The organism is Tsukamurella conjunctivitidis (assembly GCF_007858475.1).
In the GTDB taxonomy this organism is placed as follows: Bacteria; Actinomycetota; Actinomycetes; order Mycobacteriales; family Mycobacteriaceae; genus Tsukamurella; species Tsukamurella conjunctivitidis.
The window spans coordinates 1-110357 of record NZ_VIGX01000004.1 but is presented as its reverse complement, the minus strand read 5'-3'; the positions used below and the strand labels follow the sequence as shown (position 1 = coordinate 110357).

At 70.5% G+C, this 110357-nt stretch carries 125 protein-coding genes, 1 tRNA gene and 1 riboswitch (1 of these 127 running past the window's edge); of the genes, 67 read left to right on the top strand and 59 right to left on the bottom strand.

Features of this window, described 5'->3' with window-relative positions:
- The 3 genes in view from FK530_RS09620 to FK530_RS09610 are tightly spaced (at most 32 nt apart) and all read left to right on the top strand, a layout consistent with a single transcriptional unit that may run on beyond the window.
- Positions 1 to 516, top strand: the 3' end of a protein-coding gene (locus FK530_RS09620; RefSeq protein ID WP_146486997.1) for an AI-2E family transporter. 678 nt of this gene lie to the left of the window's left edge; only the last 516 of its 1194 coding nucleotides appear in the window; the start codon falls outside the window, past its left edge; the stop codon is at positions 514 to 516.
- Between the two features lie 32 nt (positions 517 to 548).
- Entirely contained in the window at positions 549 to 1634 is a 1086-nt protein-coding gene (locus FK530_RS09615; protein WP_146486796.1) for a DNA recombination protein RmuC, read from the top strand.
- Positions 1635 to 1650: 16 nt separating this feature from the next.
- Complete coding sequence (locus FK530_RS09610; protein WP_146486795.1) at positions 1651 to 3264, top strand: DUF6542 domain-containing protein; 1614 nt, start codon at positions 1651 to 1653, stop codon at positions 3262 to 3264.
- A gap of 29 nt (positions 3265 to 3293) precedes the next feature.
- On the opposite strand, the gene FK530_RS27280 is transcribed toward FK530_RS09610, so the two are convergent.
- Complete coding sequence (locus FK530_RS27280; protein ID WP_146486794.1) at positions 3294 to 3554, bottom strand: DivIVA domain-containing protein; 261 nt, start codon at positions 3552 to 3554, stop codon at positions 3294 to 3296.
- A 41-nt stretch (positions 3555 to 3595) separates the two neighbouring features.
- Positions 3596 to 4546, bottom strand: coding sequence for a 4-hydroxy-3-methylbut-2-enyl diphosphate reductase (locus FK530_RS09600; protein WP_146486793.1), 951 nt, complete (start codon positions 4544 to 4546; stop codon positions 3596 to 3598).
- A gap of 59 nt (positions 4547 to 4605) precedes the next feature.
- Between FK530_RS09600 and FK530_RS09595 the strand changes: the two genes are divergently transcribed.
- Genes FK530_RS09595 through FK530_RS09585 form a run of 3 tightly spaced genes read left to right on the top strand, consistent with a single transcriptional unit; the run spans position 4606 to position 6748 of the window.
- Entirely contained in the window at positions 4606 to 5247 is a 642-nt protein-coding gene (locus FK530_RS09595; protein WP_158645066.1) for a lipid droplet-associated protein, read from the top strand.
- A complete protein-coding gene (gene xseA, locus FK530_RS09590) occupies positions 5244 to 6539 on the top strand; it encodes an exodeoxyribonuclease VII large subunit (RefSeq protein WP_146486791.1) in 1296 nt (431 codons plus the stop codon). The genes FK530_RS09595 and xseA overlap by 4 nt, the downstream gene beginning before the upstream one ends.
- On the top strand, positions 6536 to 6748 hold the full coding sequence (locus tag FK530_RS09585) for an exodeoxyribonuclease VII small subunit (RefSeq protein ID WP_146486790.1): 213 nt from the start codon (positions 6536 to 6538) through the stop codon (positions 6746 to 6748). The genes xseA and FK530_RS09585 overlap by 4 nt, the downstream gene beginning before the upstream one ends.
- Before the next feature lie 28 nt (positions 6749 to 6776).
- On the opposite strand, the gene FK530_RS09580 is transcribed toward FK530_RS09585, so the two are convergent.
- The gene (locus tag FK530_RS09580) at positions 6777 to 7385 is read right to left on the bottom strand and encodes a DUF4245 domain-containing protein (protein ID WP_158645065.1); all 609 of its coding nucleotides are present in this window, start codon (positions 7383 to 7385) and stop codon (positions 6777 to 6779) included.
- A 166-nt stretch (positions 7386 to 7551) separates the two neighbouring features.
- Between FK530_RS09580 and glpX the strand changes: the two genes are divergently transcribed.
- The gene (gene glpX, locus FK530_RS09575; protein ID WP_146486788.1) at positions 7552 to 8559 is read left to right on the top strand and encodes a class II fructose-bisphosphatase; all 1008 of its coding nucleotides are present in this window, start codon (positions 7552 to 7554) and stop codon (positions 8557 to 8559) included.
- Between the two features lie 58 nt (positions 8560 to 8617).
- On the top strand, positions 8618 to 10036 hold the full coding sequence (locus FK530_RS09570; RefSeq protein WP_146486787.1) for a class II fumarate hydratase: 1419 nt from the start codon (positions 8618 to 8620) through the stop codon (positions 10034 to 10036).
- A 51-nt stretch (positions 10037 to 10087) separates the two neighbouring features.
- Here the strand turns inward: FK530_RS09570 and FK530_RS09565 are convergent, their stop codons facing one another.
- Positions 10088 to 10663, bottom strand: a complete 576-nt coding sequence (locus FK530_RS09565) for an NPCBM/NEW2 domain-containing protein (protein ID WP_146486786.1) — start codon at positions 10661 to 10663, stop codon at positions 10088 to 10090.
- Positions 10664 to 10703: 40 nt separating this feature from the next.
- Complete coding sequence (locus FK530_RS09560) at positions 10704 to 11015, bottom strand: hypothetical protein (RefSeq protein WP_146486785.1); 312 nt, start codon at positions 11013 to 11015, stop codon at positions 10704 to 10706.
- A 75-nt stretch (positions 11016 to 11090) separates the two neighbouring features.
- Between FK530_RS09560 and FK530_RS09555 the strand changes: the two genes are divergently transcribed.
- Positions 11091 to 11672, top strand: a complete 582-nt coding sequence (locus FK530_RS09555; RefSeq protein ID WP_146486784.1) for a class I SAM-dependent DNA methyltransferase — start codon at positions 11091 to 11093, stop codon at positions 11670 to 11672.
- A 36-nt stretch (positions 11673 to 11708) separates the two neighbouring features.
- Here the strand turns inward: FK530_RS09555 and FK530_RS25830 are convergent, their stop codons facing one another.
- From FK530_RS25830 to FK530_RS09545, 3 genes are all read right to left on the bottom strand, one after another.
- Positions 11709 to 11885: a hypothetical protein gene (locus tag FK530_RS25830; protein ID WP_158645064.1), complete on the bottom strand. Its 177-nt coding sequence runs from the start codon at positions 11883 to 11885 to the stop codon at positions 11709 to 11711.
- Between the two features lie 66 nt (positions 11886 to 11951).
- Positions 11952 to 13646: a fumarate hydratase gene (locus FK530_RS09550; RefSeq protein ID WP_146486783.1), complete on the bottom strand. Its 1695-nt coding sequence runs from the start codon at positions 13644 to 13646 to the stop codon at positions 11952 to 11954.
- 77 nt (positions 13647 to 13723) lie between these two features.
- Positions 13724 to 14167 (bottom strand): anthrone oxygenase family protein, encoded by a 444-nt coding sequence (locus tag FK530_RS09545; protein WP_146486782.1) that lies wholly within the window; start codon positions 14165 to 14167, stop codon positions 13724 to 13726.
- Positions 14168 to 14247: 80 nt separating this feature from the next.
- Between FK530_RS09545 and FK530_RS09540 the strand changes: the two genes are divergently transcribed.
- Positions 14248 to 15180 carry an AraC family transcriptional regulator gene (locus FK530_RS09540; RefSeq protein ID WP_231706569.1) on the top strand — a complete coding sequence of 311 codons (933 nt, stop codon included), beginning with the start codon at positions 14248 to 14250 and terminating at the stop codon, positions 15178 to 15180.
- Here FK530_RS09540 and FK530_RS09535 read toward each other — a convergent pair.
- Positions 15173 to 16501, bottom strand: coding sequence for a permease prefix domain 1-containing protein (locus FK530_RS09535; RefSeq protein ID WP_146486781.1), 1329 nt, complete (start codon positions 16499 to 16501; stop codon positions 15173 to 15175). The genes FK530_RS09540 and FK530_RS09535 overlap by 8 nt on opposite strands.
- The gene (locus FK530_RS09530) at positions 16498 to 16848 is read right to left on the bottom strand and encodes a PadR family transcriptional regulator (protein ID WP_146486780.1); all 351 of its coding nucleotides are present in this window, start codon (positions 16846 to 16848) and stop codon (positions 16498 to 16500) included. Before FK530_RS09530 ends, FK530_RS09535 begins: the two co-directional genes overlap by 4 nt.
- Positions 16849 to 16971: 123 nt before the next feature.
- Between FK530_RS09530 and FK530_RS09525 the strand changes: the two genes are divergently transcribed.
- Positions 16972 to 18150 carry a GNAT family N-acetyltransferase gene (locus tag FK530_RS09525; protein WP_231706568.1) on the top strand — a complete coding sequence of 393 codons (1179 nt, stop codon included), beginning with the start codon at positions 16972 to 16974 and terminating at the stop codon, positions 18148 to 18150.
- Between the two features lie 36 nt (positions 18151 to 18186).
- Here the strand turns inward: FK530_RS09525 and FK530_RS09520 are convergent, their stop codons facing one another.
- The 5 genes from FK530_RS09520 to FK530_RS09500 all read right to left on the bottom strand — a co-directional run bounded on the left by FK530_RS09520 (position 18187) and on the right by FK530_RS09500 (position 23733).
- Entirely contained in the window at positions 18187 to 18681 is a 495-nt protein-coding gene (locus tag FK530_RS09520; RefSeq protein WP_146486779.1) for a GNAT family N-acetyltransferase, read from the bottom strand.
- A 63-nt stretch (positions 18682 to 18744) separates the two neighbouring features.
- Complete coding sequence (phoH2, locus tag FK530_RS09515) at positions 18745 to 20052, bottom strand: RNA 5'-3' helicase PhoH2 (protein ID WP_146486778.1); 1308 nt, start codon at positions 20050 to 20052, stop codon at positions 18745 to 18747.
- A gap of 265 nt (positions 20053 to 20317) precedes the next feature.
- On the bottom strand, positions 20318 to 21148 hold the full coding sequence (locus FK530_RS09510; RefSeq protein ID WP_146486777.1) for an acyl-ACP desaturase: 831 nt from the start codon (positions 21146 to 21148) through the stop codon (positions 20318 to 20320).
- 65 nt (positions 21149 to 21213) lie between these two features.
- The gene (glyA, locus tag FK530_RS09505; RefSeq protein WP_146486776.1) at positions 21214 to 22512 is read right to left on the bottom strand and encodes a serine hydroxymethyltransferase; all 1299 of its coding nucleotides are present in this window, start codon (positions 22510 to 22512) and stop codon (positions 21214 to 21216) included.
- Positions 22513 to 22521: 9 nt separating this feature from the next.
- Positions 22522 to 23733, bottom strand: coding sequence for a DUF885 domain-containing protein (locus FK530_RS09500; protein ID WP_146486775.1), 1212 nt, complete (start codon positions 23731 to 23733; stop codon positions 22522 to 22524).
- A gap of 33 nt (positions 23734 to 23766) precedes the next feature.
- On the opposite strand from FK530_RS09500, the gene coaA reads away from it, so the two are divergent.
- Both coaA and FK530_RS09490 read left to right on the top strand, forming a co-directional pair.
- The gene (gene coaA / locus FK530_RS09495) at positions 23767 to 24702 is read left to right on the top strand and encodes a type I pantothenate kinase (protein ID WP_146486774.1); all 936 of its coding nucleotides are present in this window, start codon (positions 23767 to 23769) and stop codon (positions 24700 to 24702) included.
- A 45-nt stretch (positions 24703 to 24747) separates the two neighbouring features.
- Positions 24748 to 25359: a TetR/AcrR family transcriptional regulator gene (locus tag FK530_RS09490; RefSeq protein WP_146486773.1), complete on the top strand. Its 612-nt coding sequence runs from the start codon at positions 24748 to 24750 to the stop codon at positions 25357 to 25359.
- On the opposite strand, the gene FK530_RS09485 is transcribed toward FK530_RS09490, so the two are convergent.
- The gene (locus FK530_RS09485) at positions 25323 to 25718 is read right to left on the bottom strand and encodes a MerR family transcriptional regulator (protein WP_146486772.1); all 396 of its coding nucleotides are present in this window, start codon (positions 25716 to 25718) and stop codon (positions 25323 to 25325) included. The two genes, FK530_RS09490 and FK530_RS09485, sit on opposite strands and share 37 nt — an antisense overlap.
- Before the next feature lie 79 nt (positions 25719 to 25797).
- Here FK530_RS09485 and FK530_RS09480 point away from each other — a divergent pair, with 79 nt between their 5' ends.
- Positions 25798 to 26583: an alpha/beta fold hydrolase gene (locus FK530_RS09480; protein ID WP_205124190.1), complete on the top strand. Its 786-nt coding sequence runs from the start codon at positions 25798 to 25800 to the stop codon at positions 26581 to 26583.
- Positions 26584 to 26589: 6 nt separating this feature from the next.
- Here the strand turns inward: FK530_RS09480 and FK530_RS09475 are convergent, their stop codons facing one another.
- From FK530_RS09475 to FK530_RS09450, 6 genes are all read right to left on the bottom strand, one after another.
- Complete coding sequence (locus FK530_RS09475; RefSeq protein WP_146486770.1) at positions 26590 to 27588, bottom strand: oxygenase MpaB family protein; 999 nt, start codon at positions 27586 to 27588, stop codon at positions 26590 to 26592.
- 125 nt (positions 27589 to 27713) lie between these two features.
- Positions 27714 to 28514, bottom strand: coding sequence for an isoprenyl transferase (locus FK530_RS09470; RefSeq protein ID WP_146486994.1), 801 nt, complete (start codon positions 28512 to 28514; stop codon positions 27714 to 27716).
- 72 nt (positions 28515 to 28586) lie between these two features.
- Positions 28587 to 29372 (bottom strand): ABC transporter ATP-binding protein, encoded by a 786-nt coding sequence (locus tag FK530_RS09465; protein WP_146486769.1) that lies wholly within the window; start codon positions 29370 to 29372, stop codon positions 28587 to 28589.
- Positions 29369 to 30427 carry a taurine ABC transporter substrate-binding protein gene (locus tag FK530_RS09460; protein ID WP_146486768.1) on the bottom strand — a complete coding sequence of 353 codons (1059 nt, stop codon included), beginning with the start codon at positions 30425 to 30427 and terminating at the stop codon, positions 29369 to 29371. Before FK530_RS09460 ends, FK530_RS09465 begins: the two co-directional genes overlap by 4 nt.
- Positions 30424 to 31284, bottom strand: coding sequence for an ABC transporter permease (locus tag FK530_RS09455; RefSeq protein WP_146486767.1), 861 nt, complete (start codon positions 31282 to 31284; stop codon positions 30424 to 30426). The genes FK530_RS09460 and FK530_RS09455 overlap by 4 nt, the downstream gene beginning before the upstream one ends.
- Before the next feature lie 143 nt (positions 31285 to 31427).
- Positions 31428 to 32183, bottom strand: coding sequence for an SDR family NAD(P)-dependent oxidoreductase (locus FK530_RS09450; RefSeq protein WP_146486766.1), 756 nt, complete (start codon positions 32181 to 32183; stop codon positions 31428 to 31430).
- A 131-nt stretch (positions 32184 to 32314) separates the two neighbouring features.
- Here FK530_RS09450 and FK530_RS09445 point away from each other — a divergent pair, with 131 nt between their 5' ends.
- On the top strand, positions 32315 to 33250 hold the full coding sequence (locus tag FK530_RS09445) for a DMT family transporter (RefSeq protein ID WP_146486993.1): 936 nt from the start codon (positions 32315 to 32317) through the stop codon (positions 33248 to 33250).
- On the opposite strand, the gene FK530_RS09440 is transcribed toward FK530_RS09445, so the two are convergent.
- The 3 genes from FK530_RS09440 to FK530_RS09430 form a co-directional block, all read right to left on the bottom strand.
- Positions 33165 to 33698: a DinB family protein gene (locus FK530_RS09440; RefSeq protein ID WP_146486765.1), complete on the bottom strand. Its 534-nt coding sequence runs from the start codon at positions 33696 to 33698 to the stop codon at positions 33165 to 33167. The two genes, FK530_RS09445 and FK530_RS09440, sit on opposite strands and share 86 nt — an antisense overlap.
- 99 nt (positions 33699 to 33797) lie before the next feature.
- On the bottom strand, positions 33798 to 34856 hold the full coding sequence (locus FK530_RS09435) for a 3-deoxy-7-phosphoheptulonate synthase (protein ID WP_146486764.1): 1059 nt from the start codon (positions 34854 to 34856) through the stop codon (positions 33798 to 33800).
- 197 nt (positions 34857 to 35053) lie between these two features.
- On the bottom strand, positions 35054 to 37024 hold the full coding sequence (locus FK530_RS09430) for a thioredoxin domain-containing protein (protein ID WP_146486763.1): 1971 nt from the start codon (positions 37022 to 37024) through the stop codon (positions 35054 to 35056).
- A gap of 77 nt (positions 37025 to 37101) precedes the next feature.
- Here FK530_RS09430 and FK530_RS09425 point away from each other — a divergent pair, with 77 nt between their 5' ends.
- Positions 37102 to 37593, top strand: coding sequence for an SRPBCC family protein (locus FK530_RS09425; protein ID WP_146486762.1), 492 nt, complete (start codon positions 37102 to 37104; stop codon positions 37591 to 37593).
- A gap of 24 nt (positions 37594 to 37617) precedes the next feature.
- On the opposite strand, the gene FK530_RS09420 is transcribed toward FK530_RS09425, so the two are convergent.
- The 3 genes from FK530_RS09420 to mca all read right to left on the bottom strand — a co-directional run bounded on the left by FK530_RS09420 (position 37618) and on the right by mca (position 40847).
- Positions 37618 to 39558 (bottom strand): ArnT family glycosyltransferase, encoded by a 1941-nt coding sequence (locus FK530_RS09420; protein ID WP_166443277.1) that lies wholly within the window; start codon positions 39556 to 39558, stop codon positions 37618 to 37620.
- Between the two features lie 90 nt (positions 39559 to 39648).
- Complete coding sequence (locus tag FK530_RS09415; protein WP_231706567.1) at positions 39649 to 39981, bottom strand: hypothetical protein; 333 nt, start codon at positions 39979 to 39981, stop codon at positions 39649 to 39651.
- A complete protein-coding gene (mca, locus tag FK530_RS09410; protein ID WP_146486760.1) occupies positions 39981 to 40847 on the bottom strand; it encodes a mycothiol conjugate amidase Mca in 867 nt (288 codons plus the stop codon). The genes FK530_RS09415 and mca overlap by 1 nt, the downstream gene beginning before the upstream one ends.
- A 61-nt stretch (positions 40848 to 40908) precedes the next feature.
- Between mca and FK530_RS09405 the strand changes: the two genes are divergently transcribed.
- From FK530_RS09405 to greA, 3 genes are all read left to right on the top strand, one after another.
- Complete coding sequence (locus tag FK530_RS09405; RefSeq protein WP_146486759.1) at positions 40909 to 41337, top strand: DUF4307 domain-containing protein; 429 nt, start codon at positions 40909 to 40911, stop codon at positions 41335 to 41337.
- Entirely contained in the window at positions 41334 to 42098 is a 765-nt protein-coding gene (locus tag FK530_RS09400; protein ID WP_231706566.1) for a queuosine precursor transporter, read from the top strand. The genes FK530_RS09405 and FK530_RS09400 overlap by 4 nt, the downstream gene beginning before the upstream one ends.
- 166 nt (positions 42099 to 42264) lie before the next feature.
- Entirely contained in the window at positions 42265 to 42759 is a 495-nt protein-coding gene (gene greA / locus FK530_RS09395) for a transcription elongation factor GreA (protein ID WP_146486758.1), read from the top strand.
- A gap of 66 nt (positions 42760 to 42825) precedes the next feature.
- Here the strand turns inward: greA and FK530_RS09390 are convergent, their stop codons facing one another.
- Entirely contained in the window at positions 42826 to 43881 is a 1056-nt protein-coding gene (locus FK530_RS09390; RefSeq protein ID WP_146486757.1) for a polysaccharide deacetylase family protein, read from the bottom strand.
- Positions 43882 to 44050: 169 nt separating this feature from the next.
- On the opposite strand from FK530_RS09390, the gene FK530_RS09385 reads away from it, so the two are divergent.
- Complete coding sequence (locus FK530_RS09385; RefSeq protein ID WP_146486756.1) at positions 44051 to 44518, top strand: hypothetical protein; 468 nt, start codon at positions 44051 to 44053, stop codon at positions 44516 to 44518.
- On the opposite strand, the gene FK530_RS09380 is transcribed toward FK530_RS09385, so the two are convergent.
- On the bottom strand, positions 44511 to 45683 hold the full coding sequence (locus FK530_RS09380) for a cystathionine gamma-synthase (RefSeq protein WP_146486755.1): 1173 nt from the start codon (positions 45681 to 45683) through the stop codon (positions 44511 to 44513). The two genes, FK530_RS09385 and FK530_RS09380, sit on opposite strands and share 8 nt — an antisense overlap.
- Positions 45684 to 45696: 13 nt before the next feature.
- Complete coding sequence (locus tag FK530_RS09375; protein WP_146486754.1) at positions 45697 to 47079, bottom strand: cystathionine beta-synthase; 1383 nt, start codon at positions 47077 to 47079, stop codon at positions 45697 to 45699.
- 70 nt (positions 47080 to 47149) lie between these two features.
- Between FK530_RS09375 and FK530_RS09370 the strand changes: the two genes are divergently transcribed.
- Together FK530_RS09370 and FK530_RS09365 are read left to right on the top strand one after the other, a co-directional pair.
- Positions 47150 to 48067, top strand: a complete 918-nt coding sequence (locus FK530_RS09370) for an SGNH/GDSL hydrolase family protein (RefSeq protein ID WP_146486753.1) — start codon at positions 47150 to 47152, stop codon at positions 48065 to 48067.
- 70 nt (positions 48068 to 48137) lie between these two features.
- A complete protein-coding gene (locus FK530_RS09365) occupies positions 48138 to 49427 on the top strand; it encodes a serine/threonine-protein kinase (protein WP_146486752.1) in 1290 nt (429 codons plus the stop codon).
- A 53-nt stretch (positions 49428 to 49480) separates the two neighbouring features.
- Here the strand turns inward: FK530_RS09365 and FK530_RS09360 are convergent, their stop codons facing one another.
- The 3 genes from FK530_RS09360 to FK530_RS09350 all read right to left on the bottom strand — a co-directional run bounded on the left by FK530_RS09360 (position 49481) and on the right by FK530_RS09350 (position 51293).
- Positions 49481 to 50401 (bottom strand): Bax inhibitor-1/YccA family protein, encoded by a 921-nt coding sequence (locus FK530_RS09360; RefSeq protein WP_146486751.1) that lies wholly within the window; start codon positions 50399 to 50401, stop codon positions 49481 to 49483.
- A gap of 128 nt (positions 50402 to 50529) precedes the next feature.
- On the bottom strand, positions 50530 to 51069 hold the full coding sequence (locus tag FK530_RS09355) for a Clp protease N-terminal domain-containing protein (RefSeq protein ID WP_146486750.1): 540 nt from the start codon (positions 51067 to 51069) through the stop codon (positions 50530 to 50532).
- A gap of 17 nt (positions 51070 to 51086) precedes the next feature.
- The gene (locus FK530_RS09350; protein WP_068532770.1) at positions 51087 to 51293 is read right to left on the bottom strand and encodes an RNA polymerase subunit sigma-70; all 207 of its coding nucleotides are present in this window, start codon (positions 51291 to 51293) and stop codon (positions 51087 to 51089) included.
- A gap of 85 nt (positions 51294 to 51378) precedes the next feature.
- Between FK530_RS09350 and FK530_RS09345 the strand changes: the two genes are divergently transcribed.
- Positions 51379 to 51452 (top strand) — tRNA-Leu (locus tag FK530_RS09345).
- Positions 51453 to 51496: 44 nt separating this feature from the next.
- Here FK530_RS09345 and FK530_RS09340 read toward each other — a convergent pair.
- Both FK530_RS09340 and FK530_RS09335 read right to left on the bottom strand, forming a co-directional pair.
- Positions 51497 to 52651 (bottom strand): tyrosine-type recombinase/integrase, encoded by a 1155-nt coding sequence (locus FK530_RS09340; protein ID WP_146486749.1) that lies wholly within the window; start codon positions 52649 to 52651, stop codon positions 51497 to 51499.
- Positions 52644 to 53204, bottom strand: coding sequence for a helix-turn-helix transcriptional regulator (locus FK530_RS09335; protein ID WP_146486748.1), 561 nt, complete (start codon positions 53202 to 53204; stop codon positions 52644 to 52646). Before FK530_RS09335 ends, FK530_RS09340 begins: the two co-directional genes overlap by 8 nt.
- A 194-nt stretch (positions 53205 to 53398) precedes the next feature.
- Here FK530_RS09335 and FK530_RS09330 point away from each other — a divergent pair, with 194 nt between their 5' ends.
- From FK530_RS09330 to FK530_RS09255, 18 genes are all read left to right on the top strand, one after another.
- Positions 53399 to 53602: a MerR family transcriptional regulator gene (locus FK530_RS09330; RefSeq protein WP_158645063.1), complete on the top strand. Its 204-nt coding sequence runs from the start codon at positions 53399 to 53401 to the stop codon at positions 53600 to 53602.
- A complete protein-coding gene (locus tag FK530_RS09325) occupies positions 53599 to 53817 on the top strand; it encodes a hypothetical protein (protein WP_146486747.1) in 219 nt (72 codons plus the stop codon). The genes FK530_RS09330 and FK530_RS09325 overlap by 4 nt, the downstream gene beginning before the upstream one ends.
- Positions 53814 to 54113 carry a hypothetical protein gene (locus tag FK530_RS09320; RefSeq protein ID WP_146486746.1) on the top strand — a complete coding sequence of 100 codons (300 nt, stop codon included), beginning with the start codon at positions 53814 to 53816 and terminating at the stop codon, positions 54111 to 54113. The genes FK530_RS09325 and FK530_RS09320 overlap by 4 nt, the downstream gene beginning before the upstream one ends.
- Positions 54110 to 54772, top strand: a complete 663-nt coding sequence (locus FK530_RS09315; protein WP_146486745.1) for a hypothetical protein — start codon at positions 54110 to 54112, stop codon at positions 54770 to 54772. The genes FK530_RS09320 and FK530_RS09315 overlap by 4 nt, the downstream gene beginning before the upstream one ends.
- The gene (locus FK530_RS09310; RefSeq protein WP_146486744.1) at positions 54765 to 55061 is read left to right on the top strand and encodes a hypothetical protein; all 297 of its coding nucleotides are present in this window, start codon (positions 54765 to 54767) and stop codon (positions 55059 to 55061) included. Before FK530_RS09315 ends, FK530_RS09310 begins: the two co-directional genes overlap by 8 nt.
- 101 nt (positions 55062 to 55162) lie before the next feature.
- Positions 55163 to 55447 (top strand): hypothetical protein, encoded by a 285-nt coding sequence (locus tag FK530_RS09305; protein WP_146486743.1) that lies wholly within the window; start codon positions 55163 to 55165, stop codon positions 55445 to 55447.
- Between the two features lie 719 nt (positions 55448 to 56166).
- Positions 56167 to 56544, top strand: coding sequence for a hypothetical protein (locus FK530_RS09300; RefSeq protein WP_146486742.1), 378 nt, complete (start codon positions 56167 to 56169; stop codon positions 56542 to 56544).
- Positions 56541 to 56849, top strand: coding sequence for a WhiB family transcriptional regulator (locus FK530_RS09295; RefSeq protein WP_146486741.1), 309 nt, complete (start codon positions 56541 to 56543; stop codon positions 56847 to 56849). The genes FK530_RS09300 and FK530_RS09295 overlap by 4 nt, the downstream gene beginning before the upstream one ends.
- On the top strand, positions 56846 to 57130 hold the full coding sequence (locus FK530_RS09290) for a hypothetical protein (protein ID WP_146486740.1): 285 nt from the start codon (positions 56846 to 56848) through the stop codon (positions 57128 to 57130). The genes FK530_RS09295 and FK530_RS09290 overlap by 4 nt, the downstream gene beginning before the upstream one ends.
- Positions 57127 to 57282 carry a hypothetical protein gene (locus FK530_RS25825; protein ID WP_158645062.1) on the top strand — a complete coding sequence of 52 codons (156 nt, stop codon included), beginning with the start codon at positions 57127 to 57129 and terminating at the stop codon, positions 57280 to 57282. The genes FK530_RS09290 and FK530_RS25825 overlap by 4 nt, the downstream gene beginning before the upstream one ends.
- A gap of 55 nt (positions 57283 to 57337) precedes the next feature.
- Positions 57338 to 57661: a helix-turn-helix domain-containing protein gene (locus FK530_RS27005; protein WP_369123340.1), complete on the top strand. Its 324-nt coding sequence runs from the start codon at positions 57338 to 57340 to the stop codon at positions 57659 to 57661.
- A 572-nt stretch (positions 57662 to 58233) separates the two neighbouring features.
- Positions 58234 to 58611 carry a DUF2190 family protein gene (locus FK530_RS09280; RefSeq protein WP_146486738.1) on the top strand — a complete coding sequence of 126 codons (378 nt, stop codon included), beginning with the start codon at positions 58234 to 58236 and terminating at the stop codon, positions 58609 to 58611.
- Positions 58612 to 58622: 11 nt separating this feature from the next.
- The gene (locus FK530_RS09275; RefSeq protein WP_146486737.1) at positions 58623 to 59510 is read left to right on the top strand and encodes a major capsid protein; all 888 of its coding nucleotides are present in this window, start codon (positions 58623 to 58625) and stop codon (positions 59508 to 59510) included.
- An 11-nt stretch (positions 59511 to 59521) separates the two neighbouring features.
- Positions 59522 to 60067 carry a phage protease gene (locus tag FK530_RS09270; protein WP_146486736.1) on the top strand — a complete coding sequence of 182 codons (546 nt, stop codon included), beginning with the start codon at positions 59522 to 59524 and terminating at the stop codon, positions 60065 to 60067.
- Between the two features lie 222 nt (positions 60068 to 60289).
- Positions 60290 to 61180, top strand: a complete 891-nt coding sequence (locus tag FK530_RS27000; RefSeq protein WP_146486735.1) for an HNH endonuclease — start codon at positions 60290 to 60292, stop codon at positions 61178 to 61180.
- 178 nt (positions 61181 to 61358) lie between these two features.
- Positions 61359 to 61589, top strand: coding sequence for a hypothetical protein (locus FK530_RS09260; RefSeq protein ID WP_146486734.1), 231 nt, complete (start codon positions 61359 to 61361; stop codon positions 61587 to 61589).
- A gap of 107 nt (positions 61590 to 61696) precedes the next feature.
- Positions 61697 to 61852, top strand: a complete 156-nt coding sequence (locus FK530_RS25820) for a hypothetical protein (RefSeq protein WP_158645061.1) — start codon at positions 61697 to 61699, stop codon at positions 61850 to 61852.
- A 329-nt stretch (positions 61853 to 62181) separates the two neighbouring features.
- The gene (locus FK530_RS09255) at positions 62182 to 63048 is read left to right on the top strand and encodes a DUF4062 domain-containing protein (RefSeq protein ID WP_126194769.1); all 867 of its coding nucleotides are present in this window, start codon (positions 62182 to 62184) and stop codon (positions 63046 to 63048) included.
- On the opposite strand, the gene FK530_RS09250 is transcribed toward FK530_RS09255, so the two are convergent.
- The 8 genes from FK530_RS09250 to FK530_RS09215 form a co-directional block, all read right to left on the bottom strand.
- Entirely contained in the window at positions 63045 to 64523 is a 1479-nt protein-coding gene (locus FK530_RS09250) for a tyrosine-type recombinase/integrase (protein WP_126194770.1), read from the bottom strand. The genes FK530_RS09255 and FK530_RS09250 overlap by 4 nt on opposite strands.
- Before the next feature lies 1 nt (position 64524).
- On the bottom strand, positions 64525 to 65154 hold the full coding sequence (locus FK530_RS09245) for a recombinase family protein (RefSeq protein ID WP_126194771.1): 630 nt from the start codon (positions 65152 to 65154) through the stop codon (positions 64525 to 64527).
- 237 nt (positions 65155 to 65391) lie between these two features.
- Positions 65392 to 66114, bottom strand: a complete 723-nt coding sequence (locus FK530_RS09240) for a hypothetical protein (protein ID WP_126194772.1) — start codon at positions 66112 to 66114, stop codon at positions 65392 to 65394.
- Positions 66115 to 66319: 205 nt separating this feature from the next.
- Positions 66320 to 68548, bottom strand: a complete 2229-nt coding sequence (locus FK530_RS09235; RefSeq protein ID WP_227967132.1) for an AAA family ATPase — start codon at positions 68546 to 68548, stop codon at positions 66320 to 66322.
- Between the two features lie 140 nt (positions 68549 to 68688).
- Positions 68689 to 68964: a hypothetical protein gene (locus FK530_RS09230; protein WP_146486733.1), complete on the bottom strand. Its 276-nt coding sequence runs from the start codon at positions 68962 to 68964 to the stop codon at positions 68689 to 68691.
- Entirely contained in the window at positions 68964 to 69776 is an 813-nt protein-coding gene (locus tag FK530_RS09225) for a hypothetical protein (protein WP_126194774.1), read from the bottom strand. Before FK530_RS09225 ends, FK530_RS09230 begins: the two co-directional genes overlap by 1 nt.
- The gene (locus tag FK530_RS09220) at positions 69773 to 70051 is read right to left on the bottom strand and encodes a hypothetical protein (protein ID WP_126194775.1); all 279 of its coding nucleotides are present in this window, start codon (positions 70049 to 70051) and stop codon (positions 69773 to 69775) included. The genes FK530_RS09225 and FK530_RS09220 overlap by 4 nt, the downstream gene beginning before the upstream one ends.
- A gap of 871 nt (positions 70052 to 70922) precedes the next feature.
- Positions 70923 to 71186 (bottom strand): helix-turn-helix domain-containing protein, encoded by a 264-nt coding sequence (locus FK530_RS09215; RefSeq protein WP_126194776.1) that lies wholly within the window; start codon positions 71184 to 71186, stop codon positions 70923 to 70925.
- Between the two features lie 136 nt (positions 71187 to 71322).
- On the opposite strand from FK530_RS09215, the gene FK530_RS09210 reads away from it, so the two are divergent.
- Positions 71323 to 71826, top strand: coding sequence for a hypothetical protein (locus tag FK530_RS09210; protein WP_126194777.1), 504 nt, complete (start codon positions 71323 to 71325; stop codon positions 71824 to 71826).
- A 369-nt stretch (positions 71827 to 72195) separates the two neighbouring features.
- Here the strand turns inward: FK530_RS09210 and FK530_RS09205 are convergent, their stop codons facing one another.
- From FK530_RS09205 to FK530_RS09185, 5 genes are all read right to left on the bottom strand, one after another.
- A complete protein-coding gene (locus FK530_RS09205; protein ID WP_126194778.1) occupies positions 72196 to 72582 on the bottom strand; it encodes a hypothetical protein in 387 nt (128 codons plus the stop codon).
- 256 nt (positions 72583 to 72838) lie between these two features.
- Positions 72839 to 74014 carry a hypothetical protein gene (locus FK530_RS09200; RefSeq protein ID WP_164711699.1) on the bottom strand — a complete coding sequence of 392 codons (1176 nt, stop codon included), beginning with the start codon at positions 74012 to 74014 and terminating at the stop codon, positions 72839 to 72841.
- A 579-nt stretch (positions 74015 to 74593) separates the two neighbouring features.
- Complete coding sequence (locus FK530_RS09195) at positions 74594 to 75160, bottom strand: dihydrofolate reductase family protein (RefSeq protein ID WP_146486732.1); 567 nt, start codon at positions 75158 to 75160, stop codon at positions 74594 to 74596.
- Between the two features lie 56 nt (positions 75161 to 75216).
- Positions 75217 to 76191, bottom strand: a complete 975-nt coding sequence (locus FK530_RS09190; RefSeq protein ID WP_146486731.1) for a mechanosensitive ion channel family protein — start codon at positions 76189 to 76191, stop codon at positions 75217 to 75219.
- A 60-nt stretch (positions 76192 to 76251) separates the two neighbouring features.
- Positions 76252 to 76833 (bottom strand): dihydrofolate reductase family protein, encoded by a 582-nt coding sequence (locus FK530_RS09185; RefSeq protein ID WP_146486730.1) that lies wholly within the window; start codon positions 76831 to 76833, stop codon positions 76252 to 76254.
- Positions 76834 to 76904: 71 nt separating this feature from the next.
- Positions 76905 to 76968: riboswitch (guanidine-III (ykkC-III) riboswitch) on the top strand.
- Positions 76969 to 76986: 18 nt separating this feature from the next.
- Between FK530_RS09185 and FK530_RS09180 the strand changes: the two genes are divergently transcribed.
- On the top strand, positions 76987 to 77301 hold the full coding sequence (locus FK530_RS09180; RefSeq protein WP_146486729.1) for a DMT family transporter: 315 nt from the start codon (positions 76987 to 76989) through the stop codon (positions 77299 to 77301).
- On the opposite strand, the gene FK530_RS09175 is transcribed toward FK530_RS09180, so the two are convergent.
- The 6 genes from FK530_RS09175 to eno form a co-directional block, all read right to left on the bottom strand.
- Positions 77285 to 78433: a DUF418 domain-containing protein gene (locus FK530_RS09175; RefSeq protein ID WP_146486728.1), complete on the bottom strand. Its 1149-nt coding sequence runs from the start codon at positions 78431 to 78433 to the stop codon at positions 77285 to 77287. The two genes, FK530_RS09180 and FK530_RS09175, sit on opposite strands and share 17 nt — an antisense overlap.
- Positions 78434 to 78519: 86 nt before the next feature.
- On the bottom strand, positions 78520 to 78798 hold the full coding sequence (locus FK530_RS09170) for an SDR family oxidoreductase (protein WP_146486727.1): 279 nt from the start codon (positions 78796 to 78798) through the stop codon (positions 78520 to 78522).
- Between the two features lie 90 nt (positions 78799 to 78888).
- Positions 78889 to 79917: a Ppx/GppA phosphatase family protein gene (locus tag FK530_RS09165; protein ID WP_191834337.1), complete on the bottom strand. Its 1029-nt coding sequence runs from the start codon at positions 79915 to 79917 to the stop codon at positions 78889 to 78891.
- On the bottom strand, positions 79914 to 80438 hold the full coding sequence (locus FK530_RS09160) for a DUF501 domain-containing protein (protein ID WP_146486726.1): 525 nt from the start codon (positions 80436 to 80438) through the stop codon (positions 79914 to 79916). Before FK530_RS09160 ends, FK530_RS09165 begins: the two co-directional genes overlap by 4 nt.
- The gene (locus FK530_RS09155) at positions 80438 to 80857 is read right to left on the bottom strand and encodes an FtsB family cell division protein (protein ID WP_146486725.1); all 420 of its coding nucleotides are present in this window, start codon (positions 80855 to 80857) and stop codon (positions 80438 to 80440) included. The genes FK530_RS09160 and FK530_RS09155 overlap by 1 nt, the downstream gene beginning before the upstream one ends.
- Before the next feature lie 37 nt (positions 80858 to 80894).
- Positions 80895 to 82178, bottom strand: a complete 1284-nt coding sequence (gene eno / locus FK530_RS09150; protein ID WP_146486724.1) for a phosphopyruvate hydratase — start codon at positions 82176 to 82178, stop codon at positions 80895 to 80897.
- A 151-nt stretch (positions 82179 to 82329) separates the two neighbouring features.
- Between eno and FK530_RS09145 the strand changes: the two genes are divergently transcribed.
- The 18 genes from FK530_RS09145 to FK530_RS09060 all read left to right on the top strand — a co-directional run bounded on the left by FK530_RS09145 (position 82330) and on the right by FK530_RS09060 (position 100017).
- Positions 82330 to 83304: an isopenicillin N synthase family dioxygenase gene (locus FK530_RS09145; RefSeq protein WP_146486723.1), complete on the top strand. Its 975-nt coding sequence runs from the start codon at positions 82330 to 82332 to the stop codon at positions 83302 to 83304.
- A gap of 28 nt (positions 83305 to 83332) precedes the next feature.
- The gene (locus tag FK530_RS09140) at positions 83333 to 83728 is read left to right on the top strand and encodes a response regulator (RefSeq protein WP_068524393.1); all 396 of its coding nucleotides are present in this window, start codon (positions 83333 to 83335) and stop codon (positions 83726 to 83728) included.
- 141 nt (positions 83729 to 83869) lie between these two features.
- Complete coding sequence (locus tag FK530_RS09135; protein ID WP_146435395.1) at positions 83870 to 84232, top strand: NADH-quinone oxidoreductase subunit A; 363 nt, start codon at positions 83870 to 83872, stop codon at positions 84230 to 84232.
- A gap of 55 nt (positions 84233 to 84287) precedes the next feature.
- Complete coding sequence (locus FK530_RS09130; protein WP_146486722.1) at positions 84288 to 84842, top strand: NuoB/complex I 20 kDa subunit family protein; 555 nt, start codon at positions 84288 to 84290, stop codon at positions 84840 to 84842.
- Positions 84839 to 85561: an NADH-quinone oxidoreductase subunit C gene (locus tag FK530_RS09125; RefSeq protein WP_146486721.1), complete on the top strand. Its 723-nt coding sequence runs from the start codon at positions 84839 to 84841 to the stop codon at positions 85559 to 85561. Before FK530_RS09130 ends, FK530_RS09125 begins: the two co-directional genes overlap by 4 nt.
- A 26-nt stretch (positions 85562 to 85587) precedes the next feature.
- On the top strand, positions 85588 to 86847 hold the full coding sequence (locus tag FK530_RS09120) for an NADH-quinone oxidoreductase subunit D (RefSeq protein ID WP_146486989.1): 1260 nt from the start codon (positions 85588 to 85590) through the stop codon (positions 86845 to 86847).
- On the top strand, positions 86844 to 87566 hold the full coding sequence (nuoE, locus tag FK530_RS09115; RefSeq protein ID WP_146486720.1) for an NADH-quinone oxidoreductase subunit NuoE: 723 nt from the start codon (positions 86844 to 86846) through the stop codon (positions 87564 to 87566). Before FK530_RS09120 ends, nuoE begins: the two co-directional genes overlap by 4 nt.
- Positions 87563 to 88903: an NADH-quinone oxidoreductase subunit NuoF gene (gene nuoF / locus FK530_RS09110; RefSeq protein WP_146486719.1), complete on the top strand. Its 1341-nt coding sequence runs from the start codon at positions 87563 to 87565 to the stop codon at positions 88901 to 88903. Before nuoE ends, nuoF begins: the two co-directional genes overlap by 4 nt.
- Positions 88900 to 91242, top strand: coding sequence for an NADH-quinone oxidoreductase subunit G (locus FK530_RS09105; protein WP_146486718.1), 2343 nt, complete (start codon positions 88900 to 88902; stop codon positions 91240 to 91242). Before nuoF ends, FK530_RS09105 begins: the two co-directional genes overlap by 4 nt.
- Positions 91239 to 92555: an NADH-quinone oxidoreductase subunit NuoH gene (nuoH, locus tag FK530_RS09100; RefSeq protein ID WP_146486717.1), complete on the top strand. Its 1317-nt coding sequence runs from the start codon at positions 91239 to 91241 to the stop codon at positions 92553 to 92555. The genes FK530_RS09105 and nuoH overlap by 4 nt, the downstream gene beginning before the upstream one ends.
- Entirely contained in the window at positions 92548 to 93051 is a 504-nt protein-coding gene (gene nuoI, locus FK530_RS09095; protein ID WP_146486716.1) for an NADH-quinone oxidoreductase subunit NuoI, read from the top strand. The genes nuoH and nuoI overlap by 8 nt, the downstream gene beginning before the upstream one ends.
- The gene (locus tag FK530_RS09090) at positions 93048 to 93839 is read left to right on the top strand and encodes an NADH-quinone oxidoreductase subunit J (RefSeq protein ID WP_146486715.1); all 792 of its coding nucleotides are present in this window, start codon (positions 93048 to 93050) and stop codon (positions 93837 to 93839) included. The genes nuoI and FK530_RS09090 overlap by 4 nt, the downstream gene beginning before the upstream one ends.
- On the top strand, positions 93836 to 94141 hold the full coding sequence (gene nuoK, locus FK530_RS09085) for an NADH-quinone oxidoreductase subunit NuoK (RefSeq protein WP_231706564.1): 306 nt from the start codon (positions 93836 to 93838) through the stop codon (positions 94139 to 94141). The genes FK530_RS09090 and nuoK overlap by 4 nt, the downstream gene beginning before the upstream one ends.
- 5 nt (positions 94142 to 94146) lie before the next feature.
- Positions 94147 to 96024, top strand: a complete 1878-nt coding sequence (gene nuoL, locus FK530_RS09080) for an NADH-quinone oxidoreductase subunit L (RefSeq protein WP_146486714.1) — start codon at positions 94147 to 94149, stop codon at positions 96022 to 96024.
- Complete coding sequence (locus FK530_RS09075) at positions 96021 to 97535, top strand: NADH-quinone oxidoreductase subunit M (RefSeq protein WP_146486713.1); 1515 nt, start codon at positions 96021 to 96023, stop codon at positions 97533 to 97535. The genes nuoL and FK530_RS09075 overlap by 4 nt, the downstream gene beginning before the upstream one ends.
- On the top strand, positions 97532 to 99013 hold the full coding sequence (nuoN, locus tag FK530_RS09070) for an NADH-quinone oxidoreductase subunit NuoN (RefSeq protein ID WP_146486712.1): 1482 nt from the start codon (positions 97532 to 97534) through the stop codon (positions 99011 to 99013). The genes FK530_RS09075 and nuoN overlap by 4 nt, the downstream gene beginning before the upstream one ends.
- Positions 99014 to 99028: 15 nt before the next feature.
- Positions 99029 to 99352, top strand: a complete 324-nt coding sequence (locus FK530_RS09065) for a hypothetical protein (RefSeq protein ID WP_146486711.1) — start codon at positions 99029 to 99031, stop codon at positions 99350 to 99352.
- 47 nt (positions 99353 to 99399) lie between these two features.
- Positions 99400 to 100017, top strand: a complete 618-nt coding sequence (locus FK530_RS09060; RefSeq protein ID WP_146486987.1) for a TetR/AcrR family transcriptional regulator — start codon at positions 99400 to 99402, stop codon at positions 100015 to 100017.
- 37 nt (positions 100018 to 100054) lie between these two features.
- Here the strand turns inward: FK530_RS09060 and FK530_RS09055 are convergent, their stop codons facing one another.
- On the bottom strand, positions 100055 to 100588 hold the full coding sequence (locus FK530_RS09055) for a helix-turn-helix domain-containing protein (protein ID WP_231706563.1): 534 nt from the start codon (positions 100586 to 100588) through the stop codon (positions 100055 to 100057).
- Between the two features lie 82 nt (positions 100589 to 100670).
- Here FK530_RS09055 and FK530_RS09050 point away from each other — a divergent pair, with 82 nt between their 5' ends.
- Positions 100671 to 101345 (top strand): AzlC family ABC transporter permease, encoded by a 675-nt coding sequence (locus FK530_RS09050; protein ID WP_166443273.1) that lies wholly within the window; start codon positions 100671 to 100673, stop codon positions 101343 to 101345.
- Complete coding sequence (locus FK530_RS09045) at positions 101342 to 101656, top strand: AzlD domain-containing protein (RefSeq protein WP_146486708.1); 315 nt, start codon at positions 101342 to 101344, stop codon at positions 101654 to 101656. Before FK530_RS09050 ends, FK530_RS09045 begins: the two co-directional genes overlap by 4 nt.
- Here FK530_RS09045 and FK530_RS09040 read toward each other — a convergent pair whose 3' ends face one another.
- Positions 101657 to 103060, bottom strand: coding sequence for a lipase family protein (locus FK530_RS09040; RefSeq protein WP_191834075.1), 1404 nt, complete (start codon positions 103058 to 103060; stop codon positions 101657 to 101659). It abuts the gene before it with no gap.
- A gap of 219 nt (positions 103061 to 103279) precedes the next feature.
- A complete protein-coding gene (locus FK530_RS09035; RefSeq protein WP_146486706.1) occupies positions 103280 to 103666 on the bottom strand; it encodes a DUF1761 domain-containing protein in 387 nt (128 codons plus the stop codon).
- Positions 103667 to 103734: 68 nt separating this feature from the next.
- Here FK530_RS09035 and FK530_RS09030 point away from each other — a divergent pair, with 68 nt between their 5' ends.
- Genes FK530_RS09030 through FK530_RS09015 form a run of 4 tightly spaced genes read left to right on the top strand, consistent with a single transcriptional unit; the run spans position 103735 to position 109852 of the window.
- Positions 103735 to 104394 (top strand): TetR/AcrR family transcriptional regulator, encoded by a 660-nt coding sequence (locus tag FK530_RS09030; protein ID WP_146486705.1) that lies wholly within the window; start codon positions 103735 to 103737, stop codon positions 104392 to 104394.
- 52 nt (positions 104395 to 104446) lie between these two features.
- On the top strand, positions 104447 to 108100 hold the full coding sequence (gene mfd, locus FK530_RS09025) for a transcription-repair coupling factor (protein WP_146486704.1): 3654 nt from the start codon (positions 104447 to 104449) through the stop codon (positions 108098 to 108100).
- Entirely contained in the window at positions 108097 to 109080 is a 984-nt protein-coding gene (locus FK530_RS09020) for a nucleoside triphosphate pyrophosphohydrolase (protein WP_146486703.1), read from the top strand. Before mfd ends, FK530_RS09020 begins: the two co-directional genes overlap by 4 nt.
- A gap of 43 nt (positions 109081 to 109123) precedes the next feature.
- Entirely contained in the window at positions 109124 to 109852 is a 729-nt protein-coding gene (locus FK530_RS09015) for a lytic transglycosylase domain-containing protein (protein ID WP_146486702.1), read from the top strand.
- Between the two features lie 28 nt (positions 109853 to 109880).
- Here the strand turns inward: FK530_RS09015 and FK530_RS09010 are convergent, their stop codons facing one another.
- Positions 109881 to 110183 (bottom strand): MerR family transcriptional regulator, encoded by a 303-nt coding sequence (locus FK530_RS09010; protein WP_146486701.1) that lies wholly within the window; start codon positions 110181 to 110183, stop codon positions 109881 to 109883.
- Positions 110184 to 110357: the final 174 nt, after the last annotated feature.

The following is a 110357-nucleotide window of genomic DNA, read 5'->3' as shown; positions in this document are numbered from 1 at the left end:
GTCAGCTTCATCGACGCGCTGTTCATCGGCCTCGGCCTGGTGATCCTGCAGGTGCCCCTCGCGGGCGCACTCGCGGTCATCACCTTCCTCGGCGGATTCATCCCGATCGTCGGTGCCTTCGTGGCGGGCGCGCTCGCCGTGATCGTCGCGCTGGTGACCAACGGCTTCGGTACGGCCCTGGCCGTACTCGCGGTGGTCATCGCGGTGCAGCAGCTCGAGGGCAACGTGCTCTCCCCGATCCTGCAGTCGCGCTCCATGCAGTTGCACCCCGCGATCGTGCTGCTCGCCATCGCCTTCGGCGGCACCCAGTTCGGCATCATCGGCGCCTTCCTCGCCGTGCCCGTCGCCGCCGCGATCGCGGTGCTCTTCCGGTACCTCGGTGAGCTCGTCGACGAGCAGACCGGTGAGACACCGCCGCCGGAGGACGCGCCGAAGCCGAGCTTCTGGGACAGGTTCCGGCGTAAGCCCGCGCCGGCGCCCGAGCCCGCGAAGGACGCCCCGGCCGACGCCGCCTGAAACTTGTCAGTGGGGACGGCCATGCTGACGGCATGGACCTCTCGCATCTGATCGTCGCGCTGCTGGCGCTGCTGGTCGGCGTCGCCGTGGGGATCATCCTGGCCCGGTCGCTACCAGCGCCGCCGCATCGGTCCGACGGTGCCGCACCCGCCCCCGACGCGATCGCCGGCCCGGTCAACGCTCTGCTCGCGCCCCTGCGGCAGACGCTGGACGCGCTCGGCCACGAGTTCGCGGTCGCCGAACGCAGCCGGGTCGCCGCCTTCGCCGGGCTCCGCGAGCAGATCGGCACCGTCGCGCGCACGAGCGAGGCACTGCGTGCCGAGACCGCCACCCTCCGCTCCGCGATGAAGTCCTCCACGGTGCGCGGGCGCTGGGGCGAGCTGCAGCTCGAGCGGGTCGTGGAGCTGGCCGGACTGAGCCGGCACTGCGACTTCTCGACGCAGGTGGGCGCCGCGGTCGGTGACGCCCGGGTCCGCCCGGACGTCGTGGTGCACCTCGCGGGCGGGCGCGACCTCGCGGTCGACGCGAAGGTACCGCTCGACGCGTACCTGCAGCTCCTCGAAGCACCACCCGCGGAGCACGCGGCGCTGCTCTCGGACCACGCGCGCCGGTTCCGCTCCCATGTCGTGCAGCTGGCGGGCAAGCGCTACTGGGAGGCGGTCGGTTCGCCGGAGCTGGTGGTGATGTTCGTGCCCGCCGAGGCCTTCCTCGACGCCGCCCTGCAGGCCGATCCCGAACTGCTCGAGTTCGCCCTCGACCGGAATGTGGTGCTCGCCACACCGACCACCCTCGTCGCGATGCTCCGGGCGGTCGCGCTGAGCTGGCGGCAGCACGCCCTCGGGGAGGACGCCGCGCGGATCCAGGCCCTCGGTCGCGAACTGAACGAGCGGTTCGACGTCCTGAACAGCCACTTCTCCTCACTGGGTACGGCGCTGGGCCGGACCGTCGAGGCGTTCAACGCCACCGTCGCCTCGTACAACTCGCGGGTCGGCGTCACCGCGCGCCGTCTGGCCGACCTCGATTCCATGCCCGACGGCTCCCGCGAGGATCCGTTGGAGCTCGATCGCGCGCCGCGGGCCGTCCCCACGGCGGCAGATTCTCGGTTCTCTCAGCGTTAACCGGTACGGTTCACCTGTGTCGAAGTTCCAACCGTCCCGCTCCCAGGTACCGGTCGACGAGCGTTCCGTGCTCGCGACGGTCCCCGGATTGCCGTGGTGGGGCGCCGTCCTGACCATGCTGGTCTTCACCGCGGCGGGCGCCCTCGCGTCGGGCGAGTTCGCAGGCGCGAACGCCGGCGTGCTCGCGATGGCGGTGGGTGCCGTCGTCGCCGTGCTCGGCGTGCGCAACCGCGCGTTGTTCACGGCGATGGTGCAGCCGCCGCTCATCATCGCCACCGCGATCCCGCTGTACCGATGGTTCTCCCTGCCCAGCCCGCGCAAGACCAGCCAGATCCTCACCGACGTACTCTTCCCGATGATCTCGCTGTTCCCGTGGATGTTCTGGACCACTGCGATCGTGCTGGTCATCGGCGGCGCACGACTGCTGCAGTACCGCGCGCTGACCGCGACCGCACGCAGCGCCCAGCGCAGCGGCTCGTCCGGGGCCAAGACGTCGGCGGCCAAGTCCGCCGCCAAGGTCGGCGCGGCGAAGCCCGGGAAGCCGAGCGCTGCGAAGCCCGCGGTCGCCGCGACCGCCGTATCGGGCGCGGCCGCCACGGCCACCGCGACCGCCACCAAGCCCGCCGAGTCGGCCGGGCTGCCGATCATCGAGCGGATCCGCTCCACCTTCGCGCGGCTGCGGCCCGCCCCGGCAGTGGGCGCGGTCGGCGCCGCGGCCCTCGCCGGCGACGGCCGTTCCGAACGGCACCAGAGCCGCGCCACCCAGCACCGCTCCAGCCGCGCCGTCCGCGATCGCGCGACTCGCGACGATCGTCGCGAGTCGGCGCGCCCCGAGGCCGACCTCGCCCGGGGCCGCAGTTCGGCCGCGCGTCGCGAGGATCCACGGCGGGATCTCCGCCGCGTCGAGGCGAAGCGCGACGAGCAGCGCCGGGACTCCGCGGCGCGCCTCGCCCGCACCCGCGAGGAGATCGCCGCCCGCGACGCCGGCGCGCCCGCTACCCAGGTCAACCGCGTGGTCCGCCCCGATTCCGGACAGGTCCCGCGGCCGCCGATGCCGAGGCGCCCCGTCGACGACGACCGGCACGTGCCGCGCGGCGCCCGTCCCCGCCCCGCGGTCGCGCAGGGCGACCGCCCCCGGCCGGGCATCCACGATTCGCGCGAACTACGCCCCGATGAGGAGCGGCGGCGGATAGGCGCACCGCAACCCCGGTGGCGCACCCCCCGTACTGCCGAGGGCCGCCCGGAGGCCACCGCGGCCCGCGGTGCCGCGCCGGCCGACGCACGCGACTACCGTCGCGAGGCCCACGACATCGACCGCGCCCGCGGCCTCGATCCCACGGGGCCCCGCGCCGAGCGGGAGCGTGCGCGGATCCCCCGCGACGACTTCGCCTCGCTCCCCCGCATCTCGGGCAGTCGCGCCGCCCAGCCGGACCTGCCCAGCCTCACCGGCGACGACCGACCCGCGCGCCGGAGCGAGGCGGTGTCGAACCCGGGCCGCTACGAGCACTACCAGCCCCCGCGCTACCGGCCGCAGAGCGAGGACACGGCGGTGGAGACGAACTTCCGCGACGACTTCGCGGAACCCGCGGACGAGCCCCGGCAGATCCGCCGCCACCGCTACAAGGACTGAGCGACCCCCACCGGCCGGCGTGCAGCGGATCAGAAGCGGCGGTAGCCGCGATCCTCGGGCCGCTCCGCAGCGGGAGCCTCCGCAGCGGGATTCTCCGCGGCGGTGTCGGCCTGGGCCGCGGGCGGCTGCGGCGTCCCCTCGTAGCGCGCCAGGCGCGCGTAGAGATCCCGCAGGGTGGACTCGACGTCGTCCAGGAACGAATCGACGTGATCCTCGTTGTAGCCGCGCTTGCCGATGGGTGGCTTACCGAAGGCGACGTTCCGCACGTCGTCGGGCGTCAGATACCTCATGCGCTCCACCGTATCGCAGATGTGGTGGAGCGAATCGCGATTCAGGCCTTGGCGCGGGGCCGCAGCTCGCGCGGCAGAGCGAAGACCAGCGTCTCGTTCGCGGTGGTGACGGACTCGACGTCGTGGAAGCCCTCGCCGTCGAGGTACTCGACGACACCCTTGACGAGGATCTCAGGGACCGAGGCGCCCGACGTGATGCCGACGGTCTCCACGCCGTCGAGCCATGCGGGGTCGATCTCGCGGGCGAAGTCGATGAGGTGCGCCGCGCGGGCGCCGGCCTGCAACGCCACCTCGACCAGGCGCACCGAGTTCGACGAGTTCCGCGAACCCACGACGATCACGAGGTCGCACTCCGGGGCCATCGCCTTGACCGCCACCTGACGGTTCTGGGTGGCGTAGCAGATGTCGTCGCTGGGCGGATCCTGCAGCTTGGGGAACTTCTCCCGCAGGCGGCGGACGGTTTCCATCGTCTCGTCGACCGACAGCGTGGTCTGCGAGAGCCAGACGAGCTTGTCCTCGTCACGGACGGTGACGTTGTCGACCGCCTCGGGGCCGTCGACCAGTTGCACGTGCTGCGGAGCCTCCCCGGCGGTGCCCTCGACCTCCTCGTGCCCCTCGTGACCGATGAGCAGGATGTCGAAATCGTCGCGAGCGAAGCGCTTGGCCTCCTGGTGCACCTTCGTGACCAGCGGGCAGGTGGCGTCGATGGTGCGCAGGCTGCGCTGAGCCGCACCCTCGTGCACCGCGGGCGAGACGCCGTGCGCGGAGAACACCAGGAGCGAGCCCTCGGGCACCTCATCCGTCTCGTCGACGAAGACCACGCCCTTGTCCTGCAGCGTCTCCACGACGTGCCGGTTGTGCACGATCTCCTTGCGCACGTACACCGGCGCCCCGTGCTTCTCGAGCGCCTTCTCGACGGTTTCCACCGCTCGATCGACGCCGGCACAGTAGCCGCGCGGCTCGGCCAACAGGACGCGCTTGCCAGAAGTCATGCCTCCAGGCTACGGCACCTGACGGTGTGCCGGTGGGCGCGATGAGGCACCCTGGACACATGAGCCGTTTACCGTTCGTGGTCCGCGTCGCCGTCGGGGCCGTCGCCCTCGCCGCCGAGAAGGGCCAGGAGATCGTCACGGGCGCCGTGAGCGCCCCGCTCACGCTGGGCAGCAAGTCCGCGCAGGCCTTCATCCACGTGCAGCAGGACCTCGCCGACCTGGCCGTCCGCGGCGACCGCGCGATCGAGACCGTGTTCCCGGCCAAGGAGGAGGAGCAGGCCGCGTGGGCGACGTTCGACGACGACGAGGACGTCGACGTGGATCTGCCCGCGCCGAAGCCCGCCTACGGCGAGGTCCGGCCCGCAGCCGCGCCTGCGCACACGCCCGGGACCGCACCGGACGAGGCCCCGGCGCCGGCGGACCCGGCGGTCGCCGAGCAGGCCCCGTCAGGTGCCGGACGGTACGCGCTGTACAGCTCGCCCGCCCCGGTGTCGACGGGGCCGGCGGCCACCGTCGACACGCCCGACGACCTGCCCACCGCCGCGCGCCGGATCGACTACCCCGAGCTCACGCTCGCGCAGCTGCGCGGGCGGCTGCCCGGCCTGACGACCCCGGAAGTGGAGTCGCTCGTCGAGTACGAGCGCGGCACCAAGGCGAGGGCGCCCTTCCTCACGATGCTCGAGAACCGCATCACGCGGTGACGGGACCGGCTTCGACCAGCGCGTCCGGCGCGGGCGGCGCGGGGGGCCCGTCGACCGCGGAGCAGCCCTGGCCGGTGCGCGTGGTCTCGATGAAGATCTCGCAGTGGATCGACCGGCTCGGCGAGGTGTGGGTCGAGGGGCAGATCACCCAGCTCAACCGCCGCGGCGGCGGCACGGCCTTCCTCACCCTGCGCGACCCGTCGGCGAACGTCTCGCTGCAGGTCACCTGCCTGCCCGCCGTGCTCGACCGCTCCGAGGTGCCGCTGAACGAGGGCACGCAGGTCATCGTGCGCGGCAAGTTCACCTACTGGGCCGGACGGGGCAGCCTCTCGCTGCGGATCACCGAGATCCGCGCGGTCGGCGTGGGCGAGCTGCTCGCCCGCATCGAACGACTCCGGCAGCTGCTGCACGCCGAAGGCCTGTTCGACGAGCGCCTCAAGCGGCCCCTGCCCTTCCTGCCGCGGACCGTCGGCCTGGTGACCGCGCGGGCCAGCGCCGCCGAGCGCGATGTGCGGTCCATCGCCGAGGGCCGCTGGCCCGACGTGCGGATCCGCGCCGAGTACGCGACCGTGCAGGGCCCGACCGCGGTCCCGCAGCTGGTGGCGGCCCTGCGTGCGCTGGATGCCGACCCCGAGGTCGATGTCATCATCATGGCCCGCGGCGGTGGCAGCGTGGAGGACCTGCTCCCCTTCTCCGACGAGACGCTGTGCCGCGCCGTGCACGCCGCCCGCACGCCCGTCGTCTCCGCGATCGGCCACGAACCCGACAACCCGCTGTGCGACTTCGCGGCCGATGTGCGGGCCGCGACGCCCACCGATGCCGCGAAGCGCGTGGTGCCGGACGTGGTGGCCGAACTCGAGCGCATCGCCGAACTGCGCCAGCGGGCGGCGAGCGCCCTGCGCGGCTGGGTCGCCCGGGAGGCGCACACCCTGGAAGCGCTGCGCTCGCGCCCCGTCTTCGCCCATCCGCTGCGGCTCGTGGACGACCGCGCCGAGCAGGTCGAGCGGCTCCTGCGCGACGTGCGGCGGGACGTGCGGCGCACCGTCGAACGCGAGTCCGACGGAGTGCGGCACCTGGCCGCGCGCCTGACCGCACTCGGGCCCGCCGCGACGATGGCCCGCGGCTACGCCGTGGTGCAGAAGGTCACGCCCGACGGCGAGAACCCCGTGGTCCGCAGCATCGAGGACCTGGCGCCCGGCTCACAGTTGCGGGTCCGTGTGCCCGACGGCGCCGCGAACGCCGCGGTGATGGGCGTGAAGAAGATCTCCGTACGAACCGAGGAAGAGCAATGAGCGACGAGTCGACACCGGTGGCCGAACTGGGCTATGAGCAGGCCCGCGACGAGCTCGCCGTGGTGGTGAAGCTGCTGGAGCAGGGCGGCATCGACTTGGACGAGTCGCTGAACCTCTGGGAGCGCGGCGAGGCCCTCGCCAAGCGCTGTGAGGAACACCTCGCGGGCGCGCGCGAGCGGATCGAGAAGGCGATCGCCGCCGAGGAGTGACTCGCACCGGCTCGGCCCGGGGCGTCCGCTACTTGCCCGGGGCCGGCGCTCCGCCGCGCGGCAGCGGCTCCTGCGACTGCACGGCGGCCGCCAGCTCCGTGAAGCGGGGGACGGTGCCACCGCCGAAGACGACGAGCACGGCACCGTCGAGCTGGAGGACCCAGGCGCTGCGGTTGTTGTCGTTCGGCCCGTAGACCTGCCACGTGCGTCCCTCGACGGGCACGGAACCCGAGGGCGTCGCCCTGGCGCCGTAGACCGACTCGACCACCACGTCGAGCGGGGCCCCGGACTGCGAGAGCTGCAGTGAGTTCTTCTCGGGTGTCACGTAATTGACGGAGAAGACCTTGCCGCCGACCACGTCGTCGTCGCGGGTGGCCGTCGCCTTCCAGCCCTCGGGCACCCCGTCGACGACGCCCGCGCCGCCCGGGATCCGCACCGGGAAGCCCAGCGTGTCGCCCGATACCTCGAAGGCGCCCTTCGGGTTGATGGACGCGACCGTCTCGTCCTTCGGATCGGCGCCGAAACCGAGCTTGAAGTTGCCCGAGGCGAACAGCACGATCAGGCACAGAGCGATCAGCGGCACCATGGTGAGCACGAGGTCGCGACGACTCTGCAGGATCCGGGGTTTCTCAGCCACGACGTCCAGTATCCCGGGAGCGCCGTCCGGCGGTGGAGGCGGGCATGCTCCGGGCCCGCGGTCCGGGCGCCGTGGCCGACCGGCCCCGTCGCCGAGCACCCGGGCATGGAAGAATCGGGCGAGGCCCGCCGCGCCCACCCGCGCGCATCGAGATCCGGAGGAATCCATGTCCGATACCCACGCTGAGAAGAACCCCATCGCACCGGACCGGAACCTCGCGATGGAGCTGGTCCGCGTGACCGAGGCGGGTGCGCTCGCCGCGGGACGCTGGGTGGGTCGCGGACAGAAGGAGTCGGGCGACGGCGCCGCTGTGGACGCGATGCGGCAGTTGGTGTCGACGGTGTCGATGAGCGGCGTGGTCGTGATCGGCGAGGGCGAGAAGGACGAGGCGCCCATGCTCTACAACGGCGAAGAGGTGGGCAACGGCTTCGGCCCGTCGACCGACGTCGCGGTGGATCCCGTGGACGGTACGACGCTGATGGCGAAGGGCATGCCCGGCTCGATCGCGGTCCTCGCGGTCGCCGAGCGCGGCGCCATGTACGACCCCTCTGCCGTCTTCTACATGAACAAGATCGCCGTGGGCCCCGAGGCCGCCGGTGTCATCGACATCCAGGCCCCGATCGCGGACAACATCGCCAAGGTCGCGAAGGCCAAGGGCATCAAGGTCACCGACGTCACGCTGACGGTGCTCGACCGCCCCCGGCACGAGCAGCTCATCGCCGACATCCGCGCGACCGGCGCGATCGTGCGCCTCATCTCCGACGGTGACGTGGCCGGCGCCATCGCCGCCGCGCGTCCCGAGGCCAAGACCGACATCCTGGTCGGCATCGGCGGCACCCCCGAGGGCATCATCGCCGCGGCCGCGCTGCGCTGCATGGGCGGCGAGCTGCAGGGCACCCTGGCGCCGACGTCGGACGAGGAGAAGCACCGGCTCGCCGACCTGGGCATCGACCCGACCGAGGTCCTCGGTACCACCGACCTCGTACGCGGTGAGCACGTCTACTTCGCCGCGACCGGTGTGACCGACGGTGATCTGCTGCGCGGCGTGAAGTACCGCGCCGACGGCGCCACCACGCAGTCGATCGTCATGCGCAGCAAGTCGGGCACCGTCCGCACCGTCGACGCGACGCACCGTCTGACCAAGCTGAAGACCTACGCGCAGATCTTCGACTGACGTGATCTTCTTCTCGGGCCCTGGGAACATTCCCGGGGCCCGAGTAGGTTTCTAAGGTATGGCTAACAGCGCTGACACCCCGGAGACCGAGTTCCGCATCGAGCACGACACCATGGGCGAGGTCCGAGTGCCCGTGGATGCGCTCTGGCGGGCGCAGACGCAGCGCGCCGTGGAGAACTTCCCCATCAGTTTCCGCCCGCTCGAGCGCGCGCAGATCCGCGCGATGGGGCTGCTGAAGGCGGCCGCCGCGCAGGTGAATCAGGACCTGGGTCTGCTGGCGCCGGAGAAGGCCGCGGCGATCATCGCGGCCGCGCAGGAGATCGCCGACGGCAAGCACGACGATCAGTTTCCGATCGACGTCTTCCAGACCGGCTCGGGCACCAGCTCCAACATGAACGCCAACGAGGTCATCGCCTCGCTCGCCGCCCGCGCCGGCGTGCAGGTGCACCCGAACGACGACGTGAACATGTCGCAGTCCTCGAACGACACCTTCCCGACCGCGACGCACGTCGCCGCAACCGAGGCCGCCGTGACCACGCTGATCCCCGCGCTGGAGCACCTGCAGGCCGCGCTGGCCGCGAAGGCTCTCGCGTGGCGGGACGTCGTGAAGTCGGGCCGCACGCACCTCATGGACGCGGTCCCCGTGACGCTGGGGCAGGAGTTCGGCGGCTACGCCCGGCAGGTCGAGGCCGGCGTCGAGCGGGTGGGGGCGACGCTCCCCCGCGTCGGCGAGGTCCCCATCGGCGGCACCGCCGTGGGCACCGGCCTCAACGCGCCGGAGCGGTTCGGCTCGCTCGTCGTCGCGGAGCTGGTCCGCCTGACCGGGGTCGACGCGATCCGGCTGGCGAAGGACAACTTCGAGGCGCAGGCGGCGCGCGACGGGCTCGTCGAGCTGTCGGGGGCGCTGCGCACCGTCGCCGTCTCGCTCACCAAGATCGCGAACGACGTGCGCTGGATGGGCTCCGGCCCGCTCACCGGGCTCGGCGAGATCGCCCTGCCGGATCTGCAGCCCGGCAGCTCGATCATGCCGGGGAAGGTGAATCCGGTGCTGCCCGAGGCGGTGACGCAGGTGGCGGCGCAGGTGATCGGCAACGACGCCGCGGTCACCTGGGGCGGCGGCAACGGCGCCTTCGAGCTCAACGTCTACATCCCGATGATGGCGCGCAACGTGCTGGAGTCGATCGCACTGCTGGCGAACGTCTCCCGCCTGTTCGCCGACCGGTGCATCGACGGGCTGGCCGCGCACGAGGACCGGCTGCGGACGCTGGCCGAGTCGTCGCCGTCGATCGTGACGCCGCTCAACTCCCTCATCGGCTACGAGGAGGCCGCCGCGGTCGCGAAGCAGGCGCTGAAGGAGGGCAAGACCATCCGGCAGACCGTGATCGATCGCGGACTGATCGGCGACAAGCTCACGCTCGAGGAGCTCGATCGCCGGCTGGACGTGCTCGCGATGGCGAACGTCGACCGGGCGCGGTGAAGGTCCGGAGGCCGCACGTGCTGCTGAGACGCCGGCGGAACGCGCGGCCGGTCAGGTGAGGCTCGCGGCGCCGATGGCGCCGTAGGGCGAGGGGGCGGGCGCGCACTCGCCGTCGGTCGCGAGGGCGGAGACGGTGACCGACCGGGCACCGTCGAGCCCGACGGCGAGGTGCTGCGGCCGGCCGTCGCGCGAGAGTGTGGCGGTGAGCCTCGTGGCGCCGTCGACGATGACGGAGACGCGCACCCGTAGGCGCTCCGGGGTGTGCGGCTGCAAGCCCAGGACGCCGGTGAGCTTGGCGAACTCGCCGCCGAGGCGATAAATGGCCGTCGACGCGGTGCCCTCGCAACCGATCCAGACGCCGGTCGCGCTGCGGTAGGTCGTGCCCGCGATCGTCGCGGTGAGGGCCTGGCCGGTGTCGCCGACGGCGCTGGACGAGGCGAGGCGGGCGTAGAGCGGGGTGCCCGTCGGTGTGGCGCTGATCGGCTCCGCCTCGACGACCGCCGACGCCCTGGCCTCCGGGCTGTGCGGGTCTGGATGCACGTTCGACGGTGTCGCCTGCCCACCACAGCCGGTGGCCGCTATCGCGACGGCACAGGCCACCGAAGTGAAACTTGTTCTCCATCTCACCGGAGGAGCGTAACCCTTTGCAGTCGCCTCGGGGCAGGAGTCAGCGACGGTCGACCAGGAGGTACGAGGCGCCGGCCGCCACCGCCGCGACGCCCAGCACCGACGGCCATGCCCCGACCTTCTTCGCCAGCGGGTGCGACGCCCCGAATCCGCCCAGGTACACCGCGGTGAGCGCGGCCGCGGTACCCGCTCCGCCCTTCGCGTACCAGCCCTGCGCCGCGGCGACGCCCGCCGCCGCGAGCACCACGCCGCCGAGCGGGCGGATGCCCGTCTCGCGCGCCACGTAGTAGCCGCCCACGAGTCCCGCTGCCGCGATCGGCGCGGTGCCGATCCGTTCGATGATGTCCGTCATGCCTCGACTCTACCCACTACCGCGCGTAGTAGACCTCGGCCGCCGGCGCTCGGAGGCGGCCAGTAGCGTGGAGACATGAGCACGCCGCGCTGGTTCACGGACACCAAGGAAGGCCACAGCGAGTGGTACGTCGAGCGGTTCCGCACCATGGCGCGCGAGGGCGCGGACCTCGCCGGTGAGGCGCGGCTCGTGGACGCGATGGTGGGCCGGAACTCGCGGATCCTCGACGCGGGCTGCGGGCCGGGCAGGATCGGCGGATACCTGCATTCCGTGGGCCACGACGTGACCGGCGTGGACGTCGATCCGGTTCTGATCGCGGCCGCGGAAGAGGATCACCCGGGCCCGCGGTGGCTCGTGCAGGACCTCGCCGAGCTGGATCTGGACGGCACCTTCGACGCCATCGTCTGCGCGGGCAACGTGCTGGTCTTCGTCGCCGAGGGCACGGAGACGACCGTGCTCGCGAACTTCCGGAAGCACCTGAAGCCTGAGGGATTCGCGATCGTCGGCTTCCACACGAACCGCGGCCTTACCCCGGATCAGCTGGACGCGCACGCCGCCGAAGCCGGGCTGCGGACCGATCTGCGCCTGGCGACGTGGGACGTCAAGCCCTGGCACGACGGTGCCGACTTCGCCGTCACCATCCTCCGCCCCGCCTGACGGCCGCGCCGCACCGAGCCCGACCAAGCGCAGGAATCAGCCGAGCGCGTCCAGATCGATGGTCACGGCGAACGGACTCGACGTCGTGACGACACCGTCGCCCCACTCTCCGACGTAGCCGCCGTCGACGAGCGCGAGGACCTCCCATCCGTCCCCCGAGGCGCGCGGATCGTCGAGCGACAGGAGGTCGCGACGATGCGCTGCAGCAGTCATGTCGCGAGAGTGAGCCGCGTGGACCGCTCACGCGAGCGCGTCATTCACAGCCAGCAGCGGAACGGGCTACCGCTCCTTCGAGCGCACCCGGATGCCGCTGAGCGGCAGGGCGACCTCGCCCGACGGGTCGGTGAAGAAGTCGTTGCCCTTGTCGTCGACGACGATGAACGCGGGGAAGTTCTCGACCTCGATCTTCCACACGGCCTCCATGCCGAGTTCGGGGTACTCGATCACTTCCTGCGACTTGATGCAGTCGAGCGCCAGGCGCGCCGCGGGGCCGCCGATGGAGCCGAGGTAGAAGCCGCCGTGCTCGTTGCACGCGGTGGTGACCTGCTTGGAGCGGTTTCCCTTGGCCAGCATGACCATCGAGCCGCCCGCGGCCTGGAACTGGTCGACGTAGCTGTCCATGCGGCCCGCGGTGGTGGGGCCGAAGGAGCCGGACGCCATCCCCTCGGGCGTCTTCGCCGGGCCCGCGTAGTACACGGGGTGGTCGCGCAGGTACTGCGGCATGGGCTGCCCGGAGTCGAGCAGGTCCTTGATCTTGGCGTGCGCGATGTCGCGCGCGACGACCAGCGGGCCCGTCAGCGAGAGCCGCGTCTTCACCGGGTACTTCGACAGCTCGGCGAGGATCTCGGGCATCGGCCGGTTCAGGTCGATCTCGACGACCGCGCCGCCCTCGATGTCCTCCGCGACGCCGGCGTCCGGCATGTACTGCGCCGGGTCGGTCTCGAGCTGCTCGAGGAAGACGCCGTCGGCGGTGATCTTGCCCAGCGCCTGGCGGTCCGCGGAGCAGGACACCGCGATCGCGACGGGCAGCGAGGCGCCGTGCCGGGGCAGGCGCACCACGCGCACGTCGTGGCAGAAGTACTTGCCGCCGAACTGCGCGCCGATCCCGAAGGACTGGGTCAGCTCGAAGACCTTCTCCTCCAGCTCCTTGTCGCGGAAGCCGTGCGCGGAGATCGAACCCGTCTCGGGGAGCTCGTCGAGGTAGTGCGCCGAGGCGTACTTCGCCGTCTTCAAAGCGAACTCGGCCGAGGTGCCGCCGATGACGATCGCCAGGTGGTACGGCGGGCAGGCCGCGGTACCCAGCGAACGGATCTTCTCGTCGAGGAACTTCAGGATGCGGTCCGGGTTGAGGATCGCCTTCGTCTCCTGGAACAGGAAGGACTTGTTGGCCGAGCCGCCGCCCTTGGCCATGAACAGGAACTTGTACTCCGGCCCCTTCGGCCCCTGCTCGGTGGCGTAGATCTCCACCTGGGCCGGCAGGTTGGTGCCGGTGTTCTTCTCCTCGTACATGGTGATCGGCGCGTTCTGCGAGTAGCGCAGGTTGAGCTTGGTGTACGCGTCGAAGACGCCGCGCGAGACCCACTCGCCGTCGTCCACGCCGGTCAGCACGCCCTCGGACTTCTTGCCCATGACGATCGCGGTGCCGGTGTCCTGGCACATCGGCAGCACGCCGCCGGCGGAGATGTTGACGTTCTTGAGCAGGTCGAGCGCCACGAAGCGGTCGTTGCCCGACGCCTCGGGGTCGTCGATGATCTTCCGCAGCTGCTTCAGGTGCGCCGGCCGCAGGTAGTGGCTGATGTCGTGCATCGCCTCCGCGGTCAGCCGCTGCAGCGCCTCGGGCGCGACCTTGAGGAACTTCTGCCCGTCGACCTCGAAGGTCTCGACGCCCTCGGTCGTGATGAGCCGGTACGGCGTCGAATCAGGACCGATGGGCAGCAGGTCGGAATAGATGAATTCGGGGCTGTTCGAAGTCACCCGTCGAGGGTATTCCCCGGCGTATCGCCGGTCCGGGTTAGGCTGCCCTACCTGCGCCGATCATGCCGACGGTGCCGTCACCGCAGCGCCGGGACGGCCAGGCCGACGGCGCCCGCGGCGCACAGCCAGGTGCGCACCAGATTCCACGTCCCCCAGATGCGCGCGTACTCGACCCACTCCACCGTGCCGGCGGTCAACCGCTGGTTGAGCGGCACGTTCACGGCGATGGTCAGCACCAGCGCGGCGATCGCGCACACGGCCCCCGCCACGCCGGCGACGGTCCGAAGGTCCGCTCCGCCCACGACGGCGAGCCAGATCGCCGCCGCGAGCGCGAGCAGCGGGGCGAGCAGGAAGATCGCCAGGAAGGGCGGCCGCTCGACGGCCTCGTTCATACGACGCATGGCGTCGGCACCGTCGGGGACGGCACGCTGCGCGGTGATCACGGTGCCGTAGGCGAAGTAGAAACCGGCCAGGACGCCGCTGAGCAGGGCTGCGGATCCGAGGAGGAGTCTCAGTGTCATGGTTCAAGGATCACGCCCGCCTGTGGTCGGATCCATGGTTGATTCCCCTGATTCCATACGCATTCGTCTAATCTGACGGCATGGACCCGCTGTTCCGGATGGTGTCCGGCCTGCGCGCGCAGGGCCTGTTCTCCCTCCGCCTGTCGATGGCGGCCCCGTGGTCGGTGGACGTCGACGACGGCGCGCCCCTCACCGTGATCGCGGTCGACCGCGGCGCGGCCCGGCTCGTCGGCGGCGCCGAGCGTATCCGCCTGGAGACGGGCGCCGTCGCCCTCGTCGCCCACGGCCCGCGCTACCGGGTGGCCGACGATCCGGAGCACGCCCCGACGGTCCGCATCGGGCCGGGCGGAACGTGCACCCCGCTCACCGAGTCGATGCGCTCGACCACGCATCGTGGCCTGCTCACCTGGGGCAACCACGACGACGGCCCCGACCAGCTGCTCGTCGGCACGTACGCCTCGGCCTCCCAGGTGGGCCGGCACCTCGTCGAGCAGCTGCCCGAGTTCACGGTGCTGCCGCCCGGCGAGGTCGACGAGGCGCTCCTGGGACTGCTGCGCCGCGAGCTCGCGGATCCGCGGCCCGGGCACAGCGTCGTCATCGACCGCCTGCTCGATGTGGTGGTGTGCGCCGCGATCCGGGCGGCGGCGCGCACCGCCGACACGGGGTGGCTGTCGGGCACCGTCGACGAGGTGGTGGCCGGCGCGCTCGACCTCATCCACGAGTCGCCCGAGCGGCCGTGGACCGTCGACGCGCTCGCCGCGGAGTTGCACGTCTCCCGCGCGAGCCTCGCGGCCCGGTTCCGCGACGGGGTCGGCGAGCCGCCCGGCCGCTACCTCACGCTGTGGCGACTGACCCTCGCCGCCGACGCCCTGACCTCGTCCGACGACGGCCTCGATGCGATCGCCCGGCGCGTCGGCTACGGCTCCGGGTTCGCGCTGAGCGCGGCCTTCACACGGCACCGCGGCGTCAGCCCGTCGCGGTACCGCGCCCGCGAGAAGGCCGCGATCAGCTGAATCCGAAGAGCGGCGGGAAGGCCAGCGCGACGACCGTTGCCCACGCGGCGTACGCGGGGAGCGTGCTCGTCTGCCAGCGCTCGACGGCGACGAAGTCCCGGCGCCCCCGCACGAAACCGAAACCGAGGTGGGCGGCGCCGACCAGGATCACCAACAGGATCAGATTCAGCCCGAGCACCGCTGCCTTGTTCGGCGAGGTGCCGAACTCGGCGGTCCGGGTGATCATCGCGATCAGCACCACCAGGTCCACGACGATCGCCGCGATCACGAGCGCCACCTGCAACCGGTCGAAGACGTCCGGCCGCCGCCGCGGGTCGCGGGCCGAGACGGCGTACAGCAGCAGCCCGACGACGAGCACGAGCACCACCGTCATCAGCACGAGCAGGTCGCGGTCCACCCCGATCAGCCCGGGTCGCGAGGCGAAGGCCCCCAGCACCACCACGAGCATCAGCAGCGTGATGGGCGTGAAGATGCGGGTCAGTACGGGCGCGATGTTCTCGATCACCTCCTGCTTGGCCTCGACGAGCCACGCGGCCACCAGTACCGCGCCGCCGATGCAGACCGGGAGCACCCACTCGGTGATCGGCACCTCCGCGTTCAGCCCGACCGCGCCGAGCGCCGAGATCGTCAGGCCGGTGATCGCGCCGCCGCCCAGGGCGATGAGCAGGAAGTAGATCACGAACTCGCCGGTGAACCGCACGAAATCCATCCGGCGCGGCGCCGAACGCCACGCCCCTCCCGTGTACGCCACCCCGACGCCGAACCAGAGCGCCACGGGCGCGGCCACGACGGCGAGGACCTCGGTCGCGCCGCCGGGGGCGAACCGGTACGCCGCGAGCAGAGCCGCCATCACCCCGAAACCGGCCAGCACCCCCGCCGCTGCGCGCACCGGCATCGCCCGCTTCCACGCGAAGTAGGCGACCAGGAAGGGCGCGACCGCGAAGCCGACGAACCGCGGCGCCGCTTCGCCCAGTAGGTGCAGCACCGCCAGCAGCGCCAGCCCCGCGCCGGCCCCCAGGGCGAGCACCACGGGCAGCTCACCGCGCCGCGCGGTCGAGTCCTCGGAGGCCCCCAGCACCAGCTGTTTCCACAGCCGGTCGGAGTGCTCACGCGCGAACTCGCGGGCCACCGCGTCGGCGGCGCCCATGCGTTTGACCGCGACGAGGAAGGACTCGTCGCCGTCGAGGCCGCGGGCCTCAAGGTCCGCGATGGTGTCGCGCAGGTGGGATTCGAGCTCGTCGACCTCGTCGATCCGCATGCGGCGCCGGCCCTCCAGATAGCCGCGCCACTGCCGGATCTGGGCGTCGACGGGGCCCGTCATGCGAGACCCGCCTGCGCGGCACCGTCGGACCAGAGACCGTCCAGGGCGGCGCTGACGACCCGCCACTGGTCCCGACGGTCCGCGAGCGCCTCCCGCCCGGCGGGCGTGATGGCGTAGTGCTTGCGCTTGCGGCCGGTCTCGGCGACCTCCCACCGCGACTGCACCTGCCCGAGCCGCTCGAGGCGGTGCAGCAGCGGGTACAGCATGCCGTCGGACCACTCGAGCCGGCCGCCGGAGAGCTCGCGGACGCGGGTGAGTATCGCGTAGCCGTAGCTGTCGCCCCGGCTGAGGATGCTCAGCACGAGCGGCGTCGCCGACGCGGCGACCAGATCCTTGTCGATGTGCATCCGACCTCCATACCTAGAACCACTAGGTAGAGGTATACCTTGCTGTGCTAGGTATGGCAACGGTGCGCGACACCGCCGGGACGCCGCGACGACCGGCATCCAGGTCCAGTAACCTGGGCAGACGTGAGCGAAGTCCCTCAGGTAGCCGCACGGCAGTCGCCGCCGACACTGCCCGCAGCGCGCCGTAGTGCTGTCGAGCCCTCCACCGGCGAAGGGGTGCCGCTCCCGGAGCGCGAGTTCTTCGTCGAGGAGTTCCGCGGGACCACGATCGTCGTCGCTCTCCCGCAGATCGACACCGCGACACTGGCGGCCGCCGGTCGCACGGTCGACGCCTTCACCGCGGGCGACACCCGGTTCGTCTTCGTCGTTCCGGCCGACCGCGTCGCGGTGACCGCCGATTCCCTCGGCGGACGAGCGGTGGACGGCCCGCCGACCTGGAACGACGACTTCGTCGCCGACCTCTGGCTCGCGGTCACCGACGCGAAGCGCGTCGTCGTCGGCGCGGACCCCGCCGCCCTCGCGCACACCGCCGGTGCCGTGTCGACGAGCGTCCGCGCGGCGAAGATGGTGCTGACCGACCAGCGCGGCGGTTGGGGCACCCCGCCGCGCAGTTACGCCGACATCGACCTGCACGGCGAGCGCCTCGCAGCCCACTTGGCCGCGCGCGGACTCGACGACTACGCGCCCGCCGCGCAGGAGGCCCTCGTCGGCGGCGCGTACAGCGTGAACCTCTGCCGCGCAGAGGACCTCGATTACGAGCTCCTCACCTTCGACGGGCGCGGCACCGTGCTCACGCACGGCCGGTACCTGCATCTGACGCCGCTCCAAGTCGACGACTTCGCCCGAGTCGAAACGCTGGTCGCCCAGGGCGTTCGGGAAGGGATCCTCAAGCCGCGCAGCCGCGCCGAGATCGCCAGGATGGCGGCCGGCGGTCTCGGCGCCCGGGTGCTCCGCACGGGCCACCTCGCCGGTGTGGTCGGACTCGAGGTGGACCGGTACGCCGGCACCGGCTACGCCGAGGTCTCGGGCCTGATCACCGTCGCCGAGTTCTCCGGGCTCGGCGCCGGAAGCCTGCTGATCGACGGATTGTTCGAGCTCGCCCGCGCCCGCGGACTGACGCACGTCTTCGCCGTGACCGTCAGCGACAGCGCCGCCGACTTCTTCGTCCGCCGGGGATTCCGGGAAGTCGGCCACACGGACGTCCCGGAGGCGAAGTGGGACGGCTACGACGCCGGGCGCCTCGACGCCGCGCGCTGCTTCCTGCGCCCCGTCACGTCCCGGCCCGAGGTCCCGGCGTCCTGAGCGGCGTCGACGGGGCTCGCCGGGTCGCGGTGGGGCTCAGAGTCGCCGTACGAACGCCACCCGGTCCTGCCCCGGACCGTCGTAGTCGGCGTGCACAGGGACCCCGTCGATCTCGTGATCGCCGGGCACGACCTCGAAGCCCAGGGCGCGGTGGAAGGCGATCGAACCCCGGTTCTGCGGCGACGTGATCGCACGGACCGAGGTTCGCCCGGCGCCCGCCGCGCGCTCGAAGAAGGCGGTGTACAGACGCCGCGCGACGCCCTGACCACGGAGGTCTGGATCCACGCCGACGAAATGGATGTACGACTCCGCGGGCAGGTCGGCGGAATCGAATCCCACGAGGAAGGCCCGGACCCCGGACGCGTCCTCGAGGACCAGGCTCGTGCCTGCGAAGTGCTGCAGGAACAGGCGGGGCAGCAGGAGCGAGAGCTCGCGCGACTGTTCGGGCGATCGCGAATCGCCCCACCAGCGCTGCACGCACCGCACCAGGGCGCCGTGGTCGCCGGTCCTCGCTCGCCGGAGCTGCTGCACGTCCCTCTCCCGGGTGTCGACGGTGCCGGACCGGGCGGCCCGGCACCATCGACACTACGAGGCCTACGCGCCGGGGGCGAACTCCTCCAGCATCTCGGTCACCAGCGCCGCGATGGGCGAGCGCTCGGACCGGGTGAGCGTCACGTGCGCGAACAGCGGGTGGCCCTTGAGCTTCTCGATGACCGCGGCCACGCCGTCGTGCCGGCCGACGCGCAGGTTGTCGCGCTGCGCGACGTCGTGCGTGAGCACGACCCGCGAACCGGAGCCGAGGCGCGAGAGCACCGTGAGCAGGACGTTGCGCTCCAGCGACTGCGCCTCGTCGACGATGACGAAGGAGTCGTGCAGGGAGCGGCCGCGGATGTGGGTGAGCGGAAGCACCTCGAGCATGCCGCGCGACATCACCTCGTCCATCACCTCGGGCGAGGCGAGACCGTCGAGGGTGTCGTAGACGGCCTGCGCCCACGGCCCCATCTTCTCGTTCTCGGAGCCCGGGAGGTAACCGAGGTCCTGACCGCCGACGGCGTACAGCGGCCGGAAGACGACGACCTTGCGCTGCGTCCGCTTCTCCAGCACCGCCTCGAGCCCGGCGCAGAGGGCCAGCGCCGACTTGCCGGTACCCGCCTTGCCACCGAGGGAGACGATGCCGACCGACTCGTCGAGCAGCAGGTCCAGCGCGACGCGCTGCTCGGCGCTGCGGCCGTGCAGCCCGAAGGCCTCGCGATCGCCGCGCACGAGTTGCACCTGCTTCTCCGCGGTGACCCGGCCCAGCGCGCTCGACGTGCCGCCCAGCAGCCGCACGCCCGTGTTGCACGGCAGGTCGCGCGCCGCGTCGTGGTCGACCACTCCGTTCGCGAACAGCGCATCGATCACCTCGCGGGGCACCTCGAGTTCCTCCATGCCGGTCCACCCGGAGGTCACCACGTCCTGGGCGCGGTACTCGTCGGCGTCGAGCCCCACGGCACCCGCCTTGACCCGCAGCGGGATGTCCTTCGACACCAGGACCACATCGCGGCCCTCGGCGCGCAGGTTCAGCGCGCAGGCGAGGATGCGGGAGTCGTTGGTCTCCGTCCGGAAACCGACCGGCAGCACCGTCGGATCGATGTGGTTGAGCTCCACCTGGACCGTGCCCCCGCCCGGGGTGGGGATCGGCTGGTCGAGTCGGCCGTGCTCGAGTCGCAGGTCGTCGAGCATGCGCAGGGACTCGCGGGCGAACCAGCCGAGTTCGGCGTGGTGGCGCTTGCCCTCGAGTTCGCTGATCACCACGAGCGGGAGCACGACGTCGTGCTCGGCGAAGCGGGTGATGGCCCAGGGATCGGACAGCAGGACGGAGGTGTCGAGCACGTACGTGCGGGGGGTCTCACGGAAAGACACGGTGACGCTCCTAGCCTGCGCGGCGCCCACGCAAGCGTGTAGCTGCGGCCGGCCGGTCCAAACGTCTCGGTGCGCGGTCTACGCCCCGACGACGAGGACCGGGGCCGGCCCTCTCGCGACGATGAGTCTAGTCACGGTTGGAACCTCCCGGGACGAACTGCTTCCCCGCAATCCGTCACCGCCAAACTAACGCCGAACGCGCCGCGCGGCTCGGAGGCTGCGCGGCGCGTTCGTGAACACTTCGTTACGGGCGGGGAACCCGTCGTTACAGGGCCAGACCCCAGGTCGCGAGCAGGCCGTTGAGGATCTCGCGATCACGCTCGGGCGAGCTGATGCCGGCCTCGGTGACGATCCGGCGGGCCTCGTCGAGCCCGTCCGCGGTCTCGGCGCCGATGGGCGAGGCGAGACGCGCCTGCCCGAGGAGGGCGTCCTTGACATGGCCCTCGTTGACATCGAGGGCGACGGTGAGCAGCTCGGTCCAGTACTGCTGCTGCACGCGGTCGTCGTTCGCGACCTTGCGCAGCGTGGTGACGAGACCGGCGGGCGTGCCCTCGGCCTTCTCGGCGTAGTCGGCGAGGCGGTCGAAGTAGTCCGCGGAGAGCGCCTCGTGGACGATCACCATGGCGATCTGCTCGGCCACGTGGATCTCGTCGCGGGTGCCCTCGTACTGCCGGTAGCCGCGGGTGACGGCCTCGAGGCGCCACATCTCCAGCTGCTCGACGTCGCAGGTGCGGCTGACCACGACGTGGTCGCGCAGCGCGATGCCGTGGCGGTTCTCCTCGGCGGTCCAGTGGCCGACGAACTTGCCCCAGTCCGAATCGATGAGGTGGTGCTGCGCCAGCAGGCGGTGGAAGGACGGCAGGTGGTCCTTGGTCAACAGACCCAGGACGAGTCCGTTGCTCACCACGGCGTCGACCTTGACGTCGGCGGGGACGAAGTCCTCGCCGCCGAGGAAGGCGTAGTTGCGGCCGTCGTCCCACGGGATGTAGTCGTGCGGCTGCCAGGCGTCGCCGGCCTCGACGTACGCGGCGCGGATGTCCGGCAGCGCCTTGTCGATGGCGAGCGTCAGGTCGTCCTCTGAAGTGCTGGAAGTCACCCGGACACTCTAAAGCAGGCGCTGCCCGGCCTTCAAACCACGGTGACGAGGCCCCCGCGATGGCGTCAGCGCGAGAGCAGGCCCCAGTCCTCGAGGCCCTCGTACAGCGGCACCTCGAGTGCGAGCGCCGAGACCCGGGCGCGCAGCGCGGCGGTGTCGGCGGCCTTGCCCTGGGCGAGCGCGGTACCGATGATGTCGGCGACCTCGGTGAACTCCTTGTCGCCGAAGCCGCGGCTGGCGAGCGCGGCGGTCCCGATGCGCAGGCCGGAGGTGACCATCGGCGGGCGCGGGTCGAAGGGCACGGCGTTGCGGTTGACGGTGATGCCGACCTCGTGGAGGAGGTCCTCGGCCTGCTGGCCGTCGAGGTCGCTGTTGCGCAGGTCGACGAGGACCAGGTGCACATCGGTGCCGCCGGTCAGCACGGTGACGCCGGCGTCGGCCACGTCCTTGCCGTTCAGGCGCTCGGCGAGGATGCGCGCACCGTCGAGGGTGCGCTGCTGCTTCTCGCGGAACTCCTCCGTGCCCGCGACCTTGAGCGCGACGGCCTTGGCGGCGATGACGTGCATGAGCGGGCCGCCCTGCTGGCCGGGGAAGACGGCGGAGTTGAGCTTCTTGGCCCATTCCTGCTTCGCCAGGATGATGCCGGAGCGGGGGCCGCCGAGGGTCTTGTGCACGGTGCTCGACACGACGTCGGCGTGCGGGACGGGGCTCGGGTGCAGGCCCGCGGCGACGAGACCGGCGAAGTGCGCCATGTCGACCCACAGGTGGGCGCCCACCTCGTCGGCGATGGAGCGGAAGGCGGCGAAGTCGAGGTGGCGCGGGTAGGCGGACCAGCCGGCGACGATCACCTTCGGCTTGGAGTCGAGGGCGATCTTGCGCACCTCGTCCATGTCGACGCGGTGGTCCTCCTTGGAGACGCCGTAGAAGACGTTCTCGTAGAGCTTGCCCGAGAAGTTCAGGCGCATGCCGTGCGTGAGGTGACCGCCGTGCGCGAGGTCGAGGCCCATCAGCGTCTCGCCCGGCTCCATCAGCGCCTGCAGCACCGCGGCGTTGGCCTGCGCGCCGGAGTGCGGCTGGACGTTGGCGAAATCGGCGCCGAACAGCTCCTTGGCCCGGTTGCGCGCGAGGTCCTCGACCACGTCGACGTACTCGCAGCCGCCGTAGTAGCGGCGCCCCGGGTAGCCCTCGGCGTACTTGTTGGTGAGCACGGAGCCCTGCGCCTGCAGCACCGCGCGCGGCACGAAGTTCTCCGAGGCGATCATCTCCAGCGTGTCGCGCTGCCGCGCGAGCTCGCCGTTCATGGCGGCCGCGACCTCGGGATCGAGTTCGGCCAGGGACGCGGAGTTCACGCTGGAATCGCTCATGCGCTCATCCTAGGCCGCGAGCTCCCGCCGCAGCGCAGACGGGGTGAGGGGCTCGTCGAGCAGCCGTCCGAACCGGTCCAGTCGCGCGGGACCCGCGTCGGCCCGATCGAGCCAATCGCCGAGCAGCGCGTACCCCTCGACGTAGGTGGAGATGTACGCACGCCACAGCGGCGAGCCGACGAAACGGAGCGCCTGCCGCGCGCTGCGCTCGGCCATGAGGCCCCAGCGCTGCAGGTACGCGGCCACATCGTCCTCGCTCGCGTGCCGGTCGTGCAGCAGCAGCGCCGCGTCCTGCCGCACGTGCAGCAGGCCCGACGAGGCCGCCGCCATCCGCTCCGCGAGCTCACCGTCGAAGGACAGGCCGAGGTCGGCGTAGATCTCCTGCGCCCAGCGGCCCCAGCCGGGACCGATCGCGGCGCCGAGCGCGTGGTCGGCCAGGCCCTCCGCCATGAGGCATTGCGGCGTGTTCACCAGGAAGATCGTCTGTTCGGTTTGCTGCTCGCCCCGGACCAGCAACTGCTCCTTGCGGCAGTGCTCGGTGTGGTGGCCGGGATAGGCCTCATGCGCGATGAGCGACGGCAGCGAGGACAGGTACTGGGGCAGGTCGCCGTTCACCGCGACCCGCGAGGTGTAGTCGCCCAGGTAGTAGTTGAAGCCCGACCAGGGCTTGTCGTGCTCGATCTCGAAGGCCACCGTCTCCGCATCGGGCAGCGGGTACCGCCCGCGGACGACGTCGCGCAGGGCCCCGGCGAGGGCGTCGACGACCTCCGGCACCCGCTCCGCGGGGACCTGGAACCTCTCGCGCTGCGCCTGCATGCGGGGCTGCAACGGGCCGGAGCCGGGCAGGAGCTCGTCGAGCGCGGCGTGCGCCGCCTCGTAGTCGGCGGTCTCCCCCATCGCGATGTCCACGTCGAAGTAGGCCTTGACCTCGTCGACGAAACCGATCGGCGCACCGTCGAACTTCCGCGCGGAGCACTCGAGCGCCGCGACGTGCCCCGCGAGGAACTCGCGCCGCTGCGGCGTGAGCCCGGTATCGGCCTCGACGTCCCGCAGCAGGGCGCGCGCCTCGGCGGCGAGCCGGGCCGGGTCCGGCGCGTCCTCGGCCTCCACGGCCCGACGGTGCGCGGGGTCCCCGAAGTACGCGTCCACGAATCCGGATTCGATGCGGTCGAACCGCAGGCCGAGTCGCAGGTAACGGTCGGTGACGCTCGTCTCCTCCATGCGTGCCAGACTAGAGGGCATGTCTGACGCGGGGTGCCTCGTCCGGTGAGCGAACCGAGCCCGTACATCGAGCTCGACCGCGCTCAATGGCGCGAGCTCCGGCAGTCCACTCCCCTGTCCCTGACCGAGGAGGATCTGTCCGACCTCCGCGGCCTGGGTGAGCAGATCGACCTGGCCGAGGTCGCCGAGGTCTACCTTCCCGTTTCGCGTCTGATCCACCTCCAGGTCGCTGCGCGGCAGCGCCTGTACGCGGCGACCGCGACCTTCCTCGGCGAGCAGCGCCACGACGCGCAGGTGCCGTTCGTGATCGGCGTGGCCGGCTCGGTGGCGGTCGGAAAGTCGACGACGGCGCGCGTGCTGCAAGCGCTGCTCGCGCGGTGGGACTCGCACCCGCGGGTGGACCTGGTGACCACGGACGGTTTCCTGCACCCGACGGCCGAGCTGGAGCGACGGGGCATCATGCACCGCAAGGGCTTCCCCGAGTCGTACGACCGCCGCGCGCTGCTGCGCTTCGTGACCACGGTGAAATCGGGGGCCGAGGACGCGACCGCGCCGATGTACTCGCACCAGCTCTACGACATCGTGCCGGGCGAGTTCATCCACGTCCGCCGGCCCGACATCCTCATCGTCGAGGGGCTCAACGTGCTGCAGACCGGGCCGCGGCTCATGGTCTCGGACCTGTTCGACTTCTCGGTGTACGTGGATGCGCGGATCGAGGACATCGAGCGCTGGTACGTCGACCGATTCCTGTCGATGCGGACCACCTCGTTCGCGGACCCGGCCTCGCACTTCCACCACTACGCTGGGCTCTCCGACGTCGAGGCGCGCGATCGCGCCGAGGGCATCTGGGCCGGCATCAACCGCCCCAACCTGGTGCAGAACATCCTGCCCACCCGCCCGCGCGCGACGCTGGTGCTGCGCAAGGACTCCGACCACTCGATCAACCGGGTCCGGCTGCGCAAGCTCTGACGGTCCGCTCCCGGCCGCGCTCGGCCCGGCCTACGATCTGTTCCCATGACGCGCCCCGGAGCCTCGCTGCCCGAACTCCTCCTGCAGGCCGGCGCGCGCACGGACGTCGACGACGCCGACGCGCACGTCTACCGGGCAGCGCTGCGCGTGCTCAGCCGCGGGGGCACCCGTCGCACGACGGTGGAGAAGATCGCCGCGGAGGCGGGGATGAGCCGGATGACCCTGTTCCGCAGGTTCGGTTCCAAGGACGACATCCTTGCCGCCGCGCTGGCCTGGTCACTTCTCGACCTCTTCGAGCAGACCATGGAGGTCATCGAGCGCACCCAGGACGTCGCGGAGCGCGTTCAGGAGGTCTTCGTGTTGTGCTGCCGCGCGGGTCGCGCGATGCTCCCATCGTCCTCACCCGAAGAACGCGCCGCACTGTTCGCCGACGACCGGCTCGATCCCGTGGGACACGGCGTGCGATTCGTCTCCGCGATCCTCTCCCAGGAGCAGACTGCGGGGAACACCGCTCCCGGCGATACCGCATTCAGGGCCGACGCGATCGTCCGCCTGACGACGGCGTGCTTCACCGTTTCACCGCCGCCGTTCGATCTCACCGACGAAGGCGCCGCCCGTGCCTACGCCCGAGCGGCATTGGTCTCGATCGTCTCCTGATCGGGCTCGACGGCACCGGCGATGATGTCGTCCAGGAGCGTCCGAGATCGGACGAGGTCGGTGATGGCACCGTCGATCCGCTTGCGTTCCGCGATGAGCTGTTCCGCGAGTTCTGCGGTGGCACGTTCGTTGGGGTCCCCCTCCGGAGCGCGCATGCAAGGAAGCAACCGTGCGATCCTCGGGCTGTGCAGCCCCGCGGCGAACAGTTGCTGTACGAGGATCACCCGGTCGACCGCCTCCTCCGGGTAGTCGCGATGGCCGCCGGCCGTACGGTCCGGCGCCAGTAGTCCCTGTTCCTCGTAGTACCGCAGGGACCGGACACTGACACCTGTCCGCCGGGAGAGTTCACCGATCTTCACCCTGCGCTCCTTGAATCTCACACCACTGTGAGGTCCTACGGTACGTCGGCCACCCCGCCACCAACCGATGGGATCCCTCATGACCTCGACCGTCACGCTCGGCGACGGCACGCGCCTCCAGTACCACCTCGACGGACCGGAGGGCGCCCCAGTACTGGTCCTGTCGAACTCGATCGCCACGACATCAGCGATGTGGGACCCGACGGTGCCCATGCTGACCGACGACCTCCGTGTGCTGCGGTACGACACCCGCGGGCACGGCGGGTCCGACGCACCGGTCGGCGCCTACTCCATGGCGCGACTCGGCAGGGATGTCGTCGAGCTGCTGGACCTGCTGAGCATCGACCACGCACACTTCTGCGGACTTTCCCTCGGAGGCATGGTCGGCCAGTGGCTCGCAGTGCACGAACCTCACCGCGTCGGCCGTCTGATTCTCGCAAACACTGCGGCTCACCTGGGCCCCTCGAATCAGTGGGACGCCCGCATCGCGAGCCTGCTCTCCGGCGAGGAGCTATCAGACACCGCCGATCGGTTTCTGCGGAACTGGTTCCCCGCGCAACTGCTCACCGACGAGCGGACTGTCGGACCGTTCCGCACCACGATCACGCGCATGAACCGGGCGGGCCTCGCAGGCTGTCTAGCAGCCGTCCGCGACTTCGACATGCGGCGCACAGTCTCGCTGGTCGCCGCCCCGACACTCGTCGTCGTCGGCGAGCACGACGCCGTGTGCCTGCCAGAGCACGGGGAACTCATCGCCCGCACGGTGCCGAGCGCGCAGATGATCACATTGCCCGTCACCCACTTGTCGAACGTCGAGGCGCCGCAGGCCTTCACCGCCGCAGCGCGGCAGTTCCTGCTGTCGTAGTCGCACTCAGCCGAACGGGCACCGCGCGGCGGGCGCCTGAGCGAGCTGTTCCGGCGTGCGCTCGCGCTGGAAGGCCGTGAAGTCCGGCAGGTCGCGCTGCTTCATGGCGCGCAGCGCCCGGGCCTTGCCGCGGGCGTAGTAGGCGAGCGGGGTGTAGCCCACGCGCTCGGGGATCACCTTGTAGGCGTGGCGGATCGCCGCAGTGGCCGCGCGGTAGCCCAGCTCCTCGCGACGGCTCCATCCCACGCCGAGGATCTCGCGGACCTCGGGCCGCAGCACCCCGACGGTGAGCAGGTAGACGGCGCGGTTGACCGTGATCCCGGCGGGCTTGAGCAGCGGCTCGACGGCGCGCAGGAACGGCCCCGCCTCGGGCGGCAGCGGCGGATTGCCGTGCGCGAAATCCTCGAGGAATCGCACCGCGCCGGGGTGCGCGATCAGCTTCGGCAGCATGTCGTCGATGTACCGCTCGAACGCGGCGAGCTCCCACGGGATCCGCCCGTCGGGCACCTGGACGATGTCGGCGATCTTCTTGGACTCGGCGAGCAACTCGTCGATCTCCGCCGGGGTGAGGCGCCGGCCCAGCGAACGCGGCAGCGAGTCGAGTCCGGTCAGAACGCCGGTGCCGATCACCCAGGCGTAGGCCTCGGGGTCCAGGGCGCTGATGTGCTTACCCTCCGCATTGCGCATCTGGAGCGGCTGGTGCTGGGCGCGCAGCCGATAGCCCTCCTCGATCGCAGCATCCTCACCGAAGTACCAGCGCTGCACCGAGTCCATCGAGCGGATCGCCCGGCCCACCGGGTCGGTGTAGGCGACGCTGAACTCTCCGACGATGTCGCCGATCACGGGATGCATGAGCTGCATGACGAACGCGGCGCCGTTGATGGGGAGGAAGGCCCACTGTCCCGCGACGGTGCCACCGATCCCGAGTGGATCGATGAATCGTGATTCGGGGCCGTACCGCTCCGGTACCGCCACCGTCGACGTGCGCTCTGCGAGTTCCGTCATCCCAACCTCCCTGATACGACTATTAGTCGAATCGTATCAACGTGTGGCGCGCATCACCAGGGTTCGGTGATAGAAATTCTGCGATCGCCCCTCACACGGTCGATGCGCGCAGGTGGGTGGCGGAATCAGGCTCCGAAACGACGGTGCCGGGCGGCGTAGTCGCGCAGCGCGCGCAGGAAGTCGACGCGGCGGAACTCGGGCCAGTAGGCCTCGGTGAACCAGATCTCGCTGTAGGCGCTCTGCCAGAGCAGGAAGCCGGAGAGCCGCTGCTCCCCCGACGTGCGGATGACGAGGTCGGGATCGGGCTGCCCCTTGGTGTACAGGTGCTGGTCGATCCCCTCGACGGTGACCGCGTCCACGAGCTCCTGCCCCGACATCCCGTCGGCGAGTTCGGTGCGCAACAGCGATTGCACGGCGTCGACGATCTCCTTGCGGCCCCCGTACCCGACGGCCACGTTGACGTGCGTGCCCGTGCGTCCCTCGGTGCCCTCGGCGGCGGCGGTGAGCCGGCGCGCGGCGTCGGGCGGCAGCAGGTCCATCGCGCCGACGATCTTCACCGACCAGTTCTTGTCCGGCCCGGAGATCTCCTCGACCACATCGGTGATGATCTCCAGGAGCGCCGCCAGCTCGTCCGGGTCGCGCTGCAGGTTCTCCGTCGAGAGCAGGTAGATGGTGGCGAGCTCGATGCCGGCCTCGTCGCACCACTCGAGCATCTCGGCGATCTTCTTCGCGCCCATGCGGTAGCCGTGGCTGACGTCGCTGAACCCGGCGGCCCGGGCCCACCGTCGATTGCCGTCGCAGAGCACCGCCACGTGCCGCGGCCGCTGCGCACCGTCGCGATAGGCAGCGGTGAGCTCACCCACCAGCCTCCGCTCGTAGAGCGCGTAGGCCGGCGAGAATAGCTTCCGGGCCGGCCCGGTCGGCAGCGACACGGGTAGTTTGGGGGCACTCACCACGGCAGCAACACTACGCCGCGCGACCTGTGCTCCCGCTGAGGTTCACCCGTGCGCTGCGTAGATCGCGGCGGCGAGCTCCGTACGCAGGGCTTGGAACTCGGGCGTACCGGTCACCGACGGGTCGCGCACCGTGTCGGGTCCGTCCCCCGGCAGCTTCACCTCGCGGTCGATCACTACGCGGCCGGGCCGGGCGCTCATCACGAGCACCCGCGTCGAGAGGAAGACCGCCTCCTCGACCGAGTGCGTGATGAAGACGATCGTCTTGCCCGCCTCCCTCCAGATCTTGAGGAGGTCGACCTGCAACCGCTCTCGGGTCAGGGCGTCCAGCGCGCCGTAGGGCTCGTCCATGAGCACGATCGCGGGGTCGTTCACCAGGACGCGGGCGATCTGCGCACGCTGCTGCATGCCGCCGGAGAGTTCGTACGGCCGCTTGTCCCCGAAGTCGCCGAGGCCCACGAGGTCGAGCAGCTTCTGCGCCTGCTCGCGCCGTTCGTTCTTGCCCACCCCGCTCACCTTGGGGCCGAACTCCACGTTGCCCCGCACCGTCAACCAGGGATACAGGGTGGGGGCCTGGAAGACCACGCCCCGGTCGGCCGACGGTGCCGTGACCCGCGCGCCGCCCACCTCGACGATCCCCTCGCTCGGCTCCTCGAAGCCGGCGATGAGTCGGAGCAGCGTCGTCTTACCGCACCCCGAGGGCCCGACGATGGAGACGAACTCGCCCGGCTCGATCGTCAGGTCGGTGGGCTGCAGTGCGACGGTCTGCCCGCTCGCCGTGTCGTACGTCTTGCCGAGCCCCGTCAGCTCGACGCGTTCCGTGCCGCTCATCCTGCCGCTCCCTGTGCTCCAGCGGCGTAGACGCCGTCCGTGTAGTGCTGCGCCGGGCCCACGCCCTGGACCTGTCCCTGCTGGAGCAGGAACTCGGCGGTCCGGCGGATGTCGGCGCCGAGCTGTCCGCCGAGGTGATCGGGGCCAGCCTGGGTCTTCGCGTCGAAGTACGCGTAGCCCTTGATCTGGGTGAGCACCTGGTCCACCGGGACGCCGAGCTGGCCGGCGATGTGCTCGGCGGCCTTGTTCGGATCGGTGTTGAGCAGATTCGCGGCCCACCCCTGCGCGGCGCTCCAGACCTTGAGGAAGGCCGGGTTGTCGCGCACGAAGTCGCTGCGCGCGCCCTCGAGGTCGTAGGTGGGTGCACCCTGTTCGGCGACCTTCGCGCTGTCGGTGAGCACCGTCCCCTTGAGCTGGCTCAGGGTGGGCTCCCAGATGTAGGTGGCGTCGATCTGCCCGCCGTTCCAGGCTCCGCGGATGGCGTCGGGGGCGAGGTTGATGACCTGCGCGTCGGTGACGCCGGCCTTCTCCAGGGCGGTGAGCAGGCTGTAGTGCGCGGTGGACGCGAAGGGCACGGCGATCCGCTTGCCCCTGAGGTCGGCGACGGTCTTGATCCCGTCGCCGCGGGCGACGAGCGACTCGGCGGCGCCGATCCGGTCCTGGACCCAGATCACCTTCATGTCGATGTTGAGCGGGGCGCTCAGCGCCTTGGCGGCGGGCGCGCTGCCGAGCAGGCCCACGTCCAGGCTGTTGGCGCCGAAGGCCTGGATCACGTCGCCGCCCGAGGCGAACTTGCTCCACACGATGTTCACGTTGGGCAGGCAGGTCCGGAGCAGGCCGGTGTCCTTGACGACGAGGTCGCCGTTCGGGATCTCCTGCCAGCCGATCCGGACGGTGCCGCGGACCGTCGGGTCCGGGTCGACGGGGCACGCCGTCGTGCCGCCGATGGAGCGGGACTGCTCGGCCCGGCCGGATTCGACGATGCAGCCGGACAGCGTGAGGCCGACGGCGCCCACGGCGAGCGCGGTGCGCGCCAGGCGCGTGAGGCGGTTCATGCCTTCCCCTTCCACGGGACGGCCAGCAGACCGATCCACTTGATGAGCGAGTCCAGGAGCAACGCGGTGACACCGATGACGATGATGCAGGCGATGGTGAGCGGGGTGTTGAGCTGCTGGCCGGCGAGGTAGGCGAGGCCGCCGACGCCGGGGATGCCGTTGTTGAGCTCCGCCGCGACGACGGTGGTCCAGGCGAAGCCGACGGCGATCCGGATGCCGTTGATGACCTCGGGCAGCGTGGCCGGGACGATCACGCCGCGGATGGTCTGCAGCCGGTTCGCGCCGAGCGCGCGGGCGGCGTTGATCTGGTCGACGCTCACGCCCTGCACGCCGTTCACGGTGGAGATCGCGATGGCCGGGAAGGCGGCGAGGAAGAGCAGCCAGATCTTGCTGGTGTCACCGATACCGAACCACACGATGAGGAGGCCGATGTAGCCCAGCGGCGGCAGCGCGCGCAGGAAGTTGAGGTAGGGCTCGATGATCGTGTTGATCGTCGTCGAGGTGCCCATCGCGAAGCCCAGCAGCGGCCCGACGATGATCGCCGCGCCGACGCCCGCGAAGATCCGCTGCAGGCTGGCGACGAGATGCTCCCACAGGAAGTAGTTCTGTTCGCCGAGCACTTCGCGCGGAACCCCCGGAGCCACCTGGTGCCACGTGCTGGCGCGCACGGCGGCGTCCCACACGGCCTTCGGCGTGGGCAGGAAGGTCTCGTCGATCAGCCGCAGCCCGCTCACCAGCCACCACACGGCGACGAAGGCGATCAGCGCGATGATGCGGACGAGCCACGACCTGACCGCCTGCGGCAGCGGTTCGATGACGGCGTTCTTCACCCTCAGAAGCGGGGGCTCTCCGGCCATGAATTCCTCTCCGGCGCCCCAGTGGGCACACGAACAGGAAACCTTGCCAGGCGGCGGTCCGCATCGGAACCGTTCGAATCGCGGTGATCGTTAGGTACGCGGACTCTGCGGGCGGCCGCCTGCCGAGGGGCGACCGAGGTGGCTCAGACGGTCCGCCGGTGCACGTTGCGAGCGGCCACCTGATCGCGGGGCATGATCTGAATCGTGTCGATGTTCACGTGCGGCGGCCGGGTGACGGTCCAGGTCACGGCGTCGGCGATGTCGTCGGCGGTGAGGTTGTCGACGCCGTCGTAGATCCTGTCGGCCGCGTCCTGATCGCCGCCGAGGCGGACGAGCGAGAACTCCGTCTCCACCATGCCGGGGTCGATCTCGATGACGCGGATCGGCTCGCCCTTGAGCTCGAGGCGCAACACGCGCGTCACCGCGCGGGCACCGAACTTCGCGGCGTTGTACCCCGCGCCGGTCTCGTAGGCCTCGATCGCGGCGACGGAGCCGATGGTCACGACACTGGCTGCGGGCGACGCCCGCAGCTTGGGCAGCAGTGCCTGGGTGACGCGCAGGATAGACAGCACGTTGATGTCGTACATCCGCGACCAGTCGGCCTCGTCCGCGGTCTCGATGCGGTCCACGCCCAGCGCACCGCCGGCGTTGTTGACCAGCACGTCAACCTTCTCGATGGCGTCGGCGAAGGCCCGCACCGAGGCGGCGTCGGAGACGTCGAGCGGCAGCGCAGTGACGATCCGCTCGGGGTGCTGGGCCTCGAGGTCGGCCTTCAGCGCCTCCAGCCGGTCCACGCGGCGGGCGCCGATGACCACGTCGAATCCGGCGCGCACCAGATGCCGCGCCGTGGCGGCCCCGATCCCGCTGCTCGCTCCGGTGACGACGGCGACTTCGGCCATGGTTGCTCCTGGTTTCTCGATCGGGACGGTGGGTCCTCACCGTATCGCCGCGCACCGCGGACCGTCGGGCCGAGGCCGAGCGACCCGGCCGATTCCCGCCAGCGCCGCGCCGCCGCGGGCGGTGGGATCATCTGGTGCGCACCGTTTCACTGCAGTTCGCGGCCCTCGCTCTCGCGTGGGGCTCCAGCTTCCTGTTCATCAAGGAGGGCCTCGCCGGCCTGTCCCCCGTGCAGGTCACCGCCGCTCGGATGACCATCGGCGCGGTCGTCCTCGCCGGGGTCGCGATCGCCGTGCGCGCGCCTTTGATCCGCGACCCGCGCGCCGTGGCGCACATCGCCGTCGTCTCGCTGACGCTGTGCGTCATCCCGTTCACGCTGTTCGGGTGGGCGGAGCAGCGGATCGACTCGGGGCTCGCCAGCATCATCAACGCGACGACGCCGCTGATGACAGTGCTGGTCACCTGCGTGGCGCTCCGTTCCGAGCGGCCGACACGGAATCAGCTCGCGGGGCTCGGGGTCGGGTTCGCCGGCGTGCTGCTCGTCCTCGCCCCGTGGGCATCGGGGGCAGCGGGTTCGGCCGCGGGGCAGCTCGCCTGCCTGGCGGCGACCGCGAGCTACGGGGTCGCCTTCGTCCACCTACGGCGGTTCGTCACGCCGCTCGCGCTGCCCGCACCGTCGGTGGCGTTGTACCAGGTGGGTATCGGCGCGTTCGTGATCGACGTGTGCGCACTCGCCGTGGACCGGCACGCGGCGACGGCGACCCCGCGGGTGGCGCTGGCGATGCTGGCCCTCGGCGCCTTCGGGACGGGACTGGCGTACCTGTGGAACACGAACATCGTGGCGGCGTGGGGCGCCGCCGCGGCGGCGTCGGTGACCTACCTGACGCCGGTCGTGGGCGTGCTCCTCGGCGTCGCCGTGCTCGGCGAGCGACCGGCGTGGCACCAGCCCGTGGGTGGCCTCGTCGTCCTCGCGGGGATCGTGCTCAGCCGACGCGGGGGGCGAGCCCCACGTCCACCCGATGGTGTTCCAGATCGTGCAGCGCGTAGACCGCGAACGACTCCACGGTGAACGCGGAGCCGTTGGAGCGCAGGCCCGTCCGCGCCCAGTCCTCGTCGCCGACAGCGCGGTACGCCGCGGCGAAGTCCGCCGCCTCCCGTGCCAACTCGCCGGCGACGACACCCGGGTCCTGCTCGGCGTAGGCGTCTTCGATCGCCGTCGCGTCCTGATCCCAGTTCGCGAAGGCGGCGCCGTCGCGCGCCAGCATCAGCTGCAGGCGTTCGCGCATGATGCGGTGCACGTCGCGCAGGTGGCAGCCGTATTCGAGCACCGACCACGTCCGCTCGTCCGGGCGCACCGTCGCGTCCGGCCTCGCCAGGGCGGCGTCCCAGCCGATCGCCGACCGCGCGATGCGGTCGGCGATATCGGCGCGTCGCACGGTCGACGGATCGAATCCGCAGTCCGCACAGGACCGCTCGATGACCCAGGTCCAGTCCTTGGTGTCCGGTGTGATCGCCACGACGATCAACCTACTCCCGTCCCGAATCTCCGGGATTGCGGCGGCTCGCCGCCGAATCCCGTCTCGGATGCCCGTAGAACCCGAGTTTCGGGACGCGGCTCAGCGCAGCGCGGCAGCCAGGTCGCGCAGCACGGTGTCGGTCGTGCCGAAGTCCATGCACTTGTCGGTCACGGACTGGCCGTACAGCAGCGGTCCGGGACCGGGCTTCTGCGCGCCCGCGACGAGGAAGGACTCGAGCATGACGCCGGAGATCCCCGTCGAGCCGTCGGCGAGGCGACCCGCGATCTCCCGCGCGACCTCGGCCTGGCGCACATGGTCCTTGCCGGAGTTCGCGTGCGAGCAGTCCACCATCACCGACGGTGCGAGGCCCGCCTTCTCCAACGCGCCGACGGCGGCGGAGACCGAGTCGACGTCGAAGTTCGGCCCGCCGCGGCCCCCACGGAGGATGACGTGACAGTTGTCGTTGCCCACGGTCTCGACCACGGCGGCGGCGCCGTCGTCGTCGGTGCCGAAGAAGACATGCCGCGCGGCCGCGGCCTGTACCCCGTCGATCGCGACGGAGACGTTGCCGTCGGTGGCGTTCTTGAAGCCGATCGGCATCGACAGCCCGGAGGCGAGCTGGCGGTGCACCTGCGACTCCGTGGTGCGTGCGCCGATCGCGCCCCAGGCGACGGTGTCGGCGATGTACTGCGGACTCGTCGGCTCGAGGAACTCGCACCCCACGGGCAACCCGATCTCGAGGATGTCGAGGAGCAGCTGCCGCGCGACACGCAGGCCGCGCGGGACGTCGTAGCTCTCGTCCATGCCGGGGTCGTTGATGAGGCCCTTCCACCCGACCGTGGTGCGCGGCTTCTCGAAGTACACCCGCATCACGATGAGCAGCTCGTCGGCCAGCTCGTCGGCGATCGGCTTGAGCCGGCGGGCGTAGTCGAGCGCGGCCTCGGGGTCGTGCACGGAGCAGGGCCCCACGACGACGAGGAGTCGCTGGTCACGGCCCGCGATCACGTCGGCGACGGCGGCGCGGTCGGCCTCGACCTGCGCGGCCAGACGGGGTGCGAGCGGAAGCTCGTCGCGCAGCTGCGCGGGCGAGGGGATCGCGTGGAACGCCGAGACCCGACGGTTCGATGTGGACGCCGGTGTATCGAGCTCGATGGTCATGTCAACCTTCCTGGTGGTGGCACCAGTGGGAACGTCCGGTGCCTATAGAAAAAGGCAGCGAGATATCGCTGCCTTCGGCTCCGGGTTCGTGCGGTGTAGTTCTATCCGCGCAGGCGCGCACCACCGCAGGCTCCACCCGGAGCCTCGGTAAAGCGCCAATACGCGTTCATACCCACGAGACAGACGTTAGCACATCCTTAGCGCGCCAATTCTGTGGCGAGCGTCTCACCGTCGACGACCGGCAGCGAGCACACGGAACCGCGGCAGACGTACGCCGCCGCCCGGTCTCCGACCGGCCCGCGCCCCTCCAGCAGCGGATGCGAATCTTTAGCTCCGGCAATGACTACCGCGCCGCCCGGGGCCAGCCGCCGCGCCTCCGCGACGAGCGCGGCCGCGCCCGCACCGTCGGCGACGGCGATCTGCAGTCCCGCCGCCGCCTGCTCCGCGACCGCGAGGTGATGCCCCGCGCCGCGCGGCACGCGCCGGATCAGCTCGCCCGAGCGCGCACGGGTCGCCGCGGCGAGCGCCGCGTAGCGCTCGCCGAGCAGTGCCTCCGCGTAGGTGAGCGCTTCCGCCATCAGGCTCGCGCCGGCCGGGGTCGCGCCGTCCGCCGGATCGCGGGGACGGGTCAGCAGCCGCTCCCCGTCCGACGGTGCGTCGTACCAGCTACCGGCCTCCCCCGGGTCGGCGAAGCGGGTGATCGCCACGTCCAGGATCGCCGCAGCGGCTGCGTCCCACTCGGTTCCACCCACCCGCTGCAAGAGCGCCAACAGTCCGGTGACCAGCGCGGCGTAGTCCTCCAGCATCCCGTCGGCCTCACCGACCGCACCCGCGAGTGAGCTGCGGCGCAGTCGCTCGCCGTCCCAATGGGTTCCGAGGACGTATCGCGCGACCGCCTCGGCCTCGTCGACCCGGCCCGACTCCGCGAGCGCGGTGATCGCGAGGCCGTTCCACACGGTGACGACCTTGTCGTCGCGCCCCGGTTGCGCTCGGCGCGAACGCGTTTCGAAGAGGCGCCGCCGCACGTCGGCGAGCCGCACCGGATCGGGTTCGCCGTGCAGCTGCAGCACCGATGTCCCGTGCTCGAAGGTGCCGCCCGGGGTGACCGCGAAGACCTCGGCGGCCCAGGCCCCGTCGGCCTCGCCGAGCGCTTCGACGAGTTGCTCCGGGGTCCACACGTACGTGGCGCCCTCCTCGCCGTGGCCGTCGACCACGGTGTCCGCGTCGAGCGACGAGGCCAGCCCGCCGCCCTCGACCCCGAGGTCCCGGATCAGGAAGTCGGCGGTCTCGTCGGCGACGCGCAGTGCCAGCGGCGATCCGGTGCGCCGGCCGAGGTGTGCGTAGAAGCGGAGCAGAAGCGCGTTGTCGTACAACATCTTCTCGAAGTGCGGCACCACCCAGTCGGCGTCCACGGCGTACCGGGCGAAGCCACCACCCAGCTGGTCGTAGATGCCGCCGCGCGCCATCGCCTCGGCGCAGCGCAGCGCCACGCCGTAGGAGGCCGGATCACCGGTGCGCTCGTGGTGCCGCAGCAGGGCCTCGACCGTCGCCGACGGCGGGAACTTCGGGGCGCGGCCGAAGCCGCCCGACGGGTCCTCGTCGGCGCAGATCGCGCGCACCGCGCCGGACAGGTCCTCGGCCGAGGGGGCGGCACCGTCGGGCAGGCCGGCCGAGGACTGCCGCAGGTGCGCGGCCACCTGCCCGGAGACGCGGCCGACCTCGTCGCGCCGGTCGCGCCAGGTGGCGGTGATGGCCTCCAGGAGCTGCGGGAAGCTCGCCTGGCCGTTCCGCGGCTCGGGCGGGTAGTAGGTGCCGCAGTAGAAGGGCTCGCCGGACGGGGTGAGGAAGCAGGTCATGGGCCAACCGCCCTGGCCGGTCATGGCGACGGTGGCGTTCATGTAGATCGCGTCGAGGTCGGGGCGCTCCTCGCGGTCGACCTTGATGCAGACGAAGCCCGCGTTCATCTGTTCCGCGATGGCCTCGTTCTCGAAGGACTCGTGCGCCATCACGTGGCACCAGTGGCACGCCGCGTAGCCGATGGACAGCAGGATCGGCACGTCGCGCTCGGCGGCCTCCGCCAGCGGCGCCTCCGACCACTCCTGCCAGTGCACCGGGTTGTCCGCGTGCTGGCGCAGGTACGGGCTGGTGGACGCGCCGAGACGGTTCATGTCCCCATCCTGCCTCAGAGCGGCGACGGCGGCTCCGTGCTCGACGGGCCCCGCCCGTCGCCGCTACCGTTCGAGGCATGCAGTGCACGACGTCGATCGAGATCGACCTGCCGCTCGAGCAGGTGGCGCGGTCGCTCGCCGATGCCGCCCTGCTGCCGTACTGGCTGCGCGGCATGGTCGTCCACGAACCTGTGCGCGGGGTGCACGGCGAGGTCGGCACCGTCTCGCGCGTCGTTCTCCGGTCGGGGAAGCGCACCATGGAGGTCACGGAGACGATCACCCGACGCGAACCGCAGGACCTGGACGCGATCCCGCACGGGGCCGTCGTGCGATTCGAGCGGGAGATCGTCGGCGCGGGCATGTGGAACGCCGCCCGCGAACGGCTGACCGACGCCGGTCCGGGCCGGACGCTGTGGGTGAGCGAGAACGAGTACCGGTTCCGCAATCCCCTCACGCGGCTGATGGCCCTGCTCCTGCCCGGCGCCTTCCGCACGCAGCAGCTTCAGCACATGGAGGACTTCAAGGCCTTCGCCGAGGACGGCAGGGACGTCCGCGACGACACGGCCTGAGCCGGTCGCGGGCGGCACCGGCGGCTAGGTCGTGAGTGCGTAGACCGTCGCGCTCCCGACCGTGGTGGCGGTGAAGTTCTTCTCGACCCAGCTCTGGATCTCGGACTTCTCCCCGCGGCCGGGGCCGAAGCCGCTGGACGAGACGTAGTACGAGACCTTCCCGTCCTTCACCCACTGCTGGAACCGGGCCAGCGTGGGCGCGGGATCCGAGCCGCTGAAGCCGCCGATCGCGATCACGGGCCGCCCGGAGTTCAGTTGGAGCGAGCCCTGGCTCTGCGCGCCGTTCACGGCGGCCGCCCACTGCGTGGTGGTCCCCTTGAGCAGAGCGACGAGTTCCGCGTCGGACCTGTTCTCGCCCCCGGGCCCACCCGCGCCGCCCGCGGTCGCCTCCGGGCGTCCGTCGGCCGACGGTGCGCCGCTGGACGCGGCGCCGGCCCCCGTGGCGGGCCCCGCGCGTCCCCCTCGATCGTCGCGACCGCCACCGGGACCGCCGCCGAACCCGCTGCCGGACTTCGCGGTCCTCACCGCCGTCGGGACGCCGCCGCTGTGTGCGGTGCCCGCCGTCGAGACGGCGAAGGCCGCGGTCGCGGCGCCGCCCGCGAGGAGCGCGAGCACAAGCGCGGCGGCGACGGCCCGTCGGCCACCTCGGCGGGTGACGAGCAGCGCGACGACCGCCGCCACCGCCAGCACACCCACGACGATCCCGATCGCCGGCCAGGCGTAGCCCGTCCGCCACGCCCGGATCACGCCCCACCCACCGGAGGTCACGACCAGACCGACGAGAGCGAGGGTGCCCGGCACCGTCGACCTTCGACTCCACGCGACGGCCGCACCGCCGCCCACCAGCACCGCGATCGCCGGCGCGAGCGCCACGGTGTAGTACGGGTGCACCGTGCCACTCATGAACGAGAAGACCACCCCGGTCACCACCAGCCATGACCCGAACACGGTCAGCCCCAGCGCCAGGTCCCGCTCGAGGCGCCGGCGCGCGACCAGCACGACGCCGATCACCAGCACGAGCAGCGCCGCGGGAAGCAACCAGGAGATCTCGTTGCCGAACTCGTTGCTGAACAGTCGCGCGAGACTCGGGGTGCCACCGAAGGACGTGCCCGTGGCGGCGTCACCGCCCGGCCCGCCCCCGCCGAACCCGCCGGAATCGGAGCCCCCGCTGGTGCCGACGATCCGCGCCAGCCCGTTGTAGCCGAGCACGAGGTCCATGAACGTCCCGTCCTTCGACCCGCCGATGTACGGGCGCGACGACGCGGGCCACACCACGGTGAGCAGCACGTACCACCCGGACGAGACCACCACGGCCACGACGCCCAGCGCCAGGTCCCGCGCCCTGCGCAGCCAGGAGGCCTGCGCGAACAGCAGGTAGGCCAGGCCGAAGCCGGGAAGCACCAGCAGCCCCTGCAGCATCTTGGTGAGGAAGGCGAAGCCGAGGAGCACGCCGCACGCCACGAGCCACCGCCACGACGCCGCCCGGCACGCCCGAACGGTGCAGTACGCCGCTGCGGTCATGAGCAGCACCAGCAGGGCGTCGGGGTTGTTGAACCGGAAGATCAGGACCGCGGCCGGGGTCAGCGCGCACGCGGCGCCCGCGAGCAGCGCCCCGCCCGTCGCGATCCGTTCCGGGAGCGAGGCGAGCAGCCGCCGGGTCGTCAGATAGACCAGCCCGACGGTGCCGACGCCCATCAGCGCCTGCGGCACCAGGACCGACCACGGCGAGAGACCGAAGACGCGGACGAACAGGCCCGTCACCCACAGCGCTGCGGGCGGCTTGTCGACCGTGATGACGTTGCCCGGGTCGAGCGAGCCGAACAGCCAGGCCTTCCAGCTCAGCCCGCCCGCCTGCGCCGCGGCGGCGTAGAAGTCGTTGCCGTAGCCGTTGACCGACAGGTTCCAGCAGTAGAGCAGCGCCGTAGCGGCGAGCAGGGCGGTCACGGCGCAGCGCCGTGGAGTCATGTACTTCACGGCACCACCCTCGCGGGCGGAACTGGACGGTCGTGCCGCTACGCCTGGGAGGTCGCTGTGAGCCCTACGGTGGCGGGTCGCCTAGCGGGGCCGGTCGGCCCCGTCGCCGTCGGATCCGCCCGACGGTCCGCCGTCGCCCGTGGCCGGGGAGGCACCGTCGACGCCGTGGTCGATCGCACCGTGTTCGGTGCCGCCCGCCTCGTCGCCCTCGCCGGGCGCCTCGTCGTCGAACGACGCGGGGAGGTTCTTGACGTGCTTGTTCATCGACCGGATGAGCAGGAAGGTCACGGCGAGGAGCGCGACGATCACGGCGAGGCCGAGGGGCCCGGACTTGCCGAACTCCGGCCCCTTGGGCTTCTGCGGGTCCTGCGCGAGGATCGCGATGTCGCCGGCCAGTTGAAGGAGGGGACTCATCACTTCTCGATCCCGCTGAACAGGTCCTTCTCGGGCATCCTGCTGCTCACCGTGGTCTTCGCCAACTCGTACTCCTCGGTCGGCCACAGCCGCTGCTGCCATTCCATCGGCACCGCGAAGAAGGGGCCGTTGGGGTCGATCTGGGTGGCGTGCGCGCGGAGGGCGTCGTCCCGGACGGGGAAGTACTCGCCGCACTCGACCTGTGTGGTCACGCGGGCCATCATGTCGTTCTTCTCGTCCTTCCACCGGGCGAGCCACTCGGTGTAGGGGTTCTCGAGGCCGTGCTTCTCGAACTCGTCCGCAAAGGCCTGGAACTTGCCGCGGAGGAAGCCGTGGCTGTAGTAGACCTTCGAGATCTGCCAGGGCTCGCCCGCGTCGGGGAACTGCTCGGGATCCGCCGCCGCCTCGTACGCCGCCATCGAGACGGTGTGGGTCATGATGTGGTCCGGATGCGGGTAGCCGCCGTTCTCGTCGTACGTGATCATCACGTGCGGGCGGAACTCGCGGATCAGGCGCACGAGCGTCTCGGTCGGCACCTCGACGGGCTCCAGCGCGAAGCATCCCTCGGGGAGCGGCGGCAGCGGGTCGCCCTCGGGCAGGCCCGAGTCGACGAAACCGAGCCAGCGGTGCTCGACACCGAGGATCGCTGCGGCCTTGGCCATCTCCTCGCGCCGCACCTCGGGCAGCCGGTCCTGGACGCCCGCGACGTCCATCGCGGGATTGAGGATGTCACCCCGTTCGCCGCCCGTGAACGTCGCGACCAGCACGTCGTTCCCCTCGGCCGCGTACCGCGCCATCGTCGCGGCGCCCTTGCTCGACTCGTCGTCCGGGTGCGCGTGAACGGCGAGGAGGCGGTATCCGGTCATGACCCCCAGTGTTCCACGATCGGCCGACGGCACGCCGCGCCGGGTGTGCTTCGATGGAAGCATGCCGACCGCCCCCGTCCGACCTTCCGATCGCTACCCCGACGAGCGCGATCCCGCGCGCGCCCGGCGCATCGGCATCATCGGACTGGTCGTGGTCGTGATCCTGGGCGTCGGGCTCGCGTGGCTGGGCTACCAGAAGTTCTCCCGGCAGCCGGTCACCGGCGAGACCGCGGGCTACCAGGTGCTGTCCGATTCCGCGGTGGACGTGCAGGTCACCGTCACCCGGACCGATCCGCAGCAGGCGGTCAGCTGCATCGTGTACGCCAAGAACAAGGCGGGCGACGAGATCGGCCGGCGCGAGTTCTACGTGGCCCCGTCGCCGGACCCCGTCGTCGTGGTCAGCAGCGAGGTGCGCACCACCGAACCGCCCGCCGTGGGCGACGTCTTCGGTTGCGGGACGAACGTGCCCGCGTATCTTGACCGTGCGTGAGCACTGACAACTCCCCCACCCCGGTCTCTGGGCAGCCGGCCCGCGTGCGCGCGCGGCCGGCCTTCGCCACCGTCTCGAGCTACTACTTCCCCATGCTCGTCGGCCTCTTCGTCGGCGTCATGATCATCAGCAACATCACGGGCACCAAGGCCGTGCTGTTCGCCCCGTCGCTGCACTTCGAGATCCTCGGCCTCCAGGTCGACGGCATCGCCACCGACGGCGCCTTCTACCTCTTCCCCCTCGCCTACGTCCTCGGCGACGTGATCTCCGAGGTCTACGGCTTCCGGGCCATGCGCCGCGTGATCCTCACCGGATTCGCGATCCTCGCCCTCGCGGCGCTGTGCTTCTGGATCACCACCCTGCTGCCGCCCGCGCCCGGCTGGCCCAACGACGAGGCCTTCAAGACCGTCGCCGGCGTGGTGCCCCGCTTCCTCATCGCAGGCCTGGCCGGCTACCTCGTGGGCGAATTCATGAACTCGTGGGTCCTGGTGCGGATGAAGGCCTGGACGGGCGAGAAGCACCTCTGGTCGCGCCTGCTCGGCTCCACCGTGGTCGGCGAGTTCTTCGACACCCTGGTCTTCTGCTCCATCGCCGCGCCCGCACTGGGCTTCACCAGCCCGGGGCAGTTCCTCAACTACCTGATCCTCGGTTTCGTGTGGAAGACCCTGGTCGAGATCGTGATAATGCCCCTGAGCTACGCGCTCTGCGCCTTCCTCAAGCGCCGCGAGCCCACCTACCAGCAGGCTCTACTGGCCGCCTGAACCGAATGCCCCATTCCGTTTCCCATGCTAGAATCAGCGGATACACGGTTCCGCTTGGGGCCGTGTATTGCTGCATTTACGGGCCCCGGGCGCCGTTCCGGGGCCGGTCGGCTGTGGGAGGGATATCCACGGCGGGCCGTGCCGACTACGACGAAGGACGAACGAAATGACGGACACTCAGGTGACGTGGTTGACCCCCGAGTCCCACGAGCGCCTCAAGAACGAGTTGGACGCCTTGATCGCCAACCGCCCCGTCATCGCCGCCGAGATCAACGAGCGTCGCGAAGAGGGCGATCTCAAGGAGAACGGCGGCTACCACGCTGCGCGCGAGGAGCAGGGCCAGCAGGAGGCGCGCATCCGCCAGCTGCAGGAACTCCTCAACAACGCCAAGGTCGGTGAGGCCCCCACCCAGTCGGGTGTCGCGCTGCCCGGCTCGGTCGTGAAGGTGTACTACGACGGAGACGAGAAGGACACCGAGACCTTCCTCATCGCCACCCGGGAGGAGGGCGCGCAGGACGGCGGCCTCGAGGTCTACTCGCCGAGCTCGCCGCTCGGTGCCGCGCTCATCGACGCCAAGGTCGGCGAGTCGCGCGAGTACACCATCCCCAGCGGCGCGGTCGTCAAGGTGACGCTGGTCAGCGCGGAGCCGTACCACTCCTGACCGCTCGATCGACGAAGAAGCGGCCCGCCCCCTGGGGGACGGGCCGCTTCTCGTATCGGTACCCGGTCATCCGGCGCGGCTGCGCAACAGCTGGCTGACGGTGACGAAGGCGTACCCCTGGTCGCCGAGCTGCGTCATGGTGCGATCCAGCGCGGTGGCCGAGGAGACGAAGGTGTCGTGCAGCATGACGATCTGCCCCGGCTTCACCTTCAGCAACACCTGGGTCAGGCCGTCCGGGTTGCCCTGGTAGTTGTAATCCATCGAGTCCAGGTCCCAGAGGATCTGCGTCAGGCCCAGCCGCTGCCCGGCCTCCACGACCGCCGGCGACGTGTGACCGCCCATCGGCCGGAACAGCGTGGGCGCGCTGCCCACGGAGGTGCGGATCGCGTCGCTGGTCTGCTGCAGCTGCGCCGTGGTGTCGCTCTCCGACAACGTCGTCATGTCGGGCTGAGTCCAGGTCCCGTTGGCGACCTCGTTCCCGGTGCCGGCGATCGCCGTCATGACATCGGGGTTGAGATTGACCTGTGCACCGGTCACGAAGAACGTGCCCTTCGCTCCGTGGCTGTCGAGGATCTGCAGGAACTGCCTGGTCGCGGGCCCCGGGCCGCCGGAGAAGGTCAGCGCGACGCACTTGCTCTTCGCGCAGTCGACGCTGCCGTCCGGCAGGTACACGGGCTTGGTCACGGGCTTCGCCGCCGCCTGCGGGGCGGCGGTCCCGCCGCCCTGGCCCGACGGTGCGCCTTCGTCCCGGTGCGCGGCGTCGCCGCCTCCGGGCGTGGTCGGCGCGGGCGGCACCGCGGGCGCGGTAGGACCGGCGACGGTGGTCTGCGGCTTCGCGGGCGCGCTCGGCGGCGGCACCACGACGGTCATCGTGGCCGGCGCCTGCGGCGACGGCGGCGCGGTGGTCTGCCCCGCGGGCAGCGCCCCGGGGTTGACCCCGGCGCCCGGCGTCGCGGAGGCGCCCGACGGGGCCGACGGCAGCGGGTCGAACGTGAGGCTCGACCCGAGACGACTCGGATCGCCGCCGGTCACGCCGCATCCGACCGCGACGGCAGCCGCGATCACGAGGGCACTCCCCGCGACCGCGTAGTTGCGGACCTTCCGGCTCTGCTTCGGCCTCAAGAACTCACTCCAGCCACTTGTGTCACTTTCTACAACAAGCGCCACTTTAGTCCCACGAACCCTGAAGGGGAAGTCGAAGGTTCGGATGGTGACCGAGTCGTTACTCCCGACCGCGGTCGCCCAAGGCGCGGACAAGGGGCCGACAAGGCCGGAAGCGGACCATCGTGCCGTGCATCCGAACTACTTCGAGCCGTGGCATCGGCGCCATCCGGCCGTCTTCATCATCCTGACCGTGACGGCCATCGTGCTGATCATCCTCACGGTGGGAGCCGGGCTACTCCTCGGGCTCGGCGTGCTGTTCGCGCACGCCCTGTCCGACCCGGTACCCGTCGACGAGCACGACGAGCGCACGGTCCGGGCACGGCTGAGCGGGTACGGCGCCGACGTCGACTCGGGGCGGGACGTCTCCGGCCTGTGGTGCGAGCGGCTCGTCGACGGCGACGAGAGTACGCGATGGTTCCCGCCCGGACCTCGAACGACCGGCGATGTCGTCATCGACGGCGACATCGCCACGATCGGCGTGCACTACTACCCCCAGGGCGCCCCGAAGGACCCCGACGAGGATCCCGTCCGGGCGAAGAAGGTGGCGCAGTTCCGCTACGAGTCCGGGATGTGGCGCTACTGCGGCGTCAGCTGAAGGCGTTCTCCAGATCCGCGATGAGGTCGCCGATGTCCTCGATGCCGACGGACAACCGCACCAGGTCCTCGGGGACCTCGAGCTGCGAGCCGGCGGTGGAGGCGTGGGTCATGGCGGCGGGGTGCTCGATGAGCGACTCGATGCCGCCGAGCGACTCCGCCAGGGTGAAGATCTCGGTGCGCGCGCAGAACCGCTGCGCCGCCTCGCGACCGCCGGCCAGACGCACGGAGATCATGCCGCCGAAGCGCTTCATCTGCTTGGCGGCGACGGCGTGGTTCGGGTGGCTCTCGAGCCCCGGGTAGAGCACCGTCGAGACCTCGGGACGACCGGCGAGGAACTCGACGATCTTCTCCGCGTTGTCGCAGTGCCGGTCCATGCGCACGCCGAGCGTCTTGATGCCGCGCAGCGCGAGGTAGACGTCGAACGGGCCGGGCACCGCGCCCGCGCCGTTCTGCAGGAAGGCGAAGTCGGTGTCGAGCTGCTCGTCGTTGGTCACGAGCGCGCCGCCGACGGTGTCGCTGTGCCCGCCGAGGTACTTGGTCACCGAGTGCAGCACCACATCGGCGCCGAGCGTGAGCGGCGTCTGCAGGTAGGGGCTGGCGAAAGTGTTGTCCACCACCAGCTTCGCGCCGCCCTCGTGCGCCACCTCGGCGAGCGCGGCGATGTCGCCGATGTTGAGCAGCGGATTGGTCGGCGTCTCGATCCACACCAGCTTGGTGGTGGGGCGGATCGCGGCGCGCACCGCGTCGACGTCGGTGATCGGCGCGGGGGTGTGCTCGATCCCCCACTGCGAGAAGACCTTGTCGATGAGCCGGAAGGTGCCGCCGTAGGCGTCGTCGGGGATCACCAGGTGATCGCCGGGGCGCAGGGCGGCGCGGAGCAGGCAGTCGGTGGCCGCCATGCCGGAGGCGAAACCCCGGCCGAAGGTGCCCTCCTCGATCGCGGCGAGGTTGGCCTCGTAGGCGCGACGGGTGGGGTTTCCGGTGCGGGCGTACTCGAAGCCGCCGCGCATGCCGCCGACGCCGTCCTGGGCGAAGGTGGAGCTCGCGTAGATCGGCACGTTCACGGCGCCCGTCAGCGGGTCGGGCTCGTAGCCGGCGTGGATAGCGCGGGTCGAGAAGCCCTGCGCCGCATGCTTGTCGATGGCGCTCTTCTGCTCGCTCATGGTGCGGCCCTTTCTACTTGCCGTGGGAGAGGAAGTTCAGCACGTCGTGCCGGGTGATCACGCCGACGGGCTTGCCGTCGTCGATCACCATGAGGGCGTCGGACTCGCGCAGCGCCGTGTTGGCGGCCGAGACGGGCTCGCCCGCGCCGATCAGCGGGAACGCGGGGCCCATGTGCTTGCTCACCGGGTCGGCGAGTTCGGCGCGGCCCTCGAAGACCGCCGAGAGCAGCTCACGCTCGGTGACGGCGCCCGCGACCTCGCCCGCCATGATCGGCGGCTCGGCACCCACGACGGGCATCTGCGAGACGTTGTACTCCGCCAGGATCTCGATGGCGTCGCGAATGGTCTCCGACGGGTGCGTGTGCACCAGGTCGGGCAGCTCGCCCTTCTTGCCGCGCAGGATGTCGCCGACGAGGGACTCCTGCTCGTTGGGGTCGAGCGGCGCACGCAGGAAGCCGTAGCTCGACATCCACTTGTCGTTGAAGATCTTCGACAGGTAGCCGCGGCCACCGTCGGGCAGGAGCACGACGACGACGGCGTCCGGATCGCGCTCGGCGACGCGCAGCGCGGCGACGACGGCCATGCCGCACGAGCCGCCGACGAGCAGCCCCTCCTCGCGCGCCAGGCGGCGGGTCATCTCGAAGGAGTCGGCGTCGGAGACGGCGATGATCTCGTCGGGGATGTCCGGGTCGTAGGCGGTGGGCCAGAAGTCCTCACCCACGCCCTCGACGAGGTACGGCCGGCCGGTGCCGCCCGAGTAGACGGAGCCCTCGGGGTCCGCGCCGACGACCTTGACCTTCCCGCCCGAGACCTCCTTGAGGTAGCGGCCGGTGCCGGTGATGGTGCCGCCGGTGCCCACGCCCGCGACGAAGTGGGTGATCTTCCCCTCGGTGTCGCGCCAGATCTCCGGGCCGGTGGTCTCGTAGTGCGAGGCCGGGCCGTTGGGGTTGGAGTACTGGTTCGGCTTCCAGGCGCCCGGGATCTCGCGAGTCAGGCGGTCGGAGACGTTGTAGTACGAGTCCGGATGCTCGGGCGCGACGGCGGTCGGGCACACGACGACCTCGGCGCCGTAGGCCTTGAGCACGTTGCGCTTGTCCTCGCTGACCTTGTCCGGGCAGACGAAGACGCACTTGTAGCCGCGCTGCTGCGCGACGATCGCCAGGCCCACGCCCGTGTTACCGGAGGTGGGCTCGACGATGGTGCCGCCGGGCTTGAGCTCGCCCGACTGCTCCGCGGCGTCGATCATCTTCACCGCGATCCGGTCCTTGCTGGACCCGCCGGGGTTGAGGTACTCGATCTTGGCCGCGACCAGGCCGGATCCGGGCTTCACCACGGAGTTGAGTCGCACCAGTGGGGTGTCGCCGATCAACTCGCTGACGTGTCCTGCGATACGCATGCGTCCATCGTCCCAGAACCGCCCGCGCCGCCTCACGGCCGGTCCGTGCGCACCCGTCTAGATTGGGTGCATGGGGTACTCCCGAAACCGGCTCGCCCGTGACGCGCTGTACACCTCGGCCGCCGCCGTCAGCGGCGCCGGAGCCACCTGGGGTGCCTACGCCCTGCTCACCAAGCAGGCCAGGACGGCGCGCACCGTCATCCCCCACCGCACCGACAAGGCACCGTCGAAGGACGGGGTCTACGCCCCCGGCACGACGCAGGTGGAACGCCCCGGACCCGGGCATCCGGCGGACGTGAGCCTGATGGTCTTCGGGGATTCCACCGCCGCGGGCCTCGGGGTCGACGATGCCGAGCACACGCCCGGGGTGCTCCTCGCGCGCGGCGTCGTCGCCGAGACTGGACGGACCGTGCGGCTCGCGGTGAAGGCGATCGTCGGCGCGACGTCGAAGGGGCTCGCGGCGCAGATCGAGGCCGCATTCATCGCGAAGCAGATCCCGGACGTGGCGGTGATCATCGTCGGCGCGAACGACGTGACCGCGCTCAATTCGATCGAACCCTCCGCGCGGCGCCTCGGAGCGGCCGTCGCACAGCTGCGCGGCGCGGGTGCTGAGGTCGTGGTGGGCACGTGCCCGGACATCGGCGTGGTGCAGTCCATCCCGCAGCCGTTGCGGTCCGTGATCCGCAGGTACGGGCTGCAACTCGCTGCGCGACAGCGGGCGCACGTACTGGCAGCGGGCGGACACCCGGTGCCCTTCGCCGACACCCTGACGCCGGAATTCCTCGAAGCTCCCGAGCGCATGTTCTCCCCCGACAACTTCCACCCGTCGGCCGCGGGCTACGAGCTCGCGGCCCGACTGCTGCTCCCCGAGGTGCTCGCCGTGCTCGGCGAGTGGCACGGCCCTCTTCCCTCGCCGCCGGAGGTCTCCGAGGCCGCCGACGCGAACCGGCTGACGGCGCGCCTGGCGCGCGTCCTGCGGCGGGATTGACGCGCCTCTGCGACGCGCCTGCGACACGGCGACGACGCCGCCGCGATCGCGGCACCGCAGCATCGGACGAGTGCGTACCCAGCTTCCGACCAGCCCACTCCACCGGATCGGCGACTACAGCGTCGTCCGCCGCCTCGGAGCCGGCGGGATGGGCGAGGTCTACCTGGCCCGCCATCCCCGGCTGCCGCGGCTCGACGCGGTGAAGGTGCTGCGCGCCGCAGCGTCCCCGTCGGCGCCCGACGCGCTGGCCAGGTTCGATCAGGAGGCCGGCCTCATGGCCCGGCTGACCCATCCGAACATCGTCGCGGTCTACGACCGCGGCCGGATCGGAGGTCGCCCGTGGATCGCCATGGAGTTCGTCGCGGGCCCCACGACGGGTGAACTCCAGCGTCGCGGGCCACTGCCTCCCGACGACGTCGTGGCCGTCGTCCGCGCAGTGGCCTCCGCCCTGGACTACGCCTGGACCGAGCACCGCGTGGTGCATCGGGACATCAAACCGGACAACATTCTCGTCACCCTGGCCGGCGGCGTCCGCGGGGTGAAGGTCGCCGACTTCGGGGTCGCCAAGGCACTGGACCGCCCGGCGGGCATCACCGCCGCAGGAATGACCCTCGGCACCCTCGGTTACGCCGCCCCCGAGGTCTTGACCGGCGAGGGATGCGACAACCGGTCCGATCTCTACAGCCTCGCCGCGACCGCGACCGCGCTACTGACGGGAGTGCAGGTCTTTCGCGGCGACCGGTCCACCGTCCTGTCCGCGCAGCTCACCGGACGCTTCGCCACGCCGACGGTGCGCGGCACGCCGCTTCCCGCAGCGGTCGAGACGGTGCTCCGGCGGGGCCTGAGCCCGGCACCGTCGGACCGTTACCCCTTCGCCGCGGTGTTCGCGGACGAGCTGGGGCGCGCGTTCCGTGCCGGAGTCACCCCTCCCCCACCGAAGCCCGTGACGGCCCCCGGGCCGGCGCCCGCACCGGCCCCGGCACCCGCCCCTACGGCCCGCGTGCCGACTCCTCGCGCCCGCATTCGCCGACGCAGGATCGCCGTCGTCGGCGGAGCGGTCGTCTGCGCCCTGATCCTCGGCGCCGGGGTCGTGACCGCGAGCATCCACGGGTCACGGACAGACCGGGCCACCGGCGGTACCGCGGCGACCGCGCCCGCGCAGTCGACGCCGACATCGGCCCGGACGGTCCCCGATTTCCGCGGTTTGACCCTGAACGAGGTATCGGCGCGTGCCGATGAGTCTGGCGTGGACTTCACGATCGACGGCACCGCCCCCGCGGAAGGCGGCGTGGTCACGACGCAGGATCCGGCCCCGAATACCGCCGGCTACGACGGCGTGATCCGCCTCGACTTCTCCTGAGCAGACGCCGAACGCCCCGCAGCCGGGGCTGCGGGGCGTTCGGAAGGTGTCGGCTAGTCGCTGCTGTAGAAGTAGCTCAGCAGGCGCAGGATCTCGACGTACAGCCAGACCAGGGTGACGGTCAGGCCCAGGGCCACGCCCCACGCCGCCTTCGACGGTGCGCCGGCGCGGATCAGCTGATCCGCCTGGTCGAAGTCCAGCAGGAAGCTGAACGCCGCGATCGCGATGCACACCAGCGAGAAGATGATCGCGATGGTGCCGCCGCCGCGCAGCGGGTTCGAGTCACCACCGGTGACCAGTGCGATCACCATGTTGCCGAGCGCGAGCACCAGGACGCCGATCATCGCCGCGAAGAGCATGCGAGTGAAGCGCGGGGTCACGCGGATGGCACCGGTCTTGTAGACCACGAGCATGCCGATGAAGACGCCGATCGAGGCGAGCACGGCCTGGCCGATCAGCGCACCGGCACTGACACCGCTGACCATGTAGTTCGCGAAGACGAACGAGATCGAGCCGACGAACAGGCCCTCGAGCGCCGCGTACGACAGCACGATGGCCGGGTTGTCCTGCTTGCGGCCGAAGCTGGCGACCATCACCAGGATGAAGCCGCCGATGCCTCCGACGAGCAGAAGCGGCATCGGGGAAACGATGCCGCCGGCGACGAGTGCGTACGCCGCGACGGCGAAGGCGATGAGCACACCGAGCGTGGCCGCGGTCTTCGTGACCACGTCGTCGATCGTCATCGTGCCGGAGCCCGTGCCCTGCTGGTACGGGGCCTGCGGCGGCTGCTGGTACTGCTGGAACTGCATGCCCTGGGCGGCGCCTGCGGCACCCATCCCCAGGTTCATGCCCTGCGGGTATCCCTGCTGCTGACCGTAGCCCTGCTGCGGGTAGCCCTGCTGATAGCCGGCGGGCGCCTGCTGGCGGGTCTCCTTGGTCAGCCCGCGGAAGATCGGGTTGCTGCTTTCGCGCACCGTGGGGTCCTTTCCCTGGTCGTGCACCTGTACGTACTGTTCAACGTTCGCGACGGCTGCCGAAGTTCCCGGTTTCGGCGACGTCTTTACGAACAGCTTAACCATGTCGGGGCGGATGCGCAGGTGGCTTATGCCGCGGGACGATCCAGCAGGTCGTACAGCCGGTGCCGCAGCTCGTCGCGGGGCACGACGGATTCGACGGCCGCCAGCGAATCGTCGTCGTCGCTGCGGAGCACGCCGAGCAGCATGTGCGCGCTCTCGATGCTCCGGTCCTTACGGTGCGCGGCCTCTCGCACCGCGAGTTGCAGCGTCTTCTTCGACGCGGGGTCGAACGGGATGTGCCCGGCGCGGAAACGCTTGCGGATCGGCCGCAGGATGTCGAAGCCGAAGCGTTGCTCGACGGCGTCCGCGACGGCGCCCACATCGATACCGATGCCGCGCAGGGCCTCGGCATCCTTATCGGTGAGCACGCGGCCGGCGGCCGAGGCCCGCACGGCCTCGGGCGTGAGGCCCACGTCGCTCAGCTCGCTCTGCAGCGGACCGTCGACGGTGCCGAGCACGCCGAGCAGCAGGTGGGTCGGGGTGATCTTGTCGGCGCCGCTGTCGCGCGCCTCCTCCTGGGCGAGCACGACCGCGACGCGGGCGCTCTTGGTGAACCGTTCGAACACAGCAGTCCTGTTCCCGGCTACTTGCCGTACTTCTTGTGCACCGCCTGGCGGCTGACCGCGAGGTGTTCCGCGATGTCCTGCCAGGACCAGCCGAGGCTTCTGGCATTGGACACCTGGACCGCCTCGAGTTGGTCGGCCAGCTTCCGCAGTGCGACGACGGCGCGGAGCCCCTCCGCGGGGTCCTCCGATGCCGCCGATCCGACGAGGGTGGGTGGTGAGCTCACGCTCGTCAATCTACGTTGACGCAGTCCCGGATGTCAACGCATGTTGACAAGTTCGACGGTGCGCCGCGCGCTACGCTTCCCTCGCGCCCCCATAGCCCAATTGGCAGAGGCAGCGGACTTAAAATCCGCAAAGTCAGGGTTCGAATCCCTGTGGGGGCACTGGTCAGACCATGTTGCTCAATACACCTCTTGGGCTCCGTGCCTCAGATTGCCTCAACTGGTCGGAAACTCTGTCCGGCCGCCTTCAGCGCCTCGTCCTGGCTGTGCGCGTAGGTCGCCATGGTAAAGGCTGCCGAGCTGTGACCCAGCCACGCCGCGATCACCGCGATAGGGACGCCCCGCAGGTGCATCAACGTGGCGCAGGAGTGCCGCGCGTCGTGGAGCCGTACGCGCTCGATCTTGAGCCCGTCGAGCATCCGGCCCCACCTGAACGTGAGCGTGGCCGGCGTCAGCGGCTGGCCGGCCTCGTCGCACGCGACGTACTCCCCCGGGCCGTACGCCTCGCCGAGCGCCAGTCGTTCGCGCTGCTGCTGCTTCCGTGCCGCCTTGAGCGCGGCCAGCGCGTCGTCCGGTAGCGGAAGCGTGCGCCGGGACGCCTTCGACTTCGGCGTGCCGACGATCGACTCCTTGCCGACCGCGACCCGGTTCTCGACGATCGCGACGGTGCCGGCCTTGAGGTCGACGTGCTCCCAACGCAGGCCCGCGATCTCGCCGCGCCGCAGCCCGTACAGGGCGAGCGCCCACAGGGCGCGGTCTCGGCTGCCGTGGTCGATGACGCGCAAGATCTCCTTCTCCGTCAGGGTGCGGTACTTCTTCGGGTCCGCCGGCACGCGGTCGACGAGCTGAGCGACGTTGCGCACGACCTTGCCCTGCGCCTGCTCGCTCGCGAGCACCTGCATCAGCAGCCCGAGCATCTGATTCACCGACCGCGGCGTGTACTGCCGGCGGCCCTCCACCTCGCCGGCCCGGAGCCGTTGCACGAGGCCATCGACGTCGGCCTTTTCGAGCCGCTGCACCGGCCTACTGCCCAGCTCATCGCGGACCGGCTGCAGGCTCACCCGGTACCCGCGAGCCGTGCTCGCCTTGATCCGATGCTTCGACGTCAGCCAATCGGCGCAGGCCTGCTCGACGGTGCGCTTCGACGCCGCCACGTACGCGCCGTTCTGGACCGCGCCCAGCGTCTCAGCGTGGAATGCGCGAGCTTCCTTCTCCGTGGCGAACGACCGGTTCACCTGGTGGCGCGCCCCGGCCGCGTCCACGGGATTGAGCTTCACGCGCCACCGATCCTCCGGCCTGCCCGTGCGCCGGTTCGTCACCGTCGTCTTGGTGATGCCCCGCGGGAGCCGCTGCCTACTCATCTTCGAACTCCGCCCACGCACGCATTATCGAAAGCTCGTATGCAAGATCGGATTTCGTGAATTCGCGGTCAACAAGAACCTGCGGCCACACCTTCGGGTTCATCCGGTCGTACCGCTCGAGCGCGCTCTCGCCGAACGTGACCGCGGTCGCGGCCGCGCGCCGTCTCTCATCGGCCGGGAGAGTGTGATCGTCAGCAGCCCGGGAGGCCTGCACGAATCCGTCGATCATCGACTGCAGCCGGAACGCCGGCCAGTGCAGGTTCGTCCGCTGCAGGTTCCGCGCCGCCTCGGTCGCACTCGCCTGGTGCACCGGCGACTCCCATACGTCCGAGTCGCCGGGGTCCGGCAACAACAGGTCGATCAGCCCAACATCCAGCGCCTGAGCTATCACGAGGAGATCGGCGACGTCGAGGACCTTCTTCCGGCCGTTCTCGTAGTTGGAGATCGTCTCCCGACTGACCCTGTGGCCGATCTCGGCTGTCGAGTCCGAGAGCCATTGCGCGGACCTGTCGCCACGGATCTTCGCGATCCCTCGTGCGATCCGCCGGTTCACCTCCTCCGACCACGGACGGTCGAGCTTCGGCAGTCCGACGGTGTGAATGTGATCCTCCGTGCAGCCCGGCGGGCATTCCTGTTGCGTCATATCAACGCAAATTACCGGCCTCTTGCGCAAACTTCAATGGACGCGTTAATCTTGCGCAAGACTCCGAGAGTCTACGCAGAATCTACACAATCCAGGAGGTAGCTGTGACCCACTCAACTCTCCCGCCCGCTGTGGCGATCATGAATGACCATGCCGACGTGAGCGCCCGGCTCAAGGTCAGCCGCTCGACCGTCTTCGCGCTCTGGAAGTCCGGCCAGCTCGGCTCGGTGAAGATCGGCAAGCGCCGGTTCTCCACTGACCGGCAGATCACCGAGTACGTCGCGCGACTCGAAGCCGGCGCGGCGTGAGCGCGCTCAACGCGCTCGACGGCACCGTGGTGGGCCCCGTCGAGGTCGATCCGCGTGAGCCGGTCGTGTACGTGCCGATCGCCGGCACCGATCCGGAGCGGCCGACGATGCTGCTGCTCGACCTGGAGGACCTCGACGCGCTGGTCGAGGCCCGCGCACGTCTCGTCGAGTCCTACCCCGCTGCGCTCACCCGTACCCCACAGGGGGACAAGTGACGCACTACCTCGCCGCCCTCGTGATCGTCGCCGTGTTCGCCGTCATGGCGTTCGCGGCTGAGCAGATCGACCGATACCGACAGCTCGCCGATCACGCAGACCAAGGCGTCGGCGCCGACGAGTACGCCGGCCCGCGCCGCTACACCCGCCCCACCGACCGCGAGGGCCGCGTTTCAAACGCGACCCAGGGTCGCATCTCGAATGCGACCCCTCGGCAGCAGAAAGCCCCGGGCGCTCCCGCCAAGAAGTCACCCAGGGCTACCGACCAGCACCCCACCAAGGAGAACCGATCATGAGCCACGATACCGCCTTCATCGCCCTCGACGAGCCGCAGAAGTTCCGCACCATCCACGACGTGGAGCTCGCCCTCGACGATCTGCTGCCCGAGACGTCGTTCACGCCGCCGCAGCTGGCCCGCATCGCAGCGGTGGCGCGCGAGAAGCACGCGGACCGGCGCACGCAGACCGTCGCGATCCTCGACGTGGCCGCGCAGGAGGTCGCAGGGCAGCAGGCACCCGAGAGCCCCGGACTCCGCGCGCTCGACGCGTTCCGTGCTGAGTTCGGCCCCCAGGTGAGGTACGAGTCCGGGGCCCCGCTGCCGTGGCTCGAGCGAAACCGGCCGCACTGGTCCGACCCTGCCGAGGACTACGCGAACGCCTCGGCGCCCACGGTGACGCGCTGGCACTCGGTGCCCGTGACGGTGCCGCTGACGGGGCACACCAGCGCATCAACCGCCGACGGCGGCCTCGCACTCGCCGGATTCACCGCGCGCCTCGCTCAGTGCCCGATCGACCGTGAGCCGCACGTTGTCCTCGCCTACACGGGGTGGCGCCCTGACGGAACGTCCAGCGCCGGCCGCAGCAGCTTCGACGTCCGCCTCGAAGAGGCCGCGGCGTTGGCTCGCGCACTGCTGCTGCTCATCGACGTCGCCCGCGAGGAGGTCGGCGGTGAGTGACGGCCCCGGCGCCGCGGTGGCCGCGTCGGCGACGGTGCTGACGCTGCAGCACCACGCCGCGATCCGGCGCACGATCGACGAGCTCGTCGCCGCCGGCCACGTATTCGACGCCGATCACGTGCACGCGCGGCTGCCGGCCGAGACGAGCGCGTGGCTCGATGCGCACCCGCAGGTGCTCGGCGGGTACATGCAGCACGTCGTGCGCCAGTGCCGCGTCCGGTTCGTCGGATGGACCGACTCGCACCGTCGGCCGGGCCGGCCCCAGCGCGTCTGGGCGTGCACTCGATGAACGACAGCCCCGATGGTCGCAGGCGCGGTTCGACTCCGCGCCGGGGCACCACGGCGCCCGCGATGGGCGCCGCCCACGGAACCCGAAGGAGTAGAACCCAAGTGAGCGCACCCGGCGCACCACCCCTGCAGCCGCGCGAGAAGTGGCTCCGCGTCGTCGTGAGCGTCCGCGGGCTCAACGCATCCGAGTTCTGCGTCATCGTCGCCGTGTTCAACCGCGTGGGCGAGACGAACGACGGCGTCGAGCTGACCGGCCCACGACTGGGAAGCGAGATCCCGATCAGCGCGGCCCGCGCCAGTCGCGCCCTGCGGACCCTGACCGAACGCGGACTACTCCAACGCGACGGCCTCGCCTACTGGATGGCCTACGCCGGGGAGGCGCTGTGACGGAGCCATTCTCGAAGCTGCAGTGGCTCAAGGACGCACCCCGCCTCGGACTGACCGCCTCCCAGTGGTGCGCGCTCATCGAAGCGTTCGGCCGCACCGACGCATCCGGCCGCAACGCTCGGCTCAGCGCTGAGGCGCTATCCGATGTTGCCGGCATCTCAGACCGCGGTGCGCGCCAGGCGCTCGGCGACCTCGTCGCCCGCGGGATCCTCATCCGAACCTCTCGCGGTGGCCGATCACGCGACGGTAGGCGGTGGGCCTCCACTTATGCACTCGGACAGCTATCAACCGGCAGCACACTGCCTGTCGATAGCCGCCCAGCTCCGGTAGAAGCACACCGACCGACTTCGACCGGAAGCACGTTGCCGGTCGAATCTCGTTCAACCGGAATCACGGTGCCGGTTGAACACGATCCCAGTGCGGACGGAGTCAAACCGCGTTCAACCGGAAGCGCAGTGCCGGTCGTAGACGATCCCAGACCCGGCGTCAGTGGCTATCAACCGGCAAATCCGCGTTATCAACCGGAAGCCCACTTCCTACCATCAGATCAGCTTCCATCAGATCCTTCGTCTTACGTAAGCAACGCGGGCACGCGAGGCGAGCGGCGGCGAAAAGATTCGCAAACCGAAGAACCGCACGGTCGGCATCTGCAGGCGGTCGATCCGGCGAACCACATCCCAGCGGGTCGCGGTTCGTCCCGGCCGGCGGATGTGGCCGCGGTGCCGAACGGTCGGCCCGACCTTCCGCCGCACCGCCGCTTCGACGATCCGAACGGCGGGGTCCGGCTGCAGCTGAATCCTGACCGCCTCACGCCCGAGCAGACGGCCGCGTGGTCGGCCCTCATCGGCGGCTTCGAGCCCGCCGAGCGCGCGCTCTCGTACCTGACGGACGCAGACCTGGACCACCTGCTCGACCAGTTCACCAGGTCGCGGCGCAAGCAGAACAACGACACGTTCGTCCGGTTCGTCGTCGGCGAGTTCGACGGCGCGTGGTGGTCGGCCGGCCGCCCCACCGGTGCGCCCTTCGTCGAGCTGGTCGACAAGCTCCTGCCCCCGAAACGACGCCCGACACCACCGACACCGAAGGAGCCGGCATGAGCTTCGACCACGAGGGCACCGTCCGGCTGCTGACGGCGGCGCTCGCCGGCACCCCGGCGCTACCCGGTGCCGCATGCCGCGACAGCGCCGAACTGTTCGACCCGCCCGCCGAGCACGAGCCGTCCACCGCCGCCGCGCGCCGGCACGAGGCAGCCGTGCGGCTCTGCAGGTGGGCGTGTCCCGTGCTCGCCGAGTGCGAGCGGTGGGCGGACACCCTGACCAAGTCGCAACGCCCCGGCGGCGTGATCGCCGGCCAGCGTCCCCGCCTCGGAGCCCCGGGGCGCCCCCGAAAGGCATCCGCATGACCGACCGCCCCGTCGACGTCCGACTCGGCCACCTGCTGACCGCGTTCACCCTCGCCGCGTTCCAGCCGGGCGCCGGAGAGGGCGACGTGCTCGCCGAGATCTTCAGCGAGCACCCCGATCTGACGTTCATCGAGGCGGTGCCCGCACTCGTCGAAGCGCTGCACGTGCTCGGCGCCGGCACACCGCTGGTCCACAACGCCGGCATCGACACCCTGCGCGAGCAGCTCGCGACGACCTACCCCGCCGCGGACCGCGGCCGACCCGAGGAGACCGACCGATGAAGATCCAGAACACCTGGCCCACGCACAAGGCCCGCGCCCGTGGCAGGAACGCCCGCCACCGCGCCATGATCCGCGCCCAGCGCCGGACCACGCCGACGACTCGACGGCGCCCCCGGACCGAAGGCAAGGGGCCGGACGGTGCGGCGCGCTGACGGGCTGCACCTCGACCCGGCAGACGTGCAATTCCTCGCCACCCTGCTGGAATCGATGCGGCAGCGGCTCGCCCGCAACGGAGTGACCGCTTCGGCGCAGGCCTCCACCTTCATCGAGCAGATCCGTTCCGCCGCAGACCGGTTCGGGGAACAGAAACGTTCCGCCGACGTAACGGAAGATGCGGCGGCCACCGCCGATGGGTCAGCGTTGCCCCATGACCTCCTCACCACTGCCGAAGCCGCGGCGATCCTCGGTATCGGCGCCGCTGGCGTTCGGCAGCTCGGTCGTCGAGGCACCCTCACGGGCTACCGAGTCGGCGGACGGTGGCTCTTCGCCGCTGCCGACGTCGTCCGACGAGCAGAACGCCGCGCCGCCTAAGCGGGTCCGCATCCCCGGCGTCGAGATCGCCCGCGTCGGGCGGTTCTTCCCCGGCGGCGGGGACGGCGATCGACGCGACGAGGCCGGCGGGGTCACGTTCACGCCCGAGGACTTCGCCGACGCCGTCGCAGCCTTCAACGCCGGCATCACGCCGAAGCCGGTACTCAAGGTCGGCCACCACGACCCGAGATTCGACGGCGAACCGTCGATCGGCTGGATCGAGAGCCTGCGCGTCAGCGAAGGCGGCCGGGTCCTCGTCGGCGACCTCGCCGGCGTACCGCGGTGGGTCGCCGACGCCGCGCCCTCGCACTTCCCGAACCGTTCCCTCGAGGCGGTGTTCGGCTACGAGGACGCCGACGGCACCGTCTGGCCGCTCGTCCTGACCGGCCTTGCGCTCCTCGGCGCCACCGAGCCCGCGATCGGCAACCTCAAGGAGCTCAGGGACTTCGTCGCCGCATCGTCCCGCGGCCACAGCGCCGTCACCACCGACCGTTCGCCGCTCCTCGCGGCCGCGCGTGCCCGCCGCGTCCGTCGAGCACGAAACAGCAACTAACACAAGGAGTATCACGCACATGGGTATCACCCAGTACAGCCCCCGCGCCTACGTGGTCGGCGCGGACGTCACCGTCACCGCCACCGCGCCGATCCTCGCCGGTCGCCTGGTCGCCGTCGGCTCCACCAGCGCCGAGGGCAACCTCACCGGCCAGCACGCCGCCGCCGCAGCGCCCGCCGTCCTCGGCGTCGCGTGGAACGACTGCCCGACCGGCTCGCAGGTCGCGATCGCCACCGCCGGCATCGTCCGCCTCACCGCGTCCGCCCCGGTCACTGCCGGCACCCTCGTCGCCGCCACCGCGGACGGCAAGGTCGCCCCGGCCGGCGCCAACCCGCCGATCGGCTACGCCGTCACCAGCGGCGCCGCCGACGGCTCCGTCCACGTCAAGCTCAAGTAAGGAGCACCCCCATGCCCAGCGCACCCATGCTGCTGCCGACCCTCAACGGCCGCAACGTCACCGTCGACGCGTTCCTCAAGAACCCGATGCGCATCACCGAGCAGGTCGCCAAGCTCGCCGACCACCAGCTCATCGCCCAGCACCTCTACCACACGCTCGGCCAGCCCGTCGAAGGCGGCGGCGTCCTCTGGGCCTCCATCCAGTCCAAGGACGAGCTGCTCGCCGCCGGCGACGTCGGCCCCCGCTCGCCGGGCTCCGAGTACAGCGAACTGCAGCCCGTGCTGCCCGAGCCGCGACTGAGCCAGGTCGAGGACTACGGCGCGACGATCACCCTCACCGAGGAGGACATCCGGCGCAACGACCTCGCCAAGCTCGACCTCGCGACGATCCAGCTCGCCAACAGCATCACGATGAAGCTCGACCGCCGCGCCTTCGCCGCCCTCGACGACGAGATGGACCCCGCGCTGAACCTCCTCGCGCCGGCCGGGTGGGACACGGTCACGCTCGACGGAGCCAGCCCGTCCCCGGCCCTGTCTCGGCCGTCCGCCGCGATCGGCGCCGCCCTGCGCGCCTTCGAGCTCGACGAGCTCGGCGTCGTCGGCGACACCCTCATCTGCCACCCCGACGAGGCGTTCAACCTGCGCGCGCTATACGGCGAGAACCTGCAGGCCATGCTCGACAGCCTCGGCCTCACGATGGTGTCGAACCCGCGCGCCACCGCCGGCACCGCCCTGGTCGTGCAGGCCGGCGAATGCGGCGTCGTCGCCTTCGAGCAGCCCCTCACCACCCGGGTCATCCCCAACGAGAAGAACCGCACCGTCACCGTGCAGACCTTCTGCGTGCCCGCGTACGTGCCCAACCACCCGCGCGCCGCCCGGCGCATCACCGGCTGCCAGTAAGGAGCACCGCCATGCCCAAGCCCCGCACCCGCGGCCGCACCAACGCGGCCGCCGACACCCCCAAGGACGAGGCCGTCGAGCTGGAACCTGTCGACCCGCCCGACATCGACCCCACCGTCTGGGCGACCCTGCTCGACGCCCTCGGCCTCGACGCCACCGTCACCGCCGACGACGTGCTCGCCGCCGTGCAGGGCCTCGTCGACAAGGAGGCGGCCGCCGACGGCGCACCGTCGGCGATCGCTGCAGCAGCAGGCCGCGCCGGCCTCGAGGTGATGGACACCGACACGGCGACCGCACTGCGAGCCGCGGCCGCCGAAGGCGCGCAGATCAAGGCCGCAGCAGCCGCCCAGCGTCGCGAACAGGTCGTCAACGACGCGATCAAGGCCGGGAAGATCACCCGCGCCCGCGCCGGCCACTGGCGCACCCTCATCGAGCACGATCCGGGCATGGAACAGGTCCTCGCCTCGATCCCGCGCGAGACCGCGTTCCCCGTCACCGAGCGCGGCCACAGCGTGGACGTCGACGGCGACGGCGACGGCTCCACCTGGTTCCGGTAGGCCTGGCCTGAGCCTCACGGGCCCGCGTCAACGCCACCGCACCTGCCACTGGTCGCACAACGGCAGGAACGCGGACCGATGGTAGAGCGAGAGACGGTCCTTTCCGACTCGCCAGGCAGCTCACCAGCGCAGCCCGTGACCACCGAAGCCCCCGACCGCTGAACCCCTCCCAGGCCAGCAGTCGGGGGCTTCACACCCCCCCGGGCGAGAGGACAAGCCCCGATGACACCGACCACACGCCCCATTCCCGGACTCCCGGGGTATGTAGCCACGCCCACCGGTGAGGTCATCTCGCTGCGGCGACGCACACCCCGCAGCCTCGCGTACACGGTCGGCCCGTGCGGCTACCGCACGATCGGGGTCGTCAACTCCGACGGCAACCGGGTGTGCGTCCGAGTCGGAGACCTCGTCGCCGCAACCTGGCTCGGCCCACGACCCGAAGGCCAAGACCTTCGACACCTCGACGGGAACCCGAGCAACGACACGCTCGACAACCTCGCGTGGGGAACGCCCGCGGAAGTCGCACAGGACTACGCCGACCGCGCCGCCCGCGAGGGGCCGGCGACGTGCGCGCTCGGTCACCCGCTCGCCGATACGTGGCTCGGATCGTGGGGAGAACGCGTGTGCCCGACGTGCAAGCGAGAAGCGAACCGGCGGTCGAAGACCCGGACGCAGCGGCCGGCGACGTGCCAGGACTGCGGCGCGCCGGTCGACTCCCGACGAGTCGTCCGCTGCCGACCCTGCGCGAACGCCGCCGCAGCCGCGAAGTCGCGGGCGAAACGGTCGGGGGCGCCGGCACCGGCGATGCCCGCGCGCCGTCCACACGCCACAGGGCCGCGGCCGCAGCCCACGCCGGCCGAAGCACGCCGGACCACAGCGGCCGCGGTCGCCGGCCTACGACCGACGCGGATCAGCGTGTGCCAGGAGTGCGGCATCGAGTTCGTGAACGCCCGGACAGGGCCGCTGGCGAAGCGCTGCCGGGCCTGCCACGAACAGGCCAGGAGGCAGCGGTCGAGTACGTGGGAGCAGGAGCACCCGACCCGGCGACGGCTGGGGCGCCGGATCCGAACCGACCACCCCCGCCGGGAATCTTCGAGGGGCCCCCAGCCCTGACTGCCCCCGGTAGCCAGGGATTTTTTTACAGCCGGGGCTCAGGGGAACCGAAAACACGCCCTGAACTGGCGATTCACGGACGAAAATCGCGGTTCGTAGCCGACCAACCACGGCGTTCGGCACCGCGGTTGTCGGCTCGCGCTCGCGGCCCGAATCCCAGCGCGTAGAGTGCGGCGCTATGTCCAATTCAGACGTGACCCGAGAAGACGTGGCCGACCTGATCAGCGAACTGCGGTCGACGATCACCCGTGCTGCCGCTGCAGGTCGTCCCGATATCGTTCAGCGCGCGAAAGATCAGATCGAGCGACAGATCGGGAGCCTCGCCGCTCTTGGCGCCGCCGACGCCCAGCTCGCCGATGCGAAGGAAGCCCTAGCCGCTGCTGAGCAGGCGTTGCGAGACCTGCTGTAGACGTGCGCGACCCCCGTGTCGCTCGCGGCCGAGTACTCCACCGGCCCTATCCTGAACGCACTGCCGCTGGCTGTGGGCCGGGCGCCGCTCTCCGACGAGGAGGCCCCATGCACACCGAACGTCCCACCGGCGCGATCTGCCCCGAGACCGGCCAACCGGTCTACGAGGTGCACCTCAGCCAGAAGAACGCCGCCGGCCGAACCGTCATCGAGGAGTGCCGAATCACCTGCCAGATGCCCGGGTGCTCGGTCCACCCTGACTGACGTGCCCCTCGGTGCCTCATCGGTGCCTCAATTCGGTACAACCGACACGGATTCACATGGACCGCACCGGACGATCCGCGCAGGTCGGAGCACCACGGCGAATTTCGACGGATGCGACGACACCCGTACTAGCTGACTTAAAATCCGCACAGTGTCGGTTCGAGTCCGACTGGGGGCACTGCATCACCGCAGGCAGGCCAGGTTTTCCCGGCTCACCTAGGTACTACCACCCCGGCCGCGCTACCCCCGTGCTACCCAACATGCGTGAGCCGGGGTGGTATCTCGCAAAAAGGATCGAGCTTGTCGGTGCCGCATGCGACGATCTGCGCATGGGATTCGACGCACACGTACTCAAAGTGATGATCTCGTCGCCAGGCGACACCACAGACGAGGTTCAGGCCGTCAAGGACGCACTGTACGGCTGGAACGGGTCGCGGTCCGAGAACGCCGAAACGGTTCTACTACCCCGCTTCTGGAAGACTGACGCGGTGCCAACGCTCAGTAGTTCCGGAGGTCAGAGCGTCATCAATTCGCAACTCCTCGACGATGCAGACATCGTCATTGTGTTGTTTGATTCTCGGCTCGGCCAAGCCACCGACACCGCAGTATCGGGGACCGCGGAAGAGATTGAGCGGGCGGACGGTGCGGGCAAGCCCGTTCATGTTTGGTTTTCGGACGAGCCGATCGACCGACACACGGACCTCAAAGAGTTGGGGCGCCTGAAGAAGTTCCGAGACGAGTTGGAGGACAAGGGGCTGCTCGGCGTCTACGCCGACCTGAACGACCTCGCCTACAAGGTGCGCGACGCAGTGGAATCCGACATCTCCAAAATGGGACTCGGAACACCGTCGGTCAAACGAAAAGGTGAACACGCGAAGCCTCGCGCCAAGATCCGGTCGTGGCGCGAACAGGACGGAATCGACAGACGATCCGGCGCTGCAAAATTTAAAACCAGAAATCGCCTCGTGCTAGAAAATCTATCCGACACCGTGACCGCTGAGGGACTTACAGTGGACCTCGGCGAGTTGGAATCGTGGGTCAGGCGCCCAACTACGGAGCCTTTCGACCTACCACCCGACTCTCCCCTTGAATGGGTTGCCCTACTTGTCGGCGACATCCCTCCTCAGTTGACGGTCACCTTCCGCTGGACAGAGGACGGCAACGAACATTCATTCGATCAGCCCCTCACAATCTAAGGGCCGAATAGTTGAATAACCGGGGCGAGGTCCGCTGCCTCTGCCAATTGGGCTATCGAAACCGGCGCGGGCAGGTTGTTGAGCGCGCCGCCGTCTTCTTCGGGGATCCAGTCGCCGTAGGTGTCCAGGGTCAAGGTGAACGTGCCGTGACCTAGCCACTTGGACACCTGCATGAAGTGCACCCCGGCCATCAGCTGCATGGTGGCGAAGGTGTGGCGCAGATCGTGCAGACGGACTCCTTGGTGCGCTGGTTCAGCGGGCCGGGTTTTCGTCGCGGGCTTAGCGGGCTGGCTCGCTGGCAGTCCTACCGCGAGCAGCGCGGGCTTAAGGATCGTGTCGTAGAAGGTGCCCATCGCCAATGGCTGAGACCAGTCCAACGGCACCGCGTACCGCTCCCCCGCCGCACGATGCCCTCCGCCGTTCTTCCGGCTCGGCCACAACGGCGCAGTCGGCTCGTCAGCGCGAGGATGAACGTTCCGTAGGTAGGCGTGCATCCGCTCTGCGAGCCAGCCTGGCAGCGGCACCGAGCGGCGAGACTTCCGGCTCTTGGGGGTGCTGGTGGTCCACGCGCCGCCCTTACGCTCCTTGGTCCGCTGCACCCGGACCGCGCACTGAACCGTCGGTGTGGAGTCGCTGCCAGGGCGGGTAGTGAACAGGAGATCCCCCACCTCTAGACCGGCGTTCTCGGCGCTGCGGAGACCGCTGTACGCGAGGAAGTCCACCATCAGCGCATACACCGGGTACGCCGGAAGCTCCGCCGACGGCTTACCGTCCAACTCTCCTCCGACGGCCGCGCTCAGCTTGGCGACCTGCGCCGCCGTCAGCGGGTGATGCTCGAACTTGTCGTGGTCGCCCGTGGCGCGATTGGTCGCAAAGTCCACCCGGTCGCATGGGTTCGCCGTCAGCGCGCCTTGCTGGAGTGCGTACCGCATCACTCGACGGAACGTGCCCCACGCGTGCTTCACGGTCGCGGGCTTGATCGGCTCTCCCCCATTCTGCCGCGACTGCTGCCCAACCAGACCCGCGAGGAAAAGCTCGCAGTCTCGCGGCGTGATGCTCGCGACCGCCCTGCCTCCGAAGTGATCCAGCGCGTAGCGCCGCAGCACCTTCTCGTAGTCGTCGAGGGTGCGCTGCTTCAGTCGGCCCTGCGCCACCTTCAGCGCCTGACTCTCGATCCACGCCTGGGCGTAGTGCCCGAACGGTAGATCGCCGGCGACCTTCTGATCCGCGAGCGCGGAGGTGCCGTTGGTGTGGCGGGCGGCGTTCAGCTCGTCACGACGAGCCTCGGCCAGCTCTCTCGTCGGGAACGTCTCCTGCCGGTTGGCCGTCTTCTTGCGACCGTTCGGCTTCGCGGGGTCCACCGGGATCGGCAGGCCGTAGTCGTCTCGCTCGGTCTCCTTCCAGATGACGACGTACGCCTTCACGGGCTTGCCGCGATGTCGCGTGGCGGTATCCCGCGTCTTGATCCAAGCCACGTCAGGCTGCCTTTCGTTCGATGCGGGCCAGGGCTCGCCTGACCGAGCTGTAGCTCCATTCGCTGCCGCCCTTGGCGGTGGGGATTCCCTCGTTGGTGAGCGTGCTGGCGATGGCCTTAGCGCCGAGGCCCTGCGCGGCGAGCACCTGGATGCGCCGCTGAGCCGAGACGCTGATCAGGCCGGGGTCGCCCTTGCTGCGCTTCTGGTCCAGGGCTTCGCGGGTACGGGTGCCGATCTTGCGGCGTTCCTCTGCGGCCACAGCCAGGCGCACATCCGCTACGAGACGCTGGCTCGGGTCGCCGCTGTCGGCGCCCTCGCAGTCCAGGAGTCGCCATCCGTAGTCGTTGGCTCGCTTCATGATCTTCGCGGCGTCCAGCTGGTCGCGGGTGACACGGTCCAGGGCGCGGACGAGTAGCCCTTGCGCCACTCCGCTTTCCACTGCGGCGACGGCGACCTCACGGCCGAACATCGCGTCGTTCTTCGCGCCGCTGACCACGTCCGTCGTGACCGTGAGTAGTTCGTGACCGCGAGCCGCACACCACTGTGCGAGTGAATCGCGCTGCGCTTCAAGACCGAGACCGCTGACCCCTTGATTCTGCGTACTGACCCTGACGTATCCGATGACTCTCATCCGTTGTCTCCCTTGCTGTGTGGTTCAGGGGGCGCGGCCCTGCCTGCACCCCATGCACCCCACGTTACCGCACTGTGAGGTGCATCACTATTGACGAATATCTGTGTGCTGTCGATTGATTCGCGTATCGCTCAACGTCGTTGTAAGCGCTGACGCCACGCGCCCCACACCCGCGGGCCAGGCCGCCCCGCCAAGCTGGCAGCGAGGCAGCCAGGCCACCGCGATAGCCCCTTGCCGCTACCCGGTGCGGCCCCGGCGCTTGCCGGTGGGCGCGGGCGGCGGCGTGGTGGCACGGAGCTGCGCGAGGGCCGTCTCCATGTCCATCAGTCCCGTGTCGCGCGGCTTCGGTGTCGCCGGCTCCTCGCTGGGCCGCGGACGTGGCTCGGGGTCCTCGACCTCGACGTCGATCACGTTGGACGCTGCGAGCTCTTCCGTGATCCACGCGGTGTCGGCGTCCTGGTCCTCGGCCACGCCACGCTCCCCGCGGGAGGCCGCACGGCTACCGCCCGTGAGCGTTGCCATGCCAGATAGCAACTGCTCGAACGGCTTCGGGTCCACGGAGACCTCCACGGCGGTCTTCGGGCTGAGGCCAGCGCGGTCGAGCGCGTCCTTGATCGCGGCCAGCTTCACGTTGTCCGGGGCGTCGTCGCTGACAGCGATCTTCAGGAGCTCCTTCGCCATGCGGTCGGCGGCCATCTCCAGGCGGACGCGGGCCTTCGCCTTCACCTGCGGCGAGCGGCCTCCGTGCGTGGCGCACACGGTTCCGCCGTTGATAGCGGCTCTGCGGCACGGGTCGCCGTTGGTGCGATGCGCGGTGCACTGCCGTTCTGGTCGTCGGCCGTCCTGCCATGCGGTGTCGAATACGTCTTCCAGGTCTGCCACCTTCGATGGCTCCAGGCCACCCGCGTCCTGATCGTCGACCGCCTCGCGTTCGACATCGTCGTAGTTGTTCTCGGTCATCATCTGTCCTTTCAACTGAATTCTGTTTCTGTGTGGGCTATTCCGAGCTGGTAGCGCCACATACCCCTATTGCGCGCGGGGAAATACCCACCTTTGCTTCTAGGGGGTTATGGGGGTATCTGGGGGCTTCTGGTGCCAGGTAGCCAGGTGCCCAGATGCCCCCAGAAGCCACCGGTTGCCACAGGTACAAACGCGGGGCATGTGGCTACCCCCGTGCCTTGAACGTGTTCGGCGGCAGTCCCCACGTCCATCGGTCGACCTTGCCGCTTTCGCCACGGATCGGCGTCTTGACGATCAGTAGCTTGCTCGCGGCGTTCGCCACCGTCTTCTCGCTGCATCCGGTCTCCGCGCTGACCATCCGGCGAACCTCCTTCGCGTCCATCGGCCCACCAGCGAGGAGTTCCTTCAACATTCGTGCGGCCTCGTCTCTTGACGGTGCCGCCTTACGTGCGTCCGGCTTGGCGCCGTCGGCACCGACCAGCTGATCGGCGTCCTCGTCGAGCACCCCGGCCCATGCCACGACCGGCGAGTCGGCGTCGTGAGGACTGGATGTCAGGCGATACCCAAGGGCCGAGGGTGTCCGCGACAAGTTCCCCTTGATTGACGCCAGCCCGTGAGTGGCATCCGTGTTCTGACGTTCGTCGCTGGGTGGGAGCTTCGCCGCCAACAGCGACGACCGCGCCAGAGCCGTAAACGCGATGGAGCCCCCGCCACGATGCTTAGCGCTCATGCCGGTGGCCTTGTTCAGGTGCCGCACCAGCACCACCGCTGTGCCGGTCTGCTCGGCTACATCGGCGATCTCCATCAGCGCCTTACGGTTTGCCGTGTCGCTTCCCGGCCTCACGGCATCCGACATGAACGCGGTGATCGGATCAACAATGACCAGCGCCGCATCGACCTCTTCGATCGCCTTCTTCAAGCGGTCAACATCGTCCGGGATCAGGAAGGGGACGGGCCGTCCGTTTTCGTCGCGCGGGCGTGCGAGCGTCGCCACCCGCTGCATGTCGGCACCGGCGGCGAGCAACCGCGGCACGACGGTGTCAGCCAGGTCGTCTTCCACGCCGACCAACACCACCGACGCCGGTTCGTTCAACCCCTTCTCGTTGCGGGTTTCACGCTCACCGACCATCGTCGTCGGCCACGGACCGCCGCGAGTGACCAGCGCCGCCCACGTGAGGGTCATCGTCGATTTGCCCACGTCCGGCTCGCCCTCGAACATCGTCAACTTGCCGCGCGGAATCCAGGGCCACCACAGCCAGTCCACCTTCTTCGGCGTCACATCGGCCAGCGACTCAGTGAAGCGCCGACCGGCATCCCCGGCCGAGCCGTCGGTGTTCGGCTTCAACACAGCCCGGGACCGGGTGCCGTCCTCGTTGGCGACCCACCCCGACCTCGGCCCCCAGATACCGTCTAGCTCGAACGCACCGCCGCTGTAGAAGTCCAACGCGACGTAGTCGGGATCGCCGGCGACGACGCGCAGCGCGCTGGTCAGAGACCGTTGGAACTCGCCGGAATCGTGCCCTGGGGAGTCACCCACCGCTTCGAATAGCGCTTCCACGGTGATCAGCGCGGTGCGCACGCCGGGTTCGCCCTTCGCGCCGAGCCGGACAAGGCCGAGCGTCGCGGAGTTCATGGTTGAGTGGCGGTCAGCGCCGTCCTCGATCGCGGCCTCCACCTCGCGGACCTTCGCGGCGACCGTCGCGCTCATCGCGCCGCTACGGAAGCCGTCGAGTACCGCGCAGCCCTCCGCAGGGGTGCCCTTCGCATGGACGGGAGACGCTACGGGCGCTTCCGGCAGGATGGCTCCGAGTTCCGCGACTTCGAGCCACCCGGCCTCTGCATTCACCGAGCACCGCGCAGGCACCGGCTCGTCAGGGACCTTCCAGTTGGTCGACCCAGGGCACCGGAGCACGCGGTCGATGTTGAACACCGAGTCCACGTGCCCGTCGGGGTTGATCTCTGCGGCGACCTGCCGCACCAGGGCTGCCCATCGCGCACTGATCGTCTTCCAGGCCACCGCTCCGTCGGTGATGGTCGGCGCATCTCGGACGCGCCATATCGGTTGCAGGCCATGCCCGCTCTCGATCACCACGGCAGGCGCACAGCCGAGCGCCGCGGCGAGCTTTTCGATCACCTGCTCGCACTCCGCCAGCGACGCCAACCCCTTGTCCTTCACGCCGGGGATTACGACGTCCAGGTCCACGTACAGGGCGAGCCCCCGCGAGACGTCCGCCTCGCCACCCTTGCGTGAGATGCCAGGCTCCAGGGTCAGCGGGTTGGGCGAGAACCACACGTTGACGTCGTCGGGCGGCGACCACCCTTGTCCCAGGAGCTCGACACGCATCGTCCGTCCTCGAAAGGGCGTCGTGTGGTCTGGCTCCTGGGTGCAGACGCTGACCACGGCGTCGTCCTCGTGCCCGAGCACGAGCAGCACTTCGTAGAGACCGACAGAGTTGTCGCCGCATCTGTATGACGGCAACGGAATACCGTCCAGATCGGAGTTGCTTGTATGCTTCAAGATGCAGCCTTCAGGTTGTGGTATCCGTTGCCCTACAACGGATATGGAGGGTCAGCTCAGCTGACCCGAGAGCTCTTGCTCGCCGTGTGGAAATCGGTCGGGACGGCCTCGAGGACAGCGTTCTCGGGGTCGTCCGTTCGTTTCGAGCAGACGCACAGCGCCTCCAGGCCGACGCCCAGCGTTGAGATGCACACCGTGCGCCCGCTACTGCCAGCCGCACCGTTGCATCCGACCCGGACGACGCCAGGCCGCAGCGCGGCATCAACCTTGACGGCCGCGTACACCGCCCATCCGGCCAGCCAGGCCAGGGTGGCGATCTCGACGGCGCTCATCACCAGAACCCCTGATCAGGCCAACCGACGGACGCGGGCCAGGTGTCGGATCGGCCGGCGATCCAGTCCGTGCGAACTGGCACGCCTTGGTCGGCCATAGCCTGCGCCTCGCTGTAGACCGACCAGTGGCATGACTGGCAGCTCGGCAACAGGTAGGTCGTCCCGCCCGAATCGACGATCATGAAGTCGTCCAGTCCGCGCGACCCGCACCGCGTCACCCGACAGAACGCGCACTCGCGGACCGTGACGTGCTTCGCGATGTACTGGCAGAGGCGGTAGGCGGTCCAGTATCCGGGGACGACCAGGAACTCATAGTTGCCCTCGTGACCGCCCGCGAGAATCACCGTCGGTACCGGGCTACCGCCGTGCTCTGCGACCGCGACCGCAGTGGGATAGGTCTCGGCGTCGCGGACTACCTTTTCGCGCTCGCCGCGGTCGGCGGCGTTACGAAGCGTGACCCTGCGCTTCTCCTCCTCGGTCGGTACGTATCCGCCGTGCATCGGCATCCGTTCCCGCCCGCAGTTCGTCTCGAGGTAGCCCCACGGCATCCCTTCGGAGTGAAGCTCGCCAGCACGGGCACGCTCGACCGCCCTCGCGACCGACCGGAGGTAGCGCGTAGCGCCCTGCGAGTACCGAACGTCACGGCTCTTGTCCCTCAGCGGGCTCTCGCTGTGCTCCATGACCGTCAGGTACTGGTCGCACGTGGAGTTCGAGGTCGCGCGCAATGACGGGTCGGTGTACTCACGGTCGGACAGCGCCGGGAACTGCTCAAACTCGGGCTTCCAGCCCGGATCGGGGATCGGCCCGCTCATGCGGCACCCCCGCGCTGAACGGCGGGGCGAGCCAGGCTCTTGACCCACAGGTACAGGTCGCGCTCGCTGAAGTAGTTGCAGCCGCTGATCTTGAACACCGGGAGCTCGCGCCCCTCGATCGCGGACCTCATGCGGGTCTTCGTCACCGGGACGTTGAACACGTCGTTGATGAACTCGACCGCGCCGTCGCGTCCGCGGATCGTCGGCATCTCGTTCAGGGTGATGGGGCCGACCGTCTCGGTCGGACGAGCAGGGGTGGCGGTCGCCTTACTCATGTCAGTAACCTCTCGAATTGGATATTGCGCAGCGTTTGTTTTGCCATTCGCGTCTTGAAACAAATGGACTGGCGTACTGCCGTTGCCCCATTGTTTGCGTTGCGCTGGCCCACTATAAGCACAGCTGCAGCCCGGCGCGCAACCACCAATTTGCGCAGAGATAGTCCAGCGCAACAGGTTTCATCCATGATTGCTTTGTCCGATTTATTTCGACCACACTAGGGGGTAATTGCCGCCCGCCAATAGCCCCGCTGCCCGATTTTCTTTCTGTGTGCGTGCAGGGGTGCGCGCCGGAGAAGTCAACCGACGTGTGCGCTAGGTGTAACGTCGAGCCTGTGGGTGCCGAAAAAATATTCTCCTGCCCGGTCTGCCGCGGCCCGATCGAGCCGCCAGGGGTCCGGACCCACGTCGTGGTGTACCGGTCGCGCAGGCGGCTCGACGTGATGTCGAGACGCTGGGAGCTGGTGTGTCGATCGTGTGCGACATTGGGCAGCCTCGAGGGCTCAGGTGAGATTGGGATCGAGTCGCCGAGCGGGCGCACCGTGGCGACGCCCGTGTCACCCGGAGCGCTCACGCTTCACGAGTGCGTGACATGTGCGCGGCAGTTTCTGGCCGGCGAAGACTCGTTCCTCAAGGTCGCGACCTGTTCATCGACGTGTCGTTGGTCCTACTACCGCAACCGAGACCGGCCCACGCCCTCCGCTGCGAGTTGTTGTCGCGGTTGCGGGTCGCCTATGGAAGGTCGATCAGACCGGCGATACTGCTCATCGGCGTGCCGACAACGGGACTACCGCTCACGAAAGAACGCACGCAAGTGACGCCCTCACCGAAGCGACTGTGCCGCCGTGGAGTACGGGCCCAAATTGTGGAGCTACGGTAGCTCCCTGGTTTCGAGAGGAAGCCCGTCAAGTAACGCTCCCGGCGATGTGTCAAGGCCGTGCGCGAGCTTGAGGATGGAGTCGATGCGGCTACTCCGCTGCCCGCGCTCGGCGCGGGCGTAGTAGCTCCAGTGCACCCCCGCCTTCGCGGCGGCGGCTTCCTGCGAGAGTCCGAGTTCCTCGCGTCGAGCGCGCAACCGTCGGCCGAACTCCACCACGGCGGGCGTGGGCGGCGTCGGTTCGGCAGCTGGACTCATAGCGGCATCCACTACAGCGGGTTGCGGCCAGACGGACCAGAGCCAATCGGTCCACGGCCAAACGGTTTAGTATTCGATTCCAGCCGGATTGTCCGGCAAGTCGGGCATGATCTGCCTGGTCTAGAAGGAGGCACAGATGCATGGATGGAAGCGGGCCGGGGTCGGCTTGGCAGTGGGATCGATGGTCCTGACAGGATGCGGCGGGGGCGAGAAGGCGACGACCGGCAGCACGTCGACGACGACTGAGGCGACTGCTACGGCGGCCAAGGTAAGCGCGCAGACGTTCAGCGGGTCGCAGGCGATTTTGGTCGCGCTGCAAGCAGGAGGCGTCAACTGCGTTCAGGACATGATTGCAGCCCCTGGCGCTCAGTCTCAGCGGTGCAATGTGGATGGCGACGCGATGAAGAGTCTCTCCATCTACTACTCGGCGGACCCCTCCGTCTTCCAGAAGCGGCTGTACCTGGAGACGTCTATGGTCACGACTAACAGTGCCGCACTGGCCCTATACCTGGTTCAGGGGTCGAACTGGTTCGTCTCGTGCGACGGACTGGTCCAAGCTAAGCAACAGGCAGCGTGCAGCGCGGTCTCTGGCGTGCTCGGCGGCGAGGTGCAGTTCTTCAAGTCGGCGTCGTTCAAGTAGCTACGTCGAACAGCCGAAACCCCGCCGAGGCGATGATTGCGATCGAGTCGTCCTCGGCGGGGGTTCGGTGTTTGCGGGAAGAGGGCCGAGCCTGGCTCTCCTCCCGCACCGCGTCGGACAAGTCGACGACGCGCGGCAGGGACAAGTCGACCTGCCGTCGGTGAGCGGGGAACTCACCGAGTCTGTGGCCGGGCGGTGCCCGGCTCGCTGTGTAGTTGTGGTGGTGGGGCGGCTGCAACGTGGCCGCTCAACCGCCTATCGCGGGCCACAGGCTGTCGCGGTGGCTCCCTGCGCGGGGTGGGTGGCCCACAGGGCGTGCCCGGTGCTGCGTCAACGGCGTAGGTCCGATCTGGGGCAGATCGCCGGCGATCATCGCCGCACCTTCGTCCCTGCCGTGGCCTTACGGCTCGCGGGGTTCGGCCGCGCGGTGACCGTCAGCTTCTTCTGCGCCTTGTCCAGCGAGGGCGTGACGTCGAGCCGGCGATCAGGACGGCCGTGGTAACCGACGATGCCCTTCGCGACCACTCCACGACCGGCGGGCGAACGGAACTCAGCACCGATCTTCACGCCCTTGTAGTCGCCGCCCTGACCGACGGTCAGGTGCTTCTCAAAGCTGCCCTGGACGTAGGCGTTGCTCACCGACTTGGACACCTTCTTGCCCGCGTTCGCCGTCGCCGCCTTCGTGGAGCTGACGACCTTCGAGCCCGCCCCAGCGAACCGGCCCAGCCGGTCCCTGCGCTGGACGCGGCGGCTCATTGCCGACCGCCCTGCAGACGCTCGCGGCGTGCGCGCCGTTCGGCCAGCTCGTCAGTGAGGGCGCGCAAGTCCTCGGACTCAGGCATGGGTGGCGTCGTCCCGCGATACATCCCACCCTGCGAGGGCGGAGCGTCCGCGAGCTCGGGCGGCGTGAGGCCCGGCCCCCAGCTGAATTCGCTCGGCTCCAGCTCGGGCAGGTCGTGTTCGTGACTGCCAGCGAGCGGCCTACCGGTCGTCCTCGGTCGCGACGCGTGCATCAGCGCCACGACCATTCGGGCTCGGAGTACGGACCGGACGACTTGACCTGGACGACGCACGCCGCGCCCCGGTACCGGACGCCCGTCCCGTACCCGCGAGCGAAGAACGAATCCTGCAGCGGGTACCTCTGGTCCCGGCCCGGAATCATTCGCAGGCCTTGGTAATTGGGGTTATTGTGCTGCCGGAAGGCGACCGGGTTCATCGAGCTATTCGGTCCACCGGTCGCGACAACGGCGACGTACCCGACGGGCAGGTAGTGGCTCTCGATCAGCCATGCCGGGCCGTAACTGCCGCTGACCTCCAGGCCTCCGAATTCTGCTGGGGCGATCTGGCCCACGACGTTCTCGGTGGTGAGGTACGCCGGGGCGGACGACGACGGGATGAAGTCGTACTTGCTCTCGATGCCGTTCGTGGCGATGCCTGCACGGAAGGTCTGGATGATCTCGCCGTCCGCGGGGTTCGCCAGGATGATCAGCCGAGAATTGCCGTCGACGCCGAAGCCCTTGGAGCGGACCTGGTCGATTGCATCCTTCAGGTCGCCGGGGTCGAGATCGGTGTTCCCGCTCACGAGGTAGTGACTGGTCTCGGGTGGGAACACCTGACCGGCGTACTCGGGCGGGATCATTCCGTCGGTGCCGTTGTAGAGGCCGTAAACCGGAGTGCCGAACTCGTTGGCCCCCTGCTCGGGGCTGAACAGCCGCCGGAGGATCGCGCCGGTCGTCTGACGATTGTCGGCCTCCATCACGCGGTTGACGACGCTGCGGACCTGCTCAGCGTTCGCATCGCGCAAGAACTTCCAGGTGAACCGCGACGCGATGTCGTAGTCCTCGTAGTCATACCCGAGCAGAAGCGCGTTCGGCTCTGCGCGGAGACCGGTCGGCTCGCCGAATTCCGACGCGACCTCGAAATGGTCGCCGCCGAGACTCTGCGGAATGGCGTCGCCCACGTTCACCGTCGAGTACGAGATGAGCGAAGCCAGCGCGGAGCGCTTCTGATTCCACATTGCCATCGCGGCCTGCGCGTCGGACCAGAGGGACGAAAGATCGACGCCGTCGGCCGTTTGGTGCACGAGCACATCGCCCGCGGTCGAATAGCCGGTGGCTGCGTCACCGCCGAAGGCGAACAGTTCGTCGCGAAGATCGCGGAGATCGGGCGGGGTCAGGGTGGCGTTCATGGATTTCTCCGTTCGGTAGAAGGGACTGGATTCGTCGGGGCTCTTTCTCGACGACGCCGGTCTCTGACCAAGCGAAGAATTACGCGGTTCGCGGTGAACCTGAACTGCGACAGCTGCGACCTCGGGTCGCGGGCGCTGCGGGTACTGCCCGGTTGCGGCGTGCTGGCTGCTGCCACCGTACGCCCACCGTCCGACCAGCGGCCAGCGCACGCAGGGGAGCCAGGCGAATCGCTGAACGGACGGTGCCATGCCACCCCCGTGCTACCCACCGGCGCCAGCTTGGCGGTGCGCCAGCGGTAGCCGCTGGTGGTCAAACGGTGGTCAGTTATGGGCGCTCACCTGCGAGTCTGCGGGATCGACAATGGCGTCATGCCTGGTGGCGTATCTCGGAGAACAGCACACCGGGAGTACTTAAAATCCGCCGAGTGTCGGTTCGAGTCCGACTGGGGGCACCGCACGCGACTGACCGTGCCGCGCGAGAGCGCCGGTCGCCGAACGAACGGGGCCGCGTCACAGCCGACCCCGTGCCGGGCATCGGCAGGAACTCGAACGCCGTGGACGTGTCGGGCGCCGATGGCGTCAGCGCAGCACCCGGTAGTGCACGAAATCGACTCCGCAGGCGAATGACCGGCCACCGACGCGCTCGAGAGCGGTGGCGGTCCCCTGTTGCGGGAAGTACGGGATGCCGCCGCCGACGAGGACGGGGTAGACGCGCACCCGGTACTCGTCGAGCAGACCCAGCCGCGCGGCCTCCGCGGCCAGGGCCGCCCCGCCGACGCCGATGTTCCCCGCACCGGGCTCGCTTCGCAGGCGGGTGATCTCCTCCGCGAGATCGCCGACTGCGAGGCGCGTGTTCGCGCCCCGCACCTCGGTGAGCGTCGTGGAGAAGACGATCTTCGGCAGGTCCTTCCACAGCGCCGCGAAGACGCGCTCGTCAGCGTCCAGCGGCTGCGTCTCCGCGGCGGTGTCCCAGTAGAGCATCGTCTCGTAGAGCCGCCGCCCCATCAGGTGCACGTCCAGCCCGCGTACCTCATCTGTGGCGAAGCGGAACACCTCCTCGTCGGGTTGCGACCAGTCGAAGGCTCCGTCCGGCCCCACGATGTACCCGTCCGCCGACGTGCTCAGGGAGTAGGTGACACTGCGCATCCGTCCATGATGACCGAATCGCCGGACCCCCGCGGCACTCCCGCGAGACGCCCAGGTCAGTCCTGCACCCCCGCCGCCACCGGCAGCCCGCTGCGGTAGGGCGGGGCGATGTCGTTCTCGTCGAACGCACGCAGGATCCGGCGGCGCAGTTCGCGCTCCACCGCCCACTGCCGGTTCGCGCGGACGCGGACGGTGAGCCGGATGCTCACCCGGTCTGCGGTGGCGCCGTCCACACCCAGCATGTCGGGCGCGCCCAGAACATCGTCCGACAGCGGTGCCTCGCCCACGGCCTTCGACGCCGCCTCGAGTGCGACGCGGCACGCGAGATCCACGTCGGCGGAGTACGAGATCGGCAACTGGAGGAAGGCCACCGCGTAGTCCTGGCTGAAGTTGGCGACCCGCATGATCTCGCCGTTGCGCACGTACCAGAGGGTGCCCTGCACGTCGCGCACCGTCGTGATCCGCATGCCCACGGTCTCGACGGTGCCGGTGACCTCCCCGAGGTCCACGACGTCGCCCACGCCGTACTGGTCCTCGATCAGCATGAAGATGCCGGAGATGAAGTCCCGTACCAGATTCTGCGCGCCGAAGCCCAGCGCCACGCCCACCACGCCGGCGGACGCGATGAGCGGGGCCACGTTGACCCCGAGGATCGCCAGCGACTGGATCACGACCCAGATCAGCACGAGGAAGGAGACGGCGGACTTGAGCACCGAGCCGATGGTCTCGGCCCGCTGCGCCCGGCGGGCCCGGGCCTCCCGGTCGCGCTGCGCCTTGGCCGGGTCGTCGACGGCTCGCCGCCGCACGGCGGGCAGCCTCCCGCCGCCGAGCCTGCCACCCAGCTTCCCGAGCCCGAATCGTCGTGGGGCCGATTCGCCGTCGCGCCGATTGCCGCGGACGAGCCGGTCGATGCCGCGGTGCAACAGGTAGCGGACGACGACGGCCAGGACGACGTACAGGCCGATCTCAAGGGGCGTGTGGATCAGCCACTGTCGTCCGTTCTCGTTGAGCTGGAAGGCTAGATCGGACATGCCCCCGACGGTACGGACGCGTCCCCATGACGCAAGTTCCGTCAACGGGGGCTGGCCGCATCAGTGTTGGTGAACCACGTCGTAGATCACCTTGAGCACGCCATTGGGGTATGCCTGCGACTCCCGAAGGCGCAGCGCCGTGGCGTCACGGTCCGCACGGCCGAAGATGCTCTTGCCCGCGCCGAGGAGGTACGGGAAGACCAGGAGGTTGTACCGGTCGATCAGGCCGGCGTCGCCGAGAGTCCGGGCGAGCTCGCAGCTGCCGTGGATGAAGATCGATCCGCCGTCGGTCTCCTTGAGCGCGGCGACGTCCTCCGCGGACCGCAGGATCGTCGTGCCGCCCCACCCGTCGACGAGATCGTCCTCGCCGATCGTGGTGGAGGCGACGTACTTCGGCAGGTCGCGGTAGGCGGCGTGGTCCTCGGACTGCGGCCACACCGCACCGAAGGCCTCGTAGCTGCGACGCCCGAACAGCAGGGCCGTGGTCTCCCCCAGTTCCTCACCCTTGAGTGAGAATGCCTCGGGGAGGAAGTCGTGCCGTGCCACCCAGCCGCCGCTGCGATGCCCCTCGACGGTCCCGCCGGGCGAATCCGCCACCCCGTCGAGCGTGACGAATCCCGTGTACACCAGTTCGCGCGTCATTCCGCTCACAGTAGTGCGCGGGTCAGGTTCGTCACCGCCACTTGCCCAGTGCACACGGTCGAGTAATCTGGGCGACGTCGCGAAAGACATCCGGACGAGGCGCACCGTACCCGGCCAGCGAAAAGACGGTGCGAACCCGAGGAGGTTCGCATCATGGCATGGATCGTTCTGATCGTTTCCGGCGTTCTCGAGGCCGTCTGGGCCACAGCGCTCGGCAAGTCCGAAGGCTTCTCCAAGCTCACCCCGTCGATCGTCTTCGGCGTCGCGCTGATCGCCAGCATGGCCGGACTCGCGTACGCGATGCGCGACCTGCCGACCGGCACCGCCTACGCGGTCTGGGTCGGCATCGGCGCCACCCTCACGGTCGTCTACGCGATGGCCACCGGCACCGAATCCGCGTCCCTGGTCAAGATCGTCTGCATCATCGCGATCGTCGGCGGCGTCGTCGGGCTCAAGCTGGCCCACTGACCGTCGTGCGGGCGTGCTCCCGCACGCGGCTCGCCCCGCCGTAGGTCGCCACCCGCAGCACCCATTCGACGGGGCCGTACCGGAACCGACGCGTGTACCACCGCGCGGCTGCCAGCTGGAGCACGAAGACGATCGCCGCGAAGGCGAGAACGGCCCCGTCGGGCCATCGTCCCGCCTGCGCGAAACCGTAACCCGTGAAGGCGATCGCCGCGATCAGCGACTGCGCGAGGTACACCGTGGCGCTGATGCGGCCCGCCGGTGCGAAGACCCCGGACAGGGCGGGCCACGCGTGGAGGAGTCGCAGGAAGGTGGCGGCGTACCCGGCGGCGAGCAGCGGCCCGGAGACGTAGCCCAGCGCCTCGGTGTGCGGGACGTGCAGCAGGACCGGGAGCACCGAGAGCGGGACCCCCAGGCCGAATCCGATCGCCTGCACCCGCGGGAGGTGGGGAAGGTAGCGCGCCGGGTCCTCGAGCAGGCGCACCTTCCCGGCAGCCAACCCGACGAGGAACAGCGGCAGCACGTTGAGCAACCCGAACACGACGGTGGGCGCGAGACGGTCGACCCCGTCCGCCCACCGGTACGCCGCAGCCTCGCCCCAGCCCGCGCGCACCGCGTCGAGCGCCGCCGCGTTCTCGGCGGCCGTCTGCGCGGCGTCGGGCGGCGACTGGACGATCCGCGCCACGGAGAGCGCCACGAACAGCACGAGGCACGCGGCGTACAGGACGCCGGCGAGTCGCAACGCGGACCGCGGACGCAGACCGCGGAGCGCGAGCAGGGCGAAGCCGATCACGCCGTAGCCGAACAGGACGTCCCCCGTGAAGAGGAGGACCGTGTGCAGCGTGCCGATCGCGACCAGCGCCAGCAACCGGCGCACCGTCCGGGCCGTGGCACTCGCGCCGTCACGCTCCGCGGAGCGGAACTGCAAGGTGAGCGAGTACCCGAACAGGAAGGAGAACAGCACGTAGAAGCGGTTGTGCAGGAACATCTCCTCGAAGGCCCGCACCGGTCCCTCCGCGAATCCCGCCGGATCCGCCATGATCGCGATGTTCACCGCGAAGATCCCGCCGAGCGCGAAGCCGCGCAGGGCGTCGAGCGCCGCGATCCGCGGCACCGACGGGTCGGTCATCGTCATGCGGCAAAGCTAGGACCAGCGCGGGGCGGTCGCCTCCGGGAAAGCCCGGATATCCGCCCCTGTTTCCAGGGACGGACGGTGCGGGATCAGGCCGCGCGCGCCGCCAGCCGGCCGGCCGGGTCGACGATCGTGTCGACCGCGCCGTGCCGCGCCTCGGCGCGGCACACGGCCGTCGCCCACTGCTCGGGATCGGCGAGGTCCGCGACGAGCGCGTAGACGTCGCCGGACAGGACCGACACCACATCGCGGAAGTTCGAGCCCACCGCCGTCACCCGGTTTCCCGCCGCGGAGAGGTCACCGACCAGTCGTGCTGTCGCGTCGGTGCCGTCGAGCACCACGATCACGCATTCGGTTGCCTTCGTCATCTTCGACTCCCTTTCGCCGTTCGAAGAAGACGTTAGGCTGCCAAACCGCTTCGTGCGCTGCCGGGAAGCTGTGAGTTCGTCAACAGTGCGTTAAATCCCGGGGGCGGCGAGCCCCATGGCCACGCCGTCGAGGATGTCGTGCTCGGAAACGGTGAGCTCGGTCACGCCGACCGCGGCCAGCCGCTCGGCGAGCCGCATCGCCACGAGCGCGCCGCCGCCGATCACGTCGGCGCGACCGGGGTGCATCGGGCCGAGCGCCAGGCGCTCCGCGGAGCTCATGCGCACCAGTCGGCGGCACAGCGCGACGAGGTCGCCGAGCGGGACGCGCGAGCCGTGGATCAGGGCCGGGTCGTACTCCGTCAGTCCGTGCGCCAGCGCGGCGAGGGTGGTGAAGGTCCCGGCGACGCCGGTCCAGGTGCGGACGCCGTCCAACGGCACGACGGCGGTCGCCTCATCCAGGGCGGCGTCGATGTGGAAGGTCGCCTCGGCCACCTCGGCGGCGGTGGGCGGATCGGAGGGCAGCGCGCGCTCGGTGATCCGCACGCAGCCGATGTCGGCCGAATAGGCGTGCGCCACGGTGCCACCGGAGCCGACGACCAACTCCGTCGAACCGCCCCCGAGGTCGACGACGAGCGCCGGATCGGCGGCGTCGAGGCCCGCGGTCGCACCGCGGTAGGACAGCTCCGCCTCCTCGGTCCCCGCGATCACCTCGGCACGGGCGCCGGGCGTGATCCGGCCCAACGCAGCCGCGGTCAGATCGAGGAAGGCGTCCCGGTTCGAGACGTCCCGGGCCGCGGAGGTCGCGACCATGCGCACCCGCGTGGCGCCCAGGTCCAGCGCCGTGGTGACGTACTCGTCCAGCGCCGCGCGGACCCGCTCCAGCGCCTCGGCGGCGAACTCGCCGGTGGCGTCCACACCCTGGCCCAGCCGGACGATCGTCATCTCACGGTGCAGCTCCTCCAGGCCCGCGCCGCCGGCAACACTCGGCCCGCTCGCTCCGCTCCCGGCGCCGACAACACTCGGCCCGCTCGCTCCGCTCCCGGCGCCGGTGGACCGCGCCACGTACAGGCGGATGCTATTGGTACCGCAGTCGATGGCCGCGACGACCAGGGGATTCACTCACCACCCCAGGGGAACTGCGGCTCCGGCCAGTCCGCCGGGATCGCGCTGCCGCGCAGGCCCGCCGCGGCGGCGAGGGCGACGGCCTCGTCGCCCAACCGGACCACCCCGGGTCCCTCGGCGAGGGCGTACGCGATGAGCACGTGCAGGCACTTCACCCGGTCGGGCATACCGCCGCCGGTGAAATCAGTGCCCAGATCCTCCAGGGCGTTGCGGGATTCGAGGTAGTGCCGGTGCGCCGCCCGGTAGTTCTCGGCGATCGACTCGTCGGAGGCGAGCAGCGCCTCCATCTCCCGCATCACGCCCGCACTCTCCTGCCGGCTCGCCTCGGCGGTCAGCCGGGGGTCCGTCAGGTAGTACAGCGTCGGGAAGGGCGTACCGTCGGGCAGCCGTGGCGCCGTCTTCACGACGGCGGGCTCGCCGTCGGGTGTGCGGTAGGCGATGGCGAGCACGCCGCGGGGCACGCGCCCGAGCTGCGCGGCGACCCGGTCCAGATCCTCCTGGGGGACTGCGTCACTCATCAGTGCGGCACCGCGATCGTGCGCCACACATTGGTGTACCAGGGGTTCTGCTTGGCCTGTTCGGCCTCCACCTGCTCGGGCGTCGGCTTCGGGGCGCCCGGCACCTGCACGCGGTACGGAGTCTCCCCGGGCATCACGTACTGCAGCCGGATCCGGGCCTGCGCCTTGATGTACTCCGGATCGTCCTGGAGACGCTTCTGCTCCTCGAGCCGGGCGATGTCGGCGAGCAACTGGGCGTGCTCGGCCGCGACCTTCTCCTCGCGGGCCTGTTCGGACATGTAGGTCCGCACCGGCACCGCGAGGGTGAGGGCGAGGACGCACAGCACGAGGAACAGCACGAAGGTCCGCCCCGCGCTCCGTCCGTCCGCACGGGCCTCGCCGCCCGACGGGCTGCGCACGAGGCGGGACCTGCTGCTCACTTCGGCTGTGCTCCTTCGACTCTCGATGTACTACGTATCAGCTGGTGAACTCGAAGCGCGGGAAGGCGGTGTCGCCGGCGTACCGCGCGGCATCGCCCAGCTCCTCCTCGATGCGCAGCAGCTGGTTGTACTTGGCGACGCGCTCGGAGCGGGCGGGCGCGCCCGTCTTGATCTGGCCCGATCCAACCGCGACCGCCAGGTCGGCGATGGTGGTGTCCTCCGTCTCGCCCGAACGATGGCTCATCATCGACTTGTAGCCGTTGTTGTGCGCCAGGGCCACGGCGTCGAGGGTCTCGGTGAGCGTGCCGATCTGGTTGACCTTCACCAGCAGCGCGTTGGCGGCGCCGCGGGCGATGCCGTCCTCGAGGCGCTCCGGGTTGGTGACGAACAGGTCGTCGCCGACCAGCTGCACCTTGTCACCGATCGCATCGGTGAGATCGACCCAGCCCTCCCAGTCGTCCTCCGACAGGGGGTCCTCGATCGAGACCAGCGGGAACTCGCCGATCAGGCCGCGGTAGAACTCGCCCATCTCGGCCGCGGTGAGGACCTTGCCCTCGAACTTGTAGCCCTCGGGGCTGTAGAACTCCGTCGCCGCGACGTCCAGCGCGAGCGCGACGTCCGAGCCGAGCTTGAGGCCGGTCTTGCCGATCGCCTCCGAGATCAGCTCCAGCGCCTCGCGGGTTCCGGCCACCGACGGGGCGAAACCGCCCTCGTCGCCCAGGCCCGTGTTCAGGCCCTTGCTCTTGAGCACCGACTTGAGGGCGTGGTAGACCTCGGCGCCCCAGCGCAGCGACTCCTTGAAGGTCTCGGCGCCGATCGGCGCGACCATGAACTCCTGCACGTCGACGCCGCTGTCCGCGTGGGCGCCTCCGTTGAGGATGTTCATCATCGGCACGGGCAGGATGTGCGCGTTCGGTCCGCCCAGGTACCGGAACAGCGGCAGCGCGGCGGACTCGGCGGCCGCCTTCGCCGCGGCGAGCGACACGCCGAGCAGGGCGTTGGCGCCGAGCCGGCTCTTGTCCGGGGTGCCGTCCAGGTCCAGCAGCGTCTGATCGATGATGCGCTGCTCGTCGGCGGGGATGCCGATCACCTCGGGCGCGATGACCTCGAGGACGCCCTCGACGGCCTTGGTGACGCCCTTGCCCAGGTACCGGTCGCCACCGTCGCGCAGCTCCACGGCCTCGTGCTCACCGGTCGACGCACCCGACGGCACCGCCGCGCGGGCGAAGCTGCCGTCGGCCAGCACGATCTCGACCTCGACCGTGGGGTTGCCACGGGAGTCGAGGATCTCGCGGGCGCCTACCTGGATGATTTCGGACACGGTCTCTCCTTATGCACTGGCCGAGCTCGGGGGCAACTCAGCAGCCAGCCTAGTGCCCGGCACCCGCGACACGAAGCCCGGCGCGCTCGAAGTCCCGATCACACTGATCGGATCCGCTCATACCCGGCGCGCTCGGCGTTACCCTGCGGTCATGTCCGTCCCGGTGCTCGACCTCGCCCTCCTCGACACCGACCCCGCGCGGTTCGACGATGCCGTCCGCGCCGCCGCGCACGACGTGGGCTTCTTCTACCTCACGGGACACGGCCTGCCTCCTGAGCGCATCGATGAGGTCCTGACCGTCGCCCGCGCCTTCTTCGCGCTGCCGCAGGCGGACAAGGACGCCGTTGCGATGACGAACTCGCCGCACTTCCGCGGCTACACCCGGCTCGGCGGCGAGCTCACCCGCGGCGAGGTCGACTGGCGCGAGCAGATCGACCTCGGGCGCGAGGACCCGGCACCGTCGGGCCCCGGGCCGGACTACCGGAACCTGCTCGGCCCGAACCAATGGCCGGCGTCCCTGCCGGCGCTGCGCGAGGTGATGGAGCGATGGGACGCGGACCTCTCGCGGATCTCGCTCGCGCTGCTGCGAGCGTGGGCGCGATCGCTCGGCGCCGATCCGCACGTCTTCGACGAGGCCTTCGCCGAGCAGCCGGCGACGCTGATCAAGATCGTCCGCTACCCCGCCGGAACGGCCTCCGATCAGGGCGTGGGAGCGCACAAGGACTCGGGCGTACTGACCCTGCTCCTGGTGGACCCCGCGTCGCAGGGCCTGCAGGTACTGCCACCCGGTGCCGACGAATGGGTCGACGTGCCTCCACTGCCGGGCGCCTTCATCGTGAACATCGGGGAGATGCTGGAGGTCGGGACGGACGGCTACCTGCACGCCACCGAGCACCGCGTGGTGAACCGCAGCACCGGCGCCGACCGGATCTCGGTGCCGTACTTCTTCAATCCGTCGGTCACGGCGCACATGCCGCACCTCCCGCTCCCCGCGGGGTCGCGCGCGGGCGTCACCGTCGACCCGTCCAATCCGATCTTCGACACCTACGGCGAGAACGCGTGGAAGAGCCGCCTGCGGGCGCACCCGGACGTGGCGGCACGGCACTACCCGCAAACCGCTTCGTAACCCGGCCTGCGTCCCTATCGTGGGGACCATGACCGGCGCTGCCCCGCTCGTCCTCGTCTACAGCTCCAACGCGCGGCACCGCGCGGAGATCACCGCCGCCCTGGGCACCCGCCCCGCCCCGGACAGGCCGCCGATCACCGTCCTCGAGGCCGCGACCGCCCCGGCCGTCATCGCCCGACTCGACGAGGGCGGGGTCGCACTGGTGGTGCTCGACGGCGAAGCGGCCCCCGCGGGCGGGATGGGCCTGGCTCGCCAGGTGCGCGACGAGATCGAGCCGTGCCCGCCGCTCCTGGTGATCACGGCGCGCCGCGCCGACGGATGGTTGGCACGGTGGTCCCAGGCCGACGACTGGGTGAGCCATCCCCTCGATCCGTTCGAGCTGGCGGGTGCGGCCGGGCGGTTGCTCGCCACCGCGACCCTCTGAGAATCAGACACGCTCGCCCCAAAAGCCCACCCCGATCAGACGATGGACATATAGTTGTGGTGTAGCTCACAACTCCACTCAGGGGAGCCTAACCGGTTCTGCTGAATGGGATTTCGCATACACCGCGAAGGGAGCATCGCCGTGAACCTGTACGTGCCCATCCTGGTGCTCGGGGCGATCGCGGCCGCCTTCGCGGTGTTCTCAGTGGGCGTCGCCCGGTTCGTCGGGCCCCGCAGGATCAACCGCGCGAAGCTCGAGGCCTACGAGTGCGGCATCGACCCGTCTCCCACGCCGGCATCGGGCGGTGGCCGGTTCCCGGTGAAGTTCTACCTGACGGCCATGCTGTTCATCATCTTCGACATCGAGATCGTCTTCCTCTATCCCTGGGCGGTGCACTTCGACGTGCTCGGCACGTACGGCCTGCTCGCGATGGCCCTGTTCCTGGTGAACGTCACCGTCGCCTACGCCTACGAATGGCGGAGAGGTGGACTGTCGTGGGACTGACGGCGGCGACCGTCCCGGGCCGCGGTGACCGACTCGTCGGGAGCGAGGTGGGGGCGTGGGAATAGAGGACAAGGTTCCGGGCGGTTTCCTGCTGTCGACGCTCGAGGTGGTGGCGGGCTACGCGCGGAAGGGATCACTGTGGCCGGCCACGTTCGGCCTGGCCTGCTGCGCCATCGAGATGATGGCGACCACCGGCCCCCGCTTCGACATCGCCCGGTTCGGCATGGAGGCCTTCCGCGCCTCGCCCCGCCAGGCGGACCTGATGATCGTGGCGGGCCGGGTCAGCCAGAAGATGGCGCCGGTGCTCCGCCAGGTGTACGACCAGATGGCGGAGCCGAAATGGGTCCTGGCCATGGGAGTCTGCGCCAGCTCGGGTGGCATGTTCAACAATTACGCCGTCGTGCAGGGCGTCGATCACGTGGTGCCCGTGGACATCTACCTCCCCGGCTGCCCGCCCCGCCCCGAGATGCTGCTCAACGCCCTCCTGGCCCTGCACGAGAAGGTCGCGGAGACGCCGATGGGCGTGAACCGCGAGGCCGCGCGTCGCGCCGCGGAGGAGGCCGCACTCGCCTCGCGCCCCACCATCGAGTTCAAGGGCCTGCTGCGATGACCGACTCCCCCGCGGTGCCCGACCCCGGGGGCACCGACGCGTCCGGCGCCCCGTCGCAGCCCGACGTCGTGCGCACCCGCACCGGCATGTTCAGTGGCGGCACGGGCGACACGTCGGGCTACGGGCGGATCAGCCGACCGGTCGCCATGCCCGGGCCGGGCGAGGAGCCCCTGCCCGCGGGGTACGACGGGGTGATCGCGGTCCTGCGGGACGCGCTGGACCGGTCCGACGACGCGCCCTTCGCCGAGGCGGTCCGTGCGGTCGTGGTGTACCGCGGCGAGGTGACGCTGCGGGTGCGGCGCGAGCACGTGCGGGCGGTCGCCCGGCTCCTGCGCGACGACCCGTCCCTGCGGTTCGAAATGTGCCTGGGGACTTCGGGCGTGCACTTCCCCGAGGACGCGGGTGCCGAGCTGCGCGCGGTCACGCATCTGCAGTCGATCACGCACGGTCGGCGCCTCCGCCTCGAAACCTCCTGTCCTGACGCCGATCCGCACATCCCCTCGCTGTTCTCCGTCTACCCCACGACGGACTGGCACGAGCGGGAGACCTACGACTTCTTCGGCATCGTCTTCGACGGGCACCCCTCGCTGACCCGCATCGAGATGCCGGACGACTGGGAGGGGCACCCGCAGCGCAAGGACTACCCGCTGGGCGGGATCGGCGTCGAGTTCCACGGCGCCGAGGTCTCCGCACCCGACACCCGGAGGTCGTACTCGTGACCACCGACTACAGCGAGTTCACCGCCATGGGCTCCGACTGGGACGACATCGCCGCCGAGGCGATCGGCCAGGAACGGATCGTGGTGAACATGGGCCCGCAGCACCCCTCCACCCACGGCGTGCTGCGCCTGATCCTCGAACTCGACGGGGAGACGGTGACCGAGGCCCGCTGCGGGATCGGATTCCTGCACACCGGCATCGAGAAGAACCTCGAGTTCCGCACCTGGACGCAGGGCACCACCTTCGTCACGCGCATGGACTACCTGGCGCCGTTGTTCAACGAGACCGCCTACTGCCTGGCCGTCGAGAAGCTGCTGGGGATCACCGAGGAGATCCCCGAGCGCGCGACCGTCATCCGCGTCCTGCTGATGGAGCTCAACCGGATCACCAGCCACCTCGTCGCGCTGGCCACCGGCGGCATGGAGCTGGGCGCGGTCTCGCCCATGCTGCGCGGCTTCGAGATCCGCGAGCAGATCCTCGACGTCTTCGAGACCATCACCGGGCTGCGCATGAATCACGCGTACATCCGCCCGGGAGGCGTGGCGGCCGACCTGCCCGACGAGGCCGTCCCCCAGATCCGCGAACTGCTGCGGACGCTGCCGAAGCAGCTGGCTTCCATGGCGTCGATGCTCACCGAGAACCCGATCTGGATCGCACGCACCAAGAACATCGGCTACCTGGATCTCACCGGCTGCATGGCGCTCGGCATCACCGGCCCGGTGCTGCGCTCGACCGGGCTTCCGCACGACCTCCGGCGCAGCGAACCCTACTGCGGCTACGAGGGTTACGAGTTCGACGTGATCACCGACAGTGGATGCGACTGCTACGGCCGGTACCTGATCCGGGTGCTGGAGATGGATCAGTCGCTGCGCATCGTGGAGCAGTGCCTCGACAAGCTGCGGCCCGGACCGGTGATGATCGACGACGCCGGGCTCGGGTGGCCGGCCGATCTCACGGTCGGGAGTGACGGGCTCGGCAACTCGCGCGCGCACATCGCAGAGATCATGGGCGAGTCGATGGAGTCGCTGATCCACCATTTCAAGCTGGTCACCGAGGGCTTCGCGGTGCCCGCGGGGCAGGTCGCCGCCTCGGTCGAGGCGCCCCGCGGCGAACTGCTGGTGCACGCCGTCAGCGACGGCGGCACCCGCCCGTACCGGGTGCACTTCCGCGACCCCTCGTTCACGAATCTGCAGGCGGTCGCGGCGATGTGCGAGGGCGGCATGGTCTCCGACGTCATCGCCGCCGTCGCCAGCATCGACCCCGTGATGGGAGGTGTGGACCGATGAGCGAACCCGTCTTCCTCGAGTTCGGCGCGCGGCCGCAGGAGGCCGTGCAGCTGTACCGGCCGGGCGCGCCGACCGCGTACCCCGCCCCCGTCGCGGAGCGCCTCGCGGCGGACGCCGCGCAGCTCATCGCCCGGTACCCCGAGAAGCGGTCGGCGCTGCTGCCGCTGCTGCACCTGGTCCAGTCCGAGGACGGCTTCATCACCCCGGCCGGCATCGAGTTCTGTGCGGCCGCACTGGACCTCACCGCCGCCGAGGTGGTCTCCGTCGCCACCTTCTACTCGATGTACCGGCGCGGCCCCACCGGCGACTACCTGGTCGGCGTCTGCACCACCACGCTGTGCGCGGTCCTCGGCGGCGACGCGATCCTCTCCTCGCTGTGCGAGCACCTCGGGATCGCCCCCGGCGGCACCACCCCGGACGGGAAGGTCACCGTCGAGCGGATCGAGTGCAACGCGGCGTGCGACTACGCGCCCGTCGTGATGGTCAACTGGGAGTTCTTCGACGATCAGACGGTGGCGAGCGCGCGCGAGCTGGTCGACGCGCTCCGGTCCGGCCGACCGCCGGCCCCGACCCGCGGCGCACCGCTCGGCACCTTCCGCGAGACCGCCCGGCTGCTGGCCGGTTTCGACGATCCCCGGCCCGGCGCCGTCTCCGCCTCCGGGGCGGGCGGCGGGCCGACGATGGCCGGGCTGCAGGCCGTCCGGGAGGCCGAGTCGTGACCGCGCACCTCACCCCCGTACTCTCCGCCCACTGGGGCGATCCCGAGCCCTGGACCCTCGCCTCCTACCGCGCGACCGGCGGCTACGAGGGCCTCGAACGCGCGCTCGCGATGACCCCCGACGAGGTGATCGCGCTGGTGAAGGACGCCGGCCTGCGCGGCCGCGGCGGCGCGGGCTTCCCGACGGGGCTGAAGTGGAGCTTCATCCCACAACTCCGCGACGGCGAGGACCCCAAGCCCGGGGCGGACAAGCCGCACTACCTCGTGGTGAACGCCGACGAGTCCGAGCCGGGCACGTGCAAGGACATGCCGCTGATGTTCGCCACGCCGCACACGCTGATCGAGGGCGTCATCATCGCGTCCTACGCGATCCGCGCGCAGCAGGCCTTCATCTACGTGCGCGGCGAGGTCCTCGGTGTGCAGCGGCGACTGCGCGCCGCCGTCGCCGAGGCGTACGCGGCCGGCTACCTGGGCAAGCCCATGGGCCCCAGCGGGTTCAGTCTGGAACTCGTCGTGCACGGCGGCGCCGGCGCGTACATCTGCGGCGAGGAGACGGCGCTGCTGGATTCCTTGGAGGGCCGCCGCGGCCAGCCCCGGCTGCGGCCGCCCTTCCCCGCGGTGGCGGGCCTGTACGCCTCCCCCACGTGCGTGAACAACGTCGAATCGATCGCGAGCGTGCCCGCGATCCTCGCGCGGGGCGCCGAGTGGTTCCGCAGCATGGGCAGCGAGAAGTCTCCCGGTTTCACGCTGTATTCGGTCTCGGGACACGTGGTGCGGCCGGGCCAGTACGAGGCGGCGCTCGGGGTGACGCTGCGCGAGATGCTGGAACTCGCGGGCGGCGTGCGGCCCGGGCACGAGCTGAAGTTCTGGACGCCGGGCGGCTCGTCCACGCCGCTGCTCACCGCCGAGCACTTGGACGTGCCGCTCGACTACGAGGGCGTCGCCGGCGCCGGGTCGATGCTGGGCACCAAGGCGCTGCAGGTCTTCGACGACACCGTCTGCGTGGTGCGGGCCGTGCTGCGCTGGCTCGAGTTCTACGCGCACGAGTCCTGCGGCAAGTGCACGCCGTGCCGCGAGGGCACCTACTGGCTGGTCCGGTTGCTGCGCAGGCTCGAGGAGGGCGAGGGCCGCGCCGAGGACCTGGACACCCTGGCGGAGGTCGCCGACGGAGTGCTCGGCAAGGCCTTCTGCGCCCTCGGCGACGGCGCCGCCAGCCCGATCCAGAGCTCGCTGGCGTACTTCCGCGACGAGTACGAAAGGCACGTCGCCGAGGGCGGTTGTCCCTTCGACCCGGCCGCCTCGATGCGCGAGGCCCCGGTCCCGGGAGGTGCTCGATGACCACCCCCGAGCCCGTCAGGGCCACCATCGACGGCATCGAGATCGAGGTACCGCCGGGCACTCTCGTGATCCGCGCCGCGGAGGAGCTGGGTATCGCCATCCCGCGGTTCTGCGATCACCCGCTGCTCGCCCCGGCGGGCGCGTGTCGGCAGTGCCTGGTGGACGTGGAGGGCCAGCGCAAGCCGCTCGCCTCCTGCACGACGACGGTGACCGACGGCATGATCGTGCGTACGCAGGCCACCTCCGCGGCCGCCGCCGGCGCCCAGCGCAGCGTGATGGAGCTGCTGCTGGTGAATCACCCCCTCGACTGCCCCGTGTGCGACAAGGGCGGCGAGTGCCCGCTGCAGAACCAGGCCATGTCCGCCGGCCGCGCCACCTCGCGCTTCCCCGCCGCCGACAAGCGCACCTACCCCAAGCCGATCCCGCTCTCCGCGGAGATCGTTCTCGACCGCGAGCGCTGCGTGCTGTGCGCCCGGTGCACCCGTTTCTCCGATGAGATCGCCGGCGATGACTTCATCGAGCTCATGGATCGCGGTGCGCTGCAACAGGTGGGCGTCGCGGGCGATCAGCCGCTGGACTCCTACTTCTCCGGCAACACGGTGCAGATCTGCCCCGTCGGCGCGCTCACCAACACCTCCTACCGGTTCCGCGCCCGCCCCTTCGACCTGACCTCCACCCCGTCGGCCTGCGAGCACTGCGCCAGCGGCTGCGGCCTGCGCGTCGATCACCGCCGCGGCGAGGTCCTGCGCCGCCTCGCCGGCGACGATCCCGAGGTCAACGAGGAGTGGAGCTGCGACAAGGGCCGGTGGGCCTTCGCTTACGCCTCGGCCCCGGACCGGCTGACCACGCCGCTGATCCGCGGGGCCGACGGCGCGCTCGCCCCCGCCTCGTGGCCCGAGGCGATCGCGGCCGCTGCGCAGGGGCTGACCGGCCGCGCGGCGGGCGTGCTCGCCGGCGGGCGCGGCACCGTCGAGGACCTCTACGCCTACTCCGCCTTCGCGCGCATCGCGCTGCACACCAACGACATCGACTTCCGGATCCGGCCGCACAGTGCGGAGGAGGCAGCCTTCCTCGCCTCCGGCGCGGTGGGCGGGGTCACCTACGCCGACCTCGAGACGGCGCCGGTCGTGCTGCTCGCGGGCTTCGAGCCCGAGGAGGAGTCGCCGATCGTGCACCTGCGGCTGCGGAAGTCCGTGCGCGCCGGCGGCACCCGGGTGCTCTCGATCGCGCCCTTCGCCTCCCGCGGCCTGGGGCGGCTCGACGGCACCCTGCTCGCGTGCGCGCCGGGCGGCGAGCCCGCCGCCCTCGCCGACCCCGGACTCACGGAGCGGATGTCGGAGCCCGGCGCCGTGATCCTCGCCGGCGAGCGGCTCGCCGAGATCCCCGGGGCGCTCGCCGCCGCCGCCGCCCTCGCGGGCACCACCGGCGCCCGGCTCGCGTGGATCCCGCGCCGCGCGGGCGAGCCCGGCGCCGTCGAAGCGGGTGCGCTGGCCGGCTTGCTGCCCGGCGGCCGCCTCGCCGCGAACCACAGCCACCGCATGGAACTCGAGAAGCTCTGGGGCGTCACGCTGCCCGAGGGTCCCGGTCGCGACACCGCCGGCATCCTCGCCGCCGCCGCAGCGGGCGACCTGCCCGCCCTGGTCTGCGGCGCGGTCGACGTCGGCGACCTGCCCGACCCCGAGGCCGCGCGGCTCGCCCTCGACACCGCCTTCGTCGTGAGCCTGGAACAGCGCGCCTCCGAGGTCACTGCACGGGCCGACGTGGTGCTCCCCGTCGCGACCGTGACGCAGCGCGCGGGAACATTCCGGAACTGGGAGGGCCGCGATCGCTCCTTCGCCGCCGCGCTCCCCTCGCCCGGCGCGCTCGCGGACGCGCGGGTGCTCGCCGTGCTCGCGCAGGCGATGCGCGCGGACCTCGGCTTCACCGACACCGACGGCGCCGCCGCGGCCCTCCGCTCGCTGGGCTCGGTCCGGCCGCCGCGCCGCCCCGTCACCGGGCGCCCCGGCACCGTCGGCGTCCCCGGCGACGGCGAGGCCCTGCTCGCGACGTGGCGGCAACTGCTCGACCTGGGCCGCGGGCAGGACGGGGAACCCGACCTCGCGGCGACGGCGCGCAGGCCGCTGGCGCGGATGTCGGCCGCCACCGCCGCCCGGATCCTCGCCGCGGACGGGGCGGCGGTCTCCGTCTCGACCGATCGCGGTTCGATCACCCTGCCACTCGAGGTCACCGACATGCCCGACGGAGTGGTGTGGGTGCCGCGGAACTCGCCCGGCAGCACCGTCGCCACGACACTGGGCGTCGGCTGGGGCGCCGTGGTCGGGATCGGGGTGGCGCGATGACGCTCGCCCTCGGCCCGCACGACCCCGTCGACCTCTCCGCCTTCGGCCGCGACCCGTGGTGGCTGATCCTGGCGAAGGCCGTCGCGATCTTCGCCTTCCTGGTGCTGACCGTCCTCGCGGCGATCCTCATCGAGCGCAAGGTCATGGCCCGGATGCAGCACCGGTACGGGCCGAACCGGTTGGGCCCCTTCGGCGTCCTGCAGTCGCTCGCGGACGGCATCAAGCTGGCGCTCAAGGAGGGCATCACCCCCGCGGGCGTCGACAAGCCCGTCTACCTGCTCGCGCCGATCATCGCCACCATCCCCGCGTTCATGGCGTTCGCCGTGATCCCGTTCGGGCCACAGGTCTCAGTGTTCGGCACGTGGACGCCGCTGCAGCTCACCGACCTTCCGGTCGCCGTGTTGTACATCCTGGCGATCACCAGCATCGGCGTGTACGGCATCGTGCTGGCCGGCTGGTCCTCCGGCTCGACGTATCCGCTCCTGGGCGGCCTGCGGTCCACCGCCCAGGTGATCAGTTACGAGGTGGCGATGGGCCTGTCCTTCGCCGCCGTCTTCCTGTACGCGGGCACCATGGCGACGTCCGGCATCGTCGCCCGGCAGGAGGGCACCTGGTACGTCTTCCTGCTGCTGCCGTCCTTCGTGGTCTACGTGGTCTCCATGGTCGGCGAGACCAACCGCGCGCCGTTCGATCTGCCGGAGGCCGAGGGCGAGCTGGTGGGCGGCTTCCATACCGAGTACAGCTCCCTGAAGTTCGCGATGTTCATGCTCGCCGAGTACGTGAACATGACCACGGTCTCCGCGCTCGCCACCACCCTGTTCCTCGGCGGCTGGCACGCGCCGTGGCCGCTGAACCTGTGGGAGGGCGCGAATTCCGGTTGGTGGCCGGTGATCTGGTTCGTGGTCAAGGTGTGGTGCTTCATGTTCGCCTTCATCTGGCTGCGCACCACGCTGCCGCGCCTGCGCTACGACCAGTTCATGCGGTTCGGCTGGCAGCTGCTGATCCCCACGGCCCTCGCGTGGGTGCTCGTGGCCGGGGCGGTGCAGGCCTGGGCGCTCTCCGGGCGTTCGACGACGGTGCTCGCCCCCGTGGTCTCGGTGCTCTTCACGCTCGCCGTGCTCGCCGTTCTCGTGGTGCGGCACCGTCGGCAGAAGGCGCCCGAGCCCGGGCCGGACCCGGAGACGTTCTCGCTGCCGTTCGACCCGATGGCCGGGGGTTTCCCGGTGCCGCCCCTGCCGGGCCAGTACCTGTCCGAGCCCGCCCGACGAGCCCTGCCGAGCGAGGCCGAAGCGAAGGAGGCGTCCCATGGCTGATCCCCTCGGACTCGCCGGATTCGGCGTGACCCTGCGGACGATGTTCACCAAGCCGGTCACCGAGAACTACCCGGAGGAGCGCTCGCCCACCGCCGGCCGCTACCACGGGCGGCACCAGCTCAACCGGTACGCCGACGGCCTCGAGAAATGCATCGGCTGCGAGCTCTGCGCGTGGAGCTGCCCGGCGGACGCGATCTACGTGGAGGGCGCCGACAACACCGAGGAGGAGCGGTACTCCCCCGGTGAGCGCTACGGCCGGACCTACCAGATCAACTACCTGCGCTGCATCGGCTGCGGCCTGTGCGTGGAGGCCTGCCCGACGCGCGCGCTGACGATGACGAACGACTACGAGATGGCCGACCGCGACCGCGGCGCGCTGATCTACGACAAGGACGACCTGCTGGCCCCGCTGCACCAGGGCGAGCAGCCGCCGCCGCACGCGATGCGCGAGGGGCTGACCGCCGCCGACTACTACCGGGGCGAGGTGGATTCGTGATCGGAGAGGAGTGGGCGTTCTGGATCGTGGCCGTCCCGGCCGTGCTCTTCGCACTCGGGGTGGTCCTCGCGTCCAAGGCCGTGTACTCGGCGTTGTGCCTGGCCGCGACCATGATCCTGCTGGCGATCGCGTACATCGCGCAGGGGGCGACCTTCCTCGGCGTGGTCCAGATCGTGGTCTACACGGGCGCGGTGATGATGCTGTTCCTGTTCGTGGTCATGCTCGTGGGCGTCGACTCCTCGGATTCGCTCGTGGAGACGCTGCGGGGCCACCGGGTCGCGGCCGCCGTCGCGGGGCTCGCCTTCGGGATGCTGCTCATCGGCCTCGTCGCCCGCGCGTCCCTGCCGGCGCAGCGCACGGGAGCGGGACAAGGGACGCCCGCCGGCGAGTACCCGCCCAACTCCGTCGAGGCGCTGGCCGACACCGTCTTCGTGCGGTACCTGTGGGCCTTCGAGCTCACCGCCGCGCTCCTCATCACCGCCACGCTGGGCGCGATGATCCTGGCGCACCGGGAGAAGCTGGCGACCGCCCTCAGCCAGCGCGAGCAGTCGATCCGGCGGTTCCGCGAGGGCCGCCGCGCCACGCCGCTGCCCAACCCCGGGGTGTACGCCCTCGGCAACGCCGTCGACCTGCCCGCCCGCCTGCCCGACGGGACGCCGGCTCTCGACTCCGTGAACCACACGCTCACGCCGCGTGCGCCCGGGGAACGCCGCGCCCTGCCCGACCGCGCACCGTCGCTCGACGACGATGTGCCGCACGCGCTCCGCGACGAGGAGGTCTCGCCGTGAACCCGCACCTGTACCTGTACCTGTACCTCGCAGCGTTGCTGTTCGCGATCGGCTCCGCCGGGGTGCTGCTGCGCCGCAACGCGATCGTCGTCTTCATGTGCGTCGAGTTGATGCTCAACGCCGCCAACCTGGCGCTGGTCACCGCGGGACGGATGCACGCCGTGCCGCACGGGCAGGTGCTCGCCTTCTTCACGATGGTCGTGGCCGCCGCCGAGGTGGTGGTGGGCCTGGCGATCATCATCGCGATCTTCCGGGTCCGGCGGTCCGTCTCCGTCGACGAGCCGCACCTGCTGAGGCGGTGAGCGAAGTGACCGGACTCCTCGCGGCACTGCCGCTGATCCCCCTCGCCGGAGCGGCCGTGCTGCTGCTCGGCGGCCGCCGCACGAACCACTGGGGACACCTGTTCGGGACCGCGGTCGCGGCGCTCTCCTTCGTGGTCGCGGCGGTCGCCTTCGGGCTGCTGCTGGCCCGTGATCCGGCGGACCGGTCGGTGGGTACCGTGCTCTACCACTGGTTCTCGGGCGGCGACCTCTCGGTGGACCTGGCGTTCCGGCTGGACCAGCTCTCGGTGTGCTTCGCGCTGCTCATCACGGGCGTGGGCACGCTGATCCACGTCTACTCGATCGGCTACATGGCGGCGGACCCAGCCCGCCGGCGGTTCTTCGGCTACCTCAATCTGTTCCTCGGCGCGATGTTGGTACTGGTGCTGGCCGACGATCTGGTGGTGCTCTACCTCGGTTGGGAGGGCGTGGGGCTCGCTTCCTACCTGCTCATCGGCTTCTGGCAGCACAAGCCCTCGGCCGCGACGGCTGCACGGAAGGCGTTCATCGTCAACCGGGTCGGCGACATGGGGCTGGCCCTCGCCGTCGCGGTCACCCTGACGACGTTCGGCACCACCACGTTCGGCGAGTTCCTGCCGCGCGCCGGCGAGGCCGGCGAGGGCGTGCTCACCTGGCTGGGCCTGCTCCTACTCCTCGCCGCCTGCGCGAAATCCGCACAGGTCCCACTCCAGAGCTGGCTGGGCGACGCGATGGAGGGACCCACCCCGGTCTCGGCCCTCATCCACGCCGCGACGATGGTCACCGCGGGCGTCTACCTCATCGTGCGCACCGGCCCGGTCTTCGAAGCGGCGCCGGTGGCACAGGGCTTCGTGCTCGCCGTCGGCGCGGTGACGCTGCTCTTCGGCGCCGTGATCGGTTGCGCGAAGGACGACATCAAGAAGGCCCTCGCCGCGTCGACGATGAGCCAGATCGGCTACATGGTGCTCGCCGCGGGCCTCGGTCCCGCCGGCTACGCGCTGGCGATCGCGCACCTGCTGGCGCACGGCTGCTTCAAGGCCGGCCTGTTCCTCGGCGCGGGCTCGGTGATGCACGGGATGAACGACGAGACCGACATGCGCCGGTACGGCGGCCTGGCGAAACTCATGCCGGTCACCGCAGTCACCTTCGGCCTCGGGTACCTCGCGATCATCGGCGTCCCACCGCTATCGGGCTTCTTCACCAAGGACGGGATCATCGAGACGGCGCTCGGGCGCGGCGGATTCTGGGGCGTCGTGCTGGGCGGCGCCGCGATCCTCGGCGCGGGGATCACCGGCTTCTACATGACGAGGGTGATGGTGCTGACGTTCTTCGGCGCGCCCCGCTGGCGCGAGGGCACGCATCCGCACGAGTCGCCGCGGGTGATGACGGCGCCCATGATCGTGCTGGCGCTGGGCAGCGTCGGCGCGGGCGCGCTCCTGGTGATCGGCGGCACGCTGTCCGACTTCCTGGCCCCCGCCGTCGGATCCGCGCCCGAGGCGCACCACGCGATCCCCGCCTGGGCGGTCACGATCCTGGTCCTGGGGGCCGTGGCGATCGGCGTGGCGGTGGCGGTCCGCACCACGCGGACGGTGCCCGTGGAGGCACCGTCGGCGGTGAGCGCGCTGACCCGTGCGGCCCGGAAGGACCTGTACGGCGACGCCCTCAACGAGGCCGTCTTCATGCGCCCCGGGCAGGCCGCCACCGAGGCGTTGCTCGTGGCCGAGCGCACGGGCATCGACGGGGCGATCGACGCGATCCCCGCGGGCGTGCACCTCGGTTCGCTCCTGTTGCGGCGCTCGCAGACCGGGTACGCCCGCAGCTACGCACTGACCATGCTGGCCGGGACGGCGGTGCTCATCGGCGCCGCGGCGGTGTGGCTCTCATGAGCGGGCCCTGGCTGACGCTGCTGTGGGCGGCGCCCGCGGTGGGTGCCGTCGCGGCGGCCGCGGCGCCGCGCGCGGCGCGGTGGATCGGACTGGCGGCCTCGTTCGTCGCGTTGGTGATCGGCATCGGGCTGGCGTGCGCCTTCGACCCCGCGGGCGGCTTCCAGTTCGTCGAATCGCATTCGTGGATACCGTCGTTCGGGGCGGGTTACCGCCTGGGGCTCGACGGCACGGGGCTCGTGCTGGTGCTGCTCACCGCGGCGCTGCTGCCGGTCCTGCTGCTCGCCGCGTGGCGCGAGACCTCGCCCGACAGTGAACGGGCGGGTACGTACGTCGCTCTCACGCTGGCGGTCGAGGCGATGGTGCTGGTCAGCTTCGTCGCCACCGACGTCCTGCTGTTCTACCTCGTCTTCGAGGCCATGCTGATCCCGCTGTACTTCCTGCTGGCAGGGTTCGGCGGCACCGGCAGCGAATCGACGGTCCGCGCGCACGCGGCGGTGAAGTTCCTGCTGTACAACCTCGCCGGCGGGCTCGTGATGCTCGCGGCCGTGGTCGCGCTGTACGCCGCCTCCGGCACCTTCGACCTGCGCGCCCTGCTCGACGGCGCGCGGCCCGGCCCCGGGGTCGCGCAGGACCTGATGTTCCTGGGCTTCCTGTTCGCCTTCGCGGTGAAGGCCCCGCTGTGGCCGCTGCACACCTGGCTGCCCGGCGCTGCGGTGCAGACGAATCCGCCGACGGCCGTGCTGATGATGGCGATCGTCGACAAGGTGGGCACGTTCGCGATGCTGCGCTACTGCTTGACCCTGTTCCCGGACGCGGCCGCCAGGTTCGCACCGTGGGTCGCGGCGCTGGCCGTGATCGGGATCGTCTACGGCGCGATCCTCGCGATCGGGCAGTCCGACGTGATGTCGCTCATCGCGTACACGTCGATCAGCCACTTCGGCTTCATCATCCTGGGCGTCTTCGCCCGCACGGGCGATTCGCAGGCCGGATCCGTGCTGTACATGGTCAATCACGGCGTGGCGACGGCCGCGCTGTTCCTCGTCGCCGGAGTCCTGGTAGCGCGCCGCGGGAGCCGCAGGATCGGCGACTTCGGCGGCGTCTGGTCGCGGGCCCCGAAGCTGGGCGCGGTGTTCCTCATCGCCGGGCTCGCGACCCTGTCGCTGCCCGGCCTCGGCCCCTTCGTCTCGGAGTTGCTGGTGGTGGTCGGTACCTACCCGCGGTGGGCGATCGCGGCGATCGTCTCCGTGGTGGCGCTCGTGCTGTCCGCGATGTACGTGCTGTGGACCTACCAGCGGATGTTCACCGGCCCGGTGCCGGACGGTGTGGAGCGCACCTTCGGCGCCGGGAGCGGAGGGAGCGGGCCCGGTGATTCCGCCGATGCGCGGCCGCGCGAGTTGCTCGTGCTGGTGCCGCTGGTCGTGGCCCTGTTCGTGCTCGGCTTCTTCCCGGGCCCCGCGCTGGACGCGATCAATCCGTCGGTCTCCCCCACGGTCGCGGAGGTCGCGCGATGACCCCGTCGGCACTCGGCCCGCTCGCTGCGCTCCCGGCGCCGTCGATCGAGTACGCGCGGATCGCTCCCGCGATCATCGTCTTCGCGGCGGCGATCGCCGGGGTGCTGGTGGAGTCCTTCGCGCCCGCCGGGATCCGGGCGAAGGTGCACGCGGTGCTGGGCGGCGGCGCGATCGTCGCGGCCCTGGTCGCGGTGGCGGTGCTCGCGGACACCGGGGCCCGCCCCCGCGCGGTGCTCGCGGGGTCGATCGCCGACGACGGGCCCTCCCTCGCGCTGCAGGGGCTGCTCCTGATCTCGACGCTGCCGGCCTTGGCGTTGATGGTCGCGCGCTACGACTCGCTGACGCACACCGAGGCGGTCCCGCTGACGCTGTTCGCGCTCGGCGGCATGCTGGCCTTCGTCTCGGCGCAGGACTGGCTGACACTGTTCGTCGCCCTCGAGGTCTTCTCCCTGCCGTTGTACCTGCTGTGCGCGCTGGCCAAACGTCGTGGGCTGCTGCCCCTCGAGGCGGCGCTGAAGTACTTCCTACTGGGAGCGTTCAGCTCGGCGATCCTCCTGTTCGGCGTCGCCCTGCGCTTCGCGGCGACGGGCTCCACATCGATCGCGGCGGTCCCGCAGGACGCGGTCTTCGGCACCGTCGGCGCGGCGTTGATCGGCGTCGGCCTGCTGTTCAAGGTGGGCGCCGTGCCCTTCCACTCGTGGGTGCCCGACGTCTACCAGGGCGCACCGACGCCGGTCACCGCGTTCATGGCGGCGGCCACCAAGATCGCGGCCTTCGGCGTGATCGTGCGGCTCACGCTCGTCGCGTTCCGGGACGTGCCCTGGCGCCCGGTCGTCGCCGCCGTCGCCGTGGTCACCGTCGTCGTCGGGTCCGTCATCGCGGTCACGCAGTCCGACGTCAAGCGCCTCCTTGCCTACTCCGCGATCGCGCACACCGGCTTCCTGCTCATCGCTGTCTTCGCGGGAACGGTCCGCGGGACCGGCGCGGTCTGCTTCTACCTGGCCGTCTACGGGATCAGCACGGTCGGCGCGTTCGCGGTCGCGTCCGCCGTCCGGGAGGCGCGACCGGACGGGACCAGTGCGGAGGTGCCCGAGTTGGAGCGGTGGGCCGGGCTCGGCCGGTCGCGGCCGCTGCTGGCGGGTTCGATGGCCCTGTTCCTGTTGTCCTTCGCCGGGATCCCGCTGACCGGCGGGTTCGCCGGCAAGTTCGCGGTCTTCGCGGCCGCGGCGCAGCGTGGCGGCGGGTGGCTCGTCGCGGTGGGCGTCCTCGCCAGCGCACTCGCCGCCGTCTTCTACATCCGCGTGCTGATGACCATGTACTTCGCGCCGGCGCACGAGTTCGCGCCCGACGTGCCGCGGGTGGATCCGCTCACCGGTTTCGCCATCGCGCTGGGCGTGGTGGCGGTGGTCGCGCTGGGCGTCTTCCCGCAGCCGCTGCTGGACCTGTTCGCCGATCTCACGGTGTTCACCGGCAGGTAAGTAGAATCGTCACCCATGAGTGACAAGCCGCTTCCGTTCAGCAACGGCCTGCAGTTGAAGTCGATGGGCGCAGTCCTGCTGCTGGTGCTCGGCGTGCTGATCTGGCGGCTCACCGACGCGACGACGACCACGGCGCGCGTGCTGTACGTCGCCGCCATCGTCTTCGAGCTGCTGTTCTTCGTCGGGCTCGTCTTCGCCAGCCGGTTCATCAAGAACCAGCACGACAAGGCCGAGGCCGCGTACCGGGCTCAGGTGGCCGCCCAGGCCGAGGCCTCCCGCAAGCCCGCGGAACCCGCCGGGGGCGACGGTGCCGCGCCCGACCCGACGGACACGCCGTGACCACGTCGTCCAAGCCGCGGCGGGAGGGCACGCCGGTCCGCAAGCGGATGACGGCCGCCGAGCGCCGCAATCAGCTGGTGAACACCGCCCGGTCGGTCTTCGCCGATCGCGGCTACGAGGCGGCGACCATCGAGGAGGTCGCGGCGAAGGCCGGTGTCTCCAAACCCGTGGTCTACGAGCACTTCGGCGGCAAGGAGGGGCTGTACGCGGTGGTCGTGGACCGCGAGATGGAGATGGTGCTCGAGGTCTTCTCCCGCGCCATGCTCGAGGACCGGTCGAAGACCCGCATCGAGCAGATCGCACTGGCGCTGCTCACCTACGTCGAGGAACGGGCCGACGGCTTCCGGATCCTCACCCGGAACAGCTCCGTCGAGCACTCCGGGGGCTACTCGACGCTGCTCAACGACCTCGTCGGGCAGGTCGAGAGCCATCTGGAGGGCGAGTTCTCCACCAAGAACCTCGACCCCGGTCTGGCCCCGCTCTACGCCCAGGCCCTGGTCGGCATGGTCGCCATGACCGCGCAGTGGTGGCTCGAAGTGCGCGACCCGCCCAAGGAGGCCGTGGCCGCCCACATCGTGAACCTCTCCTGGTACGGCCTCATCGGTCTCAAGGAGAACCCCGTCGCCATCGAGCCGAGCCAATTGGGCGAGCCCGACGAGGAGTAGTCCACCGCGCTCCCACGGGCCCGGCGTCACAGAGGTGTCAGCGCTGCTCGCTGATCAGCACCGCGCGTGTACCGGCGACGAGCGCCTCGAAGACGTGGGGCGCGTCTCCCGGGTAGGTGATGAAGTCTCCGGGCGCCAGCGTCACGGGGCGATCGGCGGGGCCCACCAGCGCCTCGCCGCTGCACAGCAGCACGTGCTCGACAGTGCCGGTGACGTGCGCCGCCGAATCGCGGCGCGACCCCGGAGCTGCGTCGATGCGGTAGACGTCCCGCCGTACGGACGGGGGCGATGCGGTGAGCAGCGTCGCCGCGTAGTCCGCGGAATCCGAAGGGACCGTCGCACCCTCGTCGGACCGGACCACCGTGACCTCGACCTCCCCGCCGCCGAGCAGCCGGGCGAACGGGACACCCAGGGCGGTGGCCAGCGCCCACAACGTCTCCACGCTGGGGTTCCCGGTCCCCGCTTCGAGCTGTGACAGCGTCGATTTGGCTATCCCCGCTCGACGGGCGAGTTCGGCCATGCTCCAGCCCGCGCTCGCCCGCTCGCGCTGGATCCCGGACGCGATGGCCATGATCGGGACACTCGACATGTTCGCTACACACTCCTATCGTTCGTCTTGACGAACGCCTTCGTCTTCGTTCATTCTATTGGACATGCGTACGGAGTGGCGAACGAAGCGGGCTGATCCGCTGCTCCGACCTGCGGCCCTCCTCGCCGTCGCGGTCGGGTGCATCGGTATCGCGTACGGGGCACAGACGGTGGCCGGCGGCCTGCCATGGTGGTTCGCGCCGCTGCTCGGCACCCTCGTCCTGGCCGGATCCGCCGAGATGCTCTTCGTCGGTCTGATCGCCGCCGGTGGCACGCCGGTCGTGGCATTCGCGGCCGCCGCACTGGTCAACGCGCGACACCTGGCGTACGGCCTGGCAGCGGCGCCCTACGTCGGCTCCGGCGCCGCGCGACTGCTCCGGATCCATCTCGTCAACGACGAATCGATCGCCCTGGCTCTCGCCCAACCCGACGTCGAATCAGGCAGGCGCGGAATGACATACGCCGGCGCGGGCATCATGCTCGCGTGGCCGCTGGGTGCCGCCGCGGGCGCGGCCGTCGGGTCCGTCATCGCCCCGGCGGCGCTGGGCCTCGACGCGGTGTTCCCGGCGGTCCTCCTCGCGCTGCTCGTCCCCGCGTTGCGCGAGAAGTCCACCCGGACGATGCTCCTCCTCGCGATCCTGTTCGCACTTGTCGCCGTGCCGTGGGCACCCGCAGGCTTGGCCCCGATCCTCGCCCTGCTGGCCGTGCCGGCCCTACGCCTGTTCGGGGTTCGGCCGTGACCGCCGTGGTGTGGGCCGGCATCGCCCTCGCGGTGGCCACGTTCGCCATGCGGGCGGCCGGACCCGTGTTCGCCGGTCGATTCGACCTGTCCGACAGGGCGCGGCGGACCGTCGACCTGTGCGCCCTCGCTCTGCTGGCGGGCGTGATGGCGACGACCGCCATCGCCGACGGACGGGAGTTCGGCGGGCTAGCCCGCATCACCGGAGTCGCCGTCGCCGGGCTCCTGGCGTGGCGACGATGCTCTCTGCCGCTGGTGATCGTCGCCGCCGGCGGCGCCACCGCGCTGCTCCGCCTCGCCGGCGTCCCCTGACTAGCGGGGGCCCGCTCCGAGCGGCGCCCCCACGAGCGAGGCGAGGATGGTGCCGATCGCCTGGCCGAAGGTGCCGATCGCCGCGGGCTCGAGGCCGCTGCTGAAGACGTTGCGGATGTCGCAGCCGGACGGCGCCGGGCCCGTGGAGTTCATCCGGTCCTTGAGCCAGTTGAACGCGGCGCCCGCCCCGGTCACGACGACGGTGCCGTGCGTCGTCATCACCTGCGGCACCGGGTTCGGCGGGAACTCCTCGCGGCGGTACGTCACCGAGGCGCCGCCCTTGCAGTACGAATTCACCAGCTTGTCGGTGCCCGTGATCGGCGCGACCTCCTCGGTGATGCCGTTGTACACGTACGCGGGCACCGTGGGAACCCGGCCGCTCACGCCGCGCTCCCGGATGGTCTTGGCGATCACGGGGATCCGCAGCACCTCGTCGACGGGCTTGGACAGCAGCCGGTTGTAGTCGAACCACAGGTTCGCCACGACGTTCTGCGGCATGCAGTGCCGTCGCGTCTCGTTGACACGGGCGCGCCCCTCGGGCGTGAGCACCTTGTCGAGCGCGACGCGGAACTCCTCGGAGTCCTTGCCGAGCGCGGACAGCGCGAGGGGGATCAGGCCGGCGAGGAGCGAGGTGTTCACCGACTTCAGCGAGGCCTCGAGGTCGCGCTCCGGGGCGCCGAAGGCCGCCCCGCGGATGTTCAACTCGGGCGCATAGGTCGGCTGCTCCTCGATGGTCCAGCTGCTGGCGATCGCGCCGCCCGAATAGCCCCACAGCGTGACGGGCGTCTTCGTGTTCAGCCCGAGGCGGGAGAAGTTCTCCACCGCGCGGATGCCGTCGAGCACGGCCCAGCCGGGCTGCCGGGGCGTGAGGAAGCGGTCCTCGCCGCCGCCGTGGTCGGGCATCGCGACGGCCCAACCCTCCTGCAGGCCGAGCCCGGCGAAGAGCAGCTCGGCGCCGGGCATGCCGAAGGTGAGCGGCCCCTCCTTCGCGGTGAGGTCGATCGGTCCGCCCTTCGTGGTGGCGTAGGAGGACTGGCAGATCCGCAGGGTCGAGTCGGCGGCCGCCTGGTAGGACAGCAACTTGGTGGGCTTCTTGCCGCGCGGCACCATCACCGTGGTCACGCTCAGGTCCGGCTCGCCGTTCATCCCGGTGGTCCGGTAGGCGAGCTGCCAGGCGTCGACGTTCATCGGCATGAACTGCAGCGACCGGATCGACGTCGTCCGGGTGCGCACGATCTCACCCGGCTTCTTCGAGGCGAGGTCGGCCGGCCGGTCGTAGAAGGAGTCCGCGGGCGGGGAGGGCTCGACGATGGGCGGGAGCGCCTGCGCACTCGGGGCCGTGACCATCCCCGTCGCGATCACGACGATCGCGCCGATCAGCGCCGCGAGGGTGCGCGATCCCATCCGGAACGCTGATGTTTCATTCACCATAAGCAAGGAACTTAAGGTGACCTCCGTCACCTGTCAAGACCTCGAAGGCGCGGGTCACGGCGCCGTCGACCGCGCCCCGCCACAGACTTCCCTAGCGGGGCGCCCGCCTCCCCAGGTCCATGGACCTGGGGAATGCACGGCGCGCCACGGCGCCGCACGCCCCGCTAGGGAGGGTCGCCGACAGGCGGGCGCTCAGTGCAGCAGGCCCAGCACGACGGCGACGAGCACGAGCTTGAGGAGCCAATCACCGGCGTGGATCGCGGCGGTCTGCCACGGAACGCGCTCCCAGATGATCGATCCGGTCAGCAGGACCACGGGGAACGCGACCCACAGCACGAGGGCGAGCGCGAGGGAGCCGGGCAGCGAGAGCGTTCCGGATCGGTCCGCGATCCAGGCGAATCCCGCCGCGACCACGGCCGTGCGGACGAGCTCGGCGACGACCTTCGCCGGCCCCGGCCGCCCGCGGTCGAGTGCGCGGTCACCCAGCGCCCGCTGCTCCACCGGGGCGAGAGCCACGTAATAGGTCGAGCTGAGCACGAAAGCCGCGACGGCGGCGACGACGATACCTACGACGATCATGGCGTCCTCCTTTAGTACTAATGAGTACTCTACGATCACCTTCAAGTACTGTCCAGTACTATTTCGGTATGGACAGCGCGTCAGAGGCACCCCGACCCCGCGGCCGGCCCGGCGGCAGCAGCGGCGCCGACCTGCTCGCCCTGGCCCGCGACCTGTTCCTCGACCGGGGCTTCGCCGGCACCACGATGGACGCGGTGGCCGCCGCCGCCCGGACCTCGAAGCAGACGCTCTACCGGCAGTACCCGTCGAAGGACGAGCTGTACGCGGCGGTGGTCCGGGACTGGGTGGACCGCGGTCGCGACGCGATGCGCCCGCACCTCGACGCGCTCATGGCCGCGGACGACGCCGGGCGCGGGCTGCGCGCACTCGCCCGCACGCTGCAGGCCGGCGTACTCAGCGCCCCGGTCCTGCGGATGCGTACCCTCGTCGCCGCCGAGGCGCACCGCTTCCCCGACGTGGCCGACGACTACGTACGACGCAGCTGGGACCGCAACCAGGCCCTCCTCGCCGACGCGCTCGCCCATCTCGCCGACCGGGGCCTGCTCGACCTCGACAGCCCTGCCACCGCGGCCGAGCAGTTCACGTGGCTCGCGCTCGCCGCGCCGCTCAACCGGCTCACTCTGACGGGCGGCCGGACGGGCTGTACGCAGGAGGAATCCGACGCCGTCGCCGACGAGGCGGTGGCGACCTTCCTGGCCCGCTACGCGCCGTCGAGCTCCGGCTCCTGAGCGGCGCTCGGGCCCGTCGGCACGTGTCGGACCGCGCCAATACACTGGATCGGTGCCTGACGCCGCCCCCGTATCCGTCCCCGCCCTCTCCGGACTGACCAGGGCGGTCGCCGCCGATCCCGATGTCGCGACCTTCGCCGAGGCGGCGGGCAGGCCCGAGCTCACGGTCACCGCGGTCGACGGTGCGCGTCCCTTCCTCGTCTCAGCGCTCGCCGACCGCGCGCCCGTCCTCGTCGTCACCGCCACCGGACGCGAGGCGGACGACCTGACCTCCGAGCTCCGGGAGATGCTGGGCGACGGTGCCGTCGCCCAGTTCCCCAGCTGGGAGACGCTCCCGCACGAGAGGCTCTCCCCCGGCGCCGATACCGTCGGCCGGCGCCTGCAGGTGCTGCGCCGCCTCGCGCGCCCCGAGGACGCGCAGTACGGCGAGCCGCTCCGCGCCGTCGTGGCCACGGTCCGGTCCCTGGTCCAGCCCATGGCCCCCGGGCTCGGCGACGCCCCGTCGATCACACTGCGCGAGGGCGTGGAGCACGACTTCGACCACCTCATCGAGACCCTCGTGGAGCTCGCCTACACCCGCGTCGACATGGTGGGCAAGCGCGGCGAGTTCGCCGTGCGCGGCGGCATCCTCGACGTCTTCCCCACCACGACCGATCTGCCCGTGCGCGTGGAGTTCTGGGGTGACGAGATCACCGACCTCCGCGCCTTCTCGGTCGCCGACCAGCGCTCGCAGCCCGAGGTCGAGGTCGCAACGGTGCACGTCTACCCCTGCCGCGAGCTGCTGCTCACGGCGGAGGTCCGCGAGCGCGCGGCGGCACTGAAGGTCGAGCACGAGTCCGACGCCGCCCTGGTCGAGATGCTGGAGAAGCTCTCCCAGGGCATCCCCGTCGAGGGCATGGAAGCGCTGATCCCGGCGCTCATCCCGGGCGAGCTGCAGCTGCTCACCGACGTGCTGCCCGCCGGTGCGCACACCCTGCTCCTCGACCCCGAGAAGATCCGCACCCGCGCAGCGGATCTCGGGCGCACCGGGCAGGAGTTCCTCGAAGCGTCGTGGACCGCGGCAGCCCTCGGCTCGGCCGCACCGCTGGACCCCTCGGGAATGAACTTGGGCGCCAGCGCTTATCGTGCGCTCGAGGACGTACGAGCCTCCGTCGTCGACCACGGCCGGCCGTGGTGGACCGTCTCCCCGCTCGCGACGGGGCCCGACGAGGGCCCGGACCACCTCACCGTCCGCGCCGAACACGCGCCGGCGCCACGGGGTTCCGAGGCCGAGGCGGAAAAGCTCTTCGCCACCCTCCGCGCACACGTCGCATCCGGCGGCACCGGCGTGATCGTGGTCGCCGGACAGGGAACCCGCGCCCGCATCCTCGAGCGGCTGCGCGACGCGGAGGTCCCCGCCAGCGAACTGGACGCGGGCGCCGCACCCAGGACGGGCACCGTCGGCGTCCTGCGCGGCAGCCTGCAGACCGGCCTGACGGTGCCCGCGGAGAAGCTCGTGCTGCTCGCCGAGCCGGACCTCACCGGCAACCGCGTCGCGGGCGTCGGCGACGGGCGTCGCCTTCCGGCCAAGCGCCGCAACCAGGTCGACCCGCTCGCGCTGACCGCCGGCGATCTGGTGGTGCACGACGAGCACGGCATCGGCAAGTTCGTGGAGATGATCGAGCGCACCGTGGCGGGCGCCCGCCGCGAGTACCTGGTCATCGAGTACGCACCGGGCAAGCGCGGCCAGCCGGGCGACAAGCTCTTCGTGCCGATGGAATCCCTCGACCAGCTCTCCCGCTACGTCGGCGGCGAGATGCCCGCCCTGTCGAAGATGGGCGGCAGCGACTGGCAGAACACCAAGCGCAAGGCGCGCAAGGCCGTCCGTGAGATCGCCGGCGAACTGGTGCAGCTGTACGCGGCGCGCAACGCCGCGCCGGGCCACGCCTTCGCGCCCGACTCCCCCTGGCAGCGCGAGATGGAGGACGCCTTCCCGTTCACCGAGACCGTCGACCAGATGACGGTGATCGGCGACGTGAAGGCCGACATGGAGAAGGCCGTCCCGATGGACCGCGTCGTCATCGGCGACGTGGGCTACGGCAAGACGGAGATCGCGGTCCGCGCAGCGTTCAAGGCGGTGCAGGACGGCAAGCAGGTCGCCGTGCTCGTGCCCACCACGCTGCTCGCGCAACAGCATCTGAAGACCTTCGAGGAGCGGATGCAGGGCTTCCCCGTCACGGTCAAGGGGCTCTCCCGGTTCACCGACAAGTTCGAGACGCAGGCCGTGCTCGAGGGACTCGCCGACGGCAGCGTCGACGTGGTCGTGGGTACGCACCGCCTGCTGCAGACCGGCGTGCGGTGGAAGGACCTCGGACTGGTCGTCGTCGACGAGGAACAGCGTTTCGGCGTCGAGCACAAGGAGCACATCAAGGCGCTGCGCACCAACGTGGACGTGTTGACCATGAGCGCGACCCCGATCCCCCGCACGCTCGAGATGAGCATGGCGGGCATCCGCGAGATGTCCACCATCCTGACTCCGCCCGAGGAGCGCCACCCCGTACTCACCTATGTGGGCGCCTACGACGACAAACAGGTGGCGGCCGCCATCCGCCGCGAGCTGCTGCGCGACGGCCAGGTCTTCTACGTGCACAACCGGGTCAGCTCGATCGACCGGGCCGCCAAGCACATCCGCGACATGGTGCCCGAGGCGCGCGTGGTGGTCGCGCACGGCCAGATGGGTGAGGAGGCGCTGGAGAGCACCGTGCAGGGCTTCTGGAACCGTGAGTTCGACGTCCTCGTGTGCACCACGATCGTTGAGACGGGCCTGGACATCTCGAACGCGAACACCCTCATCGTCGAGCGGGCCGAGAACCTCGGCCTGTCCCAGCTGCACCAGCTCCGCGGGCGCGTGGGCCGCTCCCGTGAGCGCGGCTACGCCTACTTCCTGTACCCGTCGGAGAAGCCGCTCACCGAGACGGCCTACGACCGGTTGGCGACGATCGCCCAGAACAACGACCTCGGCGCCGGCATGGCCGTCGCGATGAAGGATCTCGAGATCCGCGGCGCCGGCAATGTCCTCGGCGCCGAGCAGTCCGGCCACGTCGCGGGCGTCGGCTTCGACCTGTACGTGCGGCTCGTCGGCGAGGCAGTGGAGGCCTACCGGGCCGCCGCCGACGGCAAGCCCATCACCGTGCCCGAGGAGCAGAAGGAGGTGCGCATCGACCTGCCCGTGGACGCGCACATCCCGCCCGACTACGTGACCAGCGATCGGCTGCGACTGGAGGCGTACCGCAAACTGGCAGCGGCGCATGACGACTCGGCCGTCGCCGAAGTCCTCACCGAGCTCACCGACCGCTACGGCCCACCGCCGGTGGAGGTGGAGCGGCTCGCGGCGATCGCACGGCTCCGCTCGCTGGCACGGAACGCCGGCGTCACCGAGATCACCGTGACCGGTACCAACCTGCGGATCGCTCCGATGGAACTGCTCGACTCCCAGCAGATGCGGCTCAAGCGGCTCTACCCCGGCGGCTCGTACCGCGCCGCCACCCGCACGATCACCTTCCCGCTCCCGCGGGTCGGCGGCGGTGGCGTGGGCAGCGAGCGCGTCCGCGACATCGAGGTGCTGCAGGCCGTCGCCGACTTCCTCGCCGCGATGGACGGCAAGGGCGCGGGGTACTGGCGGCTCGATCAGCCGCCTCGTGCCGTCGCGGCGACGGAGGCACCGTGACCGAGACGAGCGGCTCCGCCGCGCGGGCGCGGGGCACCGTCGTCGTGCTCAACCCCGCGCTGCCCACGCTGCTCCCCGTGGCGGCGCTCGAACGGCTCACCGGCCCCGTCTTCTACACCGAGGAACTGCCGGTACGGCTCGCGTGGCACCTCCCCGACGGGCACGCCGTGCTCGGCACCGAGGCCCCCGCGGGCGCGACGCTGCTCACCTCCGACGAGGCGCACCCCGCGGCGGTCGCACTGCGGGCGGCCGGCGCCGACGTGATCGCGGCGCCCCGGCCCGCCGGGCTGGCCGTGCTCGACACCGTCGCCCTGATCGACCGGCTGCGGCGCGAGGGTCCGTGGGAATCGGAGCAGACGCACGCGAGCCTCCTGCGGTACCTGGTGGAGGAGACCTACGAGGTCGCGGACGCGGTGGGAGCGCTCGAGGCCGCCGACGCCGGCGCCGCGGCCGCCGCCGAGCTGCGGAGCGAGCTCGGCGACCTGCTGCTGCAGGTCGTCTTCCACGCCCGGATCGCCGAGGACGGCCCCTATCCCTTCGATGTCGATGACGTGGCCCGCACGCTCTCCGCCAAGGTGCGCCGCCGCACGCCGCATCTCGCCGACGGTGCCGAGGTCGACGTGGCGACGCAGGCCGAGAACTGGGAGCGGCAGAAGCGTCTCGAACGCGGCGACCGCGCCTCGGTCCTGGACTCGATCTCCCTCGGCCAGCCGGCGTTGGCGCTGGTGGCGAAGGTCTTCGAGCGCTTGCGCAGCGTCGGCTTCCCGGCCGAGCTGGTCCCGGACGACGTGCGCACCGTCACCGTCGACCCGACGCTGCCCGACGCCGCGTACGAGCTGGACTACCGACGGCGGGTCCTCGCCTTCATGGACCGGGTGCGCGAGGCCGAGGCCGTGATGGCCGACGGCGGGGTAGAATCATGGGTCACCGCCTGGGGCGACCGGCACGCCGGGAACCCCGAGGCACAGCCCGGACGTTGAGATCGCGTCCCCCATTTCCCGCGAGAGAGTTCACGGCACGGTCATGGTCAGTTCCCGCCTGCGCACTGCGGTCGTCGTCGGCGTCGCGTCGACGGTGCTCGCCGGGTGCGGCGCGCTCGAACCGCGCCCCGAGATCCCGCAGGGCATCCCGCCCGGCGCGGGAGCGCCGGTGCCGTTGATCGACGTCAACGGGCCGGGCCGGACGTCCGAGCTGCTGCGCGACTGGGCCACGCCGATCAGCGTGGCCACCGGCATCCCCGTGATCTCGTTGGAGGCGTACGGCAATGCGGCCGAGGCCCTGCGCCAGCGCACGCCGGAGTGCGGCATCGCCTGGACCACCCTTGCGGGCATCGCGTTCATCGAGAGCAAGCACGGCACCTACCACGGCGCGACGGTCGCCCCGAACGGCAAGGTCTCGCCGCCGATCCGCGGCGTGCCGTTGGACGGGACGAACGGTAATCAGGAGATTCTGGCGACCGGCACCGATCCGCACCGGCCGAACGCCAAGTTCGACGCCGCGATGGGCCCGTTCCAGTTCATCCCCGAGACGTGGCAGCGCTTCGGCGTGGACGCCAACGGTGACGGCAAGGCCGATCCGGACAACATCGACGACGCCGCGATGACGGCGGCGCGGTACCTCTGCGTGTCGGGCAAGGACCTGACGACGGCGAAGGGCTGGGAGAAGGCGGTCATGGTCTACAACCAGTCCCGCAAGTACGTCCTGGACGTTCGCGATGCGGCCGCCGCGTACTCGGTGAACGTGCAGCCCTGACGGCTATTCGGCACCGACGCGGCAACGGCTATTCGGCACCGGCGCGGCAGACGTCCAGCTGCGTGCGCAGGTCGGCGCATTCGTCCTCGAGAGTCAGAATGCGCTCGACGCCGGGGAGATTGACGCCCGTCGCGACGAGTTCGGTGATCCGGCGGATGCGCGTGATGTCGTCCTCGCTGTAGCGGCGGGTCCCGCCCGCCGTGCGCTGTGGCCGGATCAGGTGCCGCCGCTCGTAGAGCCGCAGCGTCTGCAGACCGACCTGCGACAGCTCGGACGCGACGGAGATGCTGTACACGCCGAGGTCGGAGCGCACGCGATGTGACTCCGTCATCGCACTCCTCCTTCGTGCCATCGGGCCGCACGTCCTCGCCTGTGCCATGGCTATGTCAAGTTGATCTGGCCCCGGTAGGGCGGTTTCATTCGGCCCCACCTGAGTGGGGCCCTGAGCCGCTAGAGTCCGGGGTGTGGATGGGCGGCCGCGGGTGCGCAGTGTGGTTGCGCCGAC

Bases quoted from the DNA above. Each gene is read 5' to 3' on its own strand.
- FK530_RS09615 (WP_146486796.1), top strand. From the start codon at position 549: ATGGACCTCTCGCATCTGATCGTCGCGCTGCTGGCGCTGCTGGTCGGC.
- FK530_RS27280 (WP_146486794.1), bottom strand. From the start codon at position 3,554: ATGAGGTATCTGACGCCCGACGACGTGCGGAACGTCGCCTTCGGTAAG.
- FK530_RS09600 (WP_146486793.1), bottom strand. From the start codon at position 4,546: ATGACTTCTGGCAAGCGCGTCCTGTTGGCCGAGCCGCGCGGCTACTGT.
- FK530_RS09595 (WP_158645066.1), top strand. From the start codon at position 4,606: ATGAGCCGTTTACCGTTCGTGGTCCGCGTCGCCGTCGGGGCCGTCGCC.
- FK530_RS09585 (WP_146486790.1), top strand. From the start codon at position 6,536: ATGAGCGACGAGTCGACACCGGTGGCCGAACTGGGCTATGAGCAGGCC.
- glpX (WP_146486788.1), top strand. From the start codon at position 7,552: ATGTCCGATACCCACGCTGAGAAGAACCCCATCGCACCGGACCGGAAC.
- FK530_RS09570 (WP_146486787.1), top strand. From the start codon at position 8,618: ATGGCTAACAGCGCTGACACCCCGGAGACCGAGTTCCGCATCGAGCAC.
- FK530_RS09560 (WP_146486785.1), bottom strand. From the start codon at position 11,015: ATGACGGACATCATCGAACGGATCGGCACCGCGCCGATCGCGGCAGCG.
- FK530_RS09555 (WP_146486784.1), top strand. From the start codon at position 11,091: ATGAGCACGCCGCGCTGGTTCACGGACACCAAGGAAGGCCACAGCGAG.
- FK530_RS25830 (WP_158645064.1), bottom strand. From the start codon at position 11,885: ATGACTGCTGCAGCGCATCGTCGCGACCTCCTGTCGCTCGACGATCCG.
- FK530_RS09545 (WP_146486782.1), bottom strand. From the start codon at position 14,167: ATGACACTGAGACTCCTCCTCGGATCCGCAGCCCTGCTCAGCGGCGTC.
- FK530_RS09540 (WP_231706569.1), top strand. From the start codon at position 14,248: ATGGACCCGCTGTTCCGGATGGTGTCCGGCCTGCGCGCGCAGGGCCTG.
- FK530_RS09535 (WP_146486781.1), bottom strand. From the start codon at position 16,501: ATGACGGGCCCCGTCGACGCCCAGATCCGGCAGTGGCGCGGCTATCTG.
- FK530_RS09530 (WP_146486780.1), bottom strand. From the start codon at position 16,848: ATGCACATCGACAAGGATCTGGTCGCCGCGTCGGCGACGCCGCTCGTG.
- glyA (WP_146486776.1), bottom strand. From the start codon at position 22,512: ATGAGCGATTCCAGCGTGAACTCCGCGTCCCTGGCCGAACTCGATCCC.
- FK530_RS09500 (WP_146486775.1), bottom strand. From the start codon at position 23,733: ATGGAGGAGACGAGCGTCACCGACCGTTACCTGCGACTCGGCCTGCGG.
- FK530_RS09490 (WP_146486773.1), top strand. From the start codon at position 24,748: ATGACGCGCCCCGGAGCCTCGCTGCCCGAACTCCTCCTGCAGGCCGGC.
- FK530_RS09480 (WP_205124190.1), top strand. From the start codon at position 25,798: ATGACCTCGACCGTCACGCTCGGCGACGGCACGCGCCTCCAGTACCAC.
- FK530_RS09475 (WP_146486770.1), bottom strand. From the start codon at position 27,588: ATGACGGAACTCGCAGAGCGCACGTCGACGGTGGCGGTACCGGAGCGG.
- FK530_RS09465 (WP_146486769.1), bottom strand. From the start codon at position 29,372: ATGAGCGGCACGGAACGCGTCGAGCTGACGGGGCTCGGCAAGACGTAC.
- FK530_RS09460 (WP_146486768.1), bottom strand. From the start codon at position 30,427: ATGAACCGCCTCACGCGCCTGGCGCGCACCGCGCTCGCCGTGGGCGCC.
- FK530_RS09455 (WP_146486767.1), bottom strand. From the start codon at position 31,284: ATGGCCGGAGAGCCCCCGCTTCTGAGGGTGAAGAACGCCGTCATCGAA.
- FK530_RS09450 (WP_146486766.1), bottom strand. From the start codon at position 32,183: ATGGCCGAAGTCGCCGTCGTCACCGGAGCGAGCAGCGGGATCGGGGCC.
- FK530_RS09435 (WP_146486764.1), bottom strand. From the start codon at position 34,856: ATGACCATCGAGCTCGATACACCGGCGTCCACATCGAACCGTCGGGTC.
- FK530_RS09430 (WP_146486763.1), bottom strand. From the start codon at position 37,024: ATGAACCGTCTCGGCGCGTCCACCAGCCCGTACCTGCGCCAGCACGCG.
- FK530_RS09425 (WP_146486762.1), top strand. From the start codon at position 37,102: ATGCAGTGCACGACGTCGATCGAGATCGACCTGCCGCTCGAGCAGGTG.
- FK530_RS09420 (WP_166443277.1), bottom strand. From the start codon at position 39,558: ATGACTCCACGGCGCTGCGCCGTGACCGCCCTGCTCGCCGCTACGGCG.
- FK530_RS09415 (WP_231706567.1), bottom strand. From the start codon at position 39,981: ATGAGTCCCCTCCTTCAACTGGCCGGCGACATCGCGATCCTCGCGCAG.
- mca (WP_146486760.1), bottom strand. From the start codon at position 40,847: ATGACCGGATACCGCCTCCTCGCCGTTCACGCGCACCCGGACGACGAG.
- FK530_RS09405 (WP_146486759.1), top strand. From the start codon at position 40,909: ATGCCGACCGCCCCCGTCCGACCTTCCGATCGCTACCCCGACGAGCGC.
- greA (WP_146486758.1), top strand. From the start codon at position 42,265: ATGACGGACACTCAGGTGACGTGGTTGACCCCCGAGTCCCACGAGCGC.
- FK530_RS09380 (WP_146486755.1), bottom strand. From the start codon at position 45,683: ATGAGCGAGCAGAAGAGCGCCATCGACAAGCATGCGGCGCAGGGCTTC.
- FK530_RS09375 (WP_146486754.1), bottom strand. From the start codon at position 47,079: ATGCGTATCGCAGGACACGTCAGCGAGTTGATCGGCGACACCCCACTG.
- FK530_RS09370 (WP_146486753.1), top strand. From the start codon at position 47,150: ATGGGGTACTCCCGAAACCGGCTCGCCCGTGACGCGCTGTACACCTCG.
- FK530_RS09340 (WP_146486749.1), bottom strand. From the start codon at position 52,651: ATGAGTAGGCAGCGGCTCCCGCGGGGCATCACCAAGACGACGGTGACG.
- FK530_RS09315 (WP_146486745.1), top strand. From the start codon at position 54,110: ATGAGCCACGATACCGCCTTCATCGCCCTCGACGAGCCGCAGAAGTTC.
- FK530_RS09295 (WP_146486741.1), top strand. From the start codon at position 56,541: ATGAGCTTCGACCACGAGGGCACCGTCCGGCTGCTGACGGCGGCGCTC.
- FK530_RS09290 (WP_146486740.1), top strand. From the start codon at position 56,846: ATGACCGACCGCCCCGTCGACGTCCGACTCGGCCACCTGCTGACCGCG.
- FK530_RS25825 (WP_158645062.1), top strand. From the start codon at position 57,127: ATGAAGATCCAGAACACCTGGCCCACGCACAAGGCCCGCGCCCGTGGC.
- FK530_RS27005 (WP_369123340.1), top strand. From the start codon at position 57,338: ATGCGGCAGCGGCTCGCCCGCAACGGAGTGACCGCTTCGGCGCAGGCC.
- FK530_RS09280 (WP_146486738.1), top strand. From the start codon at position 58,234: ATGGGTATCACCCAGTACAGCCCCCGCGCCTACGTGGTCGGCGCGGAC.
- FK530_RS09275 (WP_146486737.1), top strand. From the start codon at position 58,623: ATGCCCAGCGCACCCATGCTGCTGCCGACCCTCAACGGCCGCAACGTC.
- FK530_RS09270 (WP_146486736.1), top strand. From the start codon at position 59,522: ATGCCCAAGCCCCGCACCCGCGGCCGCACCAACGCGGCCGCCGACACC.
- FK530_RS27000 (WP_146486735.1), top strand. From the start codon at position 60,290: ATGACACCGACCACACGCCCCATTCCCGGACTCCCGGGGTATGTAGCC.
- FK530_RS09260 (WP_146486734.1), top strand. From the start codon at position 61,359: ATGTCCAATTCAGACGTGACCCGAGAAGACGTGGCCGACCTGATCAGC.
- FK530_RS25820 (WP_158645061.1), top strand. From the start codon at position 61,697: ATGCACACCGAACGTCCCACCGGCGCGATCTGCCCCGAGACCGGCCAA.
- FK530_RS09255 (WP_126194769.1), top strand. From the start codon at position 62,182: ATGGGATTCGACGCACACGTACTCAAAGTGATGATCTCGTCGCCAGGC.
- FK530_RS09245 (WP_126194771.1), bottom strand. From the start codon at position 65,154: ATGAGAGTCATCGGATACGTCAGGGTCAGTACGCAGAATCAAGGGGTC.
- FK530_RS09240 (WP_126194772.1), bottom strand. From the start codon at position 66,114: ATGACCGAGAACAACTACGACGATGTCGAACGCGAGGCGGTCGACGAT.
- FK530_RS09230 (WP_146486733.1), bottom strand. From the start codon at position 68,964: ATGAGCGCCGTCGAGATCGCCACCCTGGCCTGGCTGGCCGGATGGGCG.
- FK530_RS09225 (WP_126194774.1), bottom strand. From the start codon at position 69,776: ATGAGCGGGCCGATCCCCGATCCGGGCTGGAAGCCCGAGTTTGAGCAG.
- FK530_RS09220 (WP_126194775.1), bottom strand. From the start codon at position 70,051: ATGAGTAAGGCGACCGCCACCCCTGCTCGTCCGACCGAGACGGTCGGC.
- FK530_RS09215 (WP_126194776.1), bottom strand. From the start codon at position 71,186: ATGAGTCCAGCTGCCGAACCGACGCCGCCCACGCCCGCCGTGGTGGAG.
- FK530_RS09210 (WP_126194777.1), top strand. From the start codon at position 71,323: ATGCATGGATGGAAGCGGGCCGGGGTCGGCTTGGCAGTGGGATCGATG.
- FK530_RS09205 (WP_126194778.1), bottom strand. From the start codon at position 72,582: ATGAGCCGCCGCGTCCAGCGCAGGGACCGGCTGGGCCGGTTCGCTGGG.
- FK530_RS09200 (WP_164711699.1), bottom strand. From the start codon at position 74,014: ATGAACGCCACCCTGACCCCGCCCGATCTCCGCGATCTTCGCGACGAA.
- FK530_RS09195 (WP_146486732.1), bottom strand. From the start codon at position 75,160: ATGCGCAGTGTCACCTACTCCCTGAGCACGTCGGCGGACGGGTACATC.
- FK530_RS09190 (WP_146486731.1), bottom strand. From the start codon at position 76,191: ATGTCCGATCTAGCCTTCCAGCTCAACGAGAACGGACGACAGTGGCTG.
- FK530_RS09185 (WP_146486730.1), bottom strand. From the start codon at position 76,833: ATGACGCGCGAACTGGTGTACACGGGATTCGTCACGCTCGACGGGGTG.
- FK530_RS09180 (WP_146486729.1), top strand. From the start codon at position 76,987: ATGGCATGGATCGTTCTGATCGTTTCCGGCGTTCTCGAGGCCGTCTGG.
- FK530_RS09175 (WP_146486728.1), bottom strand. From the start codon at position 78,433: ATGACGATGACCGACCCGTCGGTGCCGCGGATCGCGGCGCTCGACGCC.
- FK530_RS09170 (WP_146486727.1), bottom strand. From the start codon at position 78,798: ATGACGAAGGCAACCGAATGCGTGATCGTGGTGCTCGACGGCACCGAC.
- FK530_RS09160 (WP_146486726.1), bottom strand. From the start codon at position 80,438: ATGAGTGACGCAGTCCCCCAGGAGGATCTGGACCGGGTCGCCGCGCAG.
- FK530_RS09145 (WP_146486723.1), top strand. From the start codon at position 82,330: ATGTCCGTCCCGGTGCTCGACCTCGCCCTCCTCGACACCGACCCCGCG.
- FK530_RS09140 (WP_068524393.1), top strand. From the start codon at position 83,333: ATGACCGGCGCTGCCCCGCTCGTCCTCGTCTACAGCTCCAACGCGCGG.
- FK530_RS09125 (WP_146486721.1), top strand. From the start codon at position 84,839: ATGACCGACTCCCCCGCGGTGCCCGACCCCGGGGGCACCGACGCGTCC.
- FK530_RS09120 (WP_146486989.1), top strand. From the start codon at position 85,588: ATGGGCTCCGACTGGGACGACATCGCCGCCGAGGCGATCGGCCAGGAA.
- nuoE (WP_146486720.1), top strand. From the start codon at position 86,844: ATGAGCGAACCCGTCTTCCTCGAGTTCGGCGCGCGGCCGCAGGAGGCC.
- FK530_RS09105 (WP_146486718.1), top strand. From the start codon at position 88,900: ATGACCACCCCCGAGCCCGTCAGGGCCACCATCGACGGCATCGAGATC.
- nuoH (WP_146486717.1), top strand. From the start codon at position 91,239: ATGACGCTCGCCCTCGGCCCGCACGACCCCGTCGACCTCTCCGCCTTC.
- nuoI (WP_146486716.1), top strand. From the start codon at position 92,548: ATGGCTGATCCCCTCGGACTCGCCGGATTCGGCGTGACCCTGCGGACG.
- FK530_RS09075 (WP_146486713.1), top strand. From the start codon at position 96,021: ATGAGCGGGCCCTGGCTGACGCTGCTGTGGGCGGCGCCCGCGGTGGGT.
- nuoN (WP_146486712.1), top strand. From the start codon at position 97,532: ATGACCCCGTCGGCACTCGGCCCGCTCGCTGCGCTCCCGGCGCCGTCG.
- FK530_RS09065 (WP_146486711.1), top strand. From the start codon at position 99,029: ATGAGTGACAAGCCGCTTCCGTTCAGCAACGGCCTGCAGTTGAAGTCG.
- FK530_RS09060 (WP_146486987.1), top strand. From the start codon at position 99,400: ATGACGGCCGCCGAGCGCCGCAATCAGCTGGTGAACACCGCCCGGTCG.
- FK530_RS09055 (WP_231706563.1), bottom strand. From the start codon at position 100,588: ATGGCCATCGCGTCCGGGATCCAGCGCGAGCGGGCGAGCGCGGGCTGG.
- FK530_RS09050 (WP_166443273.1), top strand. From the start codon at position 100,671: ATGCGTACGGAGTGGCGAACGAAGCGGGCTGATCCGCTGCTCCGACCT.
- FK530_RS09040 (WP_191834075.1), bottom strand. From the start codon at position 103,060: ATGGGATCGCGCACCCTCGCGGCGCTGATCGGCGCGATCGTCGTGATC.
- FK530_RS09035 (WP_146486706.1), bottom strand. From the start codon at position 103,666: ATGATCGTCGTAGGTATCGTCGTCGCCGCCGTCGCGGCTTTCGTGCTC.
- FK530_RS09030 (WP_146486705.1), top strand. From the start codon at position 103,735: ATGGACAGCGCGTCAGAGGCACCCCGACCCCGCGGCCGGCCCGGCGGC.
- FK530_RS09015 (WP_146486702.1), top strand. From the start codon at position 109,124: ATGGTCAGTTCCCGCCTGCGCACTGCGGTCGTCGTCGGCGTCGCGTCG.
- FK530_RS09010 (WP_146486701.1), bottom strand. From the start codon at position 110,183: ATGACGGAGTCACATCGCGTGCGCTCCGACCTCGGCGTGTACAGCATC.